This window comes from Gordonia sp. PvP123 (assembly GCF_040547295.1).
GTDB classification, from domain to species: domain Bacteria; phylum Actinomycetota; class Actinomycetes; order Mycobacteriales; family Mycobacteriaceae; genus Gordonia; species Gordonia terrae.
The window spans coordinates 1-82,734 of record NZ_JBEPPN010000016.1 but is presented as its reverse complement, the minus strand read 5'-3'; the positions used below and the strand labels follow the sequence as shown (position 1 = coordinate 82,734).

The window sequence follows — 82,734 nt, the reverse complement described above, 5'->3', positions numbered from 1 at the left end:
GTGGCCGCCGGGCCCCCCACCCGCGCCGGCGCCACCCCGGCCCCCGCCGCGGGTGGGCACACCCCCCCCGGGGGCCCCGCCGTGGGGTGCGCCGGGGCGGGGGGGGGCGCGGCCCCGGGCGCGCGGGGCCCCGCGACGGTGAACGGAACTCCTGTGCCGCAGTGGGTTCCGCTCACGGTCGAGGAGGGTGACGTCCTCGACATCGGTTCGATCGGCGCCCTGGGTATGCGGGCATATCTCGCGGTGTCGGGTGGGCTCGACGCGGCGGATCATCTCGGGAGCCGGTCGACTTTCACCATGGGACGGTTCGGCGGACTCGACGGCCGGGCGCTGGCCGCCGACGACCGTCTGGAGCTGCTGGACGGGTCGGTCGGCGCGCCGCGTCGAATCCTCGGTGACGAGCAACCGGCCTTCACCAACTCCTGGCAACTGGCGGTGACCGTGGGACCCCACGGCGCACCGGAGTTCTTCACCGAGGAGGACATCGCCGATCTGTTCGCGACCGACTACGAGGTGCACTTCAACTCCGACCGGACCGGCATCCGATTGATCGGCCCCCGACCCCGGTGGGCACGCGACGACGGTGGTGAGGCCGGCCTGCACCCCTCGAACATCCACGACACCGCGTACTCCGTCGGTGCGCTCGACTTCACCGGCGACACACCCATCCTGCTCGGTCCGGACGGGCCGAGTCTCGGCGGATTCGTGTGCCCGGTGACGGTGACGACCGCGCAACGGTGGAAGCTCGGCCAGTTGAAGCCGGGGGACACGATCCGGTTCATCGCGGTACGCGGCGACCGGGCGGCCTCGCCCACCGAACTCGGGCTGGGTCGGCGGGCCTGCTTCGTCGACGTCCTGTCGTCGGGTGGGGACACCGACAACGGAATCCTCGGATCCACCACGACAGCCGATGGAGCGACCTCGGTGACATACCGGCGGTCCGGTGACGACAATGTGCTCGTCGAGTACGGCGAGATGCACCTCGACCTGGCCCTGCGCGCCCGGGTGCATGCGCTGGCCGAGCGGATCGCCGCCGAGAAGCCGCGCGGGCTCGTCGATCTCACACCGGGTATCCGTTCGCTGCAGGTGAAGGCCGACCCGGACGTGTGGTCGCAGGCGCAGATGCTGGAGTGGCTGACCGAATGCGAGAGCCAGTTGCCGGCCGCCGAGGACCTCGTGGTGCCGAGCCGCACCGTGCACCTGCCCTTGTCGTGGGACGATCCCGCGACCAGGGAGGCCATCGAACGGTACATGCTGGGCGTGCGATCGGATGCGCCGTGGTGCCCGTGGAACATCGAGTTCATCCGGCGGATGAACGGCCTGGATTCGGTCGACGACGTGTACCGCACCGTTTTCGACGCGAGCTACCTCGTGCTCGGCCTGGGTGACGTCTATCTCGGTGCGCCGGTGGCTGTTCCACTCGACCCCCGGCATCGTCTCGTCACCACCAAGTACAACCCGGCCCGCACGTGGACGCCGGAGAACGCGGTGGGGATCGGCGGCGCCTACCTCTGCATCTACGGCATGGAAGGCCCGGGCGGTTATCAGTTCGTCGGCCGGACGACGCAGGTGTGGAATCACCGGCATCCGTTGCCGGCACCGGGATTCGATCCCGAACATCCGTGGCTCCTCCGGTTCTTCGACCGAATCCACTGGTACCCGGTGAGTGCGGCGGAACTCCTCGACATGCGGGCCGACGTCGCCGCCGGGCGCGGGGACAGCACGAAGATCGTCGACGGTGAGTTCTCGCTGGCCGCGCACCAGAGCTTCCTCGACGAGCACGCCGCCGACATCGCGATCCGGCGGAACACGATGGAGACCGCTCGTGCGGAAGAGCGTGAACGGTGGTCGATGCAGGGCGAATTCGCCGCGAAGGCGGCGGGAGTAGGCCGCGCCGGTGCCTCGGGGATCGCAGACGACAAGGAGCGGGTGGCATGAGCAGGATCGACGAGCTGTATGCGCGGATCGCCGAGGCGGACCGGCCGGACGTGTTCATCACGCTGCGATCCGAGGATGAGGTCGCGGCCGAATACGAGCGGTCCGTCGCCGCCGGCGGTCCGCTCGCCGGCGTGCTCCTCGCCGTCAAGGACAACGTCGATGTCGCAGGCGTGCCGACCACCGCAGGGTGCCCCGGGTTCGCCTACACCCCCGACGTCGACGCCCCAGCGGTCGCCGCCTTGCGCGCGGCAGGAGCGGTGGTCGTGGGCAAGACCAACCTCGACCAGTTCGCCACCGGCCTGGTGGGGACCCGCAGCCCATATGGGGCGGTGCGGGATTCGCGGCGACCGGACCGCATCTCGGGCGGATCGAGCTCCGGCTCGGCGGTGGCCGTCGTCCTCGGGTTCGCCGACATCGCGATCGGCACCGACACCGCCGGGTCGGGCCGGGTGCCGGCCGGCCTGCAGGGCATCGTCGGCATCAAGCCGACCGTCGGGGTGGTCTCCACTGCCGGAGTCGTGCCCGCCTGTGCGAGTTACGACGTCGTCACCGTCTTCGCCGCCGACCTGGCGCTGGCCGACCGGTCCATGTCGGTGATGGCCGAAGCCGCCGGCACCCGGCCCTTCCCGCCGTCGATCCCGTACGCCGCCCCGGAACGCCCGGTGATCGCCGTGCCCACCGAACTGCCCGGCCTCGACGACCGCTGGCGGGCCGCCTTCGACGACGCCGTGCTGCGTGCCGAATCCGCGGGTCTGATGGTCAAGACCATCGATCTGTCACCGTTTCTCGAGGCCGCCCGGCTCCTCTACGACGACGCTCTCGTCGCCGAACGCTACGACGCGGTGGGGGACTACCTCGATTCGGTCCCCGACCCCGATGTCGCCGGACTCGACCCGACCGTGTCGGCGATCATCGATGCGGCGCAGAGGTTCTCGGCCGTCGACCTGTTACGGGCTCGTCGTCGGCTCGCCGACCTGCGCGCCACGGCGATGCAGCAGTGGGGTGACGCCACGGTCCTGATGGTGCCGACCGCCCCGGCACACCCCACGCTCGCCGAGGTGGCCGCCGATCCGGTGGGCGTGAACTCGCGGATGGGCACGTACACCAACTTCTGCAACCTCTTCGATCTGTGTGGACTCGCCGTGCCGGCCGGCACCGTCGTCGACGAGGGCGGCAGCACAGCACAGTTCGGCATCACGTTCCTGGGCCGCGGACATGCCGATGCCGTGCTCGTCGACGTGGCACGCCGATTCTCCGGCGACGACTCGGTGGCGCCGTCCTGGGCGGAAGGTGACGAGGCGATCGAGCTCGCGGTCTTCGGGGCGCACATGCGGGGCGGGCCGCTGACCCACGAACTCGGCGATCGCGGCGCCCGATGGGCCGGTGAGGTCACCACGACCGCGTCCTACCGCCTCGTGGCTCTGGACACGACCCCGCCCAAGCCGGGTCTGATCCGCGATCCGGCTGCCGGTCGCGAGATCCGGGGCGAGGTGTGGACGCTGTCCTCGGCAGCGCTGGGGGACTTCTTGGCCGCTCTTCCCGAGCCGATGATGCTGGGCAAGGTCGAGATCGCCGCCGGCGAGACCGGGCCGGCCCGCTGGATCGTCGGGTTCGGGTGTGCTGCCGACGCCGGCGCGTCGGGGCAGATCCTCGACCGCGACCGCTGGTAGGTGTCGGCAGCGGCGCCGCCCTCCGTCGGAACCACCGCCGCACGAACCGGATTCGACATCGCGGCGTCGTTCAGCTGAGGTCGCCTGTCCAGGAACTCGTCTCACGTCCGGTCCTGGACGTCTGACCAGAACGGCCGATTCGTGCCGTTTCCACGGATCGGCTACCGATTCGCCGACCGTGGTGATTCACTTACTCAGCTCGGGAGGTCGGGGAGAAGAGAGTTGGGCGGATGACCAGGGTGGGGCGCAGCGAGATTCAGCGATCGGACAAGGTCGCTCGACGCGAGAACCGGAAACAGCGGCGGCAGCACCGCGCGATCGCGGGGGCGGCCGCGTTGGCGACCGTCGCCGCGATCGGCGCGGGGCAGGCGGCGGAACCGGCAGTGGCCGACGCGGCGCTGCTCCCGGGTATCCCGTCCGAGATCGACGATCTGCGGAACTGGTCGAAGGGTTTCGACAAGACCAACCCGCTCGGCAGTCTGGTGACCACGATCGGGAACGGCGCGCTCGCCGACATCGCGGAGCAGTGGCGCATCCAGAGCTGCATGTCCGGCGGCGTCCGGGATGGAGCCGACTGCTCGCAGTCGAGCACCGAGTACGGCGGTATCGGACTCGCCGTCGTCCTGCCCGACCGCATCGAGGTCGTGCCGATCGCGGTCTACGACCCGGTGAAGGGTGTCTTCGACACGCTGTCCGGTTCGGTTCTCGGAGACATCATCCGCTGGCTCGGCGTCGACCTGCCGAAGACGATGACGGACGGCCCCGCCACCGAGGGTTCGTCGACGGTCGCCGGGAACGGTTTCCAGTTCGCTCTCGCCTACCGCGGGGGCGACGCAAGCGCTACATCGTATCTACCTCTGAGCATCGCGACCGCGGGCGCGAGCGACGGGCGGACCGCGAAATCGTTCGCGCTGATCGGGATGGCGCATGCGTGGAACACCGGTCCGCTCGATGTCACGGTCCTCGGGGAGACGATCGGAACCGTCCCGGGTGTCCAGGGGGTCGGCTGCTACGGCGGGCTCACCGGCGCCTACGCCGATGGCGTCGGAGCCTGCGCAAATGTGCTGGGCACCTTCGACTTCCGCTGGCAACAACCCAACGGCGAACTTCAGTTCGCGCTCACCGATCCAACCGCACTGATCGCCGATCCCGGCGGGGTTCTCGGCGGCCTCGGCGCCGAGGTTCTCGAGGGTCTGCTCGCCGGCATCCTGAGTGGCTCCGGTCTCGACTTCGACAGTGACTGGATGTCCCTGTCGAAGGACTTCGCCCGCCTGAGCATCGGGGGTGATCACGACCTGTTCAGTGGCAACTTCCTCCGGCTGACGAGCGATTACGGTTTCACCGGTCCGATCACGGTCGACTGGCTGGGTTCGAAGGTCACCTTCCGCCCGCTGGTCGAGGTCAACGGTGAGCTGCGGCCGAACCGTCTCGGGTTGCCGGTCATCGAGTTCGGGCAGCTCGACACTGGTGAGCTCATCCCGGTCATCCGTATCCCGGAATACGAGTTGCCGTTCGGTCTGCCGGCGACCGACCCGATCGACACCGGGGTGTCGACGAGCTCGGCGACCACGACCCTCTCGTTCGACGATGTGTCGACGGGGCAGGTGACGGCCGATGACGGTACCGGCGAGGCCCAGAGCTACGTCGGCAAGCACCGCTCGGCGGAGGACTCCTACGTCGGCAGGCATCGGGCACCGGAACCCTCCGACGACAGCGGCTCCGAGGGATCGGACGGCGGCGGATCGGACGTTCCGGAATCCGAGAGCCCGGACGCCCACGACACCGATGAGGACAGTGTGGATGCGATCGACGACGACGACGTCGACGCCGACAGCGCCGACGATGACGGTGTGGACGCCGGTGACACCGACTCGGGCAGTGAATCCGGATCGGCCGCAGCCTGATCGGCCGCAGCCTGATCGGCCGCAGCCTGATCGGCCGCGGACCCCTGCTCCCGGTCCGAACGAACCTCGCAACCACCGCTCCCTGATCCGGGAGAATCTTCGTGGCTCGCGTCGCTCCCGCCGCAGGGGCGGAAACCGGGCGACATGCTTCAGCGCAATTGCTCCGTCGCAAGACGCGACTACGCTGGGCACACGACCCCGGGACGGCTGACGGGCCGGGCCGGGTAACCGACCAGGGAGGGCCTCATGGCGATCGATCGAGACAAGAGCAGAGCGGTGTCGGAGGTCGTGCGTCAACACCCGGCGATGAGTCTCGTCGCGGTCTCGCCCGGCATCGCCGTGTTCGTGACCCTGCTGCTGCTCGACCAGACCCTTCTGGCGATCCTGTTCCTCATCCTCGCCGTCGGCGGTGGCGCATACCTGCTCACGCGCAAGCGCTGACGGTGGCGTCCGTTGCGATCCCGCACCGAAGATTTGTCCGCGGTTACAGTGGTGCGCAATGAGTGCCCGCCGACGCTGAACCGCGCGGTGAACGGGTCGAGGAGAGCGGTGAAGGGAGTCGGCGTCGTGGTCGCTGAACCGGGTCGAGGCGTTCGCGCCGGACGTGTTCTCGCGTTCGGGACGAGTCGGCTGGGCAGCTGACATGTCCACCCGTGTCGACGCCTACATCTGGGCCATCCGTCTGACCAAGACCCGGTCGGCCGCGGGCGCCGCCTGCCGCGGCGGCCACGTCCGGGTCAACGGGGTGACGGCCAAGCCCGCGCAGCCGGTGGTGCCGGGTGACGAGATCCGGGTTCGGCTCGCCGGGCGGGAGCGCATCGTCGAGGTCACCAGGACGATCAGCAAGCGGGTGTCCGCGCCGATGGCCGCCGAGTGCTTCGTCGACCGGTCGCCGCCACCGCCACCCAAGGAGATCCTCGCCAGTCAGCCACGGCGCGACCGGGGGGCCGGGCGGCCCACCAAACGTGAACGGCGGCAACTGGACCGGCTGCGCGACAGCACCTTCCTCATCGCCGCGCTGGCCGCTGTCGCACTTCTCGTCGGCGCCTGCTCCGGCGACGAGCCGACGGCCGACCCGAACAAGCCGAACACGCCCGAGGCGCCCGCCCAGGCCGGTTCCGGTCCGTTCTTCGGCAAGTGTGGCGGCGTATCCCTCGAGGACGTCGTCCGGATCACCGGGTTCGCCGGGCTCACCGAGACCGTCAACAACACCTCGGTGTGCGAGTGGGACACCACCGGTTCCCGGACGGGGGCCGTCGCGTCGTTCAACTGGTATCGCGGCTCGCCGATCGGCCGTGAGGAAGCGAACGTGAAGCTGTCGCGCGACGTGACCAACAGACTCGAGATCGACGGTCACCAGGGGTTCATCGGCTACACCCAGTCAGGTCAGATCTGTGAGGTCGGCATCGGTTTCGGGGCGGACTTCTTCGAGTGGTCGATCCGCGGGGACGCCGCCACCCCACGACCGATCGAGGAGATCTGCGACGCCGCTCGCGAGTTGGCGACGATGTCGATCGAGCGTGCGTCGTGAAGCGGGTCCTCGTCCTGCTGGCGGCCGTGCTGGTGGGCCTGGCCGCCCTCGCCGGGTGTGCACGCACGGTCGAGGGTGAGCCGGTGCCGCTCGGGGCCGCGGGACAGTCCGGAAGCAGCGACATCGACACCGACCAGTTCGACCGCCTGCTGCTCGAATGCGATGTGTTGCCCGACGCCATGATCGCCGACGTCGTCGCCGGCGGCGGATTCGCCGAGCGGTCGTTCAGCGGCGCCATCTGTCGCTGGCTGGTCTCCGGTACGACCGACGTGGTGAGCGTGACCTTCAACTGGTTCGAGTGGGGCAACGTCAACGTCGAGAAGGAGACCGCGAAAAAGCTCGGCTTCGAGACCGAGAACATCAAGGTCGCCAGTCAGTCGGCGTTCACCCAGCGCAGCCCCGACCGTCCGGGAGTCTGCGGGGTGACCGCGAGGGCGCCGAGCCGCGGCATCTTCACCTGGTTCGTCGAACCCCGCAGTGCGCCTCCGGGCGACCCCTGCGCGGCACCGATCAAGCTGATGGAGCTGCTGCTGCAGGGCGGTCAGTGAGCCTGCCGGTGTCAGTGTCCGGCTCGTGTGGCACCTGGTGACCTCGACGGGCGCGGCGGCCTCGCTGCGCTCGGTCGACGCTGCTCGGCCAGCGGGTCGTTGAGTTCCGGGTACCGCTGGTTGAGTTCCGGGTACCGCTGGTTGAGCTTGTCGAAACCACTAGTCCGGGATCGGCCCGACGACGACGGTGGCCGCGACCACGAGTTCGTCGCCGGTGCCCGGCATCAGCAGCCACACGGTCAGGCGGTCGCCCTCGCGCACCCGCCGCAGGATCAGCCGGGTGCCCGGCACGATTGGCCGCAGGTATTCGATGACGACCCGGTGCGGACCGTCGACGAGGTCGGGGTGTTCGACGAGTTCGTCTTCGATCGCCTCGAGATAGGCGGCGTTGTTCAGGTGCTTGAACGGGTCGAAGTCGGTGATCCGGAGGACGTGTTCGCGGTCCGGGAAGTCGATCTCGGCGGGGCTGGGGGCCTTCTCCGGATTCATCGACCGCCAGCGGAGGCGGTGCTCGTCGGTCATCGCCGACAGCATCGTGAACGCCTCGTCGGACAGCCGTGACGGCACGCCCTTCTCGTTGACGTTGATCCAGAACGCCTCGGTCTCGATCAACCCCGGGGGGCGGGGCCGTGGGTTGAACCGGTTCGTCTCGTGCTCTGCCGTGAGGCGCACGCGCATGTTGGTCCAGCGCGTGGACAACGCCCCGCACCAGCGTTGCGCGGTGACCGCGCCCGGCCAGGTCAGCGGCTCGATGACATCGATGATGGTGCGGCGGACGATCCAGAACGGGTCCGTCGCGCTGAACTCGGTGGCCTCGAGGTTGTCGTTGGCGACGTCCTGGAGGTACCGGGCCACGGCGTCGAGCCGCACCCGCATGTCCTGATCGACGTCGCCGGTGCGGATGCGATAACCCACCTCGTAGAACTGGGATCCAGGCTTGCGGTCCGGGAGTGATGCACCGGACACTGCTGGCGTAACCTGGCTCACTCGAGTCCCTCCGATAGGTCGCCGGTATCTTTGCAGCTAAGATACATCCAACCGGAAAAATAGAACACGTTCTACGTGTCGGATTACGAGGAAACAGCAGATGGCGCATGTGATTACCCGCCCATGTTGCAACGATGCCAGTTGCGTGAGCGTGTGTCCGGTGAACTGCATCCACCCCACGCCCGACGAGCCGGAGTTCCTCACGGCGGAGGCCCTATACATCGATCCGGAGACGTGCATCGACTGCGGTGCCTGCATCGACGAGTGCCCGGTGGAAGCGATCATCCCCGATGATCAGCTGGAGGAACGCGACGAACCGTATCTCCAGATCAACGCGGACTACTACAAGGACCACGACGTCGAGGGCGGGCTCGTCCCGCCGCGCAAGGCGCCCCCGCTGCCCGACAAGGAACTGCACGTGGCCGTCGTCGGTGCCGGACCTGCGGCGTTCTACGCCGCGGAGGAGCTCGTCCGCAAGCCGAGCATCAAGGTCGACATGTTCGACCGGCTGCCGACGCCCTACGGACTCGTGCGCGCCGGGGTCGCACCCGACCACAGTGCCACCAAGGGAGTCGAGAAGACCTTCGCCTCGGTCGCGGCGAAGAAGAACTTCTCCTACTACCTCAATGTCGAGGTCGGCAAGCACATCAGCCATGACGAACTCGTGGCGCGGTACCACGCGGTCATCTATGCGGTGGGCGCCTCGACCGACAAACGGCTGGGCATCGAGGGCGAGGATCTGTCCAACTCGGTCGCCGCGACGCAGTTCGTCGCCTGGTACAACGGCCATCCCGACTTCGCCGACCTCGCCGTCGATCTGTCCGGCGACCGGGCGGTCGTCGTCGGCAACGGCAACGTCGCGCTCGACGTCGCGCGGATCCTGGTCACCGATCCCGACGAGCTCGCCAAGACCGACATCGCCGATCACGCGCTCGCGACACTGCGGGAGTCGAACATCTCCGAGGTCGTCCTCCTGGGTCGCCGTGGCATCGCGCAAGCGGCCTACACCAACAGCGAGTTCCTGGCTCTCGGCGACGTCGAGGGTGTGGATGTGATCATCGATCCCGACGAGCTGGTCCTCGATCCGGCCACCGAGGCGGCACTGTCCGACGACACGCTCGACTCGACCATCGCCACCAAGATCCGACTCGCCCGCGAATTCGCCGAACGCCCGCAGACCGAGGGCAACAAGCGCATCGTGTTCCGGTTCCTCACCTCTCCGGTCGAAATTGCCGGGGACGGCGAAGTGGCTACGCTTACCTGCGTGCGCAATGCCTACTCCGACGCGACCGGGAAAGTTGCGGTGACACCCACCGACGAGCGTTTCGACCTCGAGACCGGCCTGGTCCTGCGGGCCATCGGTTACCGCGGCGTGCCCGTCACCGACCTGCCGTTCGACGAGGGACACGGCGTCGTCCCCAACACCGAGGGACGCGTCCAGACCGCCGCCGGTGGTGACGTGATGCCGGGCCTCTATGTGACGGGTTGGATCAAACGCGGAGCAACGGGGGGTATCGGCATGAACCGCATCTGTGGCCAGGAGACCGCGCAGGCCGTCATCGCCGACTTCGTCGCCGCGGCCTTCGACGATCCGTCGACCTCCCGGGACGACGTCGCCGCCCTGGTGGCCGATCGCGGCGCCAACCGCATCGATCTCACCGGGTGGAAGGCGATCGACGCCGCCGAGAAGTCCGCGGGCAAGGCCGCCGGCCGGGTCCGCGCGAAGTTCGTCAATGTCGCCGAGTTCGAGGCGGCTGCCACCGCCGGAGCTCAGTGATGCGGATCGCACTGCTGTCCTACCGCAGCAAGCCCCACTGCGGCGGACAGGGCGTCTACGTCCGTCATCTGTCCCGCGAACTCGCCCTCCTCGGCCACAGTGTCGAGATCTTCTCGGGGCAGCCCTATCCCGAGCTCGACCAGGTCGCGATCGACGCCGGCGTCACCGTCACCAAGGTGCCGAGCCTGGGCCTCTACGACGAGCCGGATCCGTTTCGCACGCCTCGCCCGGGCGAATACCGCGACTGGATCGACGTTCTCGAGGTGGGCTCGATGTGGACGGCGAGCTTCGGCGAACCGCTGACGTTCAGCCTCCGAGTGGCCAGGCTCCTCAAGGAGAGGCGCGACGACTTCGACATCGTCCACGACAACCAGTGTCTCGGTTACGGATTGCTCGACATCCAGAAGGCGGGCTTCCCGCTGATCGCGACGATCCATCACCCCATCACGCGCGACCGCACGCTCGCGGTGAAGGCGGCAAAGGGATGGCGGAAGATCAGCGCGTGGCGGTGGCATTCGTTCCTGCGTATGCAGGGTCGGGTCTCGCGGCGGATTCCGGAGCTGCTCACCGTTTCCCGGAGCAGTGAGGTCGACATCCGCAAGGCGTTCGACATCCCGTCGGGTCGCATCACGACGATCCCGTTGGGCGTCGACACCGAGATCTTCACGCCGGCCGCAACCCGGGTGCCCGGTCGCATCGTGTGCGTCGCCAGTGCCGATGCGCCGTTGAAGGGTGTGTCGTACCTGTTGGAGGCGGTTGCGAAGCTGTCCTCCGAGCGGGACGTCGAATTGGTACTGGTGTCCAAGTTGGACCCGAACGGACCGTCCGCGAAGATGATCGACGATCTGGCGATCGCCGATCGCGTCTCGGTGGTGTCCGGACTCGAGGACGAGGAGATCGCCGGCCTGCTCGCCTCGGCCGAGGTCGCGTGTGTGCCCTCGCTCTACGAGGGTTTCTCCCTACCCGCGGTCGAGGCGATGAGTTGCGGTACACCGCTGGTCGCCACCCGGGCGGGCGCGATCCCGGAGGTCGTCGGAACCGCCGAAGAGGCCGCACTGTTGGTGCCGCCGAGGGATTCCGGGCGCCTCGCGCAGGCGATCGGCCGTCTGCTCGACGACGCGGACCTGCGTGGGCGTCTCGGCGACGGCGGCCGTCGTCGAGCCGAGGAGAACTACAGCTGGGCAGCGGTGGCCGCGAAGACGGCGGCTCACTATGAAACCGTGCTCGCCGGACACCGGCGGGCAACAGAAGGGACGACGAGTGCTCACAGTTGATTTCGACCGGCTTGGCGTTGGACCGGGCACCAAGGCGATCGACATCGGGGCGGGGCAGGGTAGGCACTCGTTCGAGATGTTCCGTCGCGGCGCCGAGGTCATCGCCTTCGACATGTCCGAGAGCGACATGTCCGACGTCGGCGAGATGTTCGACGCGATGATGGCCGAGGGGCACGTGCCGGCATCGGCGAAGGCCCGCGCCGAGGTCGGGGACGCGCTCCGGCTTCCGTACTCGGACAACAGCTTCGATGTTGTCCTGATGAGCGAGATCCTCGAGCACATCCCGACCGACGAAGGCGCGATCACCGAGATGGTGCGCGTCCTGAAGCCGGGGGGAGTCGCCGCGGTCACCGTGCCGCGCTACTGGCCGGAGAAGGTGTGCTGGGCCCTGTCCGACGAGTATCACGAGGTCGAGGGCGGGCACGTCCGCATCTACAAGGCATCCGAACTCGCGGGCAAGCTGCAGCGCGCCGGACTCGAGGTCACCGGCACCGACCACGCGCACGCACTGCACGCACCGTACTGGTGGCTGAAATGTGCTGTGGGCGTTGAGAACAAGGACAACGTCCTGGTGAAGGGTTATCACCAGCTGCTCGTCTGGGACATGATGAGCAAACCGTGGCTGACCCGCGTCGGGGAGCAGGTGCTCAACCCGCTCATCGGCAAGTCGGTGGCCCTGTACCTGCGCAAGCCCGAGACCGCCACCGCGTCTTCATGACGAGGCTCTCCAGGACGGGAGTCGCATGACGACCGCTCCGGCGGTCCCCGGTGTGGTCACGGCCGAGCAGATGCACGCCACCGGCGCCGCGATCGTCGGCATGCAGGAGGAGTCGGGGGCGCTGCCCTGGTTCCCCGGCGGGCAGACCGATCCGTGGGATCACATCGAATCGGCGATGGCGCTGTCGGTCACGGGTTTTCACGCCGAGGCCGAGGCCGCCTACGACTGGTCGCGACGTAAGCAGCGCGACGACGGGTCCTGGCCGATCCGTACCGTCTGCGGCAAGGTCGAGGACGCCGGGACCGACAGCAACTTCTGCGCGTACATCGCGGTCGGGGTGTGGCACCACTACCTGATCACCGGTGACGACGCGTTCCTGCAGAAGATGTGGCCGGTCGTCTGGTCGGCGATCGACTGTGTCCTGCGTTTCCAGCGGGAGGACGGCGCGTTTCGCTGGGGTGGCGACCACCGCACCGGAGCGATGTTCGGCGAGGCCCTGATCACCGGCAACGCCAGCATCTTCCAGGCTCTGGACTGTGCGATACGCATCGCGGGCGAGATGGACCAGCCCGACGAGACCTGGACAGCCGCACACAGCCTGCTCGGGGATGCCATCCGGTCCGATGTCGGGCGCGAGGAATGGCAGATCTTCACCCCGCCGTCCGAGCATTCGATGGACTGGTACTACCCGATCCTCGGCGGAGCCGTGCGGGGCCGCGAAGGTCAGGAACTGATCGCTCGCCGCTGGGAACAGTTCGTCGTTCCCGGCAAGGGTGTCCGATGCGTGGACCATCGGCCCTGGGTGACCGGTGCCGAGACCTGTGAGCTGGCCCTTGCTCTGGACTCGCTCGGCGACACCGCCGACGCCATCGAGCTCATCGCCTCGATCCAGCACCTCCGTGATCCGGACGGATCGTATTGGACCGGGCTGGTGTTCGCCGACGGCAAGCGCTGGCCGGTCGAGAAGAGTTGCTGGACTTCGGCCGCCGTCGTCCTCGCGGCCGACGCGGTCAGCCGGACGAGCGTCGCGAACGGGATCTTCCGGGATGTCCGTCAGCGTCTGGTCGCACCGACACCCTGACCGGTGACCGGCGGGCGGTCATTCCGCGAGCGTCGAGCCCGAGTCGATCTGCTCGGCAAGGGCGCGCCGGGCCTCGTCGTGCAGCACTGCTCGCAGATCCTCTTCGAGCGCAACGAATTCCGGTGAGGTGAGGACCGCGAGTTCCCGCGGCCGCGGGAGCTCGACGCGCGCTTGGCGGACGACGGTCGCCGGTCGGGCGGACAACACGATGACCCGGTCCGAGAGGTAGATGGCCTCACGGATGTCGTGGGTGATCATCAGCACCGTCCACCGGTAGCGTTGCCAGACCGACTGCAGCCACGACTGCATCTCCGTCCGGGTCAGCGAGTCCAGGGCGCCGAACGGTTCGTCGAGCAGCAGCAGATCGCGGTTCTGCACGACCGTGCGGAGCAGGGCGGCCCGCTGTCGCATCCCCCCGGACAGCTGAGACGGGCGCGCGTCCTCGAACCCGGACAACCCGAAGGTGGGGAAGAGCTCCGCCGCCCGGCGACGGGCATCGGCTGCCGGCACACCCTGTACCTGCAGGCCGAGGATCGTGTTGTCGAGGATCGTGCGCCAGGGGAACAGGAGATCCTTCTGCGGCATGTACGCGCAGTGTCCGGCGATCGCGGCGTCGCCGCCGACGGTGACGCTGCCGGAGTCGGGTACGTCGAGCCCGGCGAGCATGCTGAAGATGGTGCTCTTGCCGCAGCCACTCGGTCCGATGACGGAGACGAACTCGCCGGGCTCCGCCGTGAACGAGACCGCGTCGAGCACGTGACGCGGAGGTTGCTCGCGGCCGCTCCGGGGGAAGGATTTCGTCAGCCGGTCCACGACGAGCCGGCGAGCGTCGTCGGTCATGAGGGCTCGGTCTTCTCGGCACGAGCCCACGGCACGACGACGCGTTCGATCGCGAATGTCAGCAGATACAACCCGACGCTGATGAGGGCCGTCACCAGCACGGCCGCGAGCACGAGGTCGGTGCGGAACGAGTTCTTCTGAAGGCTCATGTAGATGCCGAGCCCCTGGCTGGCACCGACGTACTCGGCGAACACGGCACCCACCACCGCGTAGGTGATGCCGATCCGCAGCGCCGTGAAGAACCGGGGGAGCGCGGACGGCAGGCGCACGTAGCGGAAGATCTGCGGGCGGGTGGCGCCCATGCTCCGCAGGAGTGCGCCGGCCTCGCGATCGGCGGCCGCGAACCCCTCGATCAACCCGATCGCCATCGGGAAGAAGGTGACAAGGGCGATGACGAGGACCTTCGGGAGCACGCCGAAGCCGAACCAGATGATCATGAGCGGAGCGATCGCGATGATCGGCAGCGTCTGCGATGCGACGAACAGGGGCACGAAGGCCCGCCGCAGGGTGGGGGAGAAGTCGACGATGATCGCCAGTACCCATGCCAGGACCAGTGACACCGCGAAGCCGATCAGGGTGACCTGAAGCGTCGCCCCGGCGTGCACCCCGATCTCGTCCCGATGCGCCCACCCCTGTGCCGCGACCCGGGACGGCGACGGCAGCAGTTGCGGTCGGACCCCGCTGAGATCGACATAGACCTGCCAGGCCGCGACGAGTACCACCACCGCCACGATCGCGGGCGCGGCCCGCCGGAGGCCGGTGCTAGCGGGACGCGTCGAGGTAATCATTGGTGAAGTAGGTCGACCAGTCCGGCTCGGCTGTGAGCGCGGCCCCGTCCGGACCCGTGAGAAGCCCACTGCGGTAGAGGAACCCAGAGTTCCCGGCCCACTGCTCGAGCGTCTGCCCGCCCACCCGGCCGTTCGCGTCTTTCATGTACTGGGCGGCAAGCATCCGCTGGCTCTCGACGACCAGCTTCTCGTCGTTGAACGCGCCCGGATTGGCGGCGATGAGGTCGCGGGCGGCGGCATCCGGGTCATCGGCCGCAGCCTGGTAGCCGCGTTGCAGCGCCCGTACGAACGTCGCCGCACGCTCCGGGTTCTCGTTCAGCCAGTCCTCGTTGGCGTCGACGACGATCGCGTAGGCCTCCGGGAAACCGAAGTCCGTGTAGTGGAAATACCTCATCGGCGTTCCGTGGTGCTCGGCCTCGATGCCCTCCCAGGCGAGATACGAGACGGTGAAGTCCGCCTTCCCGGAATAGACGGCCTCGTATGCGGAGGTGCCGAGGGTGACCGAGGTGAATTCACCTGTGCCGCCGTCGTTCCGGATCACCCGCTTGAGTGTCTCCACCTCGCCGGGGTCACCGAACCCGGCATAGGTCTTGCCGTCGAGGTCCTTCGGGCTCGTGATGTCGTCGCGGTCGGCGCGGACACCGATACCTGTCGCCCACCGCTGCAGTGGTGCCAGCACGGAGATCGTGTGCGCGCCCGATGCCCGAGAGAAGGTGGACGAACTGTGGGTGCTGATCCCGAATTCGGCGTTCCCCGCGTCCACGACGGTGTCGACGGAGGTGTTGTTGTAGGGCAGGATCTCGACGTCGAGGCCGGACTCGGCGAAGTACCCGCGCTGTTGCGCCACGAACAGGCCCGTGTGATTGGTGTTCGGGGTCCAGTCGAGCGCGAACCGGATGGTGTTGTCGGAGGCGGTGTCCGACCCACACGCGGTGGCCGTCGACAACACCGCGACGGTGGCAACGAGGCAGGCCAGGACGCGGCGCGCGCGGCCGGTCATGCGGCGGGCCATGCGTAGGGGTTCAGCGCGGTGTCCCAGAACATGAGCTCGTACCGGGTGGCGATGGTGAACGCCGCGGACATCGCAGCCCGTTCCGGCGCGCCGGCCGACGCCGCCGCCGCATCCACCAGTTCCCTTGCCCGGGCGGCGGATTCCTGGAACTCCGGGGCGTCGTAGGTGGTCACCCACTGGGCATACGGGTGCTTCGGGTCGGCGGCGAGGACCTCGGCGGCGCTCGCCGCCAGTCCCCGGCCGACGTCGGCGTAGATCCAGAAGCAGGGCAGCGTTGCGGCGGCGCCGACCGCGTACGACTCGGTCGCTGCGGTGGCGATCAGGTAGGACACATAGGCCAGGCACGCGGTCGACGGCTCGGGCTCACCCTGCCGCGGCGGCAACTGGCCGCCCCCGAGCAGGTCGCCGTGCAGGGCGACCTCGACGGTGGCCGCGGTCGACGACGAGTTCGCCCAGAATGCCGCGGTCTGCGGGTCGGGCGACTTCGACGCCAGGATCGCGAGTGCTTTCGAGTACCCGGCCAGGTACAGCGAGTCCTGCTCCAGGTAGGTGCGGAACACCTCGAGGGGCAGCGTGCCGTCTCCGAGGCGGTGCAGGAATTCGAGATCGTCGATCGACGCTCGCAGAGCTGTCGTCTGTTCCCACAGGTGGTCGGTGAAGCGGCCGGGATCCGGCGCGTGCGCATGCAAAGACATGACATCCCTTCGTCAGCATTACCTGGACAGGTTCTCGGGTCTCATCTCAGCCCCGCAGTCGCGGAGCACCCCGTGTCAGAACGCACCCAGGCTAGCAGAGGGATTCGGGCCTCTACACGACTGCCGGAGCGATACCCAACTTTCCCGCGAGTTTCGCGAGGTAACCGGTCGCGCGCTCCACCGAGTCGTCGGGCAGGCCGTACAGCACTGTCGTGACACCGATCTCGCGCCACTTCTCGAGTTTCTCGGGAACCGGTCGGAAGTCGAGGACGACGATCTCGGGATCGCCGGTGCGACCTGCGTCGGCCCAGATCTGCTTGAGCAGCGACACCGAACCCTCGATGTCCTCCTCGCCCGGGGTGGTGATCCAGCCGTCCGCGCTGCGCGCGATCCACTTGAAGTTCTTCTCGTTGCCCGCCGCACCCACCTGGACCGGGATGTGTGCCTGGGTCGACTTGGGCCACGCCCAGCTGGGACCGAATTGCACGAATTCGCCGTCGTATTCGGCTTCTTCCTCCGACCACAGCGTCGACATCGCCTCGAGGTACTCGCGCAGCATGGTGCGCCGGCGCTTCGGCGGCACGTTGTGGTCCGCGAGTTCGTCGAGATTCCAGCCGAATCCGACGCCGAGGGTCACCCGCCCGTTCGAGAGGTGATCGAGGGTCGCGATGGTCTTGGCCAGCGTGATCGGATCCGATTGCACCGGAAGGGCGACCGCCGTGGCCAGACGGATGCGTTCGGTGACCGCGGCGGCGGCGGCCAGCGATGTCCACGGGTCGAGCGTGCGCATGTACCGCTCGTCGGGCAGGGTCTCGTCACCGGTGCGCGGGTGCGCCGCGTCGCGCCTGGTGGGGATGTGCCCGTGTTCGGGAACGTAGTAGGAAGCGAATCCCGCGTTCTCGATGAGTGGGGCGAGGACGTGCGGCTTCAATCCGCGATCACTGGTGAACTGCACGATCCCGAAATCCATGGTGCCCTCCGACGGCGTCGTTCGGCCGCCCGGGACGGCCGGACGGTTGACTGGACACCAGTCTAGGTGATCGGCGTCACTCAGACCAGAGGAGGACCGGGGCTCGGACGCGGTCAGTGGCGTGGATCGGTGCGGAACCCGGGGAGGATGAAGACCTCGAGGTGTCGTCGGACCTGGGATGCGTCGTCGATGTCGACGGTCTCACCCGGCGACGTACCCAGGCTGATCAGCACGCGGGCAACCCATTCGGACACCTCGCGCAGGTCATGTCCAGGATGGATCTCGCCCCGGTGCGCGGCGTGCTCGACGAACGGGAACCAGAACGCGGCGAGGTCGGGGACGAGCTTGACGACGCCCACGCCGGCGCATTCGGCGAACTCGGTCGGTTCGTCGGTGCGCAGCCGCATGAGTAGGGTTCCGGGGTCGTCGTACGCGCCGCGGCCGATCCGCACACCGGCAGTGAGCCGGCCCGCGAAGTCGTCGATCCCGTCGAGTTCGGCGCGTGCGTCCCGCCAGAAGGACTCGGTGAGGCGCACGATGGTGGCACCGATCATGGACGGTTTGTCGGGATAGTGCCGATAGAGCCACGCGCGCGAGACCCCGGCCGTCTCGGCCACCTGCTGCATCGTCGTCGCGCGAATCCCCTTGTCGGCGAGCAGCTTCTCTGTCGCATCGAGTAGGCGGTCCTGGACCGTGGTGGTCGGGGCTTCGGTCACGGACACTCCTGCGGTCACGGTCTGCGCGCACTGCTGCGTACTCGTCGGCGGTTCCGGCGAACGGACGACGGCGTCGTAGACAGTTCGCGGATTCTGTGTACACGATACGTCGCATCGTGTAGACACAAACCAGAATGTGTCTACACGCATGACCGAGACCCATACGACCGAACCACGACGTGTCCGACGAGGGGGCAGTGTGCCTTTACCAACCACCGCGATCATCGGGGCCGGCATCAGCGGTCTGACCGCAGGCAAGATGCTCACCGATTACGGCGTTCCGTACACATGCTTCGAGAGTTCCGACCGGGTCGGCGGGAACTGGGCGTTCGGCAATCCGAACGGCCACAGCAGCGCATACCGCTCGTTGCACATCGACACCTCCAAGCACCAACTGTCGTTCCGGGACTTCCCGATGCCCGACGAGTACCCGGACTTCCCGCACCACACCCAGGTGAAGGCCTATCTCGACTCGTACGCGGAGGCCTTCGACCTCTACTCGTCGATCGAGTTCACCAACGGCATCGAACACGCGACCCGACTCGACGGCGGCGGCTGGGAACTGCAGACCCAGCTGGGCGAGCGACGCCGGTTCGATCTGCTCGTCGTCGCCAACGGGCACCACTGGGACCCCCGGTGGCCGGACTTCCCGGGCGAGTTCGACGGCATCGAGATGCACGCCCACCACTACATCGACCCGCGCACCCCGCACGACTTCATGGGCAAGCGCATCCTGGTCGTCGGACTCGGCAACAGCGCGGCCGACATCGCCGTCGAGCTGTCGTCGAAGGCACTGGACAACAAGCTGACCCTGTCCACGCGGTCGGGTGCATGGATCGTCCCGAAGTACTTCGGCGGCAAACCGGCCGACAAGTACTACCGGTCGACGCCGTACCTGCCCACGTCGTGGCAGCGGAAGTTCGTCCAGGTCATGCAGCCCGTGACGGCAGGACGTCCCGAGGACTACGGACTACCGACGCCCAATCACAAGTTCTTCGAAGCACATCCGACCCAGTCGGTCGAGCTGCCGCTCCGGCTCGGCTCCGGTGATGTCATCCCCAAGCCCAACATCAACCGATTCGACGGGTCGACGGTTCACTTCGACGACGGCACCTCCGATGATTTCGACATCATCATCTACGCAACGGGATACAACATCACCTTCCCGTTCTTCGATCCCGAGTTCATCAGCGCCCCCGACAATCGGATCGACCTGTACAAGCGGATGTTCTACCCGGGGATCGACGACCTCGTCTTCGCCGGTTTCGCGCAAGCGGTCCCGACGCTGTTCCCGTTCGTCGAATGTCAGGCCCGCCTGATCGGCGCGTACGCCACAGGTCACTACCGGCTCCCGTCGGTGCCGGAGATGCGGCAGACGATCGAGGCCGACATGCACTACTACACCGGCCACATGCTCGATCGCCCGCGGCACACCCAGCAGCTCGATCACTATCTGTACGAACACAACATGCGGACCAAGGAGATCCCGGCGGGCATCCGCCGGGCCCAGCAGCAGGGGCCGACCGAATGGGCCGGCGTCGCCTCCGAACTGGTCTCGAAGGGAGCCTCGGCATGAGCACACCGGACGGTGCGACCACCGTGCGCTTCTCCTCGTCGGACGCCGAGTGCGACGCCTGGTTCTTCCCGGGCGCGGCATCGTCGCCCTTCGAGGTCGACGGCACACGGCCCGTCGTCGTGATGGCCCACGGCTTCGCCGGGACCAAGGACTCCGGTCTGGGCCCCTACGCCCAGCGCTTCGCCGAGGCGGGCCTGGCGGTGCTGGCGTTCGACTATCGCGGCTTCGGGTTGTCGGGAGGAGAACCACGGCAACAGATCTCGCTGGAACGTCAGGCCGACGACTACCGTGCCGCGATCGTGGCCGCGAAGAAGCAGCCGGGCGTCGATCCCGGTCGGATCATCCTGTGGGGTGTCTCGCAATCCGGTGGCCATGCACTGACCGTGGCCGCGGACCGCGAAGACGTTGCCGCGGTGATCGCCGTCATCCCCTTCGTGAACGGGCCGGCCGCCGGCCGGGTCGCCTACGCGCAGAACGGCGGGGCGGCGATCGCGAAGTCGACCGCGACCGCGGTGGCCAGTGCGGTGTCGCGACGCCTCGGACGTGCCCCGAGGATGATGCGAGTCGTGGGGCAACCCGGCGACACCGGCGCCGCGCTGACGGCGCCCGGTTATCAGGAGAGCTACCAGGCGATTGCCGGCCCGTCCTGGCGCAACGAGGTCGACGCCTCGGTCGGCCTGGAGATCGGGGGCTTCCGCGCGGACAAGTATGCGCATCGGGTCTCCGCTCCGGTGCTGTTCCAGATCGCCGACTTCGACTCCGTCGCACCGCCATACGCCGCGTCGAAGACGGCCTTCAAGGCACGCGCCGAGGTGCGGCACTACCCGTGCGACCACTTCGACGTGTTCGCCGGGAACGACTGGTTCGAACCCTGCGTCAAGCACGAGATCGGTTTCCTGACACGGCATCTGGTTACCAAGGGCCACCCCGTCGAGGCCGGGGCCCGATGAGTCGGGCGATCGTCGTCGGCGGCGCCTCGGGTATCGGCCTCGCCACCGTCGACGCGTTGGCCGATGCCGGTTCAGAGGTGGTCGTCGCCGACGTCGACCTCGTGCGCGCCGAGGCGGTCGCCGCCGAACGAGGCGATGCGGTGCGCGCGGTCCGGCTGGACGTCACCGACGAGGACTCGGTCGCAGCCGTTTTCGAGGATGTGGGCGAGTTCGACACCGCGGTGAACTGTGCCGGACTCTCCGACCCCGGACCGCTCACCGACCTCGAGTTGAGTGCGTGGCGCCACACCGTCGACGTCTGTCTCACCGGAACGTTCCTGGTGGTCAAACACGCCGGCCGACGGATCGTCGACGGTGGGTCGATCACCTGCATCGCGTCGCTCAACGGTCGGCAACCCGGTGCGGGGATGGGCGCGTACTGCGCCTCGAAAGCCGGTGTGCTGATGCTCGTCGAGGTCGCCGCCCTCGAACTCGCCGAGCGTGGGGTCCGGGTCAACGCGGTGTCACCGGGACTGGTGATGACCCCGCTGACCGAGGGGATCGGTTTCGTCCCCGGTCTGACCGAGGACTACCTCGACAACACCCCGCTGGGCCGCAGCGGTGAGACGTCCGAGATCGCCGACACCATCGCATTTCTCGCCTCCGACAAGGCTGGATGGATCACCGGCGCCGCCTTCGACGTCAACGGCGGTGCGCACCTGAAACGCTATCCCGACGTGCTGGGCAAGGTGCGGGCGCTGGCCGCGGAAGCCTAGCGCCCGCTCTCGCCTCGCGTCAGACCTTCGGTGTCAGCGGCGCACCGACGTCACCCGAATCGCGACGCAGGACGCGCAGCGATCCCTCGACCCTGACCTCGGTGAACTGCCCGGTTTCCAGTGCCTGGCAGTAGATCTCGTACGGCGGCCGTCCGCCGTCGGCCGGGTCGGGGAAGACGTCGTGGATGAGCAGGGCGCCGCCGATACGAACCCATGGCGCCCAGCCGTCGAGGTCGTTCTGTGCGGCCTCCATGCTGTGGCCGCCGTCGATGAACACGAAGTCGGCCGGCGTGCCCCAGACCCTCGACGCGACCGTCGACGGTGCCAGCACCCCCACCACGGTCTGGTCGAGTCCGGCGTCGAACATGGTGCGGCGGAAGCGTGCCGAGGTGTCCAGCGTGCCGGTGTGCGCGTCGACGAGCGATTCGTCGTGGTACTCCCACCCGGGCTGGTGTTCCTCGGAACCGCGATGGTGGTCGACGGTCACGATGACGGCCCCGCGCGCCTCGCCCGCGGAACCGAGGAACACCGTCGACTTGCCGCAGTATGTACCGATCTCGACGCCGACCTTCGTCGAATCCGGTTGCGACAGATACTCTCCGGCGATCTCGAACAGCGTCTGCGCCTCGTCGAGCGGCATGAAACCGGGGGCCTCCTCGGCGACTCGGAGGCGTTCGGGGGACGGTGCGCTCGGCAGCTGGGCCGTGGGGTGTGACATGGCACCAGATCCTATCGGGTCTGTGAGCGCCGCCGCGTAGGGTGAGCCCTATGAAAGCTCAGGTACTCAATGCAGAGACAGGCCCCTCCGGACTCGAACTGAAAGACGTCCCGGACCCTGTACCCGCCGACGGTCAGGTCCTCGTCGATGTGAAGTCATGTGGGGTGTGTTTCCCCGATGTCCTGATGAGCCAGGGCAAGTATCAGCTCCGCGTCCCCACGCCGTTCACGCCCGGAACCGAGGTGGCCGGGGTGGTGCGCTCGGCGCCCGAGGGATCGACGGTGAAGGTCGGTGACAAGGTCCTCGTCGCGTCGATCGTGGGGGGTTTCGCCGAACAGGTCGCGGCCGCACCCGAACAGCTGCTCCCGCTGCCGCAGGGGCTGAGCTTCGAGCAGGGCTCGGCGATGGGCATCAACTACCAGACGGCCCTGTTCGCGTTGAAGACCCGTGCCCACCTGCAGAAGGGTGAGGTCGTGGGAGTGCTCGGTGCTGCCGGTGGCGTCGGCACCGCGTCGATCATGGTCGCCAAGGCGCTCGGCGCGAAGGTCGTCGCGATCGTCCACCGCAAGGGTGCCGAAGAACTGCTGCGGAGTGCCGGGGCGGACGAGATCGTGCAGCTCGAAGAGGGCTGGGGGACCGCGCTCAAGGAGATCTTCCCCAAGGGTGTCGACGTGATGATCGATCCGTCCGGCGGCGAGGTGTTCGACGAGGCGTTGCGCCAGGTGGCGCCCGACGGCCGGTACGTGGTGGTCGGCTTCGCGGCGGGCGGTATCCCGACCGTCAAACTCAACCGCGTCCTGTTCCGCAACATCGCGGTCGTGGGTGCCGCGTGGGGCGAGTACGTGCGCACGCACCCGGAGCTGAACCTCCCCGCGACCCTGCACGAGGAGCTGTCCCAGATGATCGCGGACGGCATGTCCCCGCAGGTGAATGTGACCTACACGCTCGATCAGCTGCCCGAGGCGTTGACCGATCTGGCCGAAGGGCGGATCCTGGGCAAAGCGGTCGTCAAGATCGGTGACTGAGGTCCCCACCTCGGTTCGGCCCCGGCGGCGACCCGCACCAGCATCCGACCGAAGGGATCTGCCATGTGCCGCAACATCACCGAACTCCGTGGTCTGGAACCGCCGGCGACGGGGGACGAGATCGAGGCCGCGGCTCGGCAGTACGTGCGCAAGGTGAGTGGGGTCCGCCATCCGTCGGCGGCGAACGTCGAGGCGTTCGAGGCGGCGGTCACCGCGGTCACCGCGGCGACGCGGACCCTCCTCGACGTCCTGCCGGAGCGTCGTCAACCGCCGAAGACCGTGCCCCCGCTGCGTCGGCCCGAAGTCCAGGCACGCATCGCTGCCCGAGGCTGATCGCGATCGCCGTCGAGGTTCAGCAGTGGGTATCGCCCGGCGATACCCACTGCTGAACTCGTCCTGACTGGATGGGGGACTACGAGCCGGCGGCTTCGTCGCTTCCGGTGACAATTGTTTCGGCGATGTCCCACAAGAGGTTGTCGAAAGCCTCGATTGCGTAGAAGAGTGCAGACAGCATGATTTTTCCCGCTTTCACTTCGAATTCGACAGTGGACGCAGGCCGCAACAAAACCGCACGTCGACGGCCTGTGGGATAGCGGGATGGGCGCCAGAGATTCAAGAGGGGGTTGATTTCCGGCGCGGCGAAGAATGATGTTACAAATCCCGAATCCCTGTATCATTGGTAGCACGAGCACCGCTTTCCGACAAGGAATTCGTACATCCGGATTGAGAATCCTCGGGGGTCACTCCGCACGGCGTCCTCGACGATCGGCGCGGGCGGACGTGGCCGACGGTCGCGCTCGACGCACGCCTCGCAGGCGCCGCTACGGCGACGACCCCCTGGTCAACCGGGTTAAACTCACCGGCGGGCAAAAATTTGGGACACCTCTTGCGCGTGCGGATAGTGTCGACACGGTGTCCAACCACAGATCCCGTAGCGCCCGACGGGACGCGCCGCGCGCCGTCCGCGTCGTCGCGCTGGCCCTCACGGCCGCCATCGTCGGACTGCTGACCATCCTCGGCGCACCCGCACCCCGTGCGCAGGCCGCTCCGGCCGACAGCTGCGCACCGGCCGGCCTCGCGTCGGCGTCGGCGGCTCCGGTCAACCTCGCCGCCGCGGATCAGGGCGGGGAAGACCGCTACACCACGGCGTCGACCACGCCGCTCGACCAGATCGACGTCGGCCAACTGGAGCTGCTGTCGCCCGGCAAGATCTCCGTCGGCACCCTGTCGGACGCCGGCCCGAGCATCTGCGTGAACAGCGCGGGCAACTTCACCGGCTTCGACAACGAACTCCTCAAGGCCGTCGCCGCGAAGCTGGGTCTGCAGATCGAGTTCAACGGCACCGAGTTCGCGGGGCTGCTGTCGCAGGTGGCCAACAACCGCTTCGACGTCGGATCGTCCTCGATCACCACCACCGACGACCGTCGCAAGACCGTCGACTTCACCAACGGTTACGACTTCGGCTACTTCTCCCTCGTCGCGCCGACCAGTGGTTCCATCAAGAGCTTCGGTGACCTGTCGGCGTCCACACGTATCGCCGTCGTCCAGGGCACCGTGCAGGACGACTACGTCGTCAACACGCTCGGACTCGACCCGGTCAAGTTCCCCGACTACGCCACCGCCTACGCGAACCTCAGGAGCGGCCAGGTCGACGCCTGGGTCGCGCCGTCTCAGCAGGCCGAGGGTGCGGTTCGTGAAGGCGATGGCACCGCGATCGTCGAGAACACGTTCAGCGTCAACAACTTCGTCGCCTGGGCGGTCGGAAAGAACAAGCCGCGGCTCACCGAGGCCCTCAACTCCGGACTCGACGCCATCATCGCCGACGGCACGTACGCGAAGCTCTACGTCGACTGGGTGCCCCGCGAACTGCCCGAGGGCTGGAAGCCCGGCAGCAAGGCCGCTCCCACGCCCGAGCTCCCCGACATCGCCGCGATCGCGGCCGAGAACGCCGAGAAGGCCGGGCCCGCGGAGGAGACCGCGCCCAAGAGCACGCTCCAGCAGCTCGGCGACACGTTCTTCAACTGGGATCTCTACAAGGAGTCATTCCCCGAGCTGATCAAGACCGGTCTGGTCAACACCCTGATCCTGTCGCTGGTATCGGGAGTCCTCGGCACCATCCTCGGCATGATCCTGGCGATCTGCGGCATCTCGCGCTCGCGCTGGCTGCGCTGGCCGGCGCGGGTCTACACCGACATCTTCCGCGGATTGCCCGCGGTGGTCGTCATCCTGATCGTCGGTCTCGGCGTGGGCCCGGTCGTCAAGGGCATCACCGGCAACAACCCGTACTGGCTCGGTGCCGTCGCGCTGGCCCTGCTGGCCGCGGCCTACATCGGTGAGATCTTCCGGTCCGGGATCCAGAGCGTCGACGACGGTCAGCTGGAGGCCTCACGGGCCATCGGCTTCAGTTATCGCGAGTCGATGCGGCTCGTCGTCGTGCCGCAGGGCGTCCGACGGGTGCTCCCGGCACTGATGAACCAGTTCATCAGTCTGATCAAGGACAGCTCGCTGGTGTACTTCCTCGGGTTGCTGGCGAGTCAGCGCGAGCTGTTCGCCGTGGGCCGCGATCTGAACGCGCAGACAGGCAATCTCTCGCCGCTCGTCGCCGCGGGCATCATGTACCTGATCCTGACCATCCCGCTGACGCACCTGGTCAACTACATCGACCGGCGCCTGCGCACCGGACGACCGGCCGACGTCCAGGACGACCCGCTGCCCCCGACCGTCGTCGAGAAGGGATAGGCCCGTGCCTGATCTCCACAAGTCCGACTCCCAGGCCTCGAATGCCTCGTCGTCGGGTTCGCCCGCGCCCACCCCGCGGAAGGCCGTCTCGCTGACCGGGACCGATCTGCACCTGTCGTTCGGCAAGCAGCGTGTGCTTCGGGGCGTCGGCATCCAGGTCGATGCCGGCACCACCACGACCGTCATCGGGCCGTCGGGATCGGGCAAGTCGACCCTCCTGCGGGTGCTGAACCGGCTACACGAACCCGATCAGGGGGACATCCTGCTCGACGGTAGGTCCGTGCTCAAGGACAACCCGGACGAGCTCCGACGCCGGATCGGCATGGTGTTCCAGCACTTCAACCTCTTCCCCCACAAGAGCGTCGTCGACAACGTCGCACTCGGACCGCGGAAGCTGAAGGGCCTGAGCAAGGACGAGGCCCGTGAGGTCGCCCTGCGGCAGCTCGAGATCGTCGGGCTGACGAACAAGGCCGACGTGCGCCCGGCACGCCTTTCGGGAGGCCAGCAGCAGCGCGTCGCCATCGCACGAGCACTTGCCATGACGCCGGAGGTCATGTTCTTCGACGAGGCCACGTCCGCGCTCGATCCCGAGCTCGTCAAAGGTGTGCTCGCACTGATGGCCGACCTGGCCACCGAGGGGATGACCATGGTGGTGGTCACCCACGAGATGGGCTTCGCGCGCAACGTCTCCGACAACGTGCTGTTCATGGATCACGGAGCCGTCGTCGAGACCGGCCGGCCGGAACAGGTCTTCGACGACGCGAAGTCCGACCGCCTGCGGACCTTCCTGTCCCAGGTCCTGTAAGCGCTCGCCGGACGCCTGGGTCAGCCGATTCCGAAGAGCCTGGAGCCGTTGCGGTAGAACACGTCTCGGAGCCAGTCGGCCCCGAGGTCGAGGCGGATGATCGCCTCGAGGGCGTGGGTGTAGCCGTACGGGATGTTCGGGAAGTCGCTGCCGAACAGGATCTTCTCGCCGGCGTCGGCCAGTCGCGGCAGGTAGTCCGCCGGGAACGGGGCGTCTTCCTCGGCGAAATCGGTGAACGCCATCGTGGTGTCCAGGTGCACGTTCGGGTACTCGAGCGCGAGGTCGAGGAATGCGGTGTACTCGGGCATCCCCATGTGCGCGACGATCAGCGGCAACGACGGAAACCGGTGCAGCAGTTCGCGGATCGGTTCGGGTCCGGTGAAGGTGCCGGGCGCGGGCCCCGACCCGCAGTGGATGATGACCGGGACCTGCGAATCGGCGATCTGGGACCACACGCCGTCGAGAAGCGAATCGGTGGGGGAGAAGTCGCCGACCTGGATGTGGCACTTGAACACCTGGGTTCCCGCTTGGATGGCGCGGGAGACATAGGTGTGGGCGGACTCCTCCGGATAGAACGTCGCTGTGTGCAGGCAGTCGTCATGGCCCGCGGCGAAGTCGTGCGCCCAGCCGTTCAGCCACTCGGCCATGTTCGGTTTGTGGGGGTACACCAGTGACGAGTAGGCCCGCACCCCGAAGTCCCGCAGCGTGGACACCCGGACGTCCTCGTCGGCGCGGTAGGTGATCGGCCACTCGCGTCCGACCAGTGGCCCGACCGAGTCGAAGTAGGCCCAGACCTTGTCCATGACCGGGCGCGGCATGAAGTGGGTGTGCACGTCGACGATGCCGGGCAGGTCGAGGTCTGACCAGATCGCGCGCACCCGCTGCGCCTCGTCGGTACTGAACGGCTCGGGGGTCACGGGAACGGCACTGTTCACCCCAGAGACCGTACGCCGGGTGTGGCGCCGGCCGCGAGTCCCGATCAGCGGACGCCCGGCATCGCCGGCGCGATGAGCACCTTCCGGTGGTCGTTGGGCGCGGCGAGCTCCCGGACCACACGGTCCACCTCGCCGAGCCCGACGATCTCGCTGACCAGCGTCGACGACCCGATCACACCCTTGCTCAACTCGGCTGCGGCGGTGCGGAACTCGCTCGCCGTGTAGTACGAGACAAAGTGCATCGTGGTCTCTTTCACGACCCCGGCGACCGGCATGAACGAGTCGTCGCTCAAGCAGACGCCCGCGATGACGACGGTGCCGTGAGTCGCGACCGCGTCCAGCGCAGTGGCGATCATCCCCGGCTTGCCCACGCACTCGATGACGACGTCGAAGCCCGATTCGACCTGGGCGGGGAGTTCGTCGGGGGTGCACACCGCGGACGCGCCGAGATCGAGTGCCGCCGCCCGCCTGCCCGGGGACGGGTCGGAGCACACCAGCTCGGTGGCCACTCCGCGTGACAGCCAGTGCAGCGCAGCGAGACCGACTGGTCCCGCGCCGAGTACCAGCACCCGATCGCCGGGACGGACGGACGCGCGGGTGACGGCGTGCAATCCAACTGCGAGCGGTTCGACGAGCGCGCCGTCGACCGGGTCGATGCCGTCGAGCAGCACGCTCTCGGCCGCCCCGACCGCGACGAACTCGGCGAGCCCGCCCGGCAGGATGCCGAGTCCCAGGGTTCGTGCCGATGGGCAGCGGGCGACGTCACCGATGAGGCAGGCGCGGCACCGATGGCACCCGATCACCGGCATGGCGGCCACGGGGTCGCCGACTCGAAAGGAGTGGGGGACGTCCGGGTCCTCGGGTCCCACACCGACGACCTCGCCGGCGAACTCGTGACCCATGATCGTCCCGCTCGGTAGCAGCGGCGCGGTCGACAGATCGGAACCGCAGATGCCGTTCGCGGCCACGCGCAGTACCAGCTCGCCGGGACCGGGGGTGGGGTCGGGTCGGTCGTCGACGACGAATCCGCCCGAGATGAACTCGCCCGCGCCGGACTCTCCCGGGGCGGTCACCGCGGCGCGCATCAGCCCGCCGACCAGCGCACCGACGGGACGTCGGCCGTGGACCGGGGCACGATGAACACGCCCTCGGCCTCGCAGGTCACCCCGTCGGCATCCGAGATCGTGCCGCGGACGATGCGTTTGCGTCCGTTTTGCTCGGTCACCCACGCCTGCGCGACGAGCGCGCCCAGCGGTGTCGGCCGCCCGTACCGGACGGTGAGGGTGCCGGTGTAGCAGGGGCCCTCCACACTCGCCGCGTTGCCCAGGACGTGATCGAGGACCAGCGCGCACACCCCGCCGTGGACCTGCCCGGGTGGACCCTCGTAGGCCGCGCCCAGCGTGAATTCGCTCCGGACCCCGTCGGCCACGTGCACGACGTCGAGCGGCGGCGCCAGCGCGTTGCGGACGCCGATGACCGCGTTTCCCCAGGCCATGCCGGTGTTCTCGCGCGTGTGTCGGACCCCGAAGGCGCCGTCCATCTGCCGACTGCGCAGGTCGGCCACCACCTCGGCGATCCGCCGGCGCGCCTCGTCGAGGTCCTCCTCGGCCACCTCGGTGCGGATCACCGCGTCGACGAGATCGCGAACGGTGTCGGTGAGCGGGGTGTAGACCGCGCGGCGACGCGCGACCTCGGCTTCGGAGATGTCCTCCAGGATGAACTCCATGTGGCTACCGATCAGTCAGTTGTGGCATAGGTAACGAAGTGTGGCGACGCTATGTAGAACGTGTTCTAATTCAACCACTAGAACGTGTTCTCATTTTGCGGTTCCGAGGACATCGACCCCGGTCGGAGGGCTCGCCCCGGCTGATCAAGCGGTGATCCGCGCGAACCACAGATGCAATCCCACAGGAGATGTGATCGATGAGCGCCGAGACCTTCGACCTCACCGCACGCGACGAGACCTGGGTGAAGCGGGTCCTGCCCGTCCTGAAACTCGTGGCGAAAACCTATTTCCGGTCCGAGGTGCGGGGTATGGACAAGGTGCCCGACGGCGGTGCACTGCTCGTGTCCAACCACTCCGGCGGACTGATGGCCTTCGACGTCCCGGTGATCAGCGTGGCGTTCGCCGACGAATTCGGGGCGGACCGGCCGCTGTACACCCTCGCCCACGACCTCATCTTCACCGGGGCGGGCAGACAGATCTTCGGCAAGGTCGGGTTCCTCCCGGCTCACCCGAAGAACGCGGTCGCCGCGCTGCGGGCGGGCGCTGCGACGATCGTGTTCCCCGGCGGCGAATGGGAGGCTCTCCGCCCGAGCAGCCAGAGCGCGACCATCGACTTCCACGGTCGTACCGGCTACATCCGCACCGCTCTCGAGGCCGGCGTGCCGATCGTCCCCATCGTCACCATCGGTGGGCAGGAGACGCAGCTGTTCCTCAATCGTGGCGACACGCTCGCTCGAATCCTGCGACTCGACAAGCTGATCCGTACCGATACGGCACCGTTTGCCTTCGGTTTCCCGTTCGGCCTGACCGCGCACCTCCCGCCGAACATCCCGTTGCCGTCGAAGCTGGTGACGGAGGTTCTCGACCCGATCGACATCACCGCCGAGTTCGGCAACAACCCCGAATACGACGAGGTGGACCAGATGGTCCGCAAACGCATGCAGCACGCACTGGACCACCTCGCCCGCGCCCGCCGGTTCCCGGTTCTGGGCTGACCACGAGGAGACGACGATGATCTCGCACCTCCGCGAGCGCGTCACCACCGCGTTGTGGCTCGTTCGTACCCTGAACCGCAGCGGCTTCCTCGGCTCGTCGAGAGTCGACCGCTATATCCGTATGGGGCTCAACCTCCGTCGGCACGGCGGTGCGTCCCCGGTGAGCGGGATCGGCCTCGCCGCGGCGCGCGATCCAGATGGCATCGCGCTCATCGACGAGGCGGGACAGCTCACCTGGCGTGAACTCGACGCCCGCTGCGACGCACTCGCCGTCGGACTCCGTGACCTCCCCGGCGCGTCCGTAACCACCGTCGCCATCCTGTGCCGCAACCATCGCGGTCTCATCGAGGCGCTCGCCGCGACGTCGCGGCTCGGTGCCGATGCCGTGCTCCTCAACACCGGCTTCGCCGGACCCCAGCTCGCCGACGTACTCGCCCGTGAGCAGGCCGACGTCCTCATCGCCGACGACGAGTTCGACGCCGTCGTCGAGCCTGCGGCGCAGCGACTTCCGGAGATGAGGCGAATCCACGCGTGGACGGAGGGCGAGTCGGACCGGGGCGCCACCGTCGACGGCCTGATCGGTGCGAACAGCGGAACCCGTCCCGGACGGCCCGCTCGCGCCGGCCGCATCGTGTTGCTGACCTCGGGAACCACCGGAACGCCGAAGGGAGCGCGTCGCGGCGGGAGCACCGACGTCGCCTCCCTGGCGGCGATGCTGGACAGGATTCCTTGGCGCGCAGGCGAATCGACTGTCATCGCGGCGCCGATCTTCCATGCGTGGGGGTTCGGGCAGGTGGCGATCGCGGCGACGATGACGTGCACGATGATCATGCGCCGCCGCTTCGATCCGGTGGCGACGCTCGAACTGGTCCGCGACCACGCGGCGACCGGCCTCGCCGTCGTACCGGTGATGCTCGAGCGCATCACCGATCTCCCCGACGAGGTCCTCGACGACCATCCGATGCCGACTCTGCGCTTCGCCACCGCGAGCGGGTCGCGGATGCGCTCCGACGCACTCGTCGCATTCCTCGACCGGTACGGCGACGTGGTCTACAACAGCTACAACGCCACCGAGGCCGGGCTCATCACCACCGCCACCCCCGCCGATCTTCGCGTCGCGCCGGACACCGCCGGTCGACCGCTCATCGGTACCAGTGTCCGCATTCTCGGCGACGACGACCGAGAGGTCCCCGTCGGCGAGGTCGGCCGCATCGTGGTCGCGAACAACTCCGGCTTCGACGGCTACACCAGTTCGGACTCCAAGGCTTTCAGCGACGGGCACATGGTCTCGGGCGATGTCGGCCGCTTCGACGAGAACGGCCTGCTCTTCGTCGTCGGTCGCGACGACGAGATGATCGTGTCGGGCGGGGAGAACGTGTACCCGCTCGAGGTCGAGCAGGTCATCGGCGCCCTCGACGAGGTGCTCGAGGTCGCGGTGACCGGTGTCGACGACGACAGATTCGGTCAGCGACTCGTCGCCCACGTGGTGCGGGCCCCGCGAGCGCAGATCGGCGCCGACGACATCCAGCAGCAGGTCCGTGACCAACTGGCCGGGTTCAAGGTCCCGCGCGACGTGTACTTCCTCGACGAACTGCCGCGCAACGCCACCGGCAAGATCCTCAAGCGCGAACTCGATGCCGGCCCGTCGAATCAACGGAAGGTGAGCTGAATCATGCATTCTGTCAGGCAGATCGACCGATCCAGCAGAACTCCGGACGCCGAACGGATGTCCGGTCCCGACGCGCTTATGCTCAACATGGAGTCGGCGTCGAACCCGATGCACACGCTCAAGGTCGCGGTTCTCGACACCGCCCGGCGGGGCCGTCCTCTCAGCCTGACCGAGATCGCCGGCGTCCTGCCCGACCACCTCGGGATGTTTCCACGCGCGACCCAGCGGCTCGCCTGGGCGCGCGGACACGGCGCCCGTCCGTTCTGGGTGCGCGACAACGACTTCGACGTGTGGCAGCACCTGGACGAGCGATGGGTCGCCGCGCCGGGGGGACGTGCCGAGCTCGACGAGATCCTGTCCGAACTCGCGGTCCGGCAACTCGACCGCAGCCGACCGCTGTGGGGGCTGACCCTCGTTCACGGTCTCGCCGGCGGGCGGCAGGCGGTCGTGGTGCGCGTCCATCACGCCGTCGCGGACGGACTCGCCGCACTGAACACCTTCATGGCCGCCACCGCCGGGCCCGACGAGCGCGTCGGACAGGCGCCGGTCGACCGCACCCGGGTCGATCACGACGACGACGAACTCACGCGTGCAGCGCGCTCGGAGTCCCGGCGCATGATCCGCGATCTGCCGTCCGCGGCGTCGGCCCTGGTGCGCGCATTCTCGGCGAAACGCAAGGCCGGCAACGCCGACCTCATCCCGAAACCGTTGACGGTCCGTCGGACGAGCTTCAACGCGCGCAGCGGCGCCGACCGGATCTGTGCGTCCGGGGACATTCCGCTCGCCGCCGTGCAGCGACTCGCGCTCGCCACCGGCACGACCGTGAACGGTGCGCTGCACGGGGTCATCGCCGGGGCGATCCGGGCCGAACTGATCGCTCGCGGCGAAGAACCGGGAGTCGCGGTGTCCATCTTCGGAGTGTGCAAGGACCTGGCCTCGACGCGTGTTCAGGGCAACGAGATCGCCACGGCCATGGCGTATCTGCGGTCGGATCTGGCCGACCCGGTCGAGCGGATCGCGGCCACGGGGGCGAGCTGCGCCGCCACCGTGCACTGCCGGCGCGCCGTCGGATTCGAACTCACCGACGTACTGGCCACCTACACCGGACGGCTCGGCCCGATCTTCCGCGGTCTGGCCGCGAATCGTGCACCGCTGGTGATGAACAACATCACCACCGCCAACATGCCCGGTCCGCGCACCACGCGGTGGGTCGGGGACATCGAGGTCGTCGACTGGATCTCGTTCGCACTGGCCATCGCTCCAGCCGACGTCAACCTCACCACGTACAGCTACGCCGGCAAGCTCAGCATGGGCCTCATCGCGACGCCGGAGTCGATGCCCGACCCCGCCCGGTTCCTGAGGCGGGTGGCGGATGCGGCCGTCGAAGCCGCTGACGCGCTCGAACGGCAGACGGTGGGCGAGAACGAGAGCGACGACGCGATGGCGCAGGAGGCGAGTTGATCGACTGGGAGTCCGGAGCAGCTCGGTTGGGGTTGTTCGCGAAGGTGGTGCCGCGTGCGATCGGCAGTTCGCGTGCGGCCGGTCGCGGCGACCCGGAGGCGGGCGTTCCGGCGGCGGACTGCGGTCCGCGGATGGTCGGGGAGACCGCCGTCGACGAGCTGTTCATCGCGATCAACTCGGTGATCCGGGACATCCCGCCGATCGAGTTCGTGGAGCAGTGCGTACACCGATGCACCGGTGTCGCAGAGGAGTTGGCCGCGTTGGGACCCTCGGGAATCCACCTCGACCCCGGGCCGCCCGGCATCGTCTCGCGTGACCGGAAGACCTTCGGGACCACCTCGTTCGATCACATCGACTACTCGGTGGCAGTGCCCCTCCCGGAGTCGATCGCCGCCGCCGACCCCTACGCCGACGGGATCGCCTCGGTGCGTGTGCTCTCGCGGCGCCGGGCCGGTCGTCGCTGGCTGATCTGGGTCCACGGGGCGGCGCAGGGGCGCGCCGACGATCTCTACGCGTTCCGCGCGGCCAACCTGTACAACAAGCTGGGCTACGACGTGGTGTTCCCCGTCCTCCCGGCACATGGCTCCCGCCGAGTCGAGAAGGTCGCCTACCCGGGCTTCGATCCGCTGGTCAACACCGTCATCACGATTCGGGCGATCGCCGAGATCCGTTCGCTGATCACCTGGATCGAGGGTCAGGAGCCCGCCGACATCGCGATCGCGGGGACTTCGCTCGGCGGCCCGATCGCGGCCATGGTCGCCTCGATGGATCCCCGCGTCAGTTCGGTCCTCGCCGTCGTGCCGATGCTGGAGATGCACGCCACCCTCGCCCATCACATGGAGCGCGGCGGATCCAAGGGCCGTCATCTGGCCTCGCTGATGCGCAGCGAACCGGTCCGCGCGGTGTCGTCGGTGATCAATCCGCTGTCGGTGGAACCGATTCCGACGCCCGAGCGGCGAATGGTCGTCGCGGCGCTCAACGACCGCGTCACCTCGGTGTCCGCCGCCCAACAGCTACACCGCCATTGGGGCGGTCAGGTGCACTGGTACTCCGGTAGTCATGTCGGACACGCCATCTCGGGCAGTATCCGGCAGGCCACCGACGAGTTCCTGCGCGCCTCCCCGCCCTCGGCCTCTCGGTCCGACAACGAACCCGGCCTGCGCTCGCTGATGTGAGGGCAGCGCTGTTCCCGTCAGAAAGAAGACAAGACCATCGGCCCGCCCGGTCACGAATCAGGTTGAGTGAGTGCGCCACTCGGGCGCCCTCCGCTGCCCGAAGTTGTTGCGCGTATGGGCTCGGGCGTCCGTTGCTCCCTGAGGTGTTGCGCGTATGGGCTCGGGCGTCCGTTGCTCCCTGAGGTGCGAGGAGCGATAGCGACGAGCCTCGAAGGGTCCGGTGAGGGATGAGCCCTTCGAGGCTCGCTTCGCTCGCACCTCAGGGGGCGGGGTGGGCTCGTTTCGCTCGCACCTCAGGGGGCTGGGTGGGCTCGTTTCGCTCGCACCTCAGGGGGCGGGGTGGGCTCGTTTCGCTCGCACCTCAGGGGGCTGGGTGGGCTCGTTTCGCTCGCACTTCAGGGAGCCGCGACAGCCGCTCCGAGGCGCTCGTGCACGCGCGGGACCACCTCCGCCGCAAAGCGTTCCATCTCGGCCTCGAAGGGCTGGAACTGCAGCATGAACGTCTCGATCCCGGCCCGATGGAAGTCCGCGATCCGGTCGGCCACCTCGTCGTAGGACCCGACGAGCCCGGCTGCGGTACCGCCGTTCGTGCCGATCGCGGGGTAGCGCGCGAACGTCTGGAACATCACCGCCTTCTCGTCGGCACCGCCGGCGATGTTCGCCAGGACGGGCTGATCGAGCTCGTTCAGCTTCCAGTGGTGATCGAGCTCGCGCTGAGCGGATTCGGCATCGTCACGGGCGATCACGAAGGCCGACAGTCCGTAACGGATAGGCGCGCCGGTCCGTTCGCGCCGGCCGACGTCGGCGATGAGTTCTCGGACCCGCTCAGTCGGTTGACCATTGATGAACCACACGTCGCCCTGGGCCGCCACCAGGTCGCGGGCCGGATCGGATTCTCCGCCGACGTAGATCTCCGGACGTGACCGGAAACGTCCGGTGGGGTTGATCTGATAGTCGTCGATGCTGAAATACCGTCCCTCGTGCGAGACCCTCTCCCCGCTGAGCAACCTGCGGACGATGGTCAACCATTCGGCGCCGTACCCGTAGCGATCGTCGTGCTCGGGGAACGCGATCCCGGCCTTCTCGAGCTCGGGGCGGAACCATGCGTTGACGACGTTCAGGGACAGTCGACCACCGGAGATCTCCTCGATGTTGGCGGCCTGTTTGGCCAGCACCACCGGATGGAACAGCAGCGGCTTGATGGCGGCGATCAATTCGATCGTGGACGTCGACGCGGCGAGTGCGGCTGCCGATGTCCATGTCTCGAGCTGATCCCATTCCGGCGAGAACGGGTTGATCACGTGCTGGGCGATCAGTGTGCTGTGAAACCCGAGTTCCTCCGCGCGGCGGACCAGTGCCAGGTTGCGCTCCCAGGACGCGTCTACCGGGTCGGCGGGATGATGTGCCGAGGCCCACGTGCCGTAGACATTGGCCCACACACCGAATCGAGGCCCGGTCACGGGTTCGGTCCCGGGGTGGGACGCTGGAGCCAGGAGTCGAGTTCGAAGTCGTCATCGATGCTGCCCTGTTGGACCAGGAAGGCTTTGGTGCCGGTGAGCAATTCGACGGCGCGCGCGGGGAACGCCTCCTCGGAATAACCCTCCGGGTTGGCCGCGGCACGGACCGCGGCTTCGGGTGCCTTGGAGTTGCCCAGCTCGAATCGCAGGTACTCGTCCCAGTTCGCCTTCGCGAAGCGGACCGACGACGCGTGCAGTTGCTGCCACGTCGCGGCGAATTCCGGGTTCTTCTCCAGGAACTGCTCGCTGCTCACCGTCACGCTGGTGCCGGCGAGATCGGGATGGTCCCGGTAGACCGAGTCCACGAGGTGGAACCCCTTGCCCTCGAAGGTCTGCAGCGCCACGGACGGGATGACGCCGGGCAGCGCCGCGCCGTCGATCTCACCAGAGTTCAGCGGAGCCTCCTGATCGGCCGGATACAGGTGGATCAGATTCGCGGTGATGCCCCGCTCGGCCAATGCGCCCTGTAGATAGCGGTCGATGTAGGACCCCTTCGGCACGCCGATGTTCTTGCCGGCCAGATCGGCCAGCGAACGGATCGACGGGTCTTTGGCCACCACACCGGCATCGTTGTCGAGCTGGTTGATCGTCAACAGGCGGGTTTGCAGCCCCGAGCCGCGAGCGACGAGCGCGGGGGTGTCGCCGTAGCTCGCGACGTCGAGACGTCCGCCGATCAGCGCCTGGTTGAGGTCGGGTCCGTTCGGGAAACTGAAGACCTCGACCTTGTTGACGCCCAGCGGTGCGAAGGCCCCGAGCAGTTCCCCGCGACTGTGGGCGAAGCCGACCGGTCCGGCGATGACGTTGCTCGAACCGATCACCCCGATCCGGAGCGTGTCGATGACGTCGCGCTGCGCCGACGACGAGTCTTCGGATCCGCAGGCGGCAATTGCCGTCAGCGCCACGCCGGCCGACAGCAGTGCGATCGCGCGTCTGATCCGACGCAGCGGTGGTCCGAAAGATGTTCTGGTGGGCATGGTTTCTCTGTTCTGTGAAGCTGGGAGCGGGGGAACGAGGTGAGCCGGTCAGTCGGTGTGCTGCTCGACGAGCCGGGGTGGCGGGTCTCCGTGCGGGATGGGCGGTCCGACCGCGGTCAGGCTTCCGGGCGAGCGTCCCTTGCCCCAGCCGAGACGTTCCCGATAGGTGCCGACCAGCTCGAGCGGCACGGTGTCGCCGGCGCCGAGCGGGGACGACTCCGGACTCACGTAGAGAGCATCGGTGGGGCAGTACGCCTCACACATGAAGCATGTCTGACAGTCCGATTGCCGGGCGATCGTCGGCACGCCGTCGGGCCCGGTGTCGAAGACGTTGGTGGGGCAGGCATTCACACACTTGTCGCAGGCGATACACGCCGATGCGACGACGAGCTCGATCATGCGGGAACACCGACGGCGAGCCGCGGAGCGGGGTGGCCGGGCCGGCGGGCGGTCGAACCGGGTGTCGCGACCCAGACATCGGTGAGTCCTCCGGTGCGGACGTGATCGCCCAGTGCCGGGTCGAGGTCGGGGTGGTCGGCGCGCTTGCTCATCCCGCGGGATTCGGTGCGGGCGAGCGCGGACCGGTAGATCCACCGTCCGACGGCGGTGATCGCCGCGGCCTCCCGGGCACGTATGCGCCCTGCCGGTGTGCGGGCGCGGTAGGCATCTCCGGAGAGCTCGTCCCACAGCGAGTCCAGTGCGCTGAGCGCGGGCGTCATCCGGTCCCCGTGGCGCAGGTAGTTCTTCTCGAAGGGGATCAACTCCCGCTGTGCCGCGGTCACGACCTCGTCGGGCGTGATCCCGCGCCGAGCGGCGCCCGGTCCGGCGGTGACCAGTCCGACCGTGCCGGTACCGGTCAACCGGTCGAGCGGGATCGCCCCACCGTTCTCGCGGGCCGCGCGTGCCGCGGCCGCACCGGCGAAGCTGCCCGACGACATCGCCCAGGCGGAGTTGTGGCTGCCCCCGCCGGTGAAACCGCCACAGATGCGTTCCCGGGTCGCGGCGTCGCCGGCCGCATACAGGCCCGGGACCCCGGTCCAGCACTCGTCGTCGACGATGTCGATGCCACCGGTACCGCGCACGGTGCCCTCGGCGAGCAGGTCGACCTCGAACCGGTCGGTGAACGGGTTGATCCCACGGCGGTCGAACTGGAGAAAGAAGTTGGGTTGGCCCAGACGCATCTGTGCCGCCACCCGCTCGTCCGCCCGATCCAGTTGCGCGTAAACCCTCTCCTGCAACAGAGTTCGCGCGATCACCGAACGGCCTTTCGTCGACCCCGCGCCCTCGACGATGCGTCCATCGGCGTGGAAGAAGGTGGCGTAGCCGTAGTACGCGGTCTTCGTCACCGTGGAGCCCTTCGGGACGATCGCGTAGGCGTTGGCGAATTCCATGCCCGAGAACGAAGCACCGACCTCGGCCGCCATGAGGGCGCCGTCGCCGGTGTCGACGTTGCTGCCCAGCGCCTTGGACAGGAATGCGCATCCGCCGGTCGCGACGACCACCGCGCCGGCGGAGACCCGGAAGTCGCGGCCGGTCTGTCGCTGGTGGCCGGCGGCGCCCCGAACGGCCCCTTCGCTGTCGGTGAGGAGTTCCAGGACCGGGGAGTGGTCGAGGATCCGCACGCCGCGGCGTCGAACCCAGGCGCGCATGCGACGCATGTACTCCGGACCCTGCACCCCTGTGCGGATGGGCTCCCCGGTGTGCTCGTCGACCGGGAACGGGTACCGGCCCTCGGTGCCCAGCCGGTGCATGTTCGCATACGTCTTGTCGAGGACGCGGTCCATCCAGGAATGGTCTGCGAGATACCCGCCGAGTGCTTCGCGACTCGCCTTCGCCGCCGAGCGCTTCTCCGGGTCGGGAGCGACGTACCAGACGCCGGTCCCGGCCGGGGCCGTCGTCCCCGATGAGCCGCAGTAGCCCTTGTCCGCGAGGATCACCTCGGCTCCGGCGTCGCGGGCGTGGATGGCGGCCCAGGTGGCAGCGGGGCCGCCGCCGATCACCAGCACGTCCGTGGACAGGGTCAGAACATCAGACATGAGTGAACTCCCGGGGTGTCGGTGTGGGGTCGGTGGATTCGGCGTTGCTTGCGCCGACGCCCAGTCCGGCGAGCAGTTGCGAACGGAGGGCTACGAACTCGGGGTCGGTGATCCGGCGTGGCCGTGGCAGATCGACGACGATGTCCTGCGCGATCCGGCCGGCTCGCAGGATCAGCGCGCGATCCGCGAGGAGTAGGGCCTCCTCGACATCGTGCGTCACGAGCAGCGTTGCCGGACGGTGTGCTTCCCACAGGCGGGCCACGAGACGCTGGGCGTTGATCCGGGTGAGGGCGTCGAGCGCGCCGAAGGGTTCGTCGAGCAGCAGCAGGTCGGGCTCCCGGACGAGTGCCCGTGCGAGCGCGGTGCGTTGGGCTTCGCCACCCGAGAGGGTGGACGGCCAGGCGTCGGACTTGGCCGCGAGCCCCACCTCGTCGAGTGCTCGCAGAGCGCGGGCCTCGGTGTCACCGCCCCGTAACCCGAGGGCAACGTTGCGCCACACTGACATCCACGGCATGAGCCGATGTTCTTGGAAGACGATCGCCTTCGCCGATGGCGCCTCGATCGTTCCGGTGAAGCCGCGGTCGAGACCGCCGATACCGCGGAGCAGCGTGCTCTTCCCGGAACCGCTCGCGCCGAGCAATGCGACGAATTCGCCCCGTTCGATGGTCAGATCGACACGGTCGAGCACTCGCCGACCGTCGAATTCCCGTGCGGCCCCGGTGACTCGGACGCCGTCGATGCGATTCTCCGTCATCTCACCTCACCTTCCTTCGAATCCGTTGCGCCACGACAGGAATCGGCGCTCGAGTAGCCGCACGGCGATGTCGGTGAGCAGTCCGAGTGCCGCATAGATGACCAGGACCAGGAAGATCTGATCGGTCCGGAGGTACTCTTTGGCGTCGTTCATCAGGAAGCCCAAACCGACCGGAGTGGTCTGCATCTCGGCGACGACAAGGACGAGCCAGCCGATGCCGAGTGCCTGCCGCAGACCGACGAAGATCTGCGGCAGTGCGCCCGGCAGGACGACATATCGAACGAGTTCGAAGCGCGTCAGTTCCAGCGATTCGGCGGCTTCGACGAGCTTTTGATCCACTCCCCGGATCCCGGCGAGAAAGTTGAGATAGATGGGGAAGATCGGGGCGACGATGATCAAGGCGATCTTGAACGAGTCGCCGATCCCGAACCAGATGATGAAGACCGGGACGAGGGCGACGGCGGGCATCATCCGCAGCACCTGGACCGGTGCATTGACCAGGTCCTCGGCCACCTTGAAAAGCCCGGCGGCCGCGCCCAGTACCGCGCCGATGGCGATTCCGATCGCCAGCCCGATCGCGACGCGACGTCCCGACGCGGCCAGGTGGGTCCAGAGTTCACCGGTGCTGATCAGGTCCCACCCCGCCTCGACCACCTCGGTGGGCGCGGGAGTGGTCGTACCGAGCCATCCGCGCGCACCGAGCTGCCAGATGACGACCACCAGGATCAGCCCGATGGACTGGCGCAGTGTGCGAGTCGCGGCGTGACGGGTGAGCCGTCGCCGACGCGCCCGTGCCGCCAGGCCGTCGGACGGCACGTCGACGGGCCCGGCCGCGGACGGGCCGGATGCGACACCGACCGGTGTCGTGAGTTCTAGAGTCATCGAAATCCGCCTGGGAGAGGGGCTGGCAGGACTTCTGGGACGCTACTGAGAACTCGACCCCGTCGGCACCGTTGGAGTCATGGTGATTTTCAAACCACCGCGCGCCGAGAGTGATCGGCGGACGGCCGGTTCGGGTTCAGTCCGGGATCAGTTCCGGATGGGCGTCGGCGAGCAGCTCGTCGCGGTCCTCGGTGAGCACGAATCCGCCCGCAATCGCGGCGTCGGCGGCATTCCGGTAGTGCTTCTCGTACTCATCGCGCGTTCCATACCGCGCCACCAGATCGGCGGCGGGGACCGGTGACGTCGTTCCGAACAACAGACAGATCCGGGAGACCGGGTCGGCGACGATCCCGCTGAGGACCTGGGTAGGCGCGTCGACACATGGTGTGCGAACCCCGCCCCGGACATTGCCCATGTCGTCGAGCTCGAAGACGGGGTCGATGCCGCCGGCATCCCGGAGAGCCAGAGGTTCGGCAACCGGAGGCGGATCGCCCCCTTCGGCCCAGGACCGAAGGTGTCGCAACGCCGATCGCAGGACGAACCGCTGCTGGCCCCGGTTGACGGGGTCGGGGCAGCCGAGGAATTCCTCGAAGTCGCCGACCTGGTGGAGATCGGCGTGGGCCGTGCCCGCCATCTCCCACACGCGGAGCCGATCGGAGTCCGGTTGCCGCACGGCGTGATAGCGGAAGTTGGTCAGGAGGTCGGTTTCGGTCTGCACCACGAAGACCGGTGCGTCCAGGTCGGTGCGGATCGTGGTGGGTTCGCAGTCGAAGACGGTCGCCACGTCTATACCCGAACCGACTGCGCCGGCGGGCAGTCCGGCGGCCGCACGGCTGTGGATGAGGTATCCGTCGAAGGGCGCCGCATCCGGGCCGATGATGTTGACATAGGTCGTCAGAGCCATCGCCGATTGCGACTCGCCGACCGCGAGCACGGTGGAGACCGGCAGACCCTCGAGCGGGTGGCCGCCGGCGGCGGTCTCGCGAACGGCCCGCCCGACGGAACTGAAGATGTCGTAGCAGTACGCATCACCGGGGTGCCGTAGGCCCGCATACCGTTCCGGGTCCCTCGTGGCCAGGCTCTGCGGGGCACCGGTGTCCACACCGACCGAACCCGCCCCGCCCTCGACGCCGACGTACTGCGCCGACACGCCCACCCATGCGTGCCCGGCGCGAACGAGTTCGGCCGCCACATAGGAGTATTCGGGTGCGGCGTCGGCACCACTGCTGACGTTCAGCCACTCGACGACGACACAGCCGCTGAACGCCGCGGCGTCCGCGGGTCGACGGACGACGATCCGGGTCGTGAACCCGGCGGCCGGCGCGCCGGTCTCGCCGACGACCGAGTCGGCGGTCCCGGACGCCGCGTACTCGGTGTCGGTGTATCCGGCGGCGACGAGGTCGGGTAGGGGTGAGGCGCTCAGCAACGAGCATCCGTTGCCGCCGCCCAGGACACGAAAACGCATGAGTCGGCTCACTTCTTCTTCCGGTGCTGCTTGATCACCTCGCCGAACATGAAGTGCATCTTGGTGCCCTGCGGCCAGCCGACGTAATAGCAGAGGAAGAGACTGATCTCCTCGAGCTGCTCGGGCGTGAGCTCCCCGTTGCCGAGGGCGGCACCGGCCTGGATCTCGGCGACGTCGATGTTGTTGCTCGCGGCGAGCGCACCGAGCAGGAGCAACCGGCGGTCACGGTTGGACAGGCCCTCCCGGGCCCACACGTTGCCGAACACCTGGTCGGCGGTGTGCGCGAAGTAGTCGCCGGGACCGTCGCTCACCTCCCAGCCGTACACCTCGGACATCTTGGCGAGGCCACGCCTGCGCGCCTCGTCGGGTGCGTCGTCGGAGACGTTGGATCGGGTCATGCTGGTTCTCCTTCGAGGTGGGGGACACCGAGCCCCGCGGCCAGATCCCGCAACGCGAGCCGCCCGAGAGGTAGATCGACGCCGAGCTCGTCGCCGAGCGCGAGTGCGAGCGCCAGGTCCTTCTCGCCCAGGGTACGGACGCCGGTGAGGATGCCGTACCAGGGATCGTCGGCAGGCACCGGAGCGGTGGTGTCGCGCAACATGATCGCCCCGGCTCCGCCGGTCACGGCGTCGGAATGGCGGACGACCTTGCCGAGCTTGGTGATGTCGATGCCGGCGGCCTCGGCCAGGCGCGCGGCCTCGGTGGTCGCGGTGAACGAGATGAAGTGAAGCAGGTTGCGGGCCAGCTTCATCCGGGTGCCCGCACCGACCTCGGGACCCGCATGGACGAGCATGTCCGCGGTGAGCGCGAACGGTTCCTTCAACTTCTCGTAGGCGGCGCGGGGACCGCCGACCATGATCGCGAGGCGGCCCGACGCCGCGCCCATCGCGCCACCGGAGATCGGGGCGTCGAGGAGCGTGACCTCCCGTGCCGCGCACTGTTCGGCGAGCTCGACGGCGGTTTCCGGCGCGATCGTCGAGTGGACGGTGATGACGGTGCCCGGGCGAGCTGCCGCCAGCAGTCCGTCCGGCCCGGTGATCACCGAACGCACCTGGGCGTCGTCGAGGACGCAGATGCCGATGATGTCGGTCGTCGAGGCGAGGTCGGCGAGCGATTCCGCAGCGGTGGCGCCCTTCTCGACGACCTTCGCGATGGCCTCGGACGACAGGTCGAACACCGTCAGCCCGCCGGCCCAGGCGGCCAGACTCCCGGCCATCGGCCCACCGATGTTGCCGAGTCCGACATACCCCAGACGGATGGGGGACGACTCACTCATGAGCGGATGACCTGGCCGCCGTCGACGTTGAAGATCTGGCCGGTGATCCACCCGGCCTCGTCGGACAGCAGGAACAGGCACATCCCGACGAGATCCTCGGGGGTGCCGAAACGCTTCAGCGGCAGCCGGTTCACGATGTCGGCGACCATCTCCTTGGGCGTCGTGGTCCGGGTGGCCTCGGTGTCGATGGGGCCGGGGGCGATCGCGTTGACACGGATGTTCTGCCCGCCGAGCTCGGTGGCGAGCTGCTGGGTCAGACCGTTCACCCCGACCTTGGCCAGACCGTAGAAACCGCTGTACAGCCATGCGGCGGTCGAGGACTGGTTGACGATGGCGCCGCCGCCGTTGGTCATGTGCGGGTAGACCGCGCGGGTCACGTTGAGCGCGCCGTCGAGGTTCACGCTCATGAACTTCTTGTAGTAGTCCCAGGGCACGGTGATGAGAAAGTCGAGCTTCATCCCGCCGTAGATCGCGGCGTTGTTGACCAATCCGTCGATCGAACCGTAGGCGTCGACGGTGGCGGCGGCGAGTGCCTTCGCGGAATCTTCGTCGGCGACATCGGTGCTGACGTAGAGCCCGCCGATGTCGGCGGCGACCTGCTTGCCCTTCTCGTCGGCGAGGTCGGCGACCACGACGTTCGCGCCTTCCGCGGCGAGCGCACGTGCATACGCCTCACCGATCCCGCCGGCCGCGCCGGTGACGATGATGGTCTTGTTCTCGAAACGCTTGGAACTCATTGTCCTGCTTTCTGTGTGGTTGATGGCTGGCCCTTCGTGGCTCGCTGCGCTCGCACCTCAGGGAGCGGTAGAATTAGCTCCCTGAGGTGCGAGGAGCGGGGTTGTGGGTCCTGTGCTCCCTGAGGTGCGAGGAGCGATAGCCGCCGGGCCGAGCAAGCGACGAAGGAGCGCGTCGAGGTCGACGAGCCTCGATGGGTCATGCGGGGCGGGCGACGGCCTTGGTCTCCAGGTACTCCGCGAAACCGGCGACGCCCATCTCGCGGCCGATTCCGGACTGTTTGAAACCGCCGAACGGGACGTCGGCGGAATACCAGATGCCGCCGTTGACGCCCATCGTCCCGGTGCGTACTCCGTTGACCACCTTGTTGACCCGCTCCTCATCGGTCCCGTAGACCATGCCGGACAGGCCGTACGGCGAGTCGTTGGCGATGCGGATGGCGTCGTCGTCGCCGTCGTGGGGGATGATGACCAGCACCGGCCCGAAGATCTCCTCCTGCGCGACGCGCGCCGAGTTGTCCAGTCCCGAGATCAGGGTCGGCTCGACATAGAATCCGGCGGGTTTGTCGGCGGGGCGGCCACCCCCGATCTCGATGGTGCCCCCTTCGCTGGTTGCGAGTTCGATGTAGGACTCGATGCGCTGACGCTGCCGGGCGGAGATGACCGGTCCGCAGATGGTGCCGCCGTCGGTCGGGTCCCCGGCGGGCAGCCCTGCCATCGCGTCGCGGGTCGCGGTGATCGCCTCGTCGAGTGCGGTGCGCGGCACCACGAGACGCGTCGTGATCGCGCACCCCTGGCCGGCATGGGTGACGACGTTGAACGCGGCCATGGCGCAGGCGGATCCGATGTCGGTGTCGTCGAGGACGATGAAGGCCGACTTGCCGCCGAGCTCGAGAAACACCTTTTTCAGTGACTCGGCGGCGGCTGCCATCACCTTCTTGCCCGTGGCGGTCGAGCCGGTGAACGAGACCAGGTCGACGCGGGGGTCGGTGCTGAGCTGGGCGCCGAGCTGGTGGTCGGTCGAGGTGACGATGTTGAGGACGCCCGGCGGGAAGTCTGTCTCTTCGGCGACCACCTTGCCGACGAGCGCTGCGCACCACGGGGTGTCGGGTGCGGGCTTGAGCACCACCGTGCACCCGGCGGCGAGCGCGGGTCCGATCTTGGCGAAGTTGATCTGGTGCGGGAAGTTCCACGGCGTGATCGCGCCGACGACCCCTACGGCCTCCGAGCGCAGTTCGCGGTGGTTTTTCAGCCCCATCGGCTTCGCGGTGCCGAGGTCGCTGGTCCACTCGTAGCTCTCGGCGAGGTCGGCGAAGTAGCCGAGATCCGTCACCGGTCCCTCGAACTGCGGGCCGTGGGTGAGGAACGACGGGCACCCCACCTCGGCGATCGTGAGGTCGCGGAGTTCGTCGCCGTGGGCGAGCAGTGCGTCGCGCAACTGACGCAGACAGCGAGCGCGGAAGGCGTGATCGCGCGACCAGTCGGTGGTGTCGAAAGCGGTACGCGCGGCCGCGATGGCGGCATCCATGTCGGCCGCGGTGGCGTCGGCCGCCTGCCCGATGACCTCCTCGGTCGCGGGATTGACGACGTCGAAGACGCCGCCGCTCCCGGGGGTGAGCTTGCCGTCGATCAACAGATCCGACGCGGATACGGGGCGAAGAGGCATGAGCTGGAACTCCATCTGGACAGGTGTCTGGACTCGCGTTCAAAGCTAGTGTAGCGTGGCTCACATGTCCAGCCCCGTGTCTCAGGAATCCACTCGTCGCCGGCTGACCCAGCAGCAGGCGGAGACGGTCACACGCCTCACCGATGCTGCGGTCGACGTGCTGAACGCCGAGGGTTTCGACGGTCTCACCGTGCGGTCGGTGGCCAAGATCGCCGGGGTCGCGCCGGCCACCGCGTACACGTACTTCTCGTCGAAGAGTCACCTCGTCGCCGAGGTGTTCTGGCGTCGTCTCTCAGCCGGGGTGCTCGAACCGGATCCCGGTGCGCCGCGGAGCGAGCGGGTCGCACAGGTGCTCCGCGAGGTCGCGCTGGTCGTGGCCGGCGAGGGCCAGCTCGGTGGTGCGGTGACCGTGGCCCTGCTGGGCAGCGACCCTGACGTCGAACACCTGCGCGTGCGGATCGGCGCATTCATCCGGCGTCGTCTCGCCGCCGCTCTCGAAGAGGACCCCGAGAACCCGGGCCCGCTGCTCGACGCACTGGAGATGATCTACTCCGGCGGGCTGGTCTACGCCGGCATGGGGCACATGACCTACGAGCAGACCTCCGAACGTCTTGTCGCAGCCGCACATCTACTGATGGAGAAGTGATGACCGAAACGACGACGGTGCCGGGGATGGAGCGCGAGCTCCCCTTCGACCCGTATGCCTATGGTTTCCACGAGGACCCCTATCCGACCTATTCCCGTCTCCGCGCGGAGGCGCCGGTCTACTACCACGGCGGGATGAACTTCTGGGCGCTCGCCGGACACGCCGACGTCCGGGCCGGATTTCGTGACACCCAACGACTCTCGAACAGCTGGGGCGTGTCGATGGACCCCTCGGCGTACGGTCCCGACGCGCACAAGTCGATGTCGTTCCTCGCCATGGACGACCCGAAGCACATGCGGATCCGCAAACTGGTCTCGAAGGGCTTCACGCCCCGCCGCGTCAACGAACTGACCGGCCGGATCACCGCTCTCACGCACCAGCACTGGAGCAAGTGCCTGGACAAGGGCGAATTCGACTTCGTGCACGACTTCGCCGCCCTGCTCCCGATGGACGTCGTGTCCGAACTGCTGGGTGTGCCCGAAGCCGATCGCACCCGGTTGCGCCACCAGTCCGACCTACTGCTGCATCGAGAGGACGGCGACCTCGACCTCCCCGAGGCGGCGGTGTACGCGTACATCGAACTGCACAAGTACTATTCGGAGCTCATCGCCGACCGCCGCAAGAACCCCGGCGAGGATCTGGTCTCGGCCCTCATCGCGGCCGAGATCGACGACGACGAGACCGGTGAGAAGACGAAGCTCACCGAGGACGAGATCGTCGGGTTCATGGTCCTGATGGTGGTGGCGGGCAACGAGACCACCACCAAACTGCTTGCCAATGCCCTGTATTGGGGCTGGCGCAATCCCGACGAGCTCGCCAAGGTCTTCGCCGACCCGGAGGTCGTCGTCCCGGACTGGACCGAGGAGACGCTGCGCTACGACAACTCGACGCAGATCGTCGTGCGGCGGGTGATCGAAGATGCCCCCTACGGCGACTTCGTCATCCCGGCGGGCGACCGCGTGCTCCTGCTCGTCGGTTCGGCGAACCGCGACGTCGAGGTGTTCGGCGCCGACGCCGACCGGTACGAGATCGGCCGCGACTGCAGCCAGGCCCTGATGAGCTTCGGTCTGGGCGCGCACTTCTGCCTCGGTGCGCACCTCGCGCGACTGGAGGCGAACATCGGCCTGACCGAGGTCGTGAAATCGATCCGGGCGGTGGACATCGATGCCGACAAGGCGGTGCGGGTCCACTCGGTGAACGTGCGCGGCTTCGCCGAGCTCCCGGTGAAGGTGACGGTGCGCTGATGGCTTTTCGACCCCATCCCGAGCGGCGACCGGTCCTGGTCGCGGGCGCGTCGTCGGGCATCGGCGCAGCCACCGCCGAATTCCTCTCCGCGGCCGGCCATCCCGTCGCCCTCGCCGCCCGCCGGGTGGCGAAGTTGCAGGAACTGGCCGACACGATCACCGCCGCCGGAGGTGAGGCCGTGGCAGTGCCGCTCGACGTCACCGACGAGCAGTCGGTGCTCGACTGCGTGGCGAAGGCCGAGGCCGCCCTGGGGCCGCTGGAGATCGTGGTCGCGGGCGCCGGTGACCTCGCGGTCGGTCTCTCCTACGAGACCGGCACCGACCACTTCGCGGATCAGATCAACATCCATCTCACCGGCGCCTACCGGATCTACCGCGCGGTGATCGGCGGCATGATCGACCGTGCGCGAGGCGATTTCGTGTTCATCGGGTCCGACGTCGCCATCCACCCCCGGCCGTGGTCGTCGGCCTACGTTGCGGCGAAGTCCGGCATCGACGGACTCGTCGCGACCATCCAGCTCGAACTCGAGGGGACCGGTGTGCGGGCCGGGGTCGTCCGTCCCGGACAGACCCTCACCGGCATGGGGATGAATCTGGATCCGACGACCACCGAGAACATGCTCAACGACTGGATCACACATGGTCTGGCCCGCCACGGCAATTTCCTCTCGCCCGAACACATCGCGCAGGCCGTCGCGGCGATGGTGACCATGCCGCGTGGGGCGCACATGCGGTCGGTCGAGGTGGAGGCCGAAGGCGCAGTCAGCGACAAGAAACGACAGGCAGTACAGGAGAAGGGGACGGATGGATGACCGCCATCACCGAATCAGGCCTGAAACAACCGAATCGCGTCTCGGGTGGCGAGGGCGAACACGGACATCTCGACGAACTCGCCACCGACCCGATCTCGCTGTTCTGGCGCGTCCGCGAGGAATGCGGTGACGTCGGCATGTTCCAGCTCGCCGACCGCGAGGTGGTGCTGGTCTCGGGATCGGCGGCGAGTGAGGAGTTCTTCCGCGCGCCCGAAGAGGATCTGGACCAGGCGGCCGCCTACCCGTTCATGACACCGGTGTTCGGTGAGGGCGTCGTGTTCGACACGAGCCCCGAGGAGCGGTCGAAGGCGATCCACAACTCGGCGCTCAAGGGCGCGCACATGAAGCAGCACGCGGTGACCATCCCCAACGAGGTCGAGCGGATCATCGCCGAGTGGGGCGACGAGGGGGAGATCGACCTGCTCGACTTCTTCTCCGAGCTGACGCTGTACACCTCGTCGTCGTGCCTCATCGGTCGGAAGTTCCGGGAGCGGCTCAGCGGACACATCGCCCACCTGTTCCACGACCTCGAGAAGGGCACCGACCCGATCGCTTACGTGGACTACAAGGCCGACATCGAGAGCTTCCGCAAGCGCGACGAGGCCCGGGCCGAACTGGTCGAGTTCATCCAGGGCGTGATGGACGAGCGGATCGCGAACCCGACCGAGAACAAGGAAGACCGGGACCTGATGGACGTCCTCGTCCAGGTCGGCTTCGATGCCAACACCATCACCGGCATGTTCATCTCGATGATGTTCGCGGGCCACCACACGACGTCGGGCACCGCCGCGTGGACCCTCATCGAACTGTTGCGCAATCCCGACTACATGCGACGGGTGTACGAGGAGCTCGACGAGATCTACGGCGAGACCCCGGCCGGTGAGCGCCCGGAATACACTTTCGCGCACACCCGTCAGATGCCGCAGCTCGAGAACGCGCTCAAAGAAGCGCTGCGGCTGCACCCGCCGCTCATCATCCTCATGCGCGTGGTGCAGAACGACTTCCACGTCGAGGACTTCGAGGTGAAGGCCGGGCAGTCGATCGCCGTGTCACCGGCGATCTCCAACCGGCTGCCCGAGGACTTCCCCGAGGCGGACGCCTTCGACCCCGACCGTTACGACAAGCCGCGGCAAGAGGATCTGGTCAATCGGTGGACCTGGATCCCCTTCGGCGCCGGTCGTCATCGTTGCGTCGGTGCGCAATTCGCGATAATGCAGCTGAAGGCGATCTTCTCGGTGCTGTTCCAGAACTACGAGTTCAAGATGCTCCAGCCCCCGGAGAGCTACCGCAACGACCATTCCAAGATGGTCGTCCAATTGCAGCAGCCCTGTCGCGTCGCCTATCGCAAGCGTCAGGACGCGTGATGCGCGTCGAGGTGGACCTGGACCTCTGCCAGGGGCATGGGATGTGTGAGCTCGAGGCGCCCGAGGTCTTCGCCGCGCACACCGACCATGTGGAGATCCTCGACGCGACCCCTGACGAATCCCAGCGCGCCGAGGTCGAGGCCGGCGTGCACTACTGCCCGACCCAAGCCCTGCGGATCATCGAGGGCTGAATTCCCGATCACCTCCCACGCACGACCTGAACGACCGAATGAAGGTGGAACACATGTCTTTTGACCGTGCCGAACTCGACGAGATGAAAGAACGGTGGCTCGCCGCCAACATCGAGGCCGAGAAGGCGGGGGACTGGAAGCCCCTGGCCGACTTCTACACCGAGGACGCCACCTACGGGTGGAACTACGGCCCCAACAAGGACTTCATGGCCGTGGGTCGCGAGGAGATCCGCGAGCTCGCCCTCGGCCAGGAGATGGAAGGTCTGCAGGGGTGGGAGTATCCCTATCAGGCCTGGGTCATCGATGACCGGACCGGCGACATGATCGGACTGTGGAAGCAGATCTACGAGGGTACCCGCGAGGACGGCAGCCATTACGCGCTCGAGGGCATCCAGGGCAGCTGGTTCAAGTACGGCGGCAACTTCCAGTTCCGCTGGCAGCGTGACTTCTTCGACTACGGGAACGTTTCCGCGCTGTTCATCGAGATGATGAAGAACAACGCGATGAGCGAGCCGATGCTGAAGCGAGTGGAGAAGTCGGCGCCCGGAAACCTGCCGGGGTGGTACGACTTCGGCAAGGCCCCCGTCGCGTTCTGGTGAGCTGACATGACTTCCACAGCCCCGACCTATCAAGGTCTGAGTCAGGATCAGCTCGCCGTGCTCGTACCGGAACTGTTGTTGTCGGGCCAGATGATCGACCGCAGCGGGATGGCGCACCTCATCAGTGCTTTCGGCCGGGACGTGATGGGCAAGGTCGCCATCGAGGAGTGGATGGCGGCCAGCCCGGTCTACACGCACCGGATGCGTAGCGCCCTGGGGATCGACGGCGACGGCGTCGAGGACATGTTCAAGTGTCTGCAGCTCGACATCGGTGCGCCGCCGCAGTTCATGGACTTCCGCTACCGGATCGACGACGAGTACCACGGCTCCTTCGTGCTCGATCACTGCGGCGCCCTGCTCGACGTCGAACCGCTCGGTGACGACTACGTGACCACCATGTGTCACGACATCGAGGACCCCACCTTCGACGCGACGGCCATCGCCACCAATCGGCGCGCGCGGATCCGTCCGGTCCACCGGCCGCCGCGCCGTCCGGTCGATCGCACGCCGCACTGCGAGTGGACGGTGACGATCGAACCGGATCGTGACGAGTTGCCGCTGCCACCGGATTCGGTGGACATGTTCGAGACCCGGGCGGGGCAACTCGTCCTGTCGGCCATCGACACCACCGCGTCCGACGGCTGGGTCGACTACCGCGGTCCGCTCGTCGAGGACCTGCAGTTCGCGGAGTGGTCGACGTCGGCTCTGGTGCGGGTCGCCGAAGAGGTTGCGCTGCAACATCAGCTGCTGTCGCTGGGCTTTCTGGTCAGCGTGCGTCGGTACGCCGAGAGCGACGCGCAGGCCATCGAGATCTTCCGTAAGCAGTTGACCGGCATCGCCGGACTCGCCGCCGACCGGATTCGGGTCGCGCTCGGCGTGTCCACCGACGCCGCCGGTCTCGCGCAGGTGCTCGCCCTGCACCCGTGTTTCGGCCCGGCCCAGTACACCGGGCTGACCGCCGAGGCCGACGAGGACACGGTCGTCGTCCGCATCCCCCGGGATTCCGAGGCGATGACCGACGGCGGCTGGACATCCATCCTCGATGTCGACCACATCGAGCCACTGCAGGCTGCCGCCACCGCTGTCGATCCGTACCTCGTCGTCGCGGATGCGATCGAAGCCGACGGCGATCTCGTCGTCCGGATCACCAAGGCGGACAGTCCGCAGAAGGAGTACGGCGAGGTGGCCGTCGCGCGCTTCAGCGGGGGTGCGAGTTTCGAATTCGTCGACCGCGGGCGGTCGATCCCGATCACGCCGGTGGGCAGCTCGGCGTGACCTCCGGCGACGGCTGGTCACCCGGTGGTGCGGGACTCGGGGGTCGGGTCGCCGTGGTCGCGGGGGCGACCCGGGGTATCGGTCTCGCAGTCTCGTACGCGCTGTCGGGCCAGGGGGTCTCGGTCGTCGTCAACGGCCGGGATTCGCAGGCCGTCGCCGACACGGTGGCCGAGATCCGCGGGGGCGGAGGCTACGCCGTGGGCGTGCCCGGCTCCGCGGGCGATGACGGGGTGGCCCAGACGATGGTCGAGACCGCACTGACGGAATTCGGCGCCCTCGACATCGCCATCAACTGTGCCGGCATCGCCGAACCACCCGGGTCGACGGTCCTGACGATCTCCGCGGAGGAGTTCCGCGCCCAGGTCGACGCGCATCTGATGAGCGCCTTCCACCTCCTACAGGCCGCGGGAAGGGTGTTCGTCGAGCAGGGGTCGGGGTCGGTCGTGCTCACGGGTTCGGCCGCGTCGCTCGGAATGTTCGGTGGCAGTGGTTATCCGGCCGCCAAGGGTGGCGTCAACGCGCTCGCCCTCGCCGCAGCCGCCGACCTCCGGGATCACCGGGTACGCGTCAATGTGGTGATGCCGGGCGCGAAGTCGCGATTGTCCTCGGGTGACGACTACGTCGCCCACATCGAAGGACTCCACCGGCGCGGGATACTCGACGATCTCACGCGTGACGCGGCACTCGATCCCGCCCCACCCGAGTACGTCGCACCGCTGTACGTGTTCCTGTCCAGCGACGCGGCCGAGCACGTGACCGGTGAGATCTTCAGCGCTGCCGGAGGTTTCATCGGCCGGTTCGAGTCGCAGCAGGCGGGGTTCGTCGCCTACCGCGACCACAAGGACACCTCGCCCTACAGCCTGGACGAACTCGCCGGCATCCTGGCGGGGCCTGCTGAGCGGTGATCCGAGGGATAAAGAACACTGCTCCCCAAGCCGAGAGAACCACACACCCTGCTCCCTGAGGTGCGTGCGAAGCGAGCCATCCCCTGCTCCCTGAGGTGCGAGCGAAGCGAGCCATCCCCTGCTCCCTGAGGTGCGAGCGAAGCGAGCCACGAAGGGCTCAACAACCCGGGTCACCAGGCCCTTCGAGGCTCGTCGCCATCGCTCCTCACACCTCAGGGAGCAGAGGGGGGCGGTTCTTTCGGATAGGAGGAGAGGGGTTCGCTTCCTTCGGTTCAGAAGGCACTGCCCTTTCGCCCCGCGCGGCGCTCGAGCCAGAAGCGGGCACCGTCGGCGATGGCGTCGGTGACCGGCCGGGGATGCCAACCGAGGTCGCGTTCGGCCTTGCCGTGGTCCATCTCGGACATGACGTGCATCAACCGGACCGAGGGGATCGTCAACTGCACCGGCTTCCGGGTCAGCACGGCCCGCGCGGAACCCGCCGCGCCGCAGGCATAGAGCGCGGTCCTGTTCAGCACCAGTCGTGGGGGCGGGCGATCTGCCGTTGCCGCTGCGATCGACACGACCTCGCCGGTGTCGATCGCGCGCTCGGAGACGATGTAGCGTTCGCCCACCTCGCCATGATCGGCCGCGAGGTGGAGCGCCGACGCCGCGTCGTCGATGCCGACGGACTCGGCGCGGCACCCGCGAATGCTGAACGGCAGCTTGCCGAGTGCCGCACCGGCGACGAATGCGCCATGTGGTGTGGGCTGCCAGTCGCCAGGGCCGTAGGTGTTGGCCACGCACATGGCGACCGCGGGCACCAAGCCGTCCCGGGCCCGCTGCAGCACCAGGTTCTCGGCCGCCACGCGGCTCTTGACGTAATCGGGTGCCTGTCGCGACCAGTTGAACCGATCGGCTTCGGTCGCCGGGCGACCCCGAACCCGACCGATGGTGGCGATACTGCTGGTGAACACGAACCTGCGCAACGACTGCCGGGCGGCGACGTCCAGCACCGACCGCAGCGCAACGACGTTCGTGCGGTAGAGCGGAGTGGTATCGCGCAACCATGCGCGGGTGTCGACAGCGCAGTGGAACACCACCTCGCAACCGCGCATGGCTCGCTCGAGGGATGCGTCGTCGAACAGATCGCCGGTGACGTGCTCGACGTCGAGCCCGGTGAGCGATCGAAGGTCACTCGTCGAGCGGGTCAGAACGCGGACGTCGTCGCCGGAGTCGACGAGTCGGCGCACGAGGCGGGAGCCGAGGAATCCGTTGCCGCCGATGACGAGTGACGGCACGGGTCAGAGACCGCCGGGGATGAGATCGTCGATGGCGGCGGCGCTGCGGGACAGCATGGCGTCGAACATCGCCGTGCCACGCTCGGTGGGTTGCGCAGCGGCGGAACCGAAGACGATGATGAGCGGTGCCTGGATCAGGTTGCCGACATAGTCGTCCCAACATTCGTCGAGCGTGTAGTTCTCGACACCCGCGGTGACCAGCGCGCGATGATACGACGCCACGATGCCGCGTTCGTGCCGGCGACGGTCCTCGGTCGTCAGGCTGGTGCTCAGCAGGAAGGCGATGTCCCGGAGTGGGTTGCCGGTGGTGATGGTCTGCCAGTCGATGACCGTGACCTCGCCCACCGGCCCGAAGAGAATGTTGTCGACGCGCAGATCACCGTGGATGAGGGCGGTGTTCGTCAATGGTGCGACGAGCCAGTCGCCGGCCTCGCGGACCAGCCAGTCGATGGCCGACGACGACAGACCGTCGGGCGCGAACCGATCGCGATACAGCTCGGCCATGGGGCCGAGTATCGACTCCATCACCTCGCGATCGGAGGCGGTGGGCAGCGGGATCTCCGCCAAGAGAGTGGGGTCGTTCCATCGGGGTGCATGCAGGCCCGCGGCCGCGGCGGCGACCGACTCGGCCTGTGCGGCCGAACATCCGGAGATCTGGTCGCCCTGGACGGCGCTGCCCATGTCCTCGAGGAGCAGCACGAACTCGGTTCCCGCGTCGGAGATCGTCGTGGCGAAGCAGGTGGGCGTCGGCACGGTGAAACCCGCAGCGAGATCCCGGTAGAAGCGCACCTCGTTACGGAACACACCCGAGCCGAGCTCCCGTTGTGCGGCGTCCCCGGTTGCCAGCTTGGCGACGATTGTTTCCGGGATGTCCGACTCGCCAGCGTGATTCAATGTCAACCGGTACGAGCCGGCCATCTGTCCGGTGCCCACCGGTTCTGCGGTGATGGATTCGATGATCGTCGGGTGGCCGTTGCTCGCCAGCAGTTCCGTCAACCATGTGGGAGTCAGATCCTCGACGCAGATGGGGATCTCGGCGATCTCGGGCACGCGGGCATCCTTTCGACCGGCCGGCGGAAATGGCAGCGAGTGTGATGGCGCTCACGTCCGACCGTTGGTGCGACACTACCCAGTCGGTGGACTGGTGTCCAGGGATGCGTCCGGTCCGCGTCGTGCGGATCTCCGGCGAGCCACGGGGCCGCGTGCGGGCCCGGAAATCCATTCGGCCACATGGACGATGGTTCCGGTTTAGGATGCGTGGACGGCGCGCCGGGCCTGCCGCCCGGACCGCGAACGGCCCGACATCGAGGAGAACCGAGTGAGCACCAGACTCGACGGCAAGGTGGCACTGATCACCGGTGCGGCGCGAGGTCAAGGGCGGAGCCACGCCGTGCGAATGGCCGAGCAGGGTGCTGACATCATCGCCGTCGACATCTGCGACCAGATCACCACGGTCAACTACGCGATGAGCACGCCGGACGACCTGCAGCAGACCGCCAAGATGGTCGACGCCACGGACCGGCGGGTCATCGCCAAGATCGCCGACGTGCGCAGCCGCGACGCCCTGCAGGCCGCGATCGACGAGGCGGTGGCGGAGTTCGGACGACTCGACATCGTCGTCGCCAACGCCGGGATCAGCCCGCTCGGGCCCCAGAGCCCCTCTGTGACGTGGATGAACACCGTCGCGGTCAATCTCGGCGGCATCATCAACACGCTCGAGTTGTCGTTGCCGTACCTCGAGTCGGGGGCGTCCATCATCTGCATCGGATCGATGGCCGCGTTCATGCCGTCGTTCGAGTCCGCGCAGGCGGGGCCGGGCGCAGGCGGTTACGGTCATTCCAAACGCGCGGTCGCTCGGCTCGTCAACGACCTGGCGCGTCATCTGGCGCCGAAGGGCATCCGCGTCAACGCGATTCATCCCGGAAACGTCGACACCGCGATGGTCCATCACGACGAGATCTACCGCCTGTTCCGACCGGACCTGGACAAGCCGGCATATGACGACGTCAAGGACGTGTTCGCGGCGCTGCACGCGATGCCGGTCGATCTGCTCGCACCGGAGGACGTCACCGAAGCAGTCCTCTATCTGGCCTCCGACGCCGCCAGATTCGTGACGGGCCAACAGATGCGGGTGGAGGCCGGTGCGCTCCTGAACTCGGTGCCGCCCGGCGTTCCGGACTGAACGAGAGCCGGCGCAACTACGGGGCGTGGATCGCACCCGGATTCACGGGCAGCGCAGGCAAGTCGGGTCGCAGCGTCCGATAGGCGTCGACCACCGGCAGCAGTTCCGACGGAGCCGCGCCGTGCATGATGACCGAGTCGACGCCGAGCTCGAACTGCCGGGCGATCGCGGCAGCGCAGTCCCTCGCGCCACCGACCGCGCTGTCGGCGATCCAGGACGCCGGGATGACCCCGGCGAGCTCGGACAGTTCCTCGACCGCCGCGGTGGCGTCGATCGGCCCGCGCGCTCCGGCGAAAGCCGCACTGCCACGGACACGGTCGAGGTCGTCGGCGTCCCACCCGTTGGCCCTCATCAGCACATCCGGATAGCCCTGTAGATAGGTTGCGAGTCGGCCGTACAGCCGACGTAGGCGGTCCGCGTCGTCGAAATGGTCAGGGACAGTTGCCAGCACGGACCAGATCCGTATCGCCGCCGGATCCCGCCCGGCCTGTTCGGCGGCGTCGCGGACGGTCCGAACCGCGGTGCTGGTCGCCTCGTCGGAGAAGAAGGTGTGGAGCACCACGCCGTCGGAGATCCGGCCGGCCAGCCGTAAGGTGTTGGGCGACATGGTCACCAGCATGATGGGGACCGGCGGCACGGCGACACCCAGATTGAGGTAATCGTACTTGCCGAGCGGGCCGTCGTGCCCGAGGATCATCTCCCCACGCCACAGCGTCCGTAGGACACCCACCGTGTCGGTGAGCTGGGCACTGGTCACATCGGGCACGCCGAGCACCTGCCACTGCGCCGCGAACCCGCGCCCCAGACCGAGGGCGAACCTGCCGCCGGTCATCGTCGAGAGGGTGGCGCCCATGGACGCGGTGATGATCGGATGCCGCGTGTTGTGGTTGGTGGCGGCGGTGGCGATGCCCATGCGACGGGTTGCTGCCGCGAGACCGCCCGCCAGCACGGCGGCGTCCTTCACGTTGAAGCGTTCGGAAACGAAAGCAGCGCCGAAACCCTCGCGATCGGCGAGCCGGGCCTCCTCCGCGAGCTCGGCCGGGTCGACCGGGTGGCGTGAGAGCGCGTAGTAGCCGAGCTCGGGTAACAACGACGCCTCGGCTGCCGGGGAATCGTGTTCGGACATCTGGGTGTCCGTCATGCGCGGGCGCCGACGGCTTCTCGATAGACGCGCGTTCGTGGCTCGCGGACCCACAGGGTGCCCGCGCCCGCGGTCGCCCCCTCTGCCTTGAGTGCGCGCTTGAGGATCTTGTTGGTCGCGGTCGAGGGCAGATCGTCGGCGATGCGTACGAACGAGGGCCACGCCTTGGGCGACAGGTCCGCCTGTGCGGCGAGCTGTTCGGCGAAGGATTCGGGGGTGAGTTCGGCATCGTCCTGGAGCACCACGGCGGCCATCACCGCGTCGCCGACGTGCTCGTCGGGAACGGCATACACGGCAACCCTGTTGATCTCCGGGATGCGCAGCAGGATGCGCTCGATCGGTCCCGCGGCGATGTTCTCGCCGTCGACTCGCATCCAGTCGCCGGTTCGTCCGGCCAGGTAGATCCAACCGTCGGCATCCTTGTAGGCGAGGTCGCCGGACCAATACATCCCGTTGCGGAGTCGCTCGTCGGTCGCCTCGGAGTCGTTGTAGTAACCCATGAACATTCCGCCTCCCTCGATGTTCACGAGTTCGCCGATGGCGTCGTCGGAGTTCGACAGCGCCCCGCTGGCGTCGAATTCCGCTCGCGGACACTCGGTCATCGTCGCCGAGTTGTACACGGCCACATTGGGAAAACCCTTGCCGATCGATCCGTGCGGGGTGCCCGGTTCGCGCGTGATGATGATGGCCAGCTCGGTGGAACCGAAGCCGTCCCACACCGTACAGCCGAACCGTTCGGAGAAATCGTCGATGTCGCGGTCGGTGGCCTCGTTGCCGAAAGCCACCCGCAGGGGGTTGTCGGCGTCGTCGGGCTTCGGTTCGGTCGCGAGAATGTAGGCGAGCGGTTTGCCGACGTAGTTCATGTAGGTCGCGTTGTACCGGCGGATGTCGTCGAGGAAGGTCGATGCGGAGAACTTGGCCGGCGCGATCGCGGCGCCGCCGCAGAGCGCGACGCAGTACCCGCCCATGAGGGCGGCACTGTGGAACAGCGGCATCGACAGGTAGCAGACGTCGCCCGGGCCGATGTCGTACTTGTCGGCGAGCACCGGGCCCGCGAAGGGCATCATCATGTGCGCGAACTGCACCGGTTTCGGGTTGCCGCTGGTGCCGGAGGTGAAGATCAGCATGTAGGTGTCCATCGCACCCGGTACCGAATGCGGGACCAATTCGCCTGCGCCGGAGAGCATGTCCGACCACTGCGCGGTGGAGGTGTCGAGCACGGTCACGCCGGGCAGATCCAGTCCGTCGAGAAGGGGCCGGTGGTCGGCGTCGGTGACGAGGATCTGACAGTCGGCACGCAGGATGTCGGCGGCGAGGCCGTCGCCGCGGCGGGTGTTGTTGATACCGGCGGTCACGTAACCGCCGAGTGCGCCCGCGGCCAGCGCGATCAGCATGTCGGGGGTGTTACCGAGGAGCACCCCCACATGCATCGGTCGGGACGGGTCGGCGACGCCGAGGATCGCCGACGCATACCGGCCGGCGTCGTGGATGTATTCACGCCACGTCCACTGGCGACCCTCGTAGGTGATCGCGAGGTTGTCGTCGTCGGCACGTGCCTGCAGGAGTTGGGTGACTGTCTCGGCCATGCTGCCAAATCTAGAACGTGTTCACCCGACGTGTGTACAGATTTGCGGAATTGTCTACTGATGCGTCGGCCGGGGACGGTGAGCGTCCCCGGCCGGGCTGATCAGCGAGTGAACGAGCCGCTGCCCGGGACGACCGTGAAGGTCTGATCGCCCTTGCCGAGGATCGTCGTCGTGAACTCGATGGAACCCGTTCCGGTCACGACGTCGACGCCATCGGAGGGCCGGCCGTCGGTGCATGCGGCGAAGACCTCGTCCCCGGATGCACCGGTCGAGGTGTTCTTCCACGTGATCCCGACGCGTGCGTCCTTGAGGTTGGTGGCGCAGGCCTCGGTGGGAGTCGTGTTGAGGGAGATCAGGGTGACACCCGGCTCGGTGGCCGAGGCGAGGATGCTCGCCACGAATCCGCCGGTGACACCGTTGGAGCCGACGGTGACGCCGGCATTCGGGATCTGGTCCACGCTGAGGGGTCGTTCCGCGGGTGCCGCGAAGGCGGTTCCTGCTCCCGCGCCGAACGCTCCCACTGCCGCAATCGCCCCGATTGTTGCCACAGCCCTGCGTCGCATCTGTCTCTCCCGTCACTTTGGACACGTCTGGACCCAGAGTACGGGAGTGAGATTCGACTCTCCAACGTGAGATCGGCTGCACATCGCTGATACAAGGGATTTCATGAGCGAGCCGCACGATCCACTGTCCGCATTTCACCTCGGCGACATCTCGGTGTCGGAGTCCGGGGTGCGCGCCTCGCAGCAGCTGTGCCCGCGTTTCGCCGATCATCGCGGACTGATCGAGCTGCCGGCCCTCGCGGTGCTGTTCGACCACTGTGGCGGTATCCCGTTTCATGGCGTCCACGACGACCCGGCCGCGGCGACCCTCCAGGCGCGCCTGTCCATGTCGACCCATGGGCGCGCGGGCATCGGGGACCTGCTCGCGGCGCGCGCCGAAGTGGTCATGCACGACGACGCGTGGGGCTCGACGTCGGTCGAGATCCGCACCGGTACCGGGGATCTCTGCTGTGTCGGGACCGCGCGAAACGTCCGCGTCGGTCGGGCGCCGACCGGTGCCACGCCGGCTGCCGAGCTGGGCCTGCCGACACCGCAGTGCGCCGACGCCGACGACATCGCCCTGCCCGAGCCGATCCCGGCCGCGTTGTCCGGGCGCGCCGTGGTCGACGAGATCGCGTCGAAGATGCGCGAACCCGGCCCACTCACCGACATGCTCAACGGCCGCGTCGAGGTGATCGACGGACCCGCCGGCCGTGAGTCCGGTATTCGCTTCCGCAGTGCCACCGAGCCCTGGATGGGCAACATGTTCGGGACCATGCACGGCGGCGTCATCGCCACCATCGCCGGTCAGGCGGCATCGTTCGCCGGGCATCTCCATGCGGGAGCCGGGCAGGAGTACTCGATCGGGGACATGGCGATCGGCTTCTACCGCTCACCTGCTGTCGACGGCAGTGAGGTGGTGGTCGAGGTGACGCCGATCAAGCTCGGCCGGCGCATCTCGTCCTTCGAGGCGACGATGACCTCTTACGACGACGTCCTGCTCAGCCGCGCAACGGTCGACATCCACTACCGCTGATCGCAGCTGGGTCCCGGGCCGACCGAGCAGCGTCGACCGAGCGTAGCGAGGCCGCCTAATGCTCCCGCTGGCCTGGCCGAGCAGCGTCGACCGAGCGTAGCGAGGCCGCCGCGTCCGTCGAGGTCACTTACTTGTGCTCGGGTCGCCAGGTGGCTTCGACTCGGCGCCTCGCTTCGCTCGGTGCCGGCTCAACCAGCGGTGGGGCGCCTTCGGGTGCTCGGGTCGCCAGGTGGCTTCGACTCGGCGCCTCGACCTCGACGCGCTCCTTCGTCGCTTGCTCGGCCCGGCGGCTTCGCTCGGTGCCGGCTCAACCAGCGGGGGGACGTCGATCTACGAGCAGTGGGGCTGCCTGCTCAACCGGCGGTGGGGGCGTCGATCGACGGGCAGTGGGGAGCTAATCTGCTGGCCGAGCAGCGTCGACCGAGCGAAGCGAGGCCGCCGCGTCCGTCGAGGTCACTTTCTTGTGCTCGGGTCGCCAGGTGGTTTCGACTCGGCGCCTCGCTTCGCTCGGTGCCGGCTCAACCAGCGGGGGAGGGTGCCGGCTCAACCAGCGGGGGAGGGTGCCGGCTCAACCAGCAGGGGGTCGGCGTGGGTTGGGGCGCGCCGGGTCGACCGGCGGCAAAACAATCAAGCGTGCTTGATTCTTCTGGGGACCTGTGTGAGGGTGATCGCATGTCTGATGGACAAGCGGCCGTGCTCGGCGTCGTCGCCGATCTCGAGGCCGAATCCGCGCAGCTCGACGCACTCGTCGCGGGTCTCGACGAAGCGGGCTGGGCCACCCCGACACCTGCGCCGGGATGGACCGTCGCCCACCAGATCGCTCATCTGGCGTGGACCGATGAGGTTGCCGCGATCGCGGTGACCGATCCCGATCGGTTCGCCCAGCTGCTCGGTGAGGCGGCGAGCAGTGTGGCGACCTACGTCGACGACGCCGCCGAGGCCGGTTCGGCCGCACCGGTCGGGGAGATCCTCGCGGGGTGGCGAGCCGGGCGCGAGCGTCTCGCCGATGCTCTGCGTGAGGTCCCGGCCGGCGTGAAGGTCCCATGGTTCGGCCCGCCGATGTCCGCGGCGTCCATGGCCACGGCACGACTCATGGAGACCTGGGCGCACGGTCTGGACATCGCCGACGCGCTCGATGTCACCGTGTTGCCGACCGACCGGATTCGCGGCGTCGCCCACATCGGCGTGCGCACGCGCGACTTCGCCTACCTCGTCAACGGTCGGACCCCGCCGGCCGAACCGTTTCACTACGCGCTCACCGCGCCGTCGGGCGAAGTGTGGACCTGGGGGCCGACGGACGCGCCGAATGCGGTCCGCGGACCCGCACTCGACTTCTGTCAACTCGTGACGCAGCGCCGCGCGCTCGCCGACCTCGACCTCGAACTCACCGGCGACGACGCGGCCGAATGGTCCGGCATCGCACAGTGTTTCGCGGGACCGCCCGGCCGCGGACGCGAACCGCGATCGACCTGATACCGCACCGAACCACCCCATCCACCTCCCGGACCCGACCGACTGGAGAATGCCCGTGCCCATCGCCAACCCGATCTGGGAAACCCCGGAACGTCTCGAACTACGTTCCACCGTGCGGCGATTCGTCGACAAGCACATCCTCCCGTTCCAGGACGACTGGGAGCGGGACGGGGCGATCCCGCGTGAACTGCACGTCGAGGCAGCAAAACTGGGCCTGTTCGGGCTCGGGGTCCCCGAAGAGGTGGGCGGCTCGGGTGGCGATCTGATCGACAGCACGATCCTCGGCGAGGAGCTGCATTACGCCGGTGCGGCCGGCGGCGTCTTCGCGTCGCTGTTCACCCACGGCATCGCGCTCCCGCACCTGATCGCAGCCGGCGACCCAGACCAGATCGATCGCTGGGTACGGCCCACGCTGGCAGGCGAGAAGATCGGCAGCCTGGCGATCACGGAACCGGGCGGGGGCAGCGACGTCGGCCATCTGACGACCAAGGCCGAGCGCGACGGTGACCACTACGTCGTCAACGGCTCCAAGACGTACATCACCTCGGCGGTCCGGGCAGATTTCGTCGTCGTCGCAGTCCGCACCGGCGGCCCGGGAGCAGGCGGCGTCTCGCTGTTGGTCGTCGAAAAGGGCACACCCGGGTTCTCGGTCACCCGCAAGCTGGACAAGATGGGCTGGCGCAGTTCCGACACCGCCGAACTGTCCTTCGTCGACGCCCGGGTGCCGGTCACCAACCTCGTCGGAGCCGAGAACTCCGGATTCGCGCAGATCGCCACCGCTTTCGTCACCGAACGGTCCGGACTGGCGGTACAGGCCTACGCCAGCGCGCAACGGTGCCTCGACCTCACCCTGCAGTGGGCGCGTGATCGGGAGACCTTCGGCAAACCGATCATCGCCCGGCAATCGGTGCAGGACACACTGATCGAGATGGCCCGGCGCATCGACATCGCGCGGACCTACACGCGAGCCCTGGTGGAACGCAAGGTCACCTCCACCGACGACCTCATCGCCGAGGTGTGCTTCGCCAAGAACACCGCGGTCGAGGCCGGGGAATGGGTGGCGAACAAGGCCGTTCAGCTGCACGGCGGCCTCGGTTACATGACCGGAACCGAGGTCGAGCGACAGTACCGCGACATGCGCATCATCGGGATCGGCGGCGGCACCACCGAAATCCTCAACGGACTGGCCGCCAAGCGGCTCGGCTACCAGGCCTGAGCGTGCGAACAACCGCCAGTACGAAGCACATCGAAGCCTAGAACAGGGAGTATCGAGATGACCGTGGACACCAACCCGTTCGTGGAGACCACCGAACGCGCCGAGTTGCGCGCGGCGGTCGCCGGACTGGCCGCGAAGTACGGACAGGAGTACTTCCGCGAATGCGCGCGCACCGGCCGCAAGACCGACGAACTGTGGTCCGAGGCGGGCAAGCTCGGCTTCATCGGGGTCAATCTCCCCGAGGAGTACGGCGGTGGCGGTGCCGGCATGTACGAACTCGCGATCGTGATGGAGGAGATCGCCGCGTCGGGCACCGGACTGCTGATGCTCGTCGTCTCACCGGCCATCTGCGGCAACGTCATCGCCCGTTTCGGCACCGACGAGCAGAAACAGCGCTGGCTGCCGGGTCTCGCCGACGGGTCGATCACGATGGCGTTCGGCATCACCGAACCCGACGCCGGCTCCAATTCTCACCAGATCACCACGACGGCGCGCCGGGACGGTTCGGATTGGCTGCTCACCGGCCAGAAGGTCTACATCTCCGGGGTCGACCAGGCGCAGGCGGTGCTGATCGTCGCGCGCACCGAAGACGCCAAGACCGGCAATCTCAAGCCCGCGCTGTTCATCGTGCCCACTGATTCCGAGAACTTCTCGTACACCATGATCGACATGGAACTGCAGAATCCCGAGAAGCAGTTCCAGCTCTTCCTCGACGACGTACGGCTGCCGGCCGATGCGCTCGTCGGCTCCGAGGACGCCGCCCTCAGTCAGCTGTTCGCAGGCCTCAACCCGGAACGGATCATGGCCGCGGCCTCGGCCGTCGGGATGGGCCGCTTCGCGCTCGACAAGGCGGTGTCGTACGTGAAGGAACGCACGGTGTGGAAGACGCCGATCGGTGCGCATCAGGCCATTGCGCATCCGCTCGCGCAGGGCAAGGTCGAACTCGAGATGGCCAAGCTGATGATGCAGAAGGCCGCGACCCTGTACGACGCCGGCGACGACTGGGGCGCCGCGGAACCGGCCAACATGGCGAAGTACGCAGCCGCGGAGGCGTGCGTGAAGGTCGTCGACCAGGCCGTGCACTCGCTGGGCGGCAACGGTCTGACCACCGAGTACGGACTGGCCCCGATGCTGAGTCTCGCCCGGATCGCCCGGATCGCGCCGGTGAGCCGCGAGATGATCCTCAACTTCGTCGCGCAGACCAGCCTCGGGCTGCCGAAGTCCTACTGAGGTCCGGAGTCTGATGACCGCGTCGTCGGCGAATGCCCGTTCGCCGCAGCAGGAACGCTCGCGACTGACCCGCGAGCGCCTGCTGCGGTCCACGGTCGACGCGCTGGCCGCAGACGGTTGGTCGGCCGCCACCGTGGCCGCGGTCGCCGAACGCGCCGGAGTGTCCCGCGGCGCTGCGCAACATCATTTCCCGACACGCGAGACCCTCATCACCGCCGCGCTCGAGCAGGTCTTCGAGGACATGACCCGTGCGACCGGCGGGGCGCCCGACGCCTCGTCGGAGCGAGCGGACGGAGTGACCCCGAGCCGGGTCATCCGCGCCGTCCAGCGGGCCGTGGACGTCTACACCGGCACCGAATTCAAAGCCGCCCTGCAGGTCTGGGCCGCCGCCGCGTCCGATCCCGCACTGCGCCGGCTCATCCTGCCCCTGGAGGCGAAGTTCGCCCGGGCGGCCCATCAGCGGACGATGGCCGCGATGGGGGTGTCCCCGGACGACGAGACCGGCTTTCGACTCGTGCAGGCGACGCTCGACATGGCGCGCGGACTGGGCCTGGCGGACACGCTGTCCGACGACTCGGCCCGGCGAGCACTGGTCGTCGACACGTGGTCGGCGCAACTCGTCGCTGCGCTCGGGAGCGACTAGCCCGCGTCGGCCTCGTCGCGGTCGGGTCGCCGACCCCGGGTGCCCGCCCAGTACACACCGAACGACATGAACGCCATGCCGACGAACACGACGACGAGCGAGATCGTCATCGACAGATAGCCCTGTCCACGTGGGTCGATGAACGGGTAGGGGTACCAGTCCACGATCGGGCCGCGGATCAGTGTGTAGACGCCGTACACGAGCGGGATCGCGAGCCAGGTCAGCCACGCCCGCTCCGGTAGTCGGCGGGCGCGGACCACGATCCAGTCCAGCAGCATCACGAGCGGGATGACGCGATGGAGTACGTCGTTGACCCAGGCGTAGGTGACGTCGACGTCGATTCCCTGCAGCAGTAGTGCGTAGACGATGCCGGTGATCACCATGCAGGTGGTGGCCGCCCCGCGAAGCCACTCCCACATCGGCGTGCTGGGCGCGAAGAGGCCGCCGGCGAGCAGGACGAGCGCGGCGACGATGTTGCTCAGCACCGTGAAATAGCTGAAGAAGTTCGCGAGGGTGAATCCGGCGTCGCCGTGGCGCAGGGCGGCCTGGTACACCAGAGCGCTGACGCCCAGTGCGGCGAAGGCGATGCGGAGCAGGCGTATCCACCAGGTTGCGGTCACATCGATGATTCAAGCACTTCCGTCCCGCGACGACCGGACCTTCACCGGTCGAGGTGGGTGGCCGGTTCGCCCGAGGGAGACGGCACCTCGGGCGAACCGACCGGGTCTCACTCCGCGTGGATGATGACCCCGCGGATGTTCTTGCCGTCGCGCAGATCCTGGTATCCGTCGTTGACCTGGTCGAGGGTGTAGGTCTGCGTGACCAGTTCGTCGAGCTTGAGTTGCCCGGCGTCGTACAGGCGCAACAGTTTGACGATGTCGTACTGCGGGTTGGCCGAGCCGAACAGACTGCCCTTGATCGTCTTCTGGTTGAGGGTCAGATCGGTTCCGGAGACCTGCACGGTCAGCTTCGTCGGGTCGGCGAGACCGGTGATCACCACGGTGCCGCCCTTGCCGACCACGGCGGTCGCATTCGCCACCACCTCGGCGTCGACCGTGCCGACAAGGATGAGGGCCTGGTCGGCGCCCTGTCCCCAGGTCAGCTCGTTGACCTTCTCCGCGGCCTCGGCGGCGTCGGCGAAGGCATGTGTCGCACCGAATTTCAGCGCGGTGTCCCGCTTGAGCGCAACGGGGTCGACGACCACGACGTACTTGGCACCCGCCGAGACCGCACCCTGGACCGCGTTGATGCCCAGTCCGCCGATGCCGTAGATGACCACCGTGTCACCGGCGCGTACACCGCCCGCGTACACCGACGTGCCCCAGCCGGACGGAACGCCGCAACCGACGAGGACCGCCTTGTCGAGCGGCAACCACTCGTCGACCTTGACGACCGAGTGCTGCGAGATCGTCGCGCGTTCGGCGAAGGTGCCGAGCATGCACATGGCACCGAAATCGTCACCGCCGCCGTGGAATCGGAATGTGCCGTCGGGCATCGATCCCTCGAGGATGGTGGCGCCCATGTCGCAGAGGTTCTGCCGGCCGGTGGAGCAGTAGCGGCAGGTCCCGCAGTTCGGGATGAAGCTGCACACCACGTGGTCGCCCGGCTTGACCTTGGTGACCCCGGGGCCGACCGCCTCGATGATGCCCGAACCCTCGTGGCCGCCCACGATGGGATAGCGGGGCGGGAGGTCGCCGTCGGTGAGATGGAGATCGGAGTGGCACAGGCCGGCCGCGGTGTACTTGATCAGCACCTCGCCCTCGCGGGGCTCGTCGAGGTCGAGTTCGACGATCTCGAACGGCTTTCCGGGTCCGGTGAGGACGGCGGCCTTGGTGGTGAGTGACATGGGTGGTGCTCCTAACGTGTTACGGGAGTGCGGAAATGCGACGTGGGGGTCAGAGCGAGATGTTGACGGCCTTGGTCTGGGTGTAGAGCTCGATGGCCGACGAGCCGAGTTCGCGTCCCCAGCCCGACTGCTTGTAGCCGCCGAACGGCATGGCCGTGTCGAAGCCGTTGTACTGGTTCACCCACACCGAGCCGGCCTTGATCTGCCGAGCGGTCCGATGCGCCTTGGACAGGTCGGTGGTCCAGATGCCCGCTGCCAGACCGTAGATGGAGTCGTTGGCGGCGGCCGCGACACCGGTGTCCGCGTCGAAGGGCATGGCGGCGACGACGGGACCGAAGATCTCCTCCTGCACGATCGAGAAGCTCGGCTCGACGTCGACGAAGACGGTCGGTTCGATGAAGAATCCCTCATCGCCCCAACGCTTTCCACCGGTCAGTGCTCGTGCCCCGTCGGCGAGGCCGGCCGAGAGATATCCCGACACGCGATCGAACTGTTCCTGGCTGACCAGCGGACCCAGTTCGGTCGTTGGATCGAGGCCGGGGCCGATCTTGGCCTGGGACGCGGCCTCGGCGACGGCTGCGGTGAAGTCGTCGAAGATGGGCCGTTCGACGAACAGTCGTGTCCCGGCGACACAGCACTGGCCGTGGTTGAACATCCAGGCGGCCACCGACCCGGCCACCGCCTTCTCGAAGTCCGCGTCGGCGAACACGATGTTGGGGCTCTTGCCGCCGAGTTCCAGGGACACCTTCTTGAGGTTGCCCTTGGCGGCATCGACGATCTTCTTGCCGACCTCGGTCGAACCGGTGAAGGCGATCTTGTCGACGTCGTCGTGCGCGGCGAGCGCGGCTCCGGCCTCGCCGTAACCGGTGACGATGTTGACCACTCCCGGCGGGAAGCCGGCCTCTTGGAACACCTCGCCGAGGAGCAGGGCTGTCAGCGGGGTCTGCTCGGCCGGCTTGAGGATGACGGTGTTGCCGGCCGCCAGTGCGGGAGCCAGCTTGAACGCGGCCATCAGCAGCGGGAAGTTCCACGGCACGATCAGGCCGCACACGCCGACCGGCTCGCGCAGGGTGTACGCGTGGAATTCGCCGCCGGGCACGAACGGCATCGAGACGTCGACCGTGGACCCGGTGATCTTGGTGGCGAGGCCCGCGTTGTAGCGGAAGATGTCGGCGGACCAGTTGGTGTCGACCGCGGCGGCGATGGTGGCCGCCTTGCCGTTGTCGAGCGCCTCGAGCTGACCGAACTCCTCGGCGCGTTCGGTGAGGATGTCGCCGACCCGCCAGAGCAGGCGCTCGCGCTCATTGGGCTTCATCCGGGTCCAGGGACCGTCGTCGAAGGCCTGGCGCGCGGCGCGGACCGCGCGGTCGATGTCGGCCGCGTCGCCGTGCGCGACCGAGGTGATCGGGCGTGCCGTGGCGGGATCGATGGTCTCGAAGGTGCGCCCCGACGCCGACGACACCCAGTCACCGCCGATCAGCATCGGGCGGTCGGCGGAGATGAAGTCGCGAACACGCGGGTGCAGGGCGGTGTGCTGGGCGGTGTCGGGTGCGACGGCGGTCATGGGGCCTCCTGAGCGGGACGAAGTCGGCGGTTGGTCGAAGTGATCTGGGTCATATGCGACCTGACTTATTTCTCTCACCGTTCCGAGGTGCCGCCGTGTCCAGAAACTGAACACCTGGGCTGTACAGGGGCCCCGGCGGCCGGCATCGGTGCCGTCGCTACCGTGAGACGCCGACGAATCAGCGACCTCCGGAGGAGCAGAGTGAACGTGCGCCCAGCAGGCAGGGTCGGTGCAGCCCTGCGTGGCCTCGGTCCGGCGACCGGGGGTCTCTCGGTCCGTGAGGCGCTTCGGGCGGGGGCCGGCGCCGGGGTCGCGCTCGGACTCGTCGGCCTGGTGCTCGCCGCGTCTGAGGTGGACCTGCGGACCGGGCTCTTCCTGATCGCACCGTTCGGCGCGACCGCAGTGCTCGTCTTCGCCGCACCGAACAGTCCGCTGGCGCAGCCGTGGCCCGCGGTGGTGGGCAACACGGTGTCGGCGGCGGTGGGAGTGGCTGCGACACTTGTCGTTCCGCTGCCGGCGCTCCGGGTGGCGCTGGCGGTGGGGCTGTCCGTGGCACTGATGATCGGATGTCATGCGGTTCATCCGCCTGCCGGTGCGGTGGCGATGACGGCTGCGCTCAGTCCGGAGACGATCCAGTCGCTGGGCTTCCGTTTCGTCCTCGCGCCGGTCCTTGCCGGCACACTCCTGCTGGTCGTCCTCGCCGCCGGGTACGCACGGCTGACCGGGCGGCGTTATCCGTATCGCCGCTTCGACGCCGCGCCCCCACCGGCCGCCCGACTCGGTCTCGACGAAGACGAACTGACCGGGATCCTCGATCGGTACGAGCAGTCGCTCAACCTCGGTGTCGCCGACCTCGCACGCCTCATCGGGGCTGCGGAGCTCCAGGCCGCCGGGCATCGTGCGGGTCCGCTCGCCGCGACGGATGTGATGTCCCGAGACCTGGTGACGGTGGGCCCCGAGACCTCGCTGCGGGACGTCGCGGCCCTCTTCGACGAGTACGGCTTCACCTCGCTGCCGGTGATCTCGGGCGAGGGGACGTTCGTCGGGGTGGTGTTCCAGATCCATCTCGTGCGCCGGCTGATGCGTCCCGACGGGGTCGAGCTGCGCGCCGCGGATGTGATGTCGCCGGAACCGGCCGTCGCCTTCCCGGGAACGCCGGTCGGGGCCCTGCTGCCCCTGCTCGCGGAGAGCGGATGCGACGCGGTCCCGGTACTGGAGGGCCAGACCCTGGTCGGCATCGTGACCCGGACCGACCTCATCGCGGCGCTCGCTCGGCAGACGCTGCGGGACCCGCTGCCGCCCGGCGCCGTGCCTCCCAGTGCCGTGTCCCCCGGTGCCGTGCCGCAGTAGTCGGCCGGCTCAGATGTCCAGTGCGCGCATCCGCGAGTACAGCGTCGTCCGACTGATGCCGAGATCCTTCGCCGCGTGCACCTTGTTGCCCCTGGCCCGATCGAGCGCCTCGACGATCGCCGTGCGCTCGGCCTGTTCCCGGCCGGACAGGTGCGCGGCCCGGCTGGTCGTCCGGTAGGCGGGTGGCAGGTCGGACGGCTCGACGACGCGTGCGGCGCGAGCTCGGCACGACGCCGCCGCCTCCCGGAGCACGGAGTTGAGTTCGGTGAGGTTGCCGGGCCAGTCGTCGCACAGCAGCGCATCCGTCGCCAGCCCGGACAGCGAGAGCTCCGGATCGATGCCGGTCAAAGCGCTGCTCGCGATCGCGGCGAGCTCCGAGGTCCGATGACGCAGCGGGGCGAGATCGATCCTCGTGGCACACCGCGCCACGAGGGCGGCCACTCCCGGGCCGGCCTGGTCTCGAGGGCCGCCGACGACGATCAGCGGTGACTCCTGTGAGCTCGACACCGCCACGCGCCCGAGCAGCGCGACCGACTGTGCGTCGAGCAGGTCGACACCGTCGATGACCAGCGGTGCATTCATCGACCGGGCGCGGCCGACATACGCGGGGATGTCCGGACGGCGTCCGCTGATGATCTCGTCGGCCACGTCGACGATCACGGCCGACGGGGCGGCCTCCGCGGCGAGCGCGGCCGCGTGGGTGCTGCGTCCGGTGCCCGGCTCCCCGGTGATCGCGACGCTGGTGCGGGACGGGGCCGTCGGCGGCGCGGACCGCGTCGTGGGTGGATCGCTGACCGGCCGGAACCGGAACAGGGCGGCGCCGCAGGCGCCCGGCACGGGTTCGACCGCGATCTCCACCTCGGCGCCCGACACCAGGGTGAGCGGCAGCACCGTCGCGCGGAGCCCGGGATCGGTCGCGACGATCCGCAGGGCGCCGATGTCGGTGGGGGAGAGGAGTTCGGCGGCAAGGGCATTCGTGAGCTGGAGATCGTCGCCGATGGCGGCGACGGCCAGGTCGCGGCGCGGGGCGGCGCGCTGGAATGCGTCGAGGACGCATCGCTGATGCGCGCGGGAACGGTCGAGCAGACGGTCGGCGATGTCGGCGACGATGCCGTTGACGACGGGGATCGCGAGCGGGTTGATGCGATCGGCGATCTCGGACATGCAGATGATGCCGGCCAGCCTGCGGGTCGCCGGGTGGATGATCGGCTGTCCGAAGCAGCTGATCGACTTGAACTGTTCGAGGTAGTGCTCAGAGCTGTTGACGACGATCCCGCCCCGGGTCTCCGCCGGGGTGCCGAGGGCCGTGGTGCCGACGACGTCCTCGCCGAACGGCACGCCCGGCGACGCGCCGATCGCATCGAGCCTGCGCTCCACCGTCGTGCCGAACGCGACCCGTGTCACCATCCGGCACTCGTGGTCGACGAGAAGCAGCGAGACGTCGGTGTCGGCGAGGCGGGCGGCGGCGTCGTCGAGAACCGGACGTGCGGCATCGAGTAGCGGATCGGCGGCGGCGATGTCCTCGACCTGCGTCGGCGTCCGGTCCCCGGGGCGTACCCCCGACAGCGCCGACCGACGCCACGAGTGCTCGATGACGGCACGTCGGGGCGTGGAGTCGGAGGTGCGGTGCAGTGTGTCGATGTCACCAAAGTGACACACATCACCGTCGAAGGGAAGGTCGGGTCGCCGCTCGGCGCTCCCCGGTGCCCGATCGGGTCGTACTACCGTGGTCGCATGCGCGTGGCGACCTGGAATGTGAACTCGGTGAAGCAGCGCATCCCGCGCCTGCTGCCGTGGCTGGACGAACGCCGACCCGACGTCGTGTGTCTGCAGGAGACCAAACTCTCCGATGCCGCCTTCCACGAGTCGCTGGGCGCCGACCTCGCCGAGCGGGGTTACGAGATCGCGCACGCGGGGCAGGGGCAGTGGAACGGGGTGGCGCTGTTGTCGCGGGTCGGCCTCGACGACGTCCGCATCGGATTCGACGGCATGCCCGGCTACCCCGACCCGTCGACCCTGGAGGCGCGGGCGGTGTCGGCGGTGTGCGGGGGGCTCCGTATCCACTCGCTGTACGTACCCAACGGGCGGTCTCCGGACTCGGACCATTACGGCTACAAACTCGAGTGGCTGGCGGCGCTCGCCCGCGCGATCGACGACCCGGCCACGACACTTCTGTGCGGCGACATGAACATCGCGCCGGCCGACACCGATGTGTTCGACCCCGACGCGTATGTCGGACACACGCACGTCACCCCGGCGGAACGGGCCGCGCTGGCGACCTTCGCGTCGATGGGCCTGCGCGACGTGGTACGCGACCGCTGGCCCGACGACCGCGTCTTCAGCTACTGGGACTACCGCGCCGGCATGTTCCACAAGGACCTGGGCATGCGGATCGACCTGATCCTGGCCGGTGCGTCGGCAGCGGAGCGGGTGGCCGCTGCCTGGATCGACCGCAAAGCGCGCAAGGGCAGCAAACCCAGCGATCATGCGCCGGTCGTCGTCGATCTCGACGACGCTCCCGACGGAGACATCGGACCGGTGGTCCCGCCGCCGTCGAACCCGGCGAAACCCGGTGCGGCGAAGGTGAAGCTGCCGCAGACACCGGAGTGAGCACCCGATCGGCGACTGCTCCGCTCCTGCGGGGGCCGGTCATCGCGGCCGCCCGGGCGTCCGGACGTCTGCTCGGCACGATGTTGTCCGTCGCGCGACGGTGCGGTGCCGGGCGGCTGGGCGACACTCCCGCGGCCACCGCCGGTGTGCTCGTCGCGGTGCATCTGTCGGCGGTGACGATGTGGTTCGGTCCGCTGGGGATCGGTGCCGCGCTGGGTGCGGGCGTGGTGGCGTCGCGCATCGTGCGACGTCGCGTCCGGTACCGAGGCCTGACCGAGGCCGAACGCCGCATTGCCGAGGAGGTGTTCGGATCGGCGCCCTGGCTCCACGCCGTGGTCCTCACCGACCTGGCCGGGCGCGGTGGGCGTGCGTTCACGCTGCCCGCGGTCGACGGACGCATCCTCTGCAATCTCGGGTCGGCCTTCGACGCCGTCCTCGGTGAGGGGGCCGGGGCATATCGGGCGCCGGGGCAACTGCTGATCCACGAACTGGTGCACGCCTGGCAGATCACGACCGCCCGGTCGGCGGCGGAGTTCCTCGCCGATGCGCTCGCCGACCAGGCCCGGTACGAACTCGGTGAGGACGTCTACGGCCTGCGCGACGCCGGTGACACTCACCGGACGTTGCGTCGGGGTGACGTGGAACGCCAGGCCACGATCGTCGACCGGTGGTTCGGTGGCCAGTCCTCGCCGACGCACCGACCGCGCGATCCCGACAGCCGGTCCGTGGCGGTGATCGAGCAGCTCAGGAGTTCCGGGCGACCTGCATGACCCGGCCGAGTGCCGGCCCCCGGAGCCCTCGACGCCCGCGGTTTCGCGGTGTACAAGTGGGAGAGGTACGCCGAGTACGAGCGTCAGCCGGAGCCGATCGCGCACGACCCGTTCACCTGCTGGTTGCGCGGAGGATCCGTTTTTTGACCTGTGTAAACCCGATCGGTAGAGTGGATCGTCGGTGCCCGGCCCATGCTGGGCCAGTCCGCATGCCTGCCCAACGGCTCTCGAGTCGCCCGGTGATCCGGGTAGGCCGGCAGAGGGACTGACAGGCGAATCCGCTGTCGAGTGTATGACACGCCCGACCTCGGGGTAGCGAAAATGTACTGACCAGCGCACACGTGCTGGTGGGGCGAGTTGTGGAAGCCGCGAAAACAGGTCTGCGAGCCAGTTTTCGAGCTTGCCCGGAGCACCAACCACAACCGATGACAAAGAGGAACGAACACCTAGTGCCAACCATCAATCAGCTGGTCCGCAAGGGCCGTCACGACAAGGCTGCCAAGACCAAGACCGCGGCCCTCAAGGGAAGCCCGCAGCGTCGTGGCGTGTGCACCCGCGTCTACACCACCACCCCCAAGAAGCCGAACTCGGCGCTGCGCAAGGTCGCTCGTGTGCGTCTGACCAGCTCGGTCGAGGTCACCGCCTACATCCCCGGCGAAGGCCACAACCTGCAGGAGCACTCGATGGTGCTCGTCCGCGGCGGTCGTGTGAAGGACCTCCCGGGTGTGCGCTACAAGATCATCCGCGGCTCGCTCGACACCCAGGGTGTCAAGGACCGCAAGCAGGCTCGCAGCCGCTACGGCGCCAAGAAGGGGAACTGATAAGTCATGCCACGTAAAGGACCCGCGCCCAAGCGCCCCCTCATCAACGACCCGGTCTACGGTTCGCCCCTGGTGACCCAGCTGGTCAACAAGATCCTGCTGGACGGCAAGAAGTCGACTGCCGAGCGCATCGTCTACGGCGCCCTCGAGCAGGCTCGCGACAAGACCGGCACCGATCCGGTCGTCACCCTCAAGCGCGCCCTCGACAACGTCAAGCCCACCCTCGAGGTGAAGAGCCGCCGCGTCGGTGGTGCCACCTACCAGGTGCCGATCGAGGTCAAGCCGAACCGCGCCAACACCCTCGCACTCCGCTGGCTCGTCAGCTTCAGCCGGCAGCGTCGCGAGAAGACCATGGTCGAGCGTCTCGCCAACGAGCTGCTGGACGCGTCCAACGGTCTCGGTGCTTCGGTGAAGCGCCGCGAGGACACCCACAAGATGGCCGAGGCCAACCGGGCGTTCGCGCACTACCGCTGGTGATACCAACCGTCCGCGGCGTCGAGACCACGACGCCGCGGACGGTCCCACCCCAGACCCAACAGCTCTAGCGAAAATGCGAGGCGATTAAGTGGCACAGGAAGTGCTCAGCGACCTGAACAAGGTGCGCAACATCGGCATCATGGCCCACATCGATGCCGGCAAGACCACCGCCACCGAGCGAATCCTCTTCTACACCGGTGTGAACTACAAGATCGGTGAAACCCATGACGGTGCCTCGACCACCGACTGGATGGAGCAGGAGAAGGAGCGGGGGATCACCATCACCTCCGCGGCGGTGACGTGCTTCTGGAACAAGAACCAGATCAACATCATCGACACCCCCGGTCACGTGGACTTCACCGTCGAGGTGGAGCGCAGCCTCCGCGTCCTCGACGGCGCGGTCGCCGTGTTCGACGGCAAGGAAGGCGTCGAGCCGCAGTCCGAGCAGGTCTGGCGTCAGGCGGAGAAGTACGACGTCCCGCGTATCTGCTTCGTCAACAAGATGGACAAGCTCGGTGCGGACTTCTTCTTCACCGTGCGCACCATCGAGGAGCGCCTCGGCGCCAAGCCGCTGGTCCTGCAGCTGCCGATCGGTGCCGAGGACAACTTCGACGGCGTCGTCGACCTCATCGAGCAGAAGGCCATCACCTGGCGCGGAACCGTCGAGATCGGTGCCGAGCCGACCATCGAGGAGATCCCCGCCGACCTGGCCGACCAGGCAGCGGAGTACCGCGAGAAGCTGCTCGAGACGGTCGCCGAGACCGACGAGGCGCTGCTCGAGAAGTACTTCGGCGGCGAAGAGCTGACCATCGAGGAGATCAAGGGCGCGATCCGCAAGCTCACGATCGCGCGCGAGTTCTACCCGGTGATCTGTGGCTCGGCGTTCAAGAACAAGGGCGTCCAGCCCATGCTCGACGCCATCATCGCCTACCTGCCGTCCCCGCTGGACGTCCCCTCGGTCGAGGGTCACGCCGTGGGCGACGAGGAGGAGATCCTCTCGCGCAAGCCGTCCGCCGACGAGCCGTTCTCGGCTCTGGCGTTCAAGATCGCGGCTCACCCGTTCTTCGGCAAGCTGACCTTCGTGCGTGTCTACTCGGGCCACATCACGGCGGGCACCCAGGTGCTCAACGCGACCAAGGGCAAGAAAGAACGCATCGGCAAGCTCTTCCAGATGCACGCCAACAAGGAAATGCCGGTCGAGGACGCCACCGCGGGTCACATCTACGCGATGATCGGTCTCAAGGACACCACCACCGGTGACACCCTGTGCGATTCGGCCGCGCCGATCGTGCTCGAGTCCATGAGCTTCCCGGACCCGGTCATCAACGTCTCGATCGAGCCGAAGACCAAGTCCGACCAGGAGAAGCTGGGCACCGCGATCCAGAAGCTCGCCGAAGAGGACCCGACCTTCTCGGTGAAGCTCGACGAGGAGACCGGCCAGACCGTCATCGGCGGCATGGGCGAGCTCCACCTCGACATCCTGGTCGACCGCATGAAGCGCGAGTTCAAGGTCGAGGCCAACGTCGGCAAGCCGCAGGTCGCCTACCGCGAGACCATCCGCAAGACGGTCGAGAAGCACGAGTTCACCCACAAGAAGCAGACCGGTGGATCGGGCCAGTTCGCGAAGGTCATCATCAAGCTCGAGCCCCTGGTGGACGCCGAGGACGGTGCGACCTACGAGTTCGCCAACGCCGTCACCGGTGGTCGCGTCCCGCGTGAGTACATCCCGTCGGTGGACGCCGGTGCCCAGGACGCCATGCAGTACGGTGTCCTCGCCGGATACCCGCTGGTGAACCTGAAGGTCACCCTGCTCGACGGTCAGTACCACGACGTCGACTCCTCGGAGATGGCGTTCAAGATCGCCGGCTCGCAGGCCCTGAAGGAAGCTGCGCGGATGGCCAGTCCGGTCATCCTCGAGCCCATCATGGCCGTCGAGGTCACGACTCCCGAGGACTACATGGGTGACGTGATCGGCGACCTGAACTCCCGCCGTGGCCAGATCCAGGCCATGGAGGAGCGCAGTGGTGCGCGTGTCGTCAAGGCACAGGTGCCGCTGTCGGAGATGTTCGGCTACATCGGAGACCTCCGGTCGAAGACCCAGGGCCGGGCAAACTACTCCATGGTGTTCGACTCGTACGCGGAGGTTCCCGCGAACGTGTCGAAGGAAATCATCGCGAAGGCCACCGGCGAGTAAATCCGGTCCTAGCGACATGCGCCGACCCGTTCTGCGCACCAACGTAAGAAGAAAACCCCTGCTGGGATCCGCCCAGTAGAGCAACAACAGTCCAGGAGGACAATCAAGTGGCGAAGGCGAAGTTCGAGCGGACCAAGCCGCACGTGAACATCGGCACCATCGGTCACGTCGACCACGGCAAGACCACCCTGACGGCTGCCATCACCAAGGTGCTGCACGACAAGTACCCGGACCTCAACAAGAGCTTCGCGTTCGATCAGATCGACAAGGCTCCTGAAGAAAAAGCCCGTGGTATCACGATCAACATCTCGCACGTCGAGTACGAGACCGAGAAGCGTCACTACGCCCACGTGGACGCCCCCGGTCACGCCGACTACATCAAGAACATGATCACCGGTGCGGCTCAGATGGACGGCGCGATCCTCGTGGTCGCCGCCACCGACGGCCCGATGCCGCAGACCCGCGAGCACGTGCTGCTGGCCCGCCAGGTCGGTGTGCCCTACATCCTGGTCGCCCTGAACAAGGCCGACATGGTCGACGACGACGAGATCATCGAGCTCGTCGAGATGGAGGTCCGCGAACTGCTGGCCGCCCAGGAGTTCGACGAGGAAGCTCCCGTCGTCAAGGTCTCGGCTCTCAAGGCCCTCGAGGGTGACCCCGAGTGGACCAAGTCGGTCGAAGAGCTCATGGCTGCCGTCGACGAGTCGATCCCGGACCCGGTCCGTGAGACCGAGAAGCCGTTCCTCATGCCCGTCGAGGACGTCTTCACGATCACCGGCCGCGGCACCGTGGTCACCGGTCGTGTGGAGCGCGGCGAGGTCAACGTGAACGAGGAAGTCGAGATCGTCGGCATCCGCGAGAAGAGCACCAAGACCACCGTCACCGGTATCGAGATGTTCCACAAGCTCCTCGATTCCGCACAGGCAGGCGACAACGCCGGTCTGCTGCTCCGCGGTCTCAAGCGTGAGGACGTCGAGCGCGGTCAGGTCATCGTGAAGCCGGGCACCACGACCCCGCACACCGAGTTCGAGGGCCAGGCATACATCCTGTCCAAGGACGAGGGCGGCCGTCACACCCCGTTCTTCAACAACTACCGTCCGCAGTTCTACTTCCGTACCACGGACGTGACCGGCGTCGTGACCCTCCCCGAGGGCACCGAGATGGTCATGCCGGGCGACAACACCGAGATGAGCGTCAAGCTCATCCAGCCGGTCGCCATGGACGAGGGCCTGCGTTTCGCCATCCGCGAGGGTGGCCGCACCGTCGGTGCGGGTCGAGTCACCAAGATCACCAAGTGATCTCGTTCTGACTCACTGACTCTCTGAGTCGAAGGCGCCCGGTCACGAAAGTGACCGGGCGCCTTTGTCGTTGATTCCTTCCGACGCGGGTCGGCTCCTACTTGTGGACCCAGGCGTAGATCTGGTCCATCGACCCGGTACCCGTGTCTTTGCCTCCGCCGAGAGTCGGAGCGCTGGCCAGCACGAAGTAGGTGTTGGGCTGGCCGGCATCGACGACGCCGATCGAGTACGTCCCGATGTCCTGCCCGGCCGTCAGCTGACTGCGCAGGACCTTGAACAGATCGGGGAGCGCACCGGTGTACTTCACGACATGAAAGTGCCGCTCGACGTCCCCTGCCGTCTTTTTCGGGTCGATGTGCAGCTTGACGTCGGTCTTCGTCCAGCCGTACAGGCTGGTCTCGGGGTGCGACATGGCCTTGAGGTCGCGCAGGGTGTCGGGGTGCACCTGGGCCATATGGATGTGCAGTTGGTCTTGGCCCCGTTTTTGGACCGAGTTCACCCCGATGGCAAGGGGTTTGGCAGGATCTTTGGCGACGAGCATGCCGCCCTGCCACCACGCGGCGCTCCACAGATTCAACTGCGAGCCGTCCCACAGGTAGGGACATTCGATGCCCCGTATGCGGTTGGTGGGCACGACCAAGAAGTCGTCGTTGACTCCCTGGCTGTCCCCGCCGCGACGAACCGCGTAGAACTTCGGCTTCTTCTTGTTCGGTTGGACCTGTGCCGCGGGTTGGACGACTTCGCGGTTGTCGCCGGGCTTCTTCGGCGTCGTGCCCTTCACCTTCCCCCAGAGCCACAGCCGGTCGTCGGTCTTCGGGTTGTCGGTGCTCTGGCCGCAGAGCTTCTGGGTCGGCGTCGGTGGTGCGGCCGAGGCGACCCCGCCTCCACTCAAGGCGGTGCTCGCGACGATGGCGGCGGTGACGGCCATCGTCGGGAGGAGCCGGGTGAACCGATGCGAACGGGTGTCGTCCATGGGGAACCTCTCGGTGGTGAGCCCACAGCGTGCTCATCTAGTCGCCGAGTGTGCCACCGAACCTCTGGTCCGTGGCGCGAACTCGCAGATCAGGCATGGTTTGCTCGGCTAAGGGGCTGCGATTCCGGCACCCGTCACATCGCGCGCGGGTGCGTGTCGTTCCAAGGCGATACCCGGCGGCCGTCCGGCTTCCCCCTCGTGGTGTCCGCGATTAGAGTTCGCGCATGACCATGTTCGGAGAGTCGGGGACCGGGCCTCGTGTTCCTGCCCATGTGTGGAGTGCGGTGGGCACTTTCGCGTTCGTGATGCTGTGCGGGATCGTCGGGCCGATCTTCCTCGTCGCCTACTTCGTGATCGACGCGCCCGACACCGAGTGGATGCTGTGGACCGGGATCGGCGTCACGGTTCTCGATGTCCTTCTCGGCGTGGGAATTGCGTGGTTCAACTACCGGGGCGGCGCCAAGCTGGAACGCCTGCGCGCGGCCGGGGTGATGGGCGTCGCCGAGATCACCTCGATCGGTCAGACGGGCGTGGAGATCAACGACCAGCCGATGATGAAGCTGGGTCTCCGGATACGAGCCGCCGGGCTGGCGACCTTCGAGGTCTCGACCCGTAAGGTCGTGCCGTACTACCAGCAACCGCTGCTCTCGGCCCGACGCCTGGCGGTGATGGTCGACCCCGAGACCCAGGACTTCGAGATCGACTGGCAGGCAACGGCATTGCTCGCCGGTTCGGTGCCCGCGCGGTTTACCTCCGAGGAAGACGGGCGGACTTACGATCTCACCGGCCAGGCGGAACCGCTGGGGGAGATCCTGCAGATCCTCGGACGGCACGGGGTGGCCGGCAGCGGAGTGATCGATCTGCGTTCGAATCCCGAGGCGCGCGCGGAGGTGATGGATGTCGTCCGCGGCTGGGCCGGCGTCCGGGCCGACGCGACCGGGCCGTCCCGGGGCGACTCACCGTCGTTCGAGAAGTCCGGCGATGGCTCGGGTCGGACGGCGGACACCGGCCGATCGCCGGCCGAGCGTCTCGCCGCCCTCGATGATCTGCGTCGGACCAGGACGATCTCGGAGGGGGAATACGCGCGGGCGCGTCAGCGCATCGTCGACGACCTGTGAAGTCGCGAATCGATGTGGTGATGCTGCATCAGCTGTCACATCAGCAACTTCGGTCACTATAGTCACTGTGATCACCGGTCGGTATCGATGTCGATGCCCTGTGGTCACAGGTGTGGCATCGCTGTCCGCCGTCGAATTACTGTTCGTCGGTGCAGTTCTCACTCCGGCCTCGTCGTCTCGCGCGCAGACGACGAGTGCTTGCTCTCGCTCTCACGCTCCTCGCCGTGGTCGGCGTCGTCACCATCGGTTCGGGCAATGCGTCCGCCGCTGCGACATACGGCAGGTTCTCCGTGTCCGGTTGCGGTATGCCGAGCACCCCGGTGGACACGTGGACCCGCTGGGGCAACTACAAGACCGTCATCGCGCTCGACGGCCTCCGCGCGACGAGTGACATCAGCGGGTGGCGTCGGGACACGCGTGTCCAGCGCATCGCCGACTCCGGTGTCAACGTGGTCCAGCCCGTCGGGGGTCTCGCGAGTTTCTACACCGATTGGGAAGCGGCGAGCCCGGCCAACAAGATCGGCTACCGCTACCGGTGGACGTGTCGGCTGGACACGATCGTGCGCGAACTCGACGCACGCGGTCTCGCCGTCGGCCCGCTGGGCAAGTACGCACTCATGGGTATCTCCATGGGCGGCAACGCCGCGATGGTCTACGGCGCGTACCACCGTCAGCGTGTCTCGCATGTCTTCTCGATGTCCGGCTACCTGAACCTGTCCGCACCGACCATGCGCGAGGCCGTCCGGCTCGCACTGATCGACGCCGGAATCGGCGCGGGCGTGGGCCCGTTCAGCGCCGACGCGATGTGGGGTCCGCCGTGGAGCGACCGCTGGACGCGTAACGATGCACTCGTCCAGCTGCCCCGCATGCGCGGGATGAAGATCCGCATCGGTTCGGGATCGGCGACGTGGGGTCCGCACAATGCCGACGCCGTCGCCTCGGTGAAGGGCACGCCGCTGGAGGTCGTGTCGCTGGCACAGACCCGGTCGTTCGAGGTCGCGGCCGCGCTGCAGGGGATCCCGATCACGACGGACTTCCCGTCGGTGGGCACCCACACCTGGGGGTACTGGGAGGACATGGTGTGGCGCGCCAAGAAGAGCGGCTGGTTCCGCGACCGGTGAGAAGCGAACGGACAGGAGCGCGAACCGTCGTGTGGACTGTGCCGGCCACCGCATTCCCGGCGCTCGTAAGCTGACTGTCATGCGTGTTCTGCGCCGAGCCGGCGACCCCGATCTCGCGGTCCGGGTGGCGGGCGAGACCGATCGTGGGGTGCCCGTCGTCCTCGTGCACGGAATGGCGTCGGATCATTCGACCTGGCGTCCACTCGCGGCCGCACTCCGCGCCCGGGGGCGGGCGGTGATCAGTGTGGACCTCCGTGGGCACGGACGCAGCGGCCGAGCTCGAGATGTCTACCGGCTCGACGACTTCCGCGACGATCTGGCCTACGTCCTCGACACCCTCGGCGTCGCGGTCGCCGACGTGGTCGGCCACTCGCTCGGCGCCCACACCGCATTGCGGTTCGCGATGCTCGAGCCGTCCCGGATTCGGCGTCTGGTCCTCGAGGAGGTCCCGCCGATGCCCCGCGACGAGGCCGACCTCTCCGAGGGCATCGCCATGCGCGCCACCCTGGGTGAACAGATCCGTGGGCTGATCGCGCTGGTGCGCAACCCCTTTCCGGTCATCCGGTTCGACGGCCGGATGGGCGACCAGATCGTCGCCGAGTTCGACGTCTGTGCACCGCACTGGTGGTCGGAGCTGCCGGACGTGCAGGCCGCGTCACTGGTCATCTCCGGTGGCGAGAAGAGCTTCTTGCCCCCGCACCATCTGCGGACCCTCAGTGACACCCTGCCCGACTCACGGTTCGTGACCATCGAGGCGGGGCACAGTGTCCACCGTGACCGGGCGGCGGAGTTCGTCAGCCAGGTCGACGGATTTCTGGGGCACTGACGCGACTATGGGAGGCCGCCGGGCGACCTCGTGTCATTTGCCACGGTGAAGGGACCGCTGTGAGCTGATTTTTGCCATGTGGATGGGACCACCTGGATTGCCAGTTATGGGACCACCGGCGC

At 67.8% G+C, this 82,734-nt stretch carries 77 protein-coding genes and 1 riboswitch; of the genes, 45 read left to right on the top strand and 32 right to left on the bottom strand.

Translation table 11 applies throughout. The features are described from left to right. From ABIC25_RS23700 to ABIC25_RS23675, 6 genes are all read left to right on the top strand, one after another. On the top strand, positions 1-1,938 hold a 1,938-nt coding region (locus ABIC25_RS23700; protein ID WP_502916477.1), incomplete at its 5' end, for a carboxyltransferase domain-containing protein. Further along, a complete protein-coding gene (gene atzF, locus ABIC25_RS23695) occupies positions 1,935-3,608 on the top strand; it encodes an allophanate hydrolase (RefSeq protein ID WP_354563423.1) in 1,674 nt (557 codons plus the stop codon). The genes ABIC25_RS23700 and atzF, both read left to right, overlap by 4 nt. A 230-nt stretch (positions 3,609-3,838) precedes the next feature. After that, a complete protein-coding gene (locus tag ABIC25_RS23690) occupies positions 3,839-5,512 on the top strand; it encodes a hypothetical protein (protein ID WP_354563421.1) in 1,674 nt (557 codons plus the stop codon). Positions 5,513-5,758: 246 nt separating this feature from the next. Beyond that, complete coding sequence (locus tag ABIC25_RS23685) at positions 5,759-5,953, top strand: hypothetical protein (protein ID WP_004022592.1); 195 nt, start codon at positions 5,759-5,761, stop codon at positions 5,951-5,953. A 202-nt stretch (positions 5,954-6,155) separates the two neighbouring features. Continuing rightward, complete coding sequence (locus ABIC25_RS23680) at positions 6,156-7,043, top strand: DUF3558 family protein (RefSeq protein ID WP_101822354.1); 888 nt, start codon at positions 6,156-6,158, stop codon at positions 7,041-7,043. After that, a complete protein-coding gene (locus ABIC25_RS23675) occupies positions 7,040-7,591 on the top strand; it encodes a DUF3558 domain-containing protein (protein WP_064571010.1) in 552 nt (183 codons plus the stop codon). Before ABIC25_RS23680 ends, ABIC25_RS23675 begins: the two co-directional genes overlap by 4 nt. A gap of 159 nt (positions 7,592-7,750) precedes the next feature. Here ABIC25_RS23675 and ABIC25_RS23670 read toward each other — a convergent pair whose 3' ends face one another. Further along, on the bottom strand, positions 7,751-8,578 hold the full coding sequence (locus ABIC25_RS23670) for an acyl-[acyl-carrier-protein] thioesterase (RefSeq protein WP_354563419.1): 828 nt from the start codon (positions 8,576-8,578) through the stop codon (positions 7,751-7,753). Between the two features lie 100 nt (positions 8,579-8,678). Here ABIC25_RS23670 and ABIC25_RS23665 point away from each other — a divergent pair, with 100 nt between their 5' ends. Genes ABIC25_RS23665 through ABIC25_RS23650 form a run of 4 tightly spaced genes read left to right on the top strand, consistent with a single transcriptional unit; the run spans position 8,679 to position 13,428 of the window. Further along, positions 8,679-10,355, top strand: coding sequence for an FAD-dependent oxidoreductase (locus ABIC25_RS23665; protein ID WP_081487034.1), 1,677 nt, complete (start codon positions 8,679-8,681; stop codon positions 10,353-10,355). Next, positions 10,355-11,629 carry a glycosyltransferase family 4 protein gene (locus tag ABIC25_RS23660; protein ID WP_354563417.1) on the top strand — a complete coding sequence of 425 codons (1,275 nt, stop codon included), beginning with the start codon at positions 10,355-10,357 and terminating at the stop codon, positions 11,627-11,629. Before ABIC25_RS23665 ends, ABIC25_RS23660 begins: the two co-directional genes overlap by 1 nt. Further along, positions 11,616-12,347, top strand: coding sequence for a class I SAM-dependent methyltransferase (locus tag ABIC25_RS23655; RefSeq protein ID WP_004022598.1), 732 nt, complete (start codon positions 11,616-11,618; stop codon positions 12,345-12,347). Before ABIC25_RS23660 ends, ABIC25_RS23655 begins: the two co-directional genes overlap by 14 nt. Before the next feature lie 25 nt (positions 12,348-12,372). Next, positions 12,373-13,428 carry a prenyltransferase/squalene oxidase repeat-containing protein gene (locus ABIC25_RS23650; RefSeq protein WP_101822331.1) on the top strand — a complete coding sequence of 352 codons (1,056 nt, stop codon included), beginning with the start codon at positions 12,373-12,375 and terminating at the stop codon, positions 13,426-13,428. Positions 13,429-13,446: 18 nt separating this feature from the next. Here ABIC25_RS23650 and ABIC25_RS23645 read toward each other — a convergent pair whose 3' ends face one another. The 6 genes from ABIC25_RS23645 to ABIC25_RS23620 all read right to left on the bottom strand — a co-directional run bounded on the left by ABIC25_RS23645 (position 13,447) and on the right by ABIC25_RS23620 (position 18,455). Continuing rightward, positions 13,447-14,268 carry an ABC transporter ATP-binding protein gene (locus ABIC25_RS23645; protein WP_248643445.1) on the bottom strand — a complete coding sequence of 274 codons (822 nt, stop codon included), beginning with the start codon at positions 14,266-14,268 and terminating at the stop codon, positions 13,447-13,449. After that, on the bottom strand, positions 14,265-15,056 hold the full coding sequence (locus ABIC25_RS23640; RefSeq protein WP_354563415.1) for an ABC transporter permease: 792 nt from the start codon (positions 15,054-15,056) through the stop codon (positions 14,265-14,267). Before ABIC25_RS23640 ends, ABIC25_RS23645 begins: the two co-directional genes overlap by 4 nt. Then, entirely contained in the window at positions 15,031-16,056 is a 1,026-nt protein-coding gene (locus tag ABIC25_RS23635; RefSeq protein ID WP_354563414.1) for an ABC transporter substrate-binding protein, read from the bottom strand. The genes ABIC25_RS23640 and ABIC25_RS23635 overlap by 26 nt, the downstream gene beginning before the upstream one ends. Further along, complete coding sequence (locus ABIC25_RS23630; RefSeq protein ID WP_354563413.1) at positions 16,053-16,763, bottom strand: TenA family protein; 711 nt, start codon at positions 16,761-16,763, stop codon at positions 16,053-16,055. Before ABIC25_RS23630 ends, ABIC25_RS23635 begins: the two co-directional genes overlap by 4 nt. Continuing rightward, positions 16,751-16,846, bottom strand: a riboswitch (TPP riboswitch). (Overlaps the previous gene by 13 nt.) Positions 16,847-16,875: 29 nt before the next feature. Then, a complete protein-coding gene (locus ABIC25_RS23625) occupies positions 16,876-17,733 on the bottom strand; it encodes an LLM class F420-dependent oxidoreductase (protein WP_354563412.1) in 858 nt (285 codons plus the stop codon). Positions 17,734-17,846: 113 nt separating this feature from the next. Then, positions 17,847-18,455, bottom strand: coding sequence for a TetR/AcrR family transcriptional regulator (locus ABIC25_RS23620; RefSeq protein ID WP_033206310.1), 609 nt, complete (start codon positions 18,453-18,455; stop codon positions 17,847-17,849). 193 nt (positions 18,456-18,648) lie between these two features. Between ABIC25_RS23620 and ABIC25_RS23615 the strand changes: the two genes are divergently transcribed. Genes ABIC25_RS23615 through ABIC25_RS23605 form a run of 3 tightly spaced genes read left to right on the top strand, consistent with a single transcriptional unit; the run spans position 18,649 to position 21,730 of the window. Next, complete coding sequence (locus tag ABIC25_RS23615) at positions 18,649-20,025, top strand: flavin-containing monooxygenase (RefSeq protein ID WP_354563411.1); 1,377 nt, start codon at positions 18,649-18,651, stop codon at positions 20,023-20,025. Next, the gene (locus tag ABIC25_RS23610; RefSeq protein ID WP_354563410.1) at positions 20,022-20,975 is read left to right on the top strand and encodes an alpha/beta hydrolase; all 954 of its coding nucleotides are present in this window, start codon (positions 20,022-20,024) and stop codon (positions 20,973-20,975) included. The genes ABIC25_RS23615 and ABIC25_RS23610 overlap by 4 nt, the downstream gene beginning before the upstream one ends. Next, complete coding sequence (locus tag ABIC25_RS23605) at positions 20,972-21,730, top strand: SDR family NAD(P)-dependent oxidoreductase (RefSeq protein WP_354563408.1); 759 nt, start codon at positions 20,972-20,974, stop codon at positions 21,728-21,730. Before ABIC25_RS23610 ends, ABIC25_RS23605 begins: the two co-directional genes overlap by 4 nt. Positions 21,731-21,749: 19 nt before the next feature. Here ABIC25_RS23605 and ABIC25_RS23600 read toward each other — a convergent pair whose 3' ends face one another. Continuing rightward, complete coding sequence (locus ABIC25_RS23600) at positions 21,750-22,448, bottom strand: class I SAM-dependent methyltransferase (protein ID WP_354563407.1); 699 nt, start codon at positions 22,446-22,448, stop codon at positions 21,750-21,752. 50 nt (positions 22,449-22,498) lie between these two features. Here ABIC25_RS23600 and ABIC25_RS23595 point away from each other — a divergent pair, with 50 nt between their 5' ends. From ABIC25_RS23595 to ABIC25_RS23580, 4 genes are all read left to right on the top strand, one after another. Beyond that, entirely contained in the window at positions 22,499-23,473 is a 975-nt protein-coding gene (locus ABIC25_RS23595) for an NADPH:quinone oxidoreductase family protein (protein ID WP_354563406.1), read from the top strand. Between the two features lie 63 nt (positions 23,474-23,536). Continuing rightward, a complete protein-coding gene (locus ABIC25_RS23590; protein ID WP_064570998.1) occupies positions 23,537-23,806 on the top strand; it encodes a DUF2277 domain-containing protein in 270 nt (89 codons plus the stop codon). 579 nt (positions 23,807-24,385) lie between these two features. After that, the gene (locus tag ABIC25_RS23585) at positions 24,386-26,212 is read left to right on the top strand and encodes an ABC transporter substrate-binding protein/permease (RefSeq protein ID WP_354563405.1); all 1,827 of its coding nucleotides are present in this window, start codon (positions 24,386-24,388) and stop codon (positions 26,210-26,212) included. A gap of 91 nt (positions 26,213-26,303) precedes the next feature. Then, complete coding sequence (locus tag ABIC25_RS23580; protein WP_354563425.1) at positions 26,304-27,017, top strand: amino acid ABC transporter ATP-binding protein; 714 nt, start codon at positions 26,304-26,306, stop codon at positions 27,015-27,017. 20 nt (positions 27,018-27,037) lie between these two features. On the opposite strand, the gene ABIC25_RS23575 is transcribed toward ABIC25_RS23580, so the two are convergent. From ABIC25_RS23575 to ABIC25_RS23565, 3 genes are read right to left on the bottom strand one after another with little or no spacing between them, the layout of a single operon-like run. After that, entirely contained in the window at positions 27,038-27,952 is a 915-nt protein-coding gene (locus ABIC25_RS23575) for an amidohydrolase family protein (RefSeq protein ID WP_354563404.1), read from the bottom strand. Between the two features lie 44 nt (positions 27,953-27,996). Next, a complete protein-coding gene (locus ABIC25_RS23570; RefSeq protein WP_354563402.1) occupies positions 27,997-29,037 on the bottom strand; it encodes an alcohol dehydrogenase catalytic domain-containing protein in 1,041 nt (346 codons plus the stop codon). Next, complete coding sequence (locus ABIC25_RS23565; protein WP_354563401.1) at positions 29,037-29,678, bottom strand: PaaI family thioesterase; 642 nt, start codon at positions 29,676-29,678, stop codon at positions 29,037-29,039. Before ABIC25_RS23565 ends, ABIC25_RS23570 begins: the two co-directional genes overlap by 1 nt. Positions 29,679-29,875: 197 nt before the next feature. Between ABIC25_RS23565 and ABIC25_RS23560 the strand changes: the two genes are divergently transcribed. Genes ABIC25_RS23560 through ABIC25_RS23545 form a run of 4 tightly spaced genes read left to right on the top strand, consistent with a single transcriptional unit; the run spans position 29,876 to position 34,978 of the window. Continuing rightward, a complete protein-coding gene (locus tag ABIC25_RS23560; RefSeq protein ID WP_239399726.1) occupies positions 29,876-30,673 on the top strand; it encodes a 1-acyl-sn-glycerol-3-phosphate acyltransferase in 798 nt (265 codons plus the stop codon). A 16-nt stretch (positions 30,674-30,689) separates the two neighbouring features. After that, positions 30,690-32,342, top strand: a complete 1,653-nt coding sequence (locus ABIC25_RS23555; RefSeq protein WP_354563400.1) for an AMP-binding protein — start codon at positions 30,690-30,692, stop codon at positions 32,340-32,342. Between the two features lie 3 nt (positions 32,343-32,345). Then, on the top strand, positions 32,346-33,803 hold the full coding sequence (locus tag ABIC25_RS23550; protein ID WP_004022622.1) for a wax ester/triacylglycerol synthase domain-containing protein: 1,458 nt from the start codon (positions 32,346-32,348) through the stop codon (positions 33,801-33,803). Beyond that, positions 33,800-34,978, top strand: a complete 1,179-nt coding sequence (locus tag ABIC25_RS23545) for an alpha/beta hydrolase family protein (protein WP_354563398.1) — start codon at positions 33,800-33,802, stop codon at positions 34,976-34,978. Before ABIC25_RS23550 ends, ABIC25_RS23545 begins: the two co-directional genes overlap by 4 nt. 395 nt (positions 34,979-35,373) lie before the next feature. Here the strand turns inward: ABIC25_RS23545 and ABIC25_RS23540 are convergent, their stop codons facing one another. From ABIC25_RS23540 to ABIC25_RS23490, 11 genes are all read right to left on the bottom strand, one after another. Next, positions 35,374-36,438 carry an LLM class flavin-dependent oxidoreductase gene (locus ABIC25_RS23540; RefSeq protein ID WP_354563397.1) on the bottom strand — a complete coding sequence of 355 codons (1,065 nt, stop codon included), beginning with the start codon at positions 36,436-36,438 and terminating at the stop codon, positions 35,374-35,376. Then, positions 36,435-37,469, bottom strand: coding sequence for an ABC transporter substrate-binding protein (locus tag ABIC25_RS23535; RefSeq protein ID WP_354563396.1), 1,035 nt, complete (start codon positions 37,467-37,469; stop codon positions 36,435-36,437). The genes ABIC25_RS23540 and ABIC25_RS23535 overlap by 4 nt, the downstream gene beginning before the upstream one ends. A 48-nt stretch (positions 37,470-37,517) precedes the next feature. After that, complete coding sequence (locus tag ABIC25_RS23530) at positions 37,518-37,868, bottom strand: 4Fe-4S dicluster domain-containing protein (protein ID WP_004021158.1); 351 nt, start codon at positions 37,866-37,868, stop codon at positions 37,518-37,520. Then, positions 37,865-39,505, bottom strand: a complete 1,641-nt coding sequence (locus ABIC25_RS23525) for an FAD-binding protein (RefSeq protein WP_354563394.1) — start codon at positions 39,503-39,505, stop codon at positions 37,865-37,867. The genes ABIC25_RS23530 and ABIC25_RS23525 overlap by 4 nt, the downstream gene beginning before the upstream one ends. Then, positions 39,498-40,259 carry an ABC transporter ATP-binding protein gene (locus tag ABIC25_RS23520; protein ID WP_101822298.1) on the bottom strand — a complete coding sequence of 254 codons (762 nt, stop codon included), beginning with the start codon at positions 40,257-40,259 and terminating at the stop codon, positions 39,498-39,500. The genes ABIC25_RS23525 and ABIC25_RS23520 overlap by 8 nt, the downstream gene beginning before the upstream one ends. 6 nt (positions 40,260-40,265) lie before the next feature. Continuing rightward, positions 40,266-41,141, bottom strand: coding sequence for an ABC transporter permease (locus tag ABIC25_RS23515; protein ID WP_248643426.1), 876 nt, complete (start codon positions 41,139-41,141; stop codon positions 40,266-40,268). A 136-nt stretch (positions 41,142-41,277) separates the two neighbouring features. Continuing rightward, entirely contained in the window at positions 41,278-42,606 is a 1,329-nt protein-coding gene (locus ABIC25_RS23510; RefSeq protein ID WP_354563393.1) for an alpha/beta hydrolase domain-containing protein, read from the bottom strand. Between the two features lie 8 nt (positions 42,607-42,614). Beyond that, entirely contained in the window at positions 42,615-43,004 is a 390-nt protein-coding gene (locus tag ABIC25_RS23505) for a carboxymuconolactone decarboxylase family protein (protein WP_101822293.1), read from the bottom strand. After that, on the bottom strand, positions 43,001-43,882 hold the full coding sequence (locus tag ABIC25_RS23500) for an NAD(P)-dependent oxidoreductase (RefSeq protein WP_239399710.1): 882 nt from the start codon (positions 43,880-43,882) through the stop codon (positions 43,001-43,003). Before ABIC25_RS23500 ends, ABIC25_RS23505 begins: the two co-directional genes overlap by 4 nt. After that, positions 43,879-44,619 (bottom strand): SDR family oxidoreductase, encoded by a 741-nt coding sequence (locus ABIC25_RS23495; protein ID WP_101822289.1) that lies wholly within the window; start codon positions 44,617-44,619, stop codon positions 43,879-43,881. The genes ABIC25_RS23500 and ABIC25_RS23495 overlap by 4 nt, the downstream gene beginning before the upstream one ends. Positions 44,620-44,815: 196 nt before the next feature. Then, positions 44,816-46,282 carry an aldehyde dehydrogenase gene (locus tag ABIC25_RS23490; RefSeq protein ID WP_354563391.1) on the bottom strand — a complete coding sequence of 489 codons (1,467 nt, stop codon included), beginning with the start codon at positions 46,280-46,282 and terminating at the stop codon, positions 44,816-44,818. A 64-nt stretch (positions 46,283-46,346) separates the two neighbouring features. Here ABIC25_RS23490 and ABIC25_RS23485 point away from each other — a divergent pair, with 64 nt between their 5' ends. From ABIC25_RS23485 to ABIC25_RS23450, 8 genes are read left to right on the top strand one after another with little or no spacing between them, the layout of a single operon-like run. After that, a complete protein-coding gene (locus tag ABIC25_RS23485; protein ID WP_033206302.1) occupies positions 46,347-46,928 on the top strand; it encodes a TetR/AcrR family transcriptional regulator in 582 nt (193 codons plus the stop codon). Then, complete coding sequence (locus ABIC25_RS23480) at positions 46,928-48,172, top strand: cytochrome P450 (RefSeq protein ID WP_248643422.1); 1,245 nt, start codon at positions 46,928-46,930, stop codon at positions 48,170-48,172. Before ABIC25_RS23485 ends, ABIC25_RS23480 begins: the two co-directional genes overlap by 1 nt. Continuing rightward, positions 48,172-48,984, top strand: coding sequence for an SDR family oxidoreductase (locus ABIC25_RS23475; protein WP_239399704.1), 813 nt, complete (start codon positions 48,172-48,174; stop codon positions 48,982-48,984). Before ABIC25_RS23480 ends, ABIC25_RS23475 begins: the two co-directional genes overlap by 1 nt. After that, entirely contained in the window at positions 48,981-50,348 is a 1,368-nt protein-coding gene (locus ABIC25_RS23470) for a cytochrome P450 (RefSeq protein ID WP_354563390.1), read from the top strand. The genes ABIC25_RS23475 and ABIC25_RS23470 overlap by 4 nt, the downstream gene beginning before the upstream one ends. Then, positions 50,348-50,539: a ferredoxin gene (locus ABIC25_RS23465; protein ID WP_004022803.1), complete on the top strand. Its 192-nt coding sequence runs from the start codon at positions 50,348-50,350 to the stop codon at positions 50,537-50,539. Before ABIC25_RS23470 ends, ABIC25_RS23465 begins: the two co-directional genes overlap by 1 nt. A 53-nt stretch (positions 50,540-50,592) precedes the next feature. Continuing rightward, complete coding sequence (locus ABIC25_RS23460; protein ID WP_033206330.1) at positions 50,593-51,138, top strand: Cif family virulence factor; 546 nt, start codon at positions 50,593-50,595, stop codon at positions 51,136-51,138. Between the two features lie 6 nt (positions 51,139-51,144). Further along, complete coding sequence (locus ABIC25_RS23455) at positions 51,145-52,413, top strand: sulfotransferase family protein (protein WP_354563388.1); 1,269 nt, start codon at positions 51,145-51,147, stop codon at positions 52,411-52,413. After that, positions 52,410-53,318, top strand: a complete 909-nt coding sequence (locus ABIC25_RS23450) for an SDR family NAD(P)-dependent oxidoreductase (protein ID WP_033206292.1) — start codon at positions 52,410-52,412, stop codon at positions 53,316-53,318. The genes ABIC25_RS23455 and ABIC25_RS23450 overlap by 4 nt, the downstream gene beginning before the upstream one ends. 272 nt (positions 53,319-53,590) lie before the next feature. Here ABIC25_RS23450 and ABIC25_RS23445 read toward each other — a convergent pair whose 3' ends face one another. Both ABIC25_RS23445 and ABIC25_RS23440 read right to left on the bottom strand, forming a co-directional pair. Continuing rightward, positions 53,591-54,595 (bottom strand): NAD-dependent epimerase/dehydratase family protein, encoded by a 1,005-nt coding sequence (locus ABIC25_RS23445; RefSeq protein WP_354563386.1) that lies wholly within the window; start codon positions 54,593-54,595, stop codon positions 53,591-53,593. 3 nt (positions 54,596-54,598) lie between these two features. Continuing rightward, complete coding sequence (locus tag ABIC25_RS23440; RefSeq protein ID WP_354563384.1) at positions 54,599-55,645, bottom strand: phosphotransferase family protein; 1,047 nt, start codon at positions 55,643-55,645, stop codon at positions 54,599-54,601. Between the two features lie 268 nt (positions 55,646-55,913). Here ABIC25_RS23440 and ABIC25_RS23435 point away from each other — a divergent pair, with 268 nt between their 5' ends. Beyond that, complete coding sequence (locus ABIC25_RS23435) at positions 55,914-56,777, top strand: mycofactocin-coupled SDR family oxidoreductase (protein ID WP_004020612.1); 864 nt, start codon at positions 55,914-55,916, stop codon at positions 56,775-56,777. A 16-nt stretch (positions 56,778-56,793) separates the two neighbouring features. On the opposite strand, the gene ABIC25_RS23430 is transcribed toward ABIC25_RS23435, so the two are convergent. The 3 genes from ABIC25_RS23430 to ABIC25_RS23420 all read right to left on the bottom strand — a co-directional run bounded on the left by ABIC25_RS23430 (position 56,794) and on the right by ABIC25_RS23420 (position 60,067). Further along, the gene (locus ABIC25_RS23430) at positions 56,794-57,918 is read right to left on the bottom strand and encodes a TIGR03857 family LLM class F420-dependent oxidoreductase (protein WP_180819478.1); all 1,125 of its coding nucleotides are present in this window, start codon (positions 57,916-57,918) and stop codon (positions 56,794-56,796) included. Then, on the bottom strand, positions 57,915-59,504 hold the full coding sequence (gene fadD1, locus ABIC25_RS23425; protein WP_354563383.1) for a fatty-acid--CoA ligase FadD1: 1,590 nt from the start codon (positions 59,502-59,504) through the stop codon (positions 57,915-57,917). The genes ABIC25_RS23430 and fadD1 overlap by 4 nt, the downstream gene beginning before the upstream one ends. Before the next feature lie 101 nt (positions 59,505-59,605). Then, positions 59,606-60,067, bottom strand: a complete 462-nt coding sequence (locus tag ABIC25_RS23420) for a hypothetical protein (RefSeq protein ID WP_354563381.1) — start codon at positions 60,065-60,067, stop codon at positions 59,606-59,608. Positions 60,068-60,170: 103 nt separating this feature from the next. Here ABIC25_RS23420 and ABIC25_RS23415 point away from each other — a divergent pair, with 103 nt between their 5' ends. The 5 genes from ABIC25_RS23415 to ABIC25_RS23395 all read left to right on the top strand — a co-directional run bounded on the left by ABIC25_RS23415 (position 60,171) and on the right by ABIC25_RS23395 (position 65,644). Next, positions 60,171-61,082, top strand: coding sequence for a PaaI family thioesterase (locus ABIC25_RS23415; protein WP_354563380.1), 912 nt, complete (start codon positions 60,171-60,173; stop codon positions 61,080-61,082). Positions 61,083-61,754: 672 nt separating this feature from the next. Then, positions 61,755-62,555, top strand: a complete 801-nt coding sequence (locus tag ABIC25_RS23410; protein WP_354563379.1) for a TIGR03084 family metal-binding protein — start codon at positions 61,755-61,757, stop codon at positions 62,553-62,555. Between the two features lie 49 nt (positions 62,556-62,604). Further along, positions 62,605-63,771 carry an acyl-CoA dehydrogenase family protein gene (locus ABIC25_RS23405; protein ID WP_275447359.1) on the top strand — a complete coding sequence of 389 codons (1,167 nt, stop codon included), beginning with the start codon at positions 62,605-62,607 and terminating at the stop codon, positions 63,769-63,771. A gap of 57 nt (positions 63,772-63,828) precedes the next feature. Next, positions 63,829-65,001 (top strand): acyl-CoA dehydrogenase family protein, encoded by a 1,173-nt coding sequence (locus tag ABIC25_RS23400; RefSeq protein WP_004020605.1) that lies wholly within the window; start codon positions 63,829-63,831, stop codon positions 64,999-65,001. A gap of 13 nt (positions 65,002-65,014) precedes the next feature. Then, positions 65,015-65,644, top strand: a complete 630-nt coding sequence (locus tag ABIC25_RS23395; RefSeq protein ID WP_004020604.1) for a TetR/AcrR family transcriptional regulator — start codon at positions 65,015-65,017, stop codon at positions 65,642-65,644. Here ABIC25_RS23395 and ABIC25_RS23390 read toward each other — a convergent pair. The 3 genes from ABIC25_RS23390 to ABIC25_RS23380 form a co-directional block, all read right to left on the bottom strand. Beyond that, positions 65,641-66,264, bottom strand: coding sequence for a Pr6Pr family membrane protein (locus tag ABIC25_RS23390; protein WP_004020603.1), 624 nt, complete (start codon positions 66,262-66,264; stop codon positions 65,641-65,643). The genes ABIC25_RS23395 and ABIC25_RS23390 overlap by 4 nt on opposite strands. Before the next feature lie 107 nt (positions 66,265-66,371). Beyond that, positions 66,372-67,490, bottom strand: a complete 1,119-nt coding sequence (locus ABIC25_RS23385) for an NDMA-dependent alcohol dehydrogenase (protein ID WP_064571951.1) — start codon at positions 67,488-67,490, stop codon at positions 66,372-66,374. A 49-nt stretch (positions 67,491-67,539) separates the two neighbouring features. Continuing rightward, positions 67,540-69,054, bottom strand: a complete 1,515-nt coding sequence (locus ABIC25_RS23380; RefSeq protein WP_004020601.1) for an aldehyde dehydrogenase family protein — start codon at positions 69,052-69,054, stop codon at positions 67,540-67,542. A gap of 201 nt (positions 69,055-69,255) precedes the next feature. On the opposite strand from ABIC25_RS23380, the gene ABIC25_RS23375 reads away from it, so the two are divergent. After that, the gene (locus ABIC25_RS23375) at positions 69,256-70,404 is read left to right on the top strand and encodes an HPP family protein (protein ID WP_239399683.1); all 1,149 of its coding nucleotides are present in this window, start codon (positions 69,256-69,258) and stop codon (positions 70,402-70,404) included. A gap of 9 nt (positions 70,405-70,413) precedes the next feature. On the opposite strand, the gene ABIC25_RS23370 is transcribed toward ABIC25_RS23375, so the two are convergent. Next, complete coding sequence (locus ABIC25_RS23370; protein WP_239399681.1) at positions 70,414-72,063, bottom strand: sigma-54-dependent Fis family transcriptional regulator; 1,650 nt, start codon at positions 72,061-72,063, stop codon at positions 70,414-70,416. Positions 72,064-72,138: 75 nt separating this feature from the next. On the opposite strand from ABIC25_RS23370, the gene ABIC25_RS23365 reads away from it, so the two are divergent. The 6 genes from ABIC25_RS23365 to tuf all read left to right on the top strand — a co-directional run bounded on the left by ABIC25_RS23365 (position 72,139) and on the right by tuf (position 78,574). Further along, positions 72,139-73,014 carry an exodeoxyribonuclease III gene (locus tag ABIC25_RS23365; RefSeq protein ID WP_239399679.1) on the top strand — a complete coding sequence of 292 codons (876 nt, stop codon included), beginning with the start codon at positions 72,139-72,141 and terminating at the stop codon, positions 73,012-73,014. Continuing rightward, positions 73,011-73,784 carry a hypothetical protein gene (locus ABIC25_RS23360; protein WP_239399677.1) on the top strand — a complete coding sequence of 258 codons (774 nt, stop codon included), beginning with the start codon at positions 73,011-73,013 and terminating at the stop codon, positions 73,782-73,784. The genes ABIC25_RS23365 and ABIC25_RS23360 overlap by 4 nt, the downstream gene beginning before the upstream one ends. Positions 73,785-74,233: 449 nt before the next feature. Beyond that, positions 74,234-74,605 (top strand): 30S ribosomal protein S12, encoded by a 372-nt coding sequence (rpsL, locus tag ABIC25_RS23355; RefSeq protein ID WP_004020596.1) that lies wholly within the window; start codon positions 74,234-74,236, stop codon positions 74,603-74,605. A gap of 6 nt (positions 74,606-74,611) precedes the next feature. Further along, on the top strand, positions 74,612-75,082 hold the full coding sequence (gene rpsG, locus ABIC25_RS23350; RefSeq protein ID WP_004020595.1) for a 30S ribosomal protein S7: 471 nt from the start codon (positions 74,612-74,614) through the stop codon (positions 75,080-75,082). An 88-nt stretch (positions 75,083-75,170) separates the two neighbouring features. Further along, positions 75,171-77,276 carry an elongation factor G gene (gene fusA / locus ABIC25_RS23345; RefSeq protein WP_004020594.1) on the top strand — a complete coding sequence of 702 codons (2,106 nt, stop codon included), beginning with the start codon at positions 75,171-75,173 and terminating at the stop codon, positions 77,274-77,276. 107 nt (positions 77,277-77,383) lie between these two features. After that, positions 77,384-78,574 (top strand): elongation factor Tu, encoded by a 1,191-nt coding sequence (gene tuf / locus ABIC25_RS23340; protein WP_004020593.1) that lies wholly within the window; start codon positions 77,384-77,386, stop codon positions 78,572-78,574. Between the two features lie 97 nt (positions 78,575-78,671). Here the strand turns inward: tuf and ABIC25_RS23335 are convergent, their stop codons facing one another. Continuing rightward, positions 78,672-79,547 (bottom strand): CDP-diacylglycerol diphosphatase, encoded by an 876-nt coding sequence (locus ABIC25_RS23335; protein ID WP_239399675.1) that lies wholly within the window; start codon positions 79,545-79,547, stop codon positions 78,672-78,674. Positions 79,548-79,771: 224 nt separating this feature from the next. On the opposite strand from ABIC25_RS23335, the gene ABIC25_RS23330 reads away from it, so the two are divergent. The 3 genes from ABIC25_RS23330 (at position 79,772) to ABIC25_RS23320 (ending at position 82,612) form a co-directional block, all read left to right on the top strand. Then, complete coding sequence (locus ABIC25_RS23330; RefSeq protein ID WP_239399673.1) at positions 79,772-80,665, top strand: SHOCT domain-containing protein; 894 nt, start codon at positions 79,772-79,774, stop codon at positions 80,663-80,665. Positions 80,666-80,814: 149 nt separating this feature from the next. After that, the gene (locus ABIC25_RS23325; protein ID WP_033204095.1) at positions 80,815-81,786 is read left to right on the top strand and encodes an alpha/beta hydrolase; all 972 of its coding nucleotides are present in this window, start codon (positions 80,815-80,817) and stop codon (positions 81,784-81,786) included. Between the two features lie 79 nt (positions 81,787-81,865). Then, complete coding sequence (locus ABIC25_RS23320) at positions 81,866-82,612, top strand: alpha/beta fold hydrolase (protein WP_354563377.1); 747 nt, start codon at positions 81,866-81,868, stop codon at positions 82,610-82,612. Positions 82,613-82,734: the final 122 nt, after the last annotated feature.

Coding starts and splice junctions, on each gene's coding strand:
- ABIC25_RS23400 (WP_004020605.1), top strand. CDS start 63,829: ATGACCGTGGACACCAACCCGTTCGTGGAGACCACCGAACGCGCCGAG.
- ABIC25_RS23555 (WP_354563400.1), top strand. CDS start 30,690: ATGATCTCGCACCTCCGCGAGCGCGTCACCACCGCGTTGTGGCTCGTT.
- ABIC25_RS23590 (WP_064570998.1), top strand. CDS start 23,537: ATGTGCCGCAACATCACCGAACTCCGTGGTCTGGAACCGCCGGCGACG.
- ABIC25_RS23560 (WP_239399726.1), top strand. CDS start 29,876: ATGAGCGCCGAGACCTTCGACCTCACCGCACGCGACGAGACCTGGGTG.
- ABIC25_RS23630 (WP_354563413.1), bottom strand. CDS start 16,763: ATGTCTTTGCATGCGCACGCGCCGGATCCCGGCCGCTTCACCGACCAC.
- ABIC25_RS23510 (WP_354563393.1), bottom strand. CDS start 42,606: ATGCGTTTTCGTGTCCTGGGCGGCGGCAACGGATGCTCGTTGCTGAGC.
- ABIC25_RS23330 (WP_239399673.1), top strand. CDS start 79,772: ATGACCATGTTCGGAGAGTCGGGGACCGGGCCTCGTGTTCCTGCCCAT.
- ABIC25_RS23530 (WP_004021158.1), bottom strand. CDS start 37,868: ATGATCGAGCTCGTCGTCGCATCGGCGTGTATCGCCTGCGACAAGTGT.
- rpsG (WP_004020595.1), top strand. CDS start 74,612: ATGCCACGTAAAGGACCCGCGCCCAAGCGCCCCCTCATCAACGACCCG.
- ABIC25_RS23460 (WP_033206330.1), top strand. CDS start 50,593: ATGTCTTTTGACCGTGCCGAACTCGACGAGATGAAAGAACGGTGGCTC.
- ABIC25_RS23660 (WP_354563417.1), top strand. CDS start 10,355: ATGCGGATCGCACTGCTGTCCTACCGCAGCAAGCCCCACTGCGGCGGA.
- ABIC25_RS23495 (WP_101822289.1), bottom strand. CDS start 44,619: ATGAGTTCCAAGCGTTTCGAGAACAAGACCATCATCGTCACCGGCGCG.
- ABIC25_RS23405 (WP_275447359.1), top strand. CDS start 62,605: ATGCCCGTGCCCATCGCCAACCCGATCTGGGAAACCCCGGAACGTCTC.
- atzF (WP_354563423.1), top strand. CDS start 1,935: ATGAGCAGGATCGACGAGCTGTATGCGCGGATCGCCGAGGCGGACCGG.
- ABIC25_RS23645 (WP_248643445.1), bottom strand. CDS start 14,268: ATGACCGACGACGCTCGCCGGCTCGTCGTGGACCGGCTGACGAAATCC.
- ABIC25_RS23470 (WP_354563390.1), top strand. CDS start 48,981: ATGACCGCCATCACCGAATCAGGCCTGAAACAACCGAATCGCGTCTCG.
- ABIC25_RS23430 (WP_180819478.1), bottom strand. CDS start 57,918: ATGACGGACACCCAGATGTCCGAACACGATTCCCCGGCAGCCGAGGCG.
- ABIC25_RS23490 (WP_354563391.1), bottom strand. CDS start 46,282: ATGCCTCTTCGCCCCGTATCCGCGTCGGATCTGTTGATCGACGGCAAG.
- ABIC25_RS23570 (WP_354563402.1), bottom strand. CDS start 29,037: ATGCGCGCCGCGGTGACCGCCCCGGGAGAGTCCGGCGCGGGCGAGTTC.
- ABIC25_RS23565 (WP_354563401.1), bottom strand. CDS start 29,678: ATGGAGTTCATCCTGGAGGACATCTCCGAAGCCGAGGTCGCGCGTCGC.
- ABIC25_RS23320 (WP_354563377.1), top strand. CDS start 81,866: ATGCGTGTTCTGCGCCGAGCCGGCGACCCCGATCTCGCGGTCCGGGTG.
- ABIC25_RS23680 (WP_101822354.1), top strand. CDS start 6,156: ATGTCCACCCGTGTCGACGCCTACATCTGGGCCATCCGTCTGACCAAG.
- ABIC25_RS23365 (WP_239399679.1), top strand. CDS start 72,139: ATGCGCGTGGCGACCTGGAATGTGAACTCGGTGAAGCAGCGCATCCCG.
- ABIC25_RS23385 (WP_064571951.1), bottom strand. CDS start 67,490: ATGTCACTCACCACCAAGGCCGCCGTCCTCACCGGACCCGGAAAGCCG.
- ABIC25_RS23335 (WP_239399675.1), bottom strand. CDS start 79,547: ATGGACGACACCCGTTCGCATCGGTTCACCCGGCTCCTCCCGACGATG.
- ABIC25_RS23420 (WP_354563381.1), bottom strand. CDS start 60,067: ATGCGACGCAGGGCTGTGGCAACAATCGGGGCGATTGCGGCAGTGGGA.
- ABIC25_RS23500 (WP_239399710.1), bottom strand. CDS start 43,882: ATGAGTGAGTCGTCCCCCATCCGTCTGGGGTATGTCGGACTCGGCAAC.
- ABIC25_RS23685 (WP_004022592.1), top strand. CDS start 5,759: ATGGCGATCGATCGAGACAAGAGCAGAGCGGTGTCGGAGGTCGTGCGT.
- ABIC25_RS23395 (WP_004020604.1), top strand. CDS start 65,015: ATGACCGCGTCGTCGGCGAATGCCCGTTCGCCGCAGCAGGAACGCTCG.
- ABIC25_RS23380 (WP_004020601.1), bottom strand. CDS start 69,054: ATGACCGCCGTCGCACCCGACACCGCCCAGCACACCGCCCTGCACCCG.
- ABIC25_RS23410 (WP_354563379.1), top strand. CDS start 61,755: ATGTCTGATGGACAAGCGGCCGTGCTCGGCGTCGTCGCCGATCTCGAG.
- ABIC25_RS23535 (WP_354563396.1), bottom strand. CDS start 37,469: ATGCCCACCAGAACATCTTTCGGACCACCGCTGCGTCGGATCAGACGC.
- ABIC25_RS23650 (WP_101822331.1), top strand. CDS start 12,373: ATGACGACCGCTCCGGCGGTCCCCGGTGTGGTCACGGCCGAGCAGATG.
- ABIC25_RS23485 (WP_033206302.1), top strand. CDS start 46,347: ATGTCCAGCCCCGTGTCTCAGGAATCCACTCGTCGCCGGCTGACCCAG.
- ABIC25_RS23690 (WP_354563421.1), top strand. CDS start 3,839: ATGACCAGGGTGGGGCGCAGCGAGATTCAGCGATCGGACAAGGTCGCT.
- ABIC25_RS23595 (WP_354563406.1), top strand. CDS start 22,499: ATGAAAGCTCAGGTACTCAATGCAGAGACAGGCCCCTCCGGACTCGAA.
- ABIC25_RS23640 (WP_354563415.1), bottom strand. CDS start 15,056: ATGATTACCTCGACGCGTCCCGCTAGCACCGGCCTCCGGCGGGCCGCG.
- ABIC25_RS23455 (WP_354563388.1), top strand. CDS start 51,145: ATGACTTCCACAGCCCCGACCTATCAAGGTCTGAGTCAGGATCAGCTC.
- ABIC25_RS23635 (WP_354563414.1), bottom strand. CDS start 16,056: ATGACCGGCCGCGCGCGCCGCGTCCTGGCCTGCCTCGTTGCCACCGTC.
- ABIC25_RS23480 (WP_248643422.1), top strand. CDS start 46,928: ATGACCGAAACGACGACGGTGCCGGGGATGGAGCGCGAGCTCCCCTTC.
- ABIC25_RS23505 (WP_101822293.1), bottom strand. CDS start 43,004: ATGACCCGATCCAACGTCTCCGACGACGCACCCGACGAGGCGCGCAGG.
- ABIC25_RS23550 (WP_004022622.1), top strand. CDS start 32,346: ATGCATTCTGTCAGGCAGATCGACCGATCCAGCAGAACTCCGGACGCC.
- ABIC25_RS23415 (WP_354563380.1), top strand. CDS start 60,171: ATGAGCGAGCCGCACGATCCACTGTCCGCATTTCACCTCGGCGACATC.
- ABIC25_RS23600 (WP_354563407.1), bottom strand. CDS start 22,448: ATGTCACACCCCACGGCCCAGCTGCCGAGCGCACCGTCCCCCGAACGC.
- ABIC25_RS23625 (WP_354563412.1), bottom strand. CDS start 17,733: ATGGATTTCGGGATCGTGCAGTTCACCAGTGATCGCGGATTGAAGCCG.
- ABIC25_RS23605 (WP_354563408.1), top strand. CDS start 20,972: ATGAGTCGGGCGATCGTCGTCGGCGGCGCCTCGGGTATCGGCCTCGCC.
- ABIC25_RS23465 (WP_004022803.1), top strand. CDS start 50,348: ATGCGCGTCGAGGTGGACCTGGACCTCTGCCAGGGGCATGGGATGTGT.
- ABIC25_RS23515 (WP_248643426.1), bottom strand. CDS start 41,141: ATGACTCTAGAACTCACGACACCGGTCGGTGTCGCATCCGGCCCGTCC.
- ABIC25_RS23665 (WP_081487034.1), top strand. CDS start 8,679: ATGGCGCATGTGATTACCCGCCCATGTTGCAACGATGCCAGTTGCGTG.
- ABIC25_RS23475 (WP_239399704.1), top strand. CDS start 48,172: ATGGCTTTTCGACCCCATCCCGAGCGGCGACCGGTCCTGGTCGCGGGC.
- ABIC25_RS23525 (WP_354563394.1), bottom strand. CDS start 39,505: ATGTCTGATGTTCTGACCCTGTCCACGGACGTGCTGGTGATCGGCGGC.
- fadD1 (WP_354563383.1), bottom strand. CDS start 59,504: ATGGCCGAGACAGTCACCCAACTCCTGCAGGCACGTGCCGACGACGAC.
- ABIC25_RS23520 (WP_101822298.1), bottom strand. CDS start 40,259: ATGACGGAGAATCGCATCGACGGCGTCCGAGTCACCGGGGCCGCACGG.
- ABIC25_RS23610 (WP_354563410.1), top strand. CDS start 20,022: ATGAGCACACCGGACGGTGCGACCACCGTGCGCTTCTCCTCGTCGGAC.